The 111,911-nt window shown below is 72.7% G+C and carries 110 protein-coding genes, 1 pseudogene and 1 riboswitch (2 of these 112 only partly in view); of the genes and pseudogenes, 51 read left to right on the top strand and 60 right to left on the bottom strand.

Annotation, left to right across the window (positions count from 1 at the left end):
- From OG875_RS28435 to OG875_RS28355, 18 genes are all read right to left on the bottom strand, one after another.
- Positions 1-2,008 carry the 5' portion of a hypothetical protein gene (locus OG875_RS28435; protein WP_330177088.1) on the bottom strand. Its footprint begins 365 nt before the window's first position, so 2,008 of the gene's 2,373 nt are visible here — the first part of the coding sequence; the start codon lies at positions 2,006-2,008; its stop codon lies beyond the left edge, outside the window.
- A 26-nt stretch (positions 2,009-2,034) separates the two neighbouring features.
- Positions 2,035-3,099 carry a hypothetical protein gene (locus OG875_RS28430; RefSeq protein WP_330177087.1) on the bottom strand — a complete coding sequence of 355 codons (1,065 nt, stop codon included), beginning with the start codon at positions 3,097-3,099 and terminating at the stop codon, positions 2,035-2,037.
- A 115-nt stretch (positions 3,100-3,214) separates the two neighbouring features.
- The gene (locus OG875_RS28425; protein WP_330177086.1) at positions 3,215-4,510 is read right to left on the bottom strand and encodes a cation:proton antiporter; all 1,296 of its coding nucleotides are present in this window, start codon (positions 4,508-4,510) and stop codon (positions 3,215-3,217) included.
- Positions 4,511-4,947: 437 nt separating this feature from the next.
- Positions 4,948-5,847 carry a hypothetical protein gene (locus OG875_RS28420; protein ID WP_330177085.1) on the bottom strand — a complete coding sequence of 300 codons (900 nt, stop codon included), beginning with the start codon at positions 5,845-5,847 and terminating at the stop codon, positions 4,948-4,950.
- A gap of 102 nt (positions 5,848-5,949) precedes the next feature.
- Positions 5,950-6,717, bottom strand: a complete 768-nt coding sequence (locus OG875_RS28415; RefSeq protein ID WP_330177084.1) for a DUF6390 family protein — start codon at positions 6,715-6,717, stop codon at positions 5,950-5,952.
- Between the two features lie 11 nt (positions 6,718-6,728).
- Complete coding sequence (hypE, locus tag OG875_RS28410) at positions 6,729-7,835, bottom strand: hydrogenase expression/formation protein HypE (protein ID WP_330177083.1); 1,107 nt, start codon at positions 7,833-7,835, stop codon at positions 6,729-6,731.
- Entirely contained in the window at positions 7,832-8,935 is a 1,104-nt protein-coding gene (gene hypD, locus OG875_RS28405; protein WP_330177082.1) for a hydrogenase formation protein HypD, read from the bottom strand. Before hypD ends, hypE begins: the two co-directional genes overlap by 4 nt.
- The gene (locus OG875_RS28400; protein WP_330177081.1) at positions 8,932-9,228 is read right to left on the bottom strand and encodes a HypC/HybG/HupF family hydrogenase formation chaperone; all 297 of its coding nucleotides are present in this window, start codon (positions 9,226-9,228) and stop codon (positions 8,932-8,934) included. Before OG875_RS28400 ends, hypD begins: the two co-directional genes overlap by 4 nt.
- Before the next feature lie 87 nt (positions 9,229-9,315).
- Positions 9,316-11,952 carry a carbamoyltransferase HypF gene (gene hypF, locus OG875_RS28395; RefSeq protein WP_443079213.1) on the bottom strand — a complete coding sequence of 879 codons (2,637 nt, stop codon included), beginning with the start codon at positions 11,950-11,952 and terminating at the stop codon, positions 9,316-9,318.
- Between the two features lie 2 nt (positions 11,953-11,954).
- Entirely contained in the window at positions 11,955-12,470 is a 516-nt protein-coding gene (locus tag OG875_RS28390) for a hydrogenase maturation protease (RefSeq protein ID WP_330177080.1), read from the bottom strand.
- Between the two features lie 6 nt (positions 12,471-12,476).
- Complete coding sequence (locus OG875_RS28385) at positions 12,477-12,683, bottom strand: hypothetical protein (RefSeq protein WP_330177079.1); 207 nt, start codon at positions 12,681-12,683, stop codon at positions 12,477-12,479.
- Positions 12,684-12,712: 29 nt separating this feature from the next.
- Positions 12,713-12,832, bottom strand: a complete 120-nt coding sequence (locus tag OG875_RS31075; protein WP_443079212.1) for a DUF6893 family small protein — start codon at positions 12,830-12,832, stop codon at positions 12,713-12,715.
- The gene (locus OG875_RS28380; protein WP_330177078.1) at positions 12,829-14,328 is read right to left on the bottom strand and encodes a hypothetical protein; all 1,500 of its coding nucleotides are present in this window, start codon (positions 14,326-14,328) and stop codon (positions 12,829-12,831) included. Before OG875_RS28380 ends, OG875_RS31075 begins: the two co-directional genes overlap by 4 nt.
- Positions 14,325-15,014, bottom strand: coding sequence for a DUF6084 family protein (locus OG875_RS28375; RefSeq protein WP_330177077.1), 690 nt, complete (start codon positions 15,012-15,014; stop codon positions 14,325-14,327). The genes OG875_RS28380 and OG875_RS28375 overlap by 4 nt, the downstream gene beginning before the upstream one ends.
- Positions 15,011-15,745 (bottom strand): DUF5947 family protein, encoded by a 735-nt coding sequence (locus OG875_RS28370; protein WP_330177076.1) that lies wholly within the window; start codon positions 15,743-15,745, stop codon positions 15,011-15,013. The genes OG875_RS28375 and OG875_RS28370 overlap by 4 nt, the downstream gene beginning before the upstream one ends.
- Positions 15,742-16,716 carry a NifU family protein gene (locus OG875_RS28365; protein WP_330177075.1) on the bottom strand — a complete coding sequence of 325 codons (975 nt, stop codon included), beginning with the start codon at positions 16,714-16,716 and terminating at the stop codon, positions 15,742-15,744. Before OG875_RS28365 ends, OG875_RS28370 begins: the two co-directional genes overlap by 4 nt.
- Position 16,717: 1 nt before the next feature.
- Positions 16,718-18,490 (bottom strand): nickel-dependent hydrogenase large subunit, encoded by a 1,773-nt coding sequence (locus OG875_RS28360; RefSeq protein WP_330177074.1) that lies wholly within the window; start codon positions 18,488-18,490, stop codon positions 16,718-16,720.
- Positions 18,491-18,653: 163 nt separating this feature from the next.
- Positions 18,654-19,709, bottom strand: coding sequence for a hydrogenase expression protein HypE (locus tag OG875_RS28355; protein ID WP_330177073.1), 1,056 nt, complete (start codon positions 19,707-19,709; stop codon positions 18,654-18,656).
- Positions 19,710-19,904: 195 nt separating this feature from the next.
- On the opposite strand from OG875_RS28355, the gene OG875_RS28350 reads away from it, so the two are divergent.
- The 4 genes from OG875_RS28350 to OG875_RS28335 all read left to right on the top strand — a co-directional run bounded on the left by OG875_RS28350 (position 19,905) and on the right by OG875_RS28335 (position 22,807).
- The gene (locus tag OG875_RS28350; RefSeq protein WP_330177072.1) at positions 19,905-20,225 is read left to right on the top strand and encodes a hydrogenase maturation nickel metallochaperone HypA/HybF; all 321 of its coding nucleotides are present in this window, start codon (positions 19,905-19,907) and stop codon (positions 20,223-20,225) included.
- A 58-nt stretch (positions 20,226-20,283) separates the two neighbouring features.
- On the top strand, positions 20,284-21,060 hold the full coding sequence (gene hypB / locus OG875_RS28345; protein ID WP_330177071.1) for a hydrogenase nickel incorporation protein HypB: 777 nt from the start codon (positions 20,284-20,286) through the stop codon (positions 21,058-21,060).
- A gap of 324 nt (positions 21,061-21,384) precedes the next feature.
- The gene (locus OG875_RS28340) at positions 21,385-21,834 is read left to right on the top strand and encodes a hypothetical protein (RefSeq protein ID WP_330177070.1); all 450 of its coding nucleotides are present in this window, start codon (positions 21,385-21,387) and stop codon (positions 21,832-21,834) included.
- A 166-nt stretch (positions 21,835-22,000) separates the two neighbouring features.
- Positions 22,001-22,807 carry an SAM-dependent methyltransferase gene (locus OG875_RS28335; RefSeq protein WP_330177069.1) on the top strand — a complete coding sequence of 269 codons (807 nt, stop codon included), beginning with the start codon at positions 22,001-22,003 and terminating at the stop codon, positions 22,805-22,807.
- Positions 22,808-22,817: 10 nt separating this feature from the next.
- Here the strand turns inward: OG875_RS28335 and OG875_RS28330 are convergent, their stop codons facing one another.
- Together OG875_RS28330 and OG875_RS28325 are read right to left on the bottom strand one after the other, a co-directional pair.
- Positions 22,818-23,729, bottom strand: coding sequence for a helix-turn-helix domain-containing protein (locus OG875_RS28330; RefSeq protein WP_330177068.1), 912 nt, complete (start codon positions 23,727-23,729; stop codon positions 22,818-22,820).
- A 92-nt stretch (positions 23,730-23,821) separates the two neighbouring features.
- The gene (locus OG875_RS28325; RefSeq protein WP_330177067.1) at positions 23,822-24,049 is read right to left on the bottom strand and encodes a DUF397 domain-containing protein; all 228 of its coding nucleotides are present in this window, start codon (positions 24,047-24,049) and stop codon (positions 23,822-23,824) included.
- Between the two features lie 257 nt (positions 24,050-24,306).
- Here OG875_RS28325 and OG875_RS28320 point away from each other — a divergent pair, with 257 nt between their 5' ends.
- Entirely contained in the window at positions 24,307-24,567 is a 261-nt protein-coding gene (locus tag OG875_RS28320) for a hypothetical protein (RefSeq protein WP_330177066.1), read from the top strand.
- Between the two features lie 156 nt (positions 24,568-24,723).
- Here the strand turns inward: OG875_RS28320 and OG875_RS28315 are convergent, their stop codons facing one another.
- Positions 24,724-25,935 carry a S8 family peptidase gene (locus OG875_RS28315; protein ID WP_330177065.1) on the bottom strand — a complete coding sequence of 404 codons (1,212 nt, stop codon included), beginning with the start codon at positions 25,933-25,935 and terminating at the stop codon, positions 24,724-24,726.
- A 388-nt stretch (positions 25,936-26,323) separates the two neighbouring features.
- Here OG875_RS28315 and OG875_RS28310 point away from each other — a divergent pair, with 388 nt between their 5' ends.
- The gene (locus tag OG875_RS28310) at positions 26,324-26,980 is read left to right on the top strand and encodes a TetR/AcrR family transcriptional regulator (protein ID WP_443079211.1); all 657 of its coding nucleotides are present in this window, start codon (positions 26,324-26,326) and stop codon (positions 26,978-26,980) included.
- A gap of 63 nt (positions 26,981-27,043) precedes the next feature.
- Here the strand turns inward: OG875_RS28310 and OG875_RS28305 are convergent, their stop codons facing one another.
- Positions 27,044-27,577 carry a hypothetical protein gene (locus OG875_RS28305; protein WP_330177064.1) on the bottom strand — a complete coding sequence of 178 codons (534 nt, stop codon included), beginning with the start codon at positions 27,575-27,577 and terminating at the stop codon, positions 27,044-27,046.
- Between the two features lie 22 nt (positions 27,578-27,599).
- Positions 27,600-28,241 (bottom strand): TetR/AcrR family transcriptional regulator, encoded by a 642-nt coding sequence (locus tag OG875_RS28300; RefSeq protein ID WP_330177063.1) that lies wholly within the window; start codon positions 28,239-28,241, stop codon positions 27,600-27,602.
- A 185-nt stretch (positions 28,242-28,426) separates the two neighbouring features.
- On the opposite strand from OG875_RS28300, the gene OG875_RS28295 reads away from it, so the two are divergent.
- Positions 28,427-29,386 (top strand): NAD(P)-dependent alcohol dehydrogenase, encoded by a 960-nt coding sequence (locus OG875_RS28295; RefSeq protein WP_330177062.1) that lies wholly within the window; start codon positions 28,427-28,429, stop codon positions 29,384-29,386.
- A 16-nt stretch (positions 29,387-29,402) separates the two neighbouring features.
- On the opposite strand, the gene gap is transcribed toward OG875_RS28295, so the two are convergent.
- The 4 genes from gap to OG875_RS28275 all read right to left on the bottom strand — a co-directional run bounded on the left by gap (position 29,403) and on the right by OG875_RS28275 (position 32,645).
- A complete protein-coding gene (gap, locus tag OG875_RS28290) occupies positions 29,403-30,401 on the bottom strand; it encodes a type I glyceraldehyde-3-phosphate dehydrogenase (RefSeq protein WP_330177061.1) in 999 nt (332 codons plus the stop codon).
- 221 nt (positions 30,402-30,622) lie between these two features.
- A complete protein-coding gene (locus tag OG875_RS28285; RefSeq protein ID WP_330177060.1) occupies positions 30,623-31,579 on the bottom strand; it encodes a GlxA family transcriptional regulator in 957 nt (318 codons plus the stop codon).
- Between the two features lie 147 nt (positions 31,580-31,726).
- A complete protein-coding gene (locus tag OG875_RS28280; protein WP_330177059.1) occupies positions 31,727-31,909 on the bottom strand; it encodes a hypothetical protein in 183 nt (60 codons plus the stop codon).
- A 313-nt stretch (positions 31,910-32,222) separates the two neighbouring features.
- Entirely contained in the window at positions 32,223-32,645 is a 423-nt protein-coding gene (locus OG875_RS28275; protein WP_330177058.1) for a YjbQ family protein, read from the bottom strand.
- 55 nt (positions 32,646-32,700) lie between these two features.
- On the opposite strand from OG875_RS28275, the gene OG875_RS28270 reads away from it, so the two are divergent.
- Positions 32,701-33,795: an NAD(P)-binding domain-containing protein gene (locus OG875_RS28270; RefSeq protein ID WP_443079210.1), complete on the top strand. Its 1,095-nt coding sequence runs from the start codon at positions 32,701-32,703 to the stop codon at positions 33,793-33,795.
- Between the two features lie 105 nt (positions 33,796-33,900).
- On the opposite strand, the gene mltG is transcribed toward OG875_RS28270, so the two are convergent.
- Both mltG and OG875_RS28260 read right to left on the bottom strand, forming a co-directional pair.
- The gene (gene mltG / locus OG875_RS28265; protein WP_330177057.1) at positions 33,901-34,761 is read right to left on the bottom strand and encodes an endolytic transglycosylase MltG; all 861 of its coding nucleotides are present in this window, start codon (positions 34,759-34,761) and stop codon (positions 33,901-33,903) included.
- Between the two features lie 69 nt (positions 34,762-34,830).
- Positions 34,831-36,705, bottom strand: a complete 1,875-nt coding sequence (locus OG875_RS28260) for an ABC transporter ATP-binding protein (protein WP_330177056.1) — start codon at positions 36,703-36,705, stop codon at positions 34,831-34,833.
- A gap of 197 nt (positions 36,706-36,902) precedes the next feature.
- On the opposite strand from OG875_RS28260, the gene OG875_RS28255 reads away from it, so the two are divergent.
- The 3 genes from OG875_RS28255 to OG875_RS28245 all read left to right on the top strand — a co-directional run bounded on the left by OG875_RS28255 (position 36,903) and on the right by OG875_RS28245 (position 41,176).
- On the top strand, positions 36,903-37,358 hold the full coding sequence (locus OG875_RS28255) for a MarR family winged helix-turn-helix transcriptional regulator (RefSeq protein WP_330177055.1): 456 nt from the start codon (positions 36,903-36,905) through the stop codon (positions 37,356-37,358).
- A 159-nt stretch (positions 37,359-37,517) separates the two neighbouring features.
- Complete coding sequence (locus OG875_RS28250; protein WP_330177054.1) at positions 37,518-39,389, top strand: ABC transporter ATP-binding protein; 1,872 nt, start codon at positions 37,518-37,520, stop codon at positions 39,387-39,389.
- Complete coding sequence (locus OG875_RS28245) at positions 39,386-41,176, top strand: ABC transporter ATP-binding protein (RefSeq protein ID WP_330177053.1); 1,791 nt, start codon at positions 39,386-39,388, stop codon at positions 41,174-41,176. Before OG875_RS28250 ends, OG875_RS28245 begins: the two co-directional genes overlap by 4 nt.
- 312 nt (positions 41,177-41,488) lie before the next feature.
- Here OG875_RS28245 and OG875_RS28240 read toward each other — a convergent pair whose 3' ends face one another.
- The gene (locus OG875_RS28240) at positions 41,489-42,280 is read right to left on the bottom strand and encodes a metal-dependent hydrolase (protein ID WP_330177052.1); all 792 of its coding nucleotides are present in this window, start codon (positions 42,278-42,280) and stop codon (positions 41,489-41,491) included.
- Between the two features lie 112 nt (positions 42,281-42,392).
- Between OG875_RS28240 and OG875_RS28235 the strand changes: the two genes are divergently transcribed.
- From OG875_RS28235 to OG875_RS28220, 4 genes are all read left to right on the top strand, one after another.
- The gene (locus OG875_RS28235; protein ID WP_330177051.1) at positions 42,393-44,975 is read left to right on the top strand and encodes a DEAD/DEAH box helicase; all 2,583 of its coding nucleotides are present in this window, start codon (positions 42,393-42,395) and stop codon (positions 44,973-44,975) included.
- A gap of 37 nt (positions 44,976-45,012) precedes the next feature.
- Complete coding sequence (locus OG875_RS28230; protein ID WP_330177050.1) at positions 45,013-45,948, top strand: acyl-CoA thioesterase; 936 nt, start codon at positions 45,013-45,015, stop codon at positions 45,946-45,948.
- Positions 45,948-46,439, top strand: a complete 492-nt coding sequence (locus OG875_RS28225; protein ID WP_330177049.1) for a glutathione peroxidase — start codon at positions 45,948-45,950, stop codon at positions 46,437-46,439. Before OG875_RS28230 ends, OG875_RS28225 begins: the two co-directional genes overlap by 1 nt.
- Positions 46,440-46,642: 203 nt before the next feature.
- Positions 46,643-47,134 carry an excalibur calcium-binding domain-containing protein gene (locus OG875_RS28220; protein WP_330177048.1) on the top strand — a complete coding sequence of 164 codons (492 nt, stop codon included), beginning with the start codon at positions 46,643-46,645 and terminating at the stop codon, positions 47,132-47,134.
- Between the two features lie 486 nt (positions 47,135-47,620).
- Here the strand turns inward: OG875_RS28220 and OG875_RS28215 are convergent, their stop codons facing one another.
- Positions 47,621-48,862, bottom strand: coding sequence for an acyl-CoA dehydrogenase family protein (locus tag OG875_RS28215; RefSeq protein WP_330177930.1), 1,242 nt, complete (start codon positions 48,860-48,862; stop codon positions 47,621-47,623).
- A gap of 162 nt (positions 48,863-49,024) precedes the next feature.
- On the opposite strand from OG875_RS28215, the gene OG875_RS28210 reads away from it, so the two are divergent.
- Positions 49,025-49,687, top strand: a complete 663-nt coding sequence (locus OG875_RS28210) for a TetR family transcriptional regulator (protein ID WP_330177047.1) — start codon at positions 49,025-49,027, stop codon at positions 49,685-49,687.
- A gap of 66 nt (positions 49,688-49,753) precedes the next feature.
- On the opposite strand, the gene def is transcribed toward OG875_RS28210, so the two are convergent.
- The gene (gene def, locus OG875_RS28205) at positions 49,754-50,290 is read right to left on the bottom strand and encodes a peptide deformylase (RefSeq protein ID WP_330177046.1); all 537 of its coding nucleotides are present in this window, start codon (positions 50,288-50,290) and stop codon (positions 49,754-49,756) included.
- A 510-nt stretch (positions 50,291-50,800) separates the two neighbouring features.
- Here def and OG875_RS28200 point away from each other — a divergent pair.
- The 7 genes from OG875_RS28200 (at position 50,801) to rpmG (ending at position 56,800) form a co-directional block, all read left to right on the top strand.
- Complete coding sequence (locus OG875_RS28200; protein WP_330177045.1) at positions 50,801-52,039, top strand: MurT ligase domain-containing protein; 1,239 nt, start codon at positions 50,801-50,803, stop codon at positions 52,037-52,039.
- 32 nt (positions 52,040-52,071) lie between these two features.
- Positions 52,072-52,800 (top strand): type 1 glutamine amidotransferase, encoded by a 729-nt coding sequence (locus OG875_RS28195; RefSeq protein WP_330177044.1) that lies wholly within the window; start codon positions 52,072-52,074, stop codon positions 52,798-52,800.
- A 259-nt stretch (positions 52,801-53,059) separates the two neighbouring features.
- Complete coding sequence (locus tag OG875_RS28190) at positions 53,060-54,085, top strand: 6-phosphofructokinase (RefSeq protein WP_330177043.1); 1,026 nt, start codon at positions 53,060-53,062, stop codon at positions 54,083-54,085.
- 144 nt (positions 54,086-54,229) lie between these two features.
- Entirely contained in the window at positions 54,230-55,180 is a 951-nt protein-coding gene (locus tag OG875_RS28185; RefSeq protein ID WP_330177042.1) for a cytochrome c oxidase assembly protein, read from the top strand.
- A 99-nt stretch (positions 55,181-55,279) separates the two neighbouring features.
- Positions 55,280-55,444, top strand: coding sequence for a hypothetical protein (locus OG875_RS28180; RefSeq protein ID WP_330177041.1), 165 nt, complete (start codon positions 55,280-55,282; stop codon positions 55,442-55,444).
- A 156-nt stretch (positions 55,445-55,600) separates the two neighbouring features.
- Positions 55,601-56,572, top strand: a complete 972-nt coding sequence (locus tag OG875_RS28175) for an NADP-dependent oxidoreductase (RefSeq protein WP_330177040.1) — start codon at positions 55,601-55,603, stop codon at positions 56,570-56,572.
- A gap of 63 nt (positions 56,573-56,635) precedes the next feature.
- Complete coding sequence (rpmG, locus tag OG875_RS28170; protein WP_330177039.1) at positions 56,636-56,800, top strand: 50S ribosomal protein L33; 165 nt, start codon at positions 56,636-56,638, stop codon at positions 56,798-56,800.
- A 426-nt stretch (positions 56,801-57,226) separates the two neighbouring features.
- On the opposite strand, the gene OG875_RS28165 is transcribed toward rpmG, so the two are convergent.
- The 5 genes from OG875_RS28165 to OG875_RS28145 form a co-directional block, all read right to left on the bottom strand.
- Positions 57,227-58,366: an SPFH domain-containing protein gene (locus OG875_RS28165; RefSeq protein ID WP_330177038.1), complete on the bottom strand. Its 1,140-nt coding sequence runs from the start codon at positions 58,364-58,366 to the stop codon at positions 57,227-57,229.
- A gap of 137 nt (positions 58,367-58,503) precedes the next feature.
- Entirely contained in the window at positions 58,504-58,725 is a 222-nt protein-coding gene (locus OG875_RS28160; protein ID WP_330177037.1) for a hypothetical protein, read from the bottom strand.
- Between the two features lie 104 nt (positions 58,726-58,829).
- Positions 58,830-59,288 (bottom strand): hypothetical protein, encoded by a 459-nt coding sequence (locus OG875_RS28155; protein ID WP_330177036.1) that lies wholly within the window; start codon positions 59,286-59,288, stop codon positions 58,830-58,832.
- A 42-nt stretch (positions 59,289-59,330) separates the two neighbouring features.
- Positions 59,331-59,894: a COG4315 family predicted lipoprotein gene (locus OG875_RS28150; RefSeq protein ID WP_330177035.1), complete on the bottom strand. Its 564-nt coding sequence runs from the start codon at positions 59,892-59,894 to the stop codon at positions 59,331-59,333.
- 206 nt (positions 59,895-60,100) lie between these two features.
- Positions 60,101-60,595 carry a hypothetical protein gene (locus OG875_RS28145; protein ID WP_330177034.1) on the bottom strand — a complete coding sequence of 165 codons (495 nt, stop codon included), beginning with the start codon at positions 60,593-60,595 and terminating at the stop codon, positions 60,101-60,103.
- Between the two features lie 373 nt (positions 60,596-60,968).
- Here OG875_RS28145 and OG875_RS28140 point away from each other — a divergent pair, with 373 nt between their 5' ends.
- Entirely contained in the window at positions 60,969-61,685 is a 717-nt protein-coding gene (locus OG875_RS28140; RefSeq protein WP_330177033.1) for a lysophospholipid acyltransferase family protein, read from the top strand.
- 169 nt (positions 61,686-61,854) lie between these two features.
- On the opposite strand, the gene OG875_RS28135 is transcribed toward OG875_RS28140, so the two are convergent.
- The 8 genes from OG875_RS28135 to OG875_RS28100 all read right to left on the bottom strand — a co-directional run bounded on the left by OG875_RS28135 (position 61,855) and on the right by OG875_RS28100 (position 68,727).
- Complete coding sequence (locus OG875_RS28135; protein ID WP_330177032.1) at positions 61,855-63,468, bottom strand: alpha/beta hydrolase; 1,614 nt, start codon at positions 63,466-63,468, stop codon at positions 61,855-61,857.
- A gap of 144 nt (positions 63,469-63,612) precedes the next feature.
- A complete protein-coding gene (locus tag OG875_RS28130; RefSeq protein ID WP_330177031.1) occupies positions 63,613-64,395 on the bottom strand; it encodes an urease accessory protein UreD in 783 nt (260 codons plus the stop codon).
- Positions 64,392-65,087: an urease accessory protein UreG gene (gene ureG / locus OG875_RS28125; protein ID WP_330177030.1), complete on the bottom strand. Its 696-nt coding sequence runs from the start codon at positions 65,085-65,087 to the stop codon at positions 64,392-64,394. The genes OG875_RS28130 and ureG overlap by 4 nt, the downstream gene beginning before the upstream one ends.
- A gap of 73 nt (positions 65,088-65,160) precedes the next feature.
- A complete protein-coding gene (locus tag OG875_RS28120; protein ID WP_330177029.1) occupies positions 65,161-65,835 on the bottom strand; it encodes an urease accessory protein UreF in 675 nt (224 codons plus the stop codon).
- A 31-nt stretch (positions 65,836-65,866) separates the two neighbouring features.
- On the bottom strand, positions 65,867-67,588 hold the full coding sequence (locus OG875_RS28115) for an urease subunit alpha (RefSeq protein ID WP_330177028.1): 1,722 nt from the start codon (positions 67,586-67,588) through the stop codon (positions 65,867-65,869).
- Complete coding sequence (locus OG875_RS28110) at positions 67,581-67,892, bottom strand: urease subunit beta (protein ID WP_330177027.1); 312 nt, start codon at positions 67,890-67,892, stop codon at positions 67,581-67,583. Before OG875_RS28110 ends, OG875_RS28115 begins: the two co-directional genes overlap by 8 nt.
- 16 nt (positions 67,893-67,908) lie before the next feature.
- Complete coding sequence (locus OG875_RS28105; RefSeq protein ID WP_330177026.1) at positions 67,909-68,211, bottom strand: urease subunit gamma; 303 nt, start codon at positions 68,209-68,211, stop codon at positions 67,909-67,911.
- Positions 68,212-68,442: 231 nt separating this feature from the next.
- The gene (locus OG875_RS28100; protein WP_330177025.1) at positions 68,443-68,727 is read right to left on the bottom strand and encodes a type II toxin-antitoxin system Phd/YefM family antitoxin; all 285 of its coding nucleotides are present in this window, start codon (positions 68,725-68,727) and stop codon (positions 68,443-68,445) included.
- Positions 68,728-68,819: 92 nt separating this feature from the next.
- Between OG875_RS28100 and OG875_RS28095 the strand changes: the two genes are divergently transcribed.
- The 3 genes from OG875_RS28095 (at position 68,820) to OG875_RS28085 (ending at position 70,754) form a co-directional block, all read left to right on the top strand.
- Positions 68,820-69,455 carry an ATP-dependent Clp protease proteolytic subunit gene (locus OG875_RS28095; protein ID WP_330177024.1) on the top strand — a complete coding sequence of 212 codons (636 nt, stop codon included), beginning with the start codon at positions 68,820-68,822 and terminating at the stop codon, positions 69,453-69,455.
- A gap of 7 nt (positions 69,456-69,462) precedes the next feature.
- Positions 69,463-69,771, top strand: a complete 309-nt coding sequence (locus tag OG875_RS28090; protein WP_330177023.1) for a hypothetical protein — start codon at positions 69,463-69,465, stop codon at positions 69,769-69,771.
- Positions 69,772-70,108: 337 nt separating this feature from the next.
- A riboswitch (cyclic di-AMP (ydaO/yuaA leader) is annotated at positions 70,109-70,280 on the top strand.
- A gap of 3 nt (positions 70,281-70,283) precedes the next feature.
- Complete coding sequence (locus tag OG875_RS28085; RefSeq protein WP_330177022.1) at positions 70,284-70,754, top strand: C40 family peptidase; 471 nt, start codon at positions 70,284-70,286, stop codon at positions 70,752-70,754.
- A 69-nt stretch (positions 70,755-70,823) separates the two neighbouring features.
- On the opposite strand, the gene OG875_RS28080 is transcribed toward OG875_RS28085, so the two are convergent.
- On the bottom strand, positions 70,824-71,258 hold the full coding sequence (locus OG875_RS28080) for an ATP-binding protein (RefSeq protein WP_330177021.1): 435 nt from the start codon (positions 71,256-71,258) through the stop codon (positions 70,824-70,826).
- Between the two features lie 251 nt (positions 71,259-71,509).
- On the bottom strand, positions 71,510-72,649 hold the full coding sequence (locus OG875_RS28075) for an 8-amino-7-oxononanoate synthase (protein WP_330177929.1): 1,140 nt from the start codon (positions 72,647-72,649) through the stop codon (positions 71,510-71,512).
- 283 nt (positions 72,650-72,932) lie between these two features.
- Here OG875_RS28075 and bioB point away from each other — a divergent pair, with 283 nt between their 5' ends.
- The 5 genes from bioB (at position 72,933) to OG875_RS28050 (ending at position 77,573) form a co-directional block, all read left to right on the top strand.
- Positions 72,933-74,078: a biotin synthase BioB gene (gene bioB, locus OG875_RS28070; RefSeq protein ID WP_330177020.1), complete on the top strand. Its 1,146-nt coding sequence runs from the start codon at positions 72,933-72,935 to the stop codon at positions 74,076-74,078.
- The gene (locus OG875_RS28065) at positions 74,071-75,411 is read left to right on the top strand and encodes an adenosylmethionine--8-amino-7-oxononanoate transaminase (RefSeq protein WP_330177019.1); all 1,341 of its coding nucleotides are present in this window, start codon (positions 74,071-74,073) and stop codon (positions 75,409-75,411) included. The genes bioB and OG875_RS28065 overlap by 8 nt, the downstream gene beginning before the upstream one ends.
- Before the next feature lies 1 nt (position 75,412).
- Positions 75,413-76,162, top strand: a complete 750-nt coding sequence (gene bioD, locus OG875_RS28060; RefSeq protein WP_330177018.1) for a dethiobiotin synthase — start codon at positions 75,413-75,415, stop codon at positions 76,160-76,162.
- A gap of 285 nt (positions 76,163-76,447) precedes the next feature.
- Complete coding sequence (locus OG875_RS28055) at positions 76,448-76,762, top strand: CPCC family cysteine-rich protein (protein WP_330177017.1); 315 nt, start codon at positions 76,448-76,450, stop codon at positions 76,760-76,762.
- 133 nt (positions 76,763-76,895) lie between these two features.
- Positions 76,896-77,573, top strand: coding sequence for a class I SAM-dependent methyltransferase (locus OG875_RS28050; protein ID WP_330177016.1), 678 nt, complete (start codon positions 76,896-76,898; stop codon positions 77,571-77,573).
- A gap of 65 nt (positions 77,574-77,638) precedes the next feature.
- Here OG875_RS28050 and OG875_RS28045 read toward each other — a convergent pair whose 3' ends face one another.
- Both OG875_RS28045 and OG875_RS28040 read right to left on the bottom strand, forming a co-directional pair.
- Entirely contained in the window at positions 77,639-78,091 is a 453-nt protein-coding gene (locus OG875_RS28045; protein ID WP_330177015.1) for an ATP-binding protein, read from the bottom strand.
- A gap of 110 nt (positions 78,092-78,201) precedes the next feature.
- Positions 78,202-78,552: an STAS domain-containing protein gene (locus OG875_RS28040; protein ID WP_330177014.1), complete on the bottom strand. Its 351-nt coding sequence runs from the start codon at positions 78,550-78,552 to the stop codon at positions 78,202-78,204.
- 272 nt (positions 78,553-78,824) lie between these two features.
- Here OG875_RS28040 and OG875_RS28035 point away from each other — a divergent pair, with 272 nt between their 5' ends.
- The 8 genes from OG875_RS28035 (at position 78,825) to mug (ending at position 87,720) form a co-directional block, all read left to right on the top strand.
- Entirely contained in the window at positions 78,825-80,498 is a 1,674-nt protein-coding gene (locus OG875_RS28035; protein WP_330177013.1) for a PP2C family protein-serine/threonine phosphatase, read from the top strand.
- A complete protein-coding gene (locus OG875_RS28030) occupies positions 80,495-81,622 on the top strand; it encodes a cobalamin B12-binding domain-containing protein (RefSeq protein WP_330177012.1) in 1,128 nt (375 codons plus the stop codon). The genes OG875_RS28035 and OG875_RS28030 overlap by 4 nt, the downstream gene beginning before the upstream one ends.
- Positions 81,619-82,017 carry an STAS domain-containing protein gene (locus OG875_RS28025; RefSeq protein WP_330177011.1) on the top strand — a complete coding sequence of 133 codons (399 nt, stop codon included), beginning with the start codon at positions 81,619-81,621 and terminating at the stop codon, positions 82,015-82,017. The genes OG875_RS28030 and OG875_RS28025 overlap by 4 nt, the downstream gene beginning before the upstream one ends.
- A 304-nt stretch (positions 82,018-82,321) precedes the next feature.
- Complete coding sequence (locus OG875_RS28020) at positions 82,322-83,725, top strand: hemolysin family protein (RefSeq protein WP_330177010.1); 1,404 nt, start codon at positions 82,322-82,324, stop codon at positions 83,723-83,725.
- Positions 83,722-84,744, top strand: coding sequence for a hemolysin family protein (locus OG875_RS28015; RefSeq protein ID WP_330177009.1), 1,023 nt, complete (start codon positions 83,722-83,724; stop codon positions 84,742-84,744). The genes OG875_RS28020 and OG875_RS28015 overlap by 4 nt, the downstream gene beginning before the upstream one ends.
- A gap of 47 nt (positions 84,745-84,791) precedes the next feature.
- Entirely contained in the window at positions 84,792-85,598 is an 807-nt protein-coding gene (locus tag OG875_RS28010) for an SGNH/GDSL hydrolase family protein (protein WP_330177008.1), read from the top strand.
- Between the two features lie 87 nt (positions 85,599-85,685).
- Entirely contained in the window at positions 85,686-87,128 is a 1,443-nt protein-coding gene (gene purB / locus OG875_RS28005; RefSeq protein WP_330177007.1) for an adenylosuccinate lyase, read from the top strand.
- Between the two features lie 10 nt (positions 87,129-87,138).
- Positions 87,139-87,720, top strand: coding sequence for a G/U mismatch-specific DNA glycosylase (mug, locus tag OG875_RS28000; RefSeq protein WP_330177006.1), 582 nt, complete (start codon positions 87,139-87,141; stop codon positions 87,718-87,720).
- Positions 87,721-87,765: 45 nt separating this feature from the next.
- On the opposite strand, the gene OG875_RS27995 is transcribed toward mug, so the two are convergent.
- Positions 87,766-88,158: a hypothetical protein gene (locus tag OG875_RS27995; RefSeq protein WP_330177005.1), complete on the bottom strand. Its 393-nt coding sequence runs from the start codon at positions 88,156-88,158 to the stop codon at positions 87,766-87,768.
- Complete coding sequence (locus OG875_RS27990) at positions 88,122-88,346, bottom strand: TetR/AcrR family transcriptional regulator (protein WP_330177928.1); 225 nt, start codon at positions 88,344-88,346, stop codon at positions 88,122-88,124. Before OG875_RS27990 ends, OG875_RS27995 begins: the two co-directional genes overlap by 37 nt.
- A 305-nt stretch (positions 88,347-88,651) precedes the next feature.
- Between OG875_RS27990 and OG875_RS27985 the strand changes: the two genes are divergently transcribed.
- Positions 88,652-89,809: an ROK family transcriptional regulator gene (locus tag OG875_RS27985; protein WP_330177004.1), complete on the top strand. Its 1,158-nt coding sequence runs from the start codon at positions 88,652-88,654 to the stop codon at positions 89,807-89,809.
- A gap of 61 nt (positions 89,810-89,870) precedes the next feature.
- On the opposite strand, the gene OG875_RS27980 is transcribed toward OG875_RS27985, so the two are convergent.
- A complete protein-coding gene (locus tag OG875_RS27980; RefSeq protein WP_330177003.1) occupies positions 89,871-90,635 on the bottom strand; it encodes a GntR family transcriptional regulator in 765 nt (254 codons plus the stop codon).
- A gap of 333 nt (positions 90,636-90,968) precedes the next feature.
- Here OG875_RS27980 and OG875_RS27975 point away from each other — a divergent pair, with 333 nt between their 5' ends.
- The 3 genes from OG875_RS27975 (at position 90,969) to OG875_RS27965 (ending at position 95,674) form a co-directional block, all read left to right on the top strand.
- Complete coding sequence (locus OG875_RS27975) at positions 90,969-92,582, top strand: alkaline phosphatase D family protein (protein WP_330177002.1); 1,614 nt, start codon at positions 90,969-90,971, stop codon at positions 92,580-92,582.
- Positions 92,583-92,787: 205 nt separating this feature from the next.
- Positions 92,788-94,218 (top strand): GNAT family N-acetyltransferase, encoded by a 1,431-nt coding sequence (locus OG875_RS27970; protein WP_330177001.1) that lies wholly within the window; start codon positions 92,788-92,790, stop codon positions 94,216-94,218.
- Positions 94,219-94,702: 484 nt separating this feature from the next.
- On the top strand, positions 94,703-95,674 hold the full coding sequence (locus OG875_RS27965) for a DMT family transporter (protein ID WP_330177000.1): 972 nt from the start codon (positions 94,703-94,705) through the stop codon (positions 95,672-95,674).
- Between the two features lie 63 nt (positions 95,675-95,737).
- Here OG875_RS27965 and OG875_RS27960 read toward each other — a convergent pair whose 3' ends face one another.
- A complete protein-coding gene (locus OG875_RS27960; protein WP_443079294.1) occupies positions 95,738-96,970 on the bottom strand; it encodes a trans-sulfuration enzyme family protein in 1,233 nt (410 codons plus the stop codon).
- A gap of 68 nt (positions 96,971-97,038) precedes the next feature.
- Here OG875_RS27960 and OG875_RS27955 point away from each other — a divergent pair, with 68 nt between their 5' ends.
- Both OG875_RS27955 and OG875_RS27950 read left to right on the top strand, forming a co-directional pair.
- Positions 97,039-97,539 carry an Lrp/AsnC family transcriptional regulator gene (locus OG875_RS27955; RefSeq protein ID WP_330176998.1) on the top strand — a complete coding sequence of 167 codons (501 nt, stop codon included), beginning with the start codon at positions 97,039-97,041 and terminating at the stop codon, positions 97,537-97,539.
- A 41-nt stretch (positions 97,540-97,580) separates the two neighbouring features.
- Positions 97,581-99,263, top strand: a complete 1,683-nt coding sequence (locus tag OG875_RS27950; RefSeq protein ID WP_330176997.1) for a DUF885 domain-containing protein — start codon at positions 97,581-97,583, stop codon at positions 99,261-99,263.
- Between the two features lie 276 nt (positions 99,264-99,539).
- On the opposite strand, the pseudogene OG875_RS27945 reads toward OG875_RS27950, so the two are convergent.
- From OG875_RS27945 to OG875_RS27930, 4 genes and pseudogenes are all read right to left on the bottom strand, one after another.
- Positions 99,540-100,384: pseudogene (locus tag OG875_RS27945) on the bottom strand (SDR family oxidoreductase); the annotation flags it as partial.
- Positions 100,385-101,116: 732 nt separating this feature from the next.
- Positions 101,117-104,140 (bottom strand): SMC family ATPase, encoded by a 3,024-nt coding sequence (locus tag OG875_RS27940; RefSeq protein ID WP_330176996.1) that lies wholly within the window; start codon positions 104,138-104,140, stop codon positions 101,117-101,119.
- Positions 104,137-105,300, bottom strand: coding sequence for an exonuclease SbcCD subunit D (locus OG875_RS27935; protein WP_330176995.1), 1,164 nt, complete (start codon positions 105,298-105,300; stop codon positions 104,137-104,139). Before OG875_RS27935 ends, OG875_RS27940 begins: the two co-directional genes overlap by 4 nt.
- 102 nt (positions 105,301-105,402) lie before the next feature.
- On the bottom strand, positions 105,403-106,029 hold the full coding sequence (locus OG875_RS27930; protein ID WP_330176994.1) for a YigZ family protein: 627 nt from the start codon (positions 106,027-106,029) through the stop codon (positions 105,403-105,405).
- Between the two features lie 99 nt (positions 106,030-106,128).
- On the opposite strand from OG875_RS27930, the gene OG875_RS27925 reads away from it, so the two are divergent.
- Complete coding sequence (locus OG875_RS27925; RefSeq protein ID WP_330176993.1) at positions 106,129-106,536, top strand: CoA-binding protein; 408 nt, start codon at positions 106,129-106,131, stop codon at positions 106,534-106,536.
- Between the two features lie 58 nt (positions 106,537-106,594).
- On the opposite strand, the gene OG875_RS27920 is transcribed toward OG875_RS27925, so the two are convergent.
- The 3 genes from OG875_RS27920 to OG875_RS27910 form a co-directional block, all read right to left on the bottom strand.
- Positions 106,595-107,158, bottom strand: coding sequence for a YbaK/EbsC family protein (locus tag OG875_RS27920; RefSeq protein ID WP_330176992.1), 564 nt, complete (start codon positions 107,156-107,158; stop codon positions 106,595-106,597).
- Between the two features lie 99 nt (positions 107,159-107,257).
- Positions 107,258-107,830: a helix-turn-helix domain-containing protein gene (locus OG875_RS27915; protein WP_330176991.1), complete on the bottom strand. Its 573-nt coding sequence runs from the start codon at positions 107,828-107,830 to the stop codon at positions 107,258-107,260.
- Positions 107,831-108,015: 185 nt separating this feature from the next.
- The gene (locus OG875_RS27910; protein ID WP_330176990.1) at positions 108,016-108,759 is read right to left on the bottom strand and encodes an acyltransferase; all 744 of its coding nucleotides are present in this window, start codon (positions 108,757-108,759) and stop codon (positions 108,016-108,018) included.
- Between the two features lie 359 nt (positions 108,760-109,118).
- Between OG875_RS27910 and OG875_RS27905 the strand changes: the two genes are divergently transcribed.
- The 4 genes from OG875_RS27905 to OG875_RS27890 all read left to right on the top strand — a co-directional run.
- Positions 109,119-110,903, top strand: a complete 1,785-nt coding sequence (locus tag OG875_RS27905; RefSeq protein ID WP_330176989.1) for a sensor histidine kinase — start codon at positions 109,119-109,121, stop codon at positions 110,901-110,903.
- 201 nt (positions 110,904-111,104) lie between these two features.
- Complete coding sequence (locus OG875_RS27900; RefSeq protein ID WP_330176988.1) at positions 111,105-111,536, top strand: roadblock/LC7 domain-containing protein; 432 nt, start codon at positions 111,105-111,107, stop codon at positions 111,534-111,536.
- Entirely contained in the window at positions 111,533-111,892 is a 360-nt protein-coding gene (locus OG875_RS27895; protein WP_330176987.1) for a DUF742 domain-containing protein, read from the top strand. The genes OG875_RS27900 and OG875_RS27895 overlap by 4 nt, the downstream gene beginning before the upstream one ends.
- A protein-coding gene (locus OG875_RS27890) for a GTP-binding protein (protein WP_330176986.1) crosses the window boundary here: on the top strand, positions 111,873-111,911 show its 5' end (the start). It continues 576 nt past the right edge of the window; the window shows 39 of its 615 coding nt (coding positions 1-39); the start codon lies at positions 111,873-111,875; its stop codon lies beyond the right edge, outside the window. The genes OG875_RS27895 and OG875_RS27890 overlap by 20 nt, the downstream gene beginning before the upstream one ends.

Below are 111,911 nucleotides of genomic sequence, written 5' to 3'. Positions count from 1 at the left end.
CCATGCGCTGCGGCAGGCTGCCGGGGGCGGCCATGCCGCTGCCGTCCACGCCGAAGTCGGCGGGCGGTTCGCCGGCCCCGTCGAGCAGCCCGTCGAGTCCGGCGAAGGCGGCGGTGAAGTAGGGCCGGACGGTGTCGGGCAGCGGAGGGTCGGACGCCCGGTCAGGTCCGGCGGCGCCGATGTGCCGGTGCCGGGCGACGCCGACCTCGACATCGTCGAGCCGGCGCAGGATGTCCGTCTGCTGCGCCGTGATGGTCTGGAGCCGGTCGTCCACCCGTTCGAGCTTCGCGTCGCGGCTGCTCGTACGGAGCCGGTCGGCGAGTTTGGCGACGCCGAGCGCGAGGTCACGGGCGAAACGCCGCTCGCCGACCGCCAGCGGGACGGTGTCGGTCACCGCCGTGACCCGGTCCCGCATGGTGCGTGACACCTGTCCGTTGACCACGATGAGGACCTCGCAGTGCGTGGACCGGAACACGTCGCGGAGCACGTCGGTGAACAGCCGGATCTCCTCGACGTCCTCGTCCTCCAGGATGGAGGCGACCGGGACGATGGCGATCCAGGAGTTGTCCGAGACCCGTACCCAGTACGGCGCGTGCCCCTGGCTTCTGACGACCGGCTCGCTCAGCCCCTCCGGGCCGGTGCCCCGCCCCCACTGCTCCTCGGTGAGCGCCTTGTCGAGAAGGCTGTAGACCTCGTCGGTCGAGTACCTCTCGAACTCGTCGCGCACCGCGCGGTGCACGATCCGCTCGTCGATGTCGGCGATCCGGCCGCGGCTTCCGGCCGCCAGATTCCAGGCGCTCTCGCAGACGCGCAGGGCCCTGCGCGGCACCCCGTCGGAGATGACGGCCACCTCGCTCACCGCCCGCCGGGTGAAGGGCGCCGGCGACGCCTCCGTCTCCTCCCCCGCATCGCCGTCCGCGGCTTCCTCCGCCGGGGTACGGACGTAGGTGCTGATCAGCTCTCCGGTCCGCCGCGCGTCCCAGCTGTTCAGCCAGAACGGTGACACACGCTCGTGAAGGGACGGCGGGAGCTTGACCCAGACCTCCGGCTGTACGCAGAAGACGAGCAGACCGCCCTGGTTCACATAGCAGTTGACGAGCATCTCGAAGGCGTTGAGGAAGAGCGTGCGTTCGGTGCTGGGCCAGTCGAGCACCTTCTCGAAGTCGTCCAGGACCAGTACGTACGGTTTGCCGACCTGCCCGTAGATGAAGCCGAAGACGGCCAGGGCGTCGAACGTCATCTGGATGCTGTCGATCGCCCCGGTGATCCCCCGGTCCTGGAGGGACTGCGCGGGCCGCTGTCCCGACAGCCAGTCCCACACGTCGCCCTTGAAGGGCCGGGAGCGGCTGTTGAGGGGCCGGTGGAGCAGCAGGGCGAGCGCGGTGGCGAAGGCGCGGTGGTCGGTCACTCCCTTGAGGTGCTCGCGCAGCCGGCGCTGGATCAACTCCTGGTCCAGGTTGAAGGCATGGGCGATCTTGTGCGGGTCGATCTGCCGTTCCCGGAGCCCCCGGACGTAGTCGTGCTCCGCGTCGCCCTGGAGCAGCCCGTGGTTCTCCCGGTCCAGCAGGTCGGCGACGACGTCGGAGTGGTAGTCCGTCACCGCGTCCTCCAGTTCACCGCGGGTGTTGAAGTCGTCCCGCTGGTGCATGATCCGGTTGCGGTAGACCGAGCCCATGTCGGTCACGGGTCGCGCGATGACCCAGATGGGCGGCCGTACGGCGCCCCGCCCCCGGATCTCGTTGATCAGTTTCTCGGCGACATGACTTTTTCCGAGCCCGTAGCCGCCGACCAGTGCGACGACCCGGCCCCGCATTCCGGGTGTCCCCGCCGCGTCGAAATAGTCGGTGACCAGGTTCTGCAAATCCGGCCAGGGACCGCCCGGAATGTCGATACGCGCTCTCGGGGAGAGGCTGCCGACGGTGGTGGTGTCGTCGAAGCCTTCCAGCTGAACGCTGGTGCTGCCCCGAAATGGATTGGTCCTGCCGGGATTGCTGTCGATCTGACTCACTGCGGTGCTCCTCCCTGGTGAGACGGTCAGCGGGCGCGTCCGTAGTCCGGTGGCGGCAAACGGTTGACGTAGGTGGTGAGGACGTCCATGTCGATCCGGTCGTGGTGTTCCGCGCGGGCCAACTGGGCGATTTTGTACAGATGTTGCTGCATGTCCTGGACGTTGCGGATCGGCAGGGACGCCGGCACGGTCTCGATGACGTCGTCCGCGACGGACACCACCGGGGTCGGTATCCCGGGCACGGCCAGCCGGTGCCGGATGTACGTGCCCCAGTCCCCCTTCTTCAGGGGTCCCACCTCCAGGTGGGTCATCCAGTCCGGTTCCCGCCCCAGCACGCTGTCCAGGAGCGGGGTGAGGTCGACCTGGGAGAGTTCCAGAAACACCACGAGCCCGCGCAGCGCGATCTCGTTGCATTCATTGATGAATTCCTGGGAGAGTTCGGTGGACGCCCAAGGAACGTATGGAATGACGATCATGGCGCGGCGTTTGACGGTGCGTAAGAATTCCTGGACCTCATCGTAACCATGATATTGGTCGGTCGGATCCTCGGTCAGTACCGAGTCGTGGTTGGCCTTGGCCCATTCAGGAGTCTGGCTCAGTTTTCCGACGAGCCGTTCGAGGACCTGTCTGCGAATGGGCTTGAAAATTCTCGCCGTACCGTCGGTGCGGCCCGGACCGGAGGTGCCCCTGTTACGTGGAGGTTTGCCGACGAAAACCACGAAGGAATTGGCGGGGCGATGCCGTGTGTGCCATCTTTCGATGTGCGGCGCGTTCCCCGCCCCGGCCCCCTCGCGATTACCGTCGATTCGCAGGTTCAGGTCGTTCACACAGTGGTGGATGAGAGTGGTCTTACCCGTGCCGGGAAGTCCGCTGACAATCACCAGATGACCGGAGTTGCGTCCGATCGCCTTGCTGAGGTCGGGCCCTTTCGTGCGGAACTGCTCCAGCCGTTGCAGCACATGGTCGATAGGCGCGACCAGTTCCTCGTGACCCTGGATCTTCCAGGGCATGAGGGGCACGCGCCGCTTCCAGGAGCCGGGCCTCCCGACGGGGACGCCGAACAGATTGCAGGGCGGCAGTGTGGTCGCCATGACCGATCAGGCCCCCGCCCCGCGGTCGGGCCGCCACACGGCGCGCGGTACCTCCGCCACCCGGTCCATCTCTCCCCCTCCTGGTGCTTCTCCTCGTTCTCCCCGTTCCTCGTGGTCAACTCACCTCGGGGAGGGGTCCCGCCGGTCCGCCTGCCGCAGGTGACGTACGCGCCGCCGCGCCGCCGGGTGCCTCGGGGCCGTACGGTCCGGGCTCCTCCCGGCCGCTCGCCGGCCCGGTCGTCGGCCGGTCCGGTGGTTCGGGCGGTGACACGGGCGGCGGTGGTGGTCCCGTGGCGTCCAGCGCGCGGTCGAGCACCAGGTTGGCGCCGTAGTGCAGCAGATTGACGGTGATGATCGCCGGGCCCACGACCGCCGCCGTGCCCGGGAACCGGGGTTCGAGTGCCAGGGCCAGCAGAATCGCCGTGATGCCGTTCTGCTGGCCGAGTCCGAGATACCAGCGGTCGACGCGGCTGATGCCCGGCACCAGTCGGGGGCCGGCGAGCAGCGCCGCCACCATCTGCGCGCCGAACGCCGCGCCGCCGAGCACGAGTCCGGGCAGCGGTTCGATGTCCTGGGCGAGCAGGACTCCCAGGAAGCAGGCGGCGACGAGGAACGCGCCCGACACGGCCCGGTTGACGTACGGCTTGAACCGGCCCACCCGGACGAGGAGCCCCGCCAGCGCCACGGCCAGCACCAGCATGTACACGGCGGCGACCGCGATCAGGGCGGCGACGAGCAGCAGGGCGAGCACATCGGTCCGGCCCCGGCGGTCGGACTTCGCGTCCCGGGAGCCGGCCCCTTCGGTGTCCGCCGCCGCGCCGACGGGCTTCGGCTGGGGGCGCCCGCCACCGGCGAGGCGCCGTACGAGGTACCAGAGGAGCATGGCGACGCCGAAGAGCACCACATTGGCGATCATGGTCAGCAGGAAGTCGGTCCCGGTGCTCCGGTCGGGAGCCACCGACACGCTGCCGGAGCCCTCCCCGGCGCGGGTCGCCAGGACGGCGACGTAGAAGCTGAGCAGCACGGTCATCGGGTCGTCGAAGGACGCCCAGGCCGAGAGCAGGGTCTTGGCCCGTCGTGACATCCGGTCGCGGGCACCCATGGCGGCCACGGAGAGGGGGTCGATCTGGGCGACCGCGATACCGAGGATCATCGCTTCCGGCCCCGGAACCACCAGGACCATCACGGCGGAGATCAGCCCCGCCTTGAGCAGGACCCCCAGGGTGACGGCCACCACCACCGCGCGCAGGTTCTCCCGTACGTCGGCGGCCTCCAGCTCGTGCGTGCTGCCGTAGAGGCCGATCGCCAGCAGAACTCCGGCGGTGACGGTGTAGGCGGGTAACCCGGCCAGGTCGTGCGGGTGCGCCAGCCGTCCGACGACGAGCCCGGCGGCCAGTGCGCCGATCGCCATCAGCGACGTACGCCGTGCGGGCGCCCGGACCGCTGACCGGCCCCGTCTGCGAACCACTCCTGTTTCCCCCGCATCCGGTCTCGCCCCGCACAACGGGCGGTCGGGACCGACCGCCGTCGGCCGGACGACCGGAGGGGCTCCGCGCACCCGACGGGCATCATGCCGTACGCGGCGAAACCGGTGGTGGCCCTGCCCGGCACCCTTCACCCGACTGCCGGTCGCACGCCGATCGCGGCCGGACCACGGTGAATCGAGTGTAGGAAAGTTGGCCGCTTGGTGTGAGCGGATGACAGAAACTGGCCGATCTCAACACCGTTGATTCTTTTGCGTATCGCTGAACGCCGGTGCACGACGACGTGCCTCCGGCGCACGCTCCGGTGGACAGGCGCCGGGAGAATATGTTCGAGGCGTCATCCGAGCGGTGACACGACACGCTGTCAGCGGCCGAGGAGTCCCCCGAGAAGCCCGCCCAGCGGATCGGGTTCGTCCGGCGGAGGGTCGGTCGGCCCGCCCGTGGGGGACGGGGTGCCGGTGCCCGTACCGCCGGTGCCCCCGCTCCCGCCGCCGGTCGGCGACTCGGGGGGTGTGGTTCCGGGGACACCCGGCCCAGGAGAAGTCGCGGACGGCGGGAGGTTCCCGGTGAGCGTCGGCGCGGGTTCGGGCGGTCCGCCGTCACCGGAGGGTGCGCCGGCCGAGGGGCCCGGGGCTTCCCCGCTCCGGGCGGTGCCGCCCGGCCCCGGCCCGCCGCGTCCGTCCGGTTCGGCCGTTCCGCTGCCCGGAAGCGAACCGGCGGGAGGGGGCGTGGGGTTCACCGGGTCCGCGCCGTTCTCCGCGACCCCGGGGACGGGCAGCCAGCGCGGCGCCGAGCCCCCGCCGATCACGGCGGCTCCGAGCACGACGGCACAGCACACCCCGGAGCCCGCCAGGATCCAGCGGGTGCGCCGCGTACGGTTCCGGCGCGCGCCGTCCTCCGGCGGGGCGGCGCCGTCGGGGCGCCCGGGGGTGTCGTCGGCCGGGGCGGTGCCGCCGTCGTGCTCGGGGGTGTCGCCGGGCGAGGCGGTCAGGTCACGCGATGCGGGGGCGTCGACACGTGGTGCGGGAGCGTCGTCGGACGGGGCGGGCGTCCCGGCCTCCTCGGCGGCCACGGGCGCCGGGTCGACAGGCTCCCGGTCCGGCTCCGGCTCCGCCGCCACGGCGTCCCCGCCGCGCCCGGCGGCCTCCGCCGCCATCCCGGCGACCACCCGCTCCAGGCGGCCGAGCCGGTCGTCCAGGTCCCGCCCCTCGTCGCGCGGGGTCCCGTCCCGTTCGGCGTCGGTGTCTGCCCGGTGCTCTTCCACAACCGCCCCGCTCAGTGCGTCCCAGTCGTACGACGGATGGCCAGCATCGCCAATCAGACTAGTACTACCGCACAGAAGGGCCGTGGCGGTCGCCGGGGCGCCTCAACGCACCGGTGCGACGGCCGCGGACCGTACTCCCGCGTCACTTATCGCGGCGAGCGCCCCACCCGTCACGGCGGTGATCCGCCGCGCCTCCGTGGACTGGACGCGTACCGCCTGCGCCTCCGTCAGGACGTCGCACACCCAGTCCCAGTGCAGCGCCACGAGGTCCCCCGGCACGAGCCCCGCGAGCAGCGAGCGCCCTCCGGCCGACCAGCGCACGTTCTCCCGGCGGAGAGGGCCGGGTGCCAGGGTCGTCCCCGTCCAGACCAGCGGCCGGCAGTCGACCGCGGCCGACTCGCCCGTGACCGACTGGACGACACCGGTACGGATCCGGCACCGGTCGAGGACCGACAGGGCCGTCGGACGCCCGGGGGTGCGCAGCAGTCCGGCCCACGGGTACACCTCGAAGACCTGGAAACTGTGGTGCGCCAGGGCCCGGTTCGCCGCCTCGCGCCAGGTGCCGCCCAGTTGCCCCCGGAACCGGTGACGCATCCGTGCCAGCAGGGCCGCCGGGTCGGCCCGGTCCCCGAGGTCGTTGCCGATCCAGTACGCCTCGACGACCCGCTCGTCCAGCGGGTCGTCGAGACCGGCGGTCTCGGCGAGGAATTCGAGGTAGCACCAGGCGCCGTCGAACTGGCGGGCGCCGCGTTCGATGCCCTCGGGGTCGGCGGGGCGCAGCAGCGCGCCGGAGTCCGCCGGACCGCAGTAGCCGAGTTCGTTGGGCGGGTAGGCGTACCGCGCGAAGAGGACCGCACCGCGCGCGCTCATCGCTCACTCATTCAGCAGATCCTGGGGAGTTGTTCGCCGACGGGGAGGGCGACCACGCGTGAGCCGCCGAGCCCGGTCCGGGCGACGACCATGCCGGGGTGGTCGGCCACGCAGGTGCCGATGCGGCGCGCGCCGTGTCCCAGGGGGTGTGCCCGGAGGGCCGCGAGGACCTCGTCGGCGCGGTCCCCGGGGACGATCGCGAGCAGCTTGCCCTCGTTCGCCACCTGGAGCGGGTCGAGTCCGAGGAGGCTGCACGCGTCGCGCACGGTGTCCGGTACGGGCAGGTCCCGCTCGACCAGTTCGACGCCGACGCGCGAGGCGGTGGCGATCTCGTTGAGCGAGGCGGCGACGCCTCCCCGGGTGGGGTCGCGCAGGACGTGGAGATCGGCGCCGGTGGCGAGCATCGCGGCGACCAGTCCGTGCAGGGGCGCGGTGTCGCTCTCGACCGTCGTACCGAAGTCCAGGCCGTCCCGGCTACTCATGACGGCCACGCCGTGCACGCCGATGTCGCCGCTGACGAGCACGGCGTCCCCGGGTGCCGCCCGGCGCGGCCCGATGTCGACGCCGTCCGGGACCACGCCGATGCCGGCCGTGTTGATGTACACGCCGTCGCCGCTGCCCCGGTCCACGACCTTGGTGTCGCCGGTGACGAGGCTGACCCCGGCCGCGCGGGCCGCGGCGCCCATGTGCTGGGCGATCCGGCCGAGTTCGGCGAGCGAGGTGCCTTCCTGGAGGATGAACGCGCAGGAGAGGTACAGCGGTGTGGCGCCCGACATGGCCAGGTCGTTGACGGTTCCGTTGACGGCGAGGTCGCCGACGGAGCCGCCGGGGAAGAACATCGGCCGCACCACGAAGGAGTCGGTGGAGAAGGCGAGCCGGGTGCCGGCACCGACGGTGAGGACGGCGGAGTCGCCGAGTTCGGGGGCGGCTGCGGAGCCGTACGCGGGGAGGAAGAGGTGCTCGACCAGTTCGGCCGACATCGCCCCGCCGCCGCCGTGGCCCATGACGACGGTCGGTGTGGCGCGCAGCGGGACGGGGCAGGTCCAGCCCTCGAAGTCGAGGTCGTTCCCGGCGGGGGCGGACGCGGGGGCGGGTACGTGGTGCGTGGTCTCGGTCATGGCGCGTCGATCAGTTCGAGCCGGCGGTAGGTGAAGTACGCGGCGCACGCGCCTTCGGAGGACACCATCGTGGCGCCCAGGGGATTCCTGGGGGTGCATTCCTTGCCGAAGGCGGCGCATTCGTGCGGCTTGATGAACCCCTGGAGTACGTCGCCGGAGCGGCAGAGTTCCGATTCCGCGGTGTGGATGTCGGTGACCTCGAATCGGAGCTCGGCGTCGAACTCGGCGTATTTCGGGGAGAGTTTCCATCCGCTGTCCGGGATGGTGCCGATGCCGCGCCAGGTCCGGTCGGTGACCTCGAAGATGTCCCGCAGCATCTCCATGGCGGGCAGGTTGCCCTCGTCGCGTACGGCGCGCGGGTAGGCGTTCTCCGTCTCGTGGCGGCCCTGTTCGAGCTGGAGGACCGTGCGGCGGACGCCTTCGAGGATGTCGAGCGGTTCGAATCCCGTGACGACGATGGGCACCTGGTACTTCTCGGACAGCGGCGGGTACGCGGCGGTCCCCATGACGCTGCACACGTGCCCGGCGGCGAGGAACGCCTGCACCCGGCAGGTGGGCGACTCCATGATGGCGGCGATCGCGGGCGGGACGAGTACGTGCGAGACGAGCAGGGAGAAGTTCCGTACGCCGAGCCGCCGGGCCTGATGGACCGTCATGGCGTTGGCGGGGGCGGTCGTCTCGAACCCGATGCCGAAGAACACGACTTCCCGGTCCGGGTTGTCGCGGGCCAGTCTCAGCGCGTCGAGCGGGGAGTAGACGACGCGTACGTCGCCGCCCGCGCTCTTGACCGAGAACAGGTCCTGCCGGCTGCCCGGCACCCGGAGCATGTCGCCGAAGGAGCAGAAGATGACGCCGGGGCGGGCGGCGATCGCCAGCGCGCGGTCGATGATCTCCAGTGGGGTCACACAGACCGGGCAGCCCGGTCCGTGGATCATCTCCACGCCGTCGGGCAGCAGTTGGTCGATGCCGTGCCGGATGATCGAGTGGGTCTGGCCGCCGCAGACCTCCATCATCGCCCAGGGGCGGGTGGTGGCCGCGTGGATCTGGTCGACCAGCCGCCGGGCCAGGGCGGGGTCGCTGAACTCGTCGAGGTACTTCACTGTCCGATGCCTTCCACTGGTTCCCGCTGCCCGCCGATCCGTTCGTCGGTGTCGCCGAACTCCTCTTCCAGGAGTCCGAGTTGTTCGAAGTTCGCCAGGGTGCGCAGGGCGGACTCCTCGTCGAGCCGCTGGATGGCGAAGCCGACGTGGACGATGACGTACTCACCGATCCCGACGTCGGGGATGTACTGGAGGCAGACGTCCTTGCGTACGCCGCCGAAGTCGACCTGGGCCATCAGGGTGCCGTCGACCTCCGCGGTGCTGAGCACCCGCCCGGGAACCGCCAGACACATGGTGCCTCTTCCTCTTCTCTGGATGATCTCAGCTGGGTGACAGGAGAGTTGGGTGATGAGAGCTGGGTGACAGGAGTTGACGTGTCGTCAGCCGGAGGCCGCGACGAGCAGTTGGCCGAAGGCGACGCCACCGTCGTTGGGCGGCAGCAGCCGGGGCCGCAGGACGGTGAAGTCCCTTGCTTCCAGGTTCCGTTGGACGGACGTGAGCAGCAGCGCGTTCTGGAACACGCCGCCGCCGAGGGCCACGACCCCGAGGCCGGTCCGGGCACGGCAGTGCTCGGCGAGGGCGACGGTGAGGGAGGTGACGGCCGCGTGGAAACGCGCGGCGATCAGCCGGGGCGGGACGCCCTCCCGTACGTCGGCGGCCACCGCGCGGATCACCGGCCCGGGGTCGGCGACGACGGGTTCCTCACCGGCCGACGGGCCCTCGGGCAGTCCGAACGCGTAGGCACCGGTGACCGTTCCGTCCGGCGCCGACCGGGCCAGTCCCTCCAGCACGATCGCCGCCTCCGCCTCGTACGCCGACTCGTGCCGGGCTCCCGCCAGGGAGGCCACCGCGTCGAAGAGCCGGCCCATGCTGGACGTCGGTACGCAGCCGAAGCCCGTCGCGAACTGGTGCGCCAGTACGTCGCGTTCCCGGGCGGGGCAGGCGGCCACGGCGGGCAGTGACGTGTCCCAGCCGATGCCCGCGGCGTGCAGATGCGCGAGGGCCATCCGGTACGGCCGCCGGACACTGGCGTCCCCGCCCGCGAGCGGGACGTACGCCAGATGGGCCGCCCTGCGGAACGACTTGTAGTCGGCGATGAGGGTCTCGCCGCCCCACACCGCGCCGTCGGGGCCGTGGCCGGTGCCGTCGTACGCGAAGCCGATGACGCTCTCGCCGGGGCCGAGGCCGTGCTCCCCCATCACGGACGCCAGGTGCGCGTGATGGTGCTGCACGGTACGGACGGCCCGGCCCCGGGCGTGTGCGCGGGCCCAGGCGCCGGAGCGGTAGCCGGGGTGGGCGTCGGCGACGAGCTGTCCGGGTTCGACACCGGTCAGCAGGCCGAGGTGGGCGGCGGTGCGGGTCAGCGCGTCGACCGTGGACAGGTCGTCCATGTCGCCGATGTGCTGGCTGACCCAGGCGTAGCCGCCCTCGCCGAGCGCGCACGTGTTCTTCAGGTCGGCGCCCACCGCGAGCAGCGGCGGGACGGCGAAGGGCAGCGCGAGCGGCAGTGGGGCGTACCCGCGCGATCTGCGTACGGGCAGTTCGGCGCCCGCGACGAACCGGCTGACCGAGTCGTCGCACGGCACCCGGATCGGGCGGTCGTGGCGCAGCCAGGCGTCGGCGAGCGGGGCGAGTTCGGTGAGCGCCTCGGCGTCGTCGGTGACGATGGGCTCGCCGGAACGGTTGCCGGAGGTCATCACCAGCGCGTCGGGGCCGGGGACGTCGTCGCCGACGCCGAAGAGCAGGACGTGCAGGGGGGTGTACGGGAGGAGGATGCCGAGGTCGGGGTTGCCGGGCGCGACCGCGTCGGCCAGTGCGGTGCCGGTCGCGCGGCGCGGCAGCAGGACGATGGGCCGTCTGCCGCCGGTCAGGAGCGCCCTCTCGTCGTCGTCGGCCGTCACCAGCCGGTCGGCGACGCCGAGGTCGGCGACCATGACGGCGAAGGGTTTGCCGCCGCGCTGTTTGCGGCGGCGCAGTTCGGTGACGGCCGCCTCGTCGCGGGCGTCGCAGGCGAGGTGGTAGCCGCCGAGTCCCTTGACGGCGACGATCCTGCCTTCGGCGAGCAACTGCCGTGCGGCGCGCAGTGCCTGGTCGCCCTCGGCGATCACCTCACCGTCACCGCCGACGAGTTCGAGCCGGGGGCCGCAGGCGTGGCAGGCGATCGGCTGGGCGTGGAAGCGGCGGTCGCGCGGGTCGCCGTACTCCGTACGGCAGTCGTCGCACATCTCGAACGCCGCCATGGTCGTCGCGGCGCGGTCGTAGGGCAGGCCGGTGACGATCGTGAAGCGGGGGCCGCAGTGGGTGCAGGTGATGAAGGGGTGGCGGTGGCGGCGGTCGGCCGGGTCGCGCAGTTCGGCGAGACAGTCGCGGCAGGTGGCGATGTCGGGGGAGACCAGGGTGCGGGCCCGGCCGGTCGTGCCGGAGTCCGCGATGACGAACTCCGCTCCCCCGGTGGGTGGTTGGTCGGTCTCGGTCACGGACTCCACGACCGCCAGCGGCGGCGTGCCGGTCCGCAGCCGACGCCCGAACTCCGCGACGGCGCCGGGATCGCCCTCCACCTCGGCGACCAGGCCGGAGGCGGTGTTGGACACGGAGCCGGTGAGCGCGAGTTCGGCGGCGGTGACATAGACGAACGGCCGGAAGCCCACGCCCTGGACGACCCCGCGCACCTCGAACCGGCGGCGTGCGCGCGGCTGTTGGGCGACGGCGGCAGCGGAGCCGGCCACGGCCCCGGGTGTACGGGCCTCGGGTGTACGGGCGGCCGGCTCGTGGATGTCCGGTTCGGGAGCGCCGCTGCCCATCATCTCCAGACCCGACAGCGCCTCCGCCGCCTTCTCCCGGTCGATGATCTCCATCGCGAAGCCCATGTGCAGCAGGACCCAGTCCCCGGCGGCCGGAGGGGCGTCGAGCATGCCGACGTTGATCCGGCGCCGGGCGCCCTCCACGTCCACGAGGGCGAGTTGGTCCGCGTACCCCTCGACCATCTCCACGACCCGACCGGGGATGCCGAGACACATGATCAGGACCTCCGGGTCCGGGCGGGTTCGGGTGCGGGTGCGGCGGCGGGGTCCGTCAGCCGGTGGAGCAGCGCGCGCACCTCCGCCACCGCTTCGGGTACGGCGGCGGCGACGGCCTCACTGAGGCCGATGCCCTCCTCCACGTCGGCGGGGGTGCACCCCACAACGTGGGTGAGCGGAAGCGTACCGCCCAATTGGTCCAGATTTGCCAGGACCGAGACCGGATTCATGCCGTGTGCGTCGAATTCACCCGTCCCGAGGTCGGCCGGGCCGACCTCCAGGACGGTCAGTTCGCCGGGCGCGCCGCCGCCCGGGTACGCGTCGACCAGCACGAGCGCGTCGTACCCGTCGAGCAGGTCGTACGCGAGGTGCATGCCCCGGATGCCGTAGTCCACGACCCGGACGCCGCCGGGGAGCGGCGCCGGGTCGGTGGCGAGCCGGCGTACGACCTCCGGGCCGAAGCCGTCGTCGCCGAGGAAGAGATTGCCGACACCGGCAACGAGTACGGCTCTGGTCACGTGGGGTCAGTTCCCGCCGGACGGGAGGTTCGGGGAGTTAGGGTCGCGGGGTTTCCGGGGCTTGACGGAGGTGTCCGACCGTTCGTCGGACGTGCCTGCCGGGCGGTCGGCGGGGCCGCCGGAGGGGCGGTCCGATCCGGTGTCGCGCGACCCCTTGGGGCCCCGCTCCTCCTGCGGCTCCTCGTCGTGGTGTCCACGGGCTCGCTCGGTCATCGGGGGTTCCTCTCGCTGGGGCCGCGCGCTCACATGGCGCGCATGCGGACGTATCGGCGGATGTCGGGGATCGATCGCACACCGACGGCGACGGCGGCCAGTGCCATGGCGGCTGCCGCGCCCGCGGTGACCATTCCGAGGATTCTCACGAGGGGTTCTCCTTCCGGTGTTCGGGTGGGCCGGGGGCGGCGGGGCTCCCGGGGACGGTGCCGGTGGGCAGGGGTTCCAGTTCGTCGGGGGCGAAGTAGAAGTACCGGCCGTACCAGTCGTGCAGGTCGGCCGCCGGGTCGTCGACCAGGACGACGGCGACGTGCACCGCGCCGTCGACGTCCGAGAGGACGGCGGTCACCCGTGCCACCTGTCCGGCGAAGAAGAGGTCCTGCGCGTCGGCGCGGCGGGACGGGTGGACCCGGACGAGGCTGCCCTTGGCGACGGGCGTCCCCTCGATGACGACGGCGTCCGAGTCGGGCGACACGGCGGCGTCGGCCGCCGGGTCCCACCAGGGCGCGCCGCCGGTGTCGAAGGGGGCCGGTTCGGCGTCCCGCAGATCACGGGAGGGCAGGTCACCGGTGGCCGGGGCGCCGCCGGGGGCGGGCGCCGGGCCGTGCGGGTCGCGGAGGAGGCCGTGCAGCCGCTGGAGGTCGCCCGGGGTCATCGTGTCGCAGCGGTCGATGATCTCGCGGGCCCGGGGGTCGGTGGCCCGTGCCTCCGCCTTCTCCCGCTCGGTCATGGTCATCACCCGCAGGGTGAGGATCTCGTCGATCTCGGTGGCGTCGAACAGGTCGCCGGGGCTCTGCTCGGCGATCTCCGGGTGGTCGTAGAGGATGATCGGCGCGCCGAGCACGGTGTCGGTGGAGCCCGTCGCCCCGGCCAGGACCGGCCAGCATCTGCGCTGGCGGCAGCGGGCGGCGGCGGGGGCCGCTGCGTCCGGGGGTTCGCGCAGCGAGACGAAGCCGGCGCCCCGGGCCTGGAGGAGCAGATGGGTGCCGATGAGCGAGACGCGGATCGCGCCGTCCTTGTCGGTGGCGGTCCCGGTGTGCTCGTTGTCGACGGACACCGAGAGCCGCAGGAAGCCGTCGTCCCGTGTCGTACGGGTGCGGACGCGGGCCGTGAGGGGGGCGCGGCGGCGTACGACCCGGCCGACCGGGGTGCCGTCCGGGTCCGTCAGAAGCTCGGTGTCCTCGCCGCCGGGGACCGTGCGCGTCTCGTCGGTCGTCCCGTCCGGGCCGTTCAACGGGACGCCGCCCAGGTCGAGTTCGTGTTCGACGGCCTCGTCCCAGCTGAGGACGGAGGCACCGGCCACGGTGAGTTCGGCGACCGGGGTGTGGCCACCGTCCTCGTCCCGGCGCTGTACCTCCCGTACCTGGAGCTGGAGGAACCGGAGCCGGACGGTCACCTCGGACGGCGGGTCCGACGGCCCTTCGGGGAGCCTCAGCAGACACTCCATGGCCATCCCGGGCTCCTCGGCGAAGCTGCCGGGCCCCGCGTGGGGCGGGCCGAGGACGCCGAACTGCCAGCGGGAGCGGTTCTTGTGGGAGCTGGCGCGGTACGGGTACAGCAGGTAGCCCTCGTACAGGACCGCGTCGGCGATCGCCCGCACCTGGTCGAGGCCCGTGGCGGGTGCGGGCGTGAGGGAAGAGGTCATGTGACGCTGCCGATCTCGTCCGCGGCGTCGCGGGCCCGCGTGTCCGCCAGCACCGTGGTCACCGTCTCGTCCCAGCTGATCAGCCCGCGCCGCTCGCGGAAGTCGGCGAAGCGGGCGAGGACGTCGTGGTCGAGCCTGATCCAGCCGGTGTTCGGGTAGTGCGCGGCGATCATCTGCCGCCAGACGGCGACGGGCAGTTGGTACCGCGCCTCGCAGTCCCAGGGCACCTGCCGTACGCCGAAGCCCGTGCCGCCCGCGCCGCCCCGGGTGAAGACGGTGCCGGAGAAGAGCAGGCTGAGGGGCACCGTCCCGTCGCCGAGCGCGTGCAGATAGCGGGAGCCGATGACGTCGTAGTCGTAGGTGCAGGGCAGCGGGAGGTCGGCCTCGGTGGAGCCGGTGAAGCCCTGCACGGTCGTGTGGCACAGCATCCACTGGAACGGCCGCAGGGTGTCCGTCCACCGCTCGCGTTCTCCGAACAGGCCGCGCAGGGAGTCCTGTTCGGCGGTTCCGTAGTGTCGTCGCTGGGGTTCGATCCGGACCTGGCAGCGCAGCACGATGGCGTGGACGCGTTCGTCCGAGCCGTCCTCGACGCGCAGCCGCGCGACCAGTTGGGGTGTCGCCGCGTACGGGTCGGCGACGATGTCCCGTACGGAGAACTCCAGTCCGGGCGAGGCGGGGCCGCTCATGAGGGACCGCCCTCAACTGACACACCGTCAGCGACGTTGCTGCCGGGGGCAGTCGGCACGGCGTCCGCCGGGCGGCTGCGGTCCCGGACGTGGGCGAAGAAGGCGTCCATCGCGGCGTGCGCCTCCTGCCCGCCGTCGAACCCCCGCCACAGGGTGCGCAGTCGGCCGACCAGTTCGTAGCAGGCGTCGATCGGGACCAGGTGGCAGGACGCCTCCGTCTCCCGGCCGCCGGGACCGGTGCGCCGTACGAGCAGCGCTTCGACGTCCGGGCGCAGGACGGCCAGTTCGGGGTGGGCGTCGACGATCGTGGCCCACGCGTCGAGGGGCAGTTCGGACTCGGTGGCCCCGGCCGGACCGGGGTAGAACGCGACGGTGCGCTCCTGCGTGGAGTTGCGGAACAGGAAGGCCAGCCCCACCGGGATCTGTAGTTCGTCCCAGGTGCGCGCGTCCAGGGGGAGCCCGTCGAAGCGCAGATACCGGTCGGGGACCGCCCGGTAGCGCTGGTGCGCGTCCTCGTCCGTGAACAGCAGGTAGCAGGCCCGGCAGCCGCACATCAGGCCCCGGCTCTCCAGGTTCACCACGTGCCGGTGCTCCTCGCCGATCGGCGCGGCGCACATCTCGCAGCGTTCGCCGGCGGCCGGCGCGGGCCGGGTGCGGTGGACCCGCAGCAGGGTGGCCGCCGGGGAACCGGCACGGCCCCGGGGCACCGTACGGCCCGTGGGCGCGCTCATGCCGCGCCCACCGGGGTGGCCGGTACGGCGACGGAGACCGACGCCCCGTCCGCCAGCACCGGCAGCGGGTCCAGGTGCGCCCCGTCGGCCTCGGGATCGAGGCAGGCACCGGCCCGGCGGACGTCGTAGTGCGCGCGGCAGTGGGAGCAGCGCAGCACCCCGTCGCCGGAGCCGCCGCCGAGCCGCCGGGCGAGCGTGGCGCCTTCCATGGGGCGTTCGCACCGGGCGCACCGGTCGCGGAAGGCGAACAGGTCGGGCCCGATGCGGCAGGCCACGACCGGCAGTCCGCCGGCGGTGAAGCGCTCCACGGCGCCGGAGCCCAGGGCGAGCAGGGCGGGGGCCGGTTCCCAGCTCGCGCCCGCGCCACCGGCCGTGTCGGCGGTGGGGGACGCGTCGTGCAGCCGGGAGAAGAGGGCGTCGACCGGTACCAGCGGTCCCGGGGTTCCGGGGTCGCCGTCGTCGGCGGCCTCGACCTCGATCGAGGTGATCTCCGGGGCCGCCGCCTCGACCGCGCCGCGTACGGCGAGCGCGAGGGTGGCGGACGACGAGGGACAGCCGTCACAACTGCCCAGCAGCCGCAGCGTCACGACTCCGTCGTCCGTGACTCCGAGCAGTTCGACGTCACCGCCGTGGGTGCCGAGGTACGGCCGTACGCTCTCCAGCGCGTTCTCGACGCGGGCCGTGACGCCGTACGGGTGCAGTCCGTGCACCAGCAGCAGGCTCGCCACCAGGTCGTCGGCGGCGAGGGCGGCCAGGGTCGCGTCGTCCAGCCGGTCCCGCTCGTGGAGGAGGTCCAGCAGGCGTTCGAGTCCGGCGCCGTAGAAGTCGGTGACGAGCCGCACCAGTTCCTCGCTGCGCTCGCGCGCCACCGCTCCGCCCGCCGCGCTGGCGGTGATCAGGGTGTCGATCCGTTCGCCGGCCGTCCGCCAGTCCCCGGAGCCGGGGCGCTCCTCGTCGGGTCGCTCCGCCACGTCACTCACTGCCCGCGGACTGCGTGGGCGAGTGCAGCAGCTCCAGTTTCTTGCCCTCACCGAGATACATGTGGACGCCGCAGGGCAGACAGGGGTCGAAGCTGCGGACGGTGCGCATGATGTCGATGCCCTTGAAGTTCTCCCGGTCGTTCTCCTCGAAGATCGGCTGGCCCTGCACCGCGTCCTCGTAGGGGCCCGGCGTGCCGTAGACGTCGCGGGGGCTGGCGTTCCACGGGGTCGGCGGGTAGGGGTGGTAGTTGGCGATCTTGCCGTCCCTGATCACCATGTGGTGCGAGAGCACCCCGCGTACGGCCTCGGTGAAGCCGCAGCCGACGCCCTCCTCCGGGACCTCGAACTTCTCCCAGGTCTTGGTGCGGCCGGCCCGGATCTCCACGAGCGCCTTCTCGGCGAAGTGCAGGGCGCAGGCCGCCGCGTACGCCTGGAAGTAGGTGCGGGCACGGTTGCGTTCGATGGTGTTGCTCCAGCGCGGGACGTGCCACTCCAGCTCGACCGGGCCCTTGAGGGCGGTCTTGGGGAGGTTGATCTTGACGCTGTTGCCGGTGGCCTGGATGTAGCCGATGTCGACGAGACCGGCCAGCGCGGTGACCCACAGCCGGGCGAGGGGGCCACCGCCGGTGTCGAGCGCGAGATAGTCCTGGCCGTCGAACCAGCGGGGCGACATCACCCAGCTGTACTTGTCGCCCAGGTCGCGCTTCTGCGGCTGGGGGTTGGTGTGCTGGTTCCACGGGTGCCGCCGGTCGACCGGGTTGCCGAGCGGGTCGTGGGTCACGAACATCTCCTGCTCGTCCCAGTCGTTGTAGTACGACGAGCCGAGCAGGATGCGGATGCCGAGGTTGATCTTCACCAGGTCGGTGGTGACGAGCTTGCCGTCCACGACGACGCCGGGGGTCACGTACATCTTCCGACCCCAGTCGGTCATGTCCTTGTACGCGAAGTTGCAGTGCTCCGGGTCCTGGAAGGAGCCCCAGCAGCCGAGCAGGATACGGCGGTTGCCGACCTGTTCGTAGCCGGGCAGCGCCTCGTAGAAGAAGTCGAAGAGGTCGTCGTGCATGGGCACGACCTTCTTCATGAACTCCACGTAGCGCTGGAGGCGGGTGATGTAGTCGGTCATGAGCTGGATGGTCGCCACGGTGCCGACCCCGCCGGGGTAGAGCGTGGAGGGGTGCACATGGCGGCCCTCCATGAGGCAGAACATCTCCCGGGTCATCCGGCTGACCTGAAGGGCCTCGCGGTAGAACTCGCCCGTGAAGGGGTTCAGCGAGCGCATGATGTCGCCGATGGTCCGGTACCCGTGGTCCTCGGCGTGCGGCGACGGGGTGCGGTTGGCCTGTTCGAGTACGCCCGGGTTGGTCTCGGCGACCATTTTCTCGCAGTAGTCGACCCCGACCAGATTCTCCTGGAAGATGTTGTGGTCGAACATGTACTCGGCGGCCTCGCCGAGATTCACGATCCACTCCCCCAGGTGCGGCGGCTTCACTCCGTACGCCATGTTCTGCGCGTAGCAGGAACAGGTGGCGTGGTTGTCACCGCAGATTCCGCAGATGCGGCTGGTGATGAAGTGGGCGTCGCGCGGGTCCTTGCCCTTCATGAAGACCGAATAGCCGCGGAAGATCGAGCTGGTGCTGTGGCACTCGGCGACGACCTTCTGCTTGAAGTCGATCTTCGTGTAGATACCCAGACTTCCGACGATGCGGGTGATGGGGTCCCACGCCATCTCCACCAGTTCGTCTCTGCCCTGGCTCGTCGCCGTCATGGGGCCGCCTCTTCTTTCCGTGTCGCGATGTCGTGGAGCGGGGTTTTCCGGATGGAGCGGGGATTGCCGGGGTGGAGCGCGGATTGCCGGAGCCGGCCAGGTGAGTGCCCCGTCGGCCGCCTGCCGGAAGATGCCGGGTGCGGCCCACGGGGCATTCGCCGGACTACCAGTCGCGGGTGGCTCCGGTGGTGAGTTCCTGGCCGCGCTTACGCCATTTCGGCTCGCGGTCGAGGGTGTGGGTGGTGAGCCCGCGCAGACGCCGCATCGTGGCCCCGTAGAGACCGACGGCGTTCGTGGAGAGCTTTCCGCCCGGCGGCTCGTCCATGAACGGCATGAATTTGTCGGGGAATCCCGGCATGGTGCAGCCGATGCAGATGCCGCCGACGTTCGGGCAGCCGCCGATGCCGTTCATCCAGCCGCGCTTGGGCACGTTGCACTTGACGGTCGGACCCCAGCAGCCCAGTTTGACGATGCACTTGGGCGAGCCGTACTCGGTGGCGAAGTCCGCCTGCTCGTAGTAGCCGGCCCGGTCGCAGCCCTCGTGCACGGTCTGGCCGAACAGCCAGGTCGGTCGCAGTTCGTCGTCGAGGGGGATCATCGGGGCCTGGTCGGTGGCCATGTAGAGCAGATAGGTGAGCGTCTCGGAGAGGTTGTCCGGCTGGATGGGGCAGCCGGGGACGCACACGACGGGGATGCCCGCCTTCGACTTCCAGTCCCAGCCCAGGTAGTCGGGTACGCCCATGGCGCCGGTGGGGTTGCCCGCCATGGCGTGGATGCCGCCGTACGTGGCGCAGGTGCCGACCGCGACGACCGCGGTGGCCTTGGGGGTCAGCCGGTCGAGCCACTCGCTGGTGGTCATCGGCTGGCCGGTCGCCGGGTCGTTGCCGAAGCCCGACCAGTAGCCCTCGTCGTGGAGTTTCTCGTTGGGAATGGAGCCTTCGACGACCAGGACGAAAGGATCGAGTTCGCCCCGGTCGGCCTTGAAGAACCACTCCAGGAAGTCGTCGGCGCCGCCTCGGGGACCGCATTCGAAATCGATCAGCGGCCAGTGCATGGCGATCTGCGGAAGTCCGGGCAGTGCGCCGAGCGCGATTTCCTCGATGCTGGGCTGGGTCGCGGCGGTCAAGGCCACCGAATCCCCGTCACAGCTCAGTCCGGCATTGATCCAGAGCACATGGATCAGTGTGTCCTCGGCCTTCTTGGCCGCTTCTGTCGGCATAGCACCGCTGCCTTCCGGGATTGGCCCACCCGATACCCATGAATGCCATGGATGTGGCGTCGATCACATTGCTACCATCTAGGATCCGGCTGAACGTTCTGTCAACACGAGTTTCGTCCGGGCAGTCCCGCTTTTCCGCCCGGCGATTCAGGTCCGATCGGGTGATACGCGGAAGGCCGGGAGTCGATGCACGAATTGTCGATCACTCAGAGCATTGTCGACGCGGTGTGCGAGCGCGCGGCGGGAAGGCCCGTTCACACGGTCCGGGTCCGCGTCGGGGAACTGACGGCGGTGGTGGCGGATTCCCTGCGTTTCTGCTTCGACCTGACCACCGAGGGAACGGTCGCCGCGGGCGCGGTCCTCGACATCGAGCAGCCGCCGGGAGCGGGCCGCTGCCGGGCGTGTTCACAGGACTTCACACTGACCGATCTTGTATTGCTGTGTCCGTGCGGAAGCGCCGACGTGGAGATCACGTCGGGCCGCGAACTGGAGATCGTCTCGATGAGAGTGGGCTGACCCTATGTGCGGTACGTGCGGTTGCTCGGGCGGAAGCGACGGGGGCGGCGGTACGCGGGTGGCCGTCCCCCACGTCCATCCGCACGACGACGGACCCGGCCACGGCCACGAGCACTCGCGCGACGGCCTCCTCGGCCCACGCGTGGGCCGAGGTCACCCGGCGGCGGCGGTCCGGGCCGCGGCTCCCGGCGGCGAGACCGTCACCCTGGAGCAGCGGGTGCTGGCCAAGAACGAGGAGCTGGCCGCCGGCAACCGCGCCTGGCTGGCCGGACAGGGCATCGTGGCCGTGAACATGATGAGTTCGCCCGGCGCGGGCAAGACCACCCTCCTCGAACGCACCATCCGGGACTTCACCGGCCGGCGGCCGGTGGCGGTCGTGGAGGGCGACCAGGAGACGATGCTCGACGCCGAGCGGATCAGGCGCGCGGGCAGCACCGTCGTCCAGGTGAACACGGGCGCGGGCTGCCATCTCGACGCGGAGATGATGCGCGACGCGCTCACCACCCTGGCGCCGGTGCCCGGTTCGCTGGTCCTGGTGGAGAACGTCGGCAATCTGGTCTGCCCGGCCATGTTCGACCTCGGCGAGCGCAGCAGGGTCGTGATCATCTCCGTCACCGAGGGCACGGACAAGCCGCTGAAGTACCCGTACATGTTCGCCGCCGCCGACCTGGTGATCATCAACAAGGTCGATCTGCTGCCGTACGTGGACTTCGAGGTCGCCCGCTGCGAGGAGCACGCCCGCTCGGTCAATCCGGGGCTGCGGGTGCTGGCGGTCTCGGCGACCACGGGAGAGGGAATGCGGGACTGGTACGACTGGGTGGCCGAGCAGTACTAAAAACGAACAGAATTCGAATCCGATAGCGAATCCGGTGGCGAACTCGATGACGGAGCAGGGTTGTTGACGCATCCCCGAAAATCTGACTTTGCATGAGGGGGGTATTCACGACGGCCGCGGAGTGACACGCGGTACGGTCGTTTCAGCTCCCGGTGAGGAGCCCGCCCCGGGGAATGGGTACCAGCCAGACTCCGGGGGTGCGAAGCGATCAAAGGCGGAGAGCCGATGCTTGACCAATGTCGCCGAGGCCGGATAAATCCGCCCTCCGGGCCATCGCACGATATCAGCGGGCCGGGTCTGTCCGCAGGGATTCCCGGCCGTCCCGTGGACCGGCGCAGTCGGCTCGGTCTCTCCGCGTTCGTCCAGCTGCACCGGCCCGACTATCTCCGGTACGCGCGGGCGAGGCTGTACGACGAGAGCGCGAGCGAGGCCGCCGTGGAGGCGGCCGTCGCGGCCTTCAGCGGCCGTTGGGGGGACTTCCTCCGTAACGCCCGGCCCGCGGCGGACGCCTGGCGGCAGCTGCGCGGGCAGATCAGGGCCGCGAGCGGCGCCGGTACGGGGCATGATCCGGCCGTCGAGCGTCTGTACGAGGTACTTCCCGAAGAGACCGCGGACGCCGCCCTGTTGCGCTGGCGGCTGTCCCTGGCGGTGGAGTCCGTCGCCGATCTGATGGGCACCGACCGGCCGGCGGTGACGGTGTCCCTGCTGACCGCACGGCGGCGGCTCTCCCTCACGACGCTCCAGCAACTGGAACACCACGCTTCGCGTCCGTGACGCACGCCCAACTCGGGGGCGCGAACGGCACTTTGCCGAGTGCGCCCTTACGCCACCGCTCGCCCGGGTCATCCCCGCGGACGGTGGTGCGCCCCGGACCGCCCTCCTAGGATGGGTTCGTATTCCCTGGCGAGATCGGGGGCTCGAACCGGGAGGAGTCTGTCCCTTGGCGGACAACAGGCGTGTCGATTTATCCATTCCCAGTGCGGCTCGGATGTACGACTGGCTGCTCGGCGGCCACTACAACTACGAGGTCGACCAGAAGGCTTCCGCGGAGCTTCTGAAGGTCGCGCCGACCACGAGAGAACTGGCCCGGAACAATCGCTGGTTCCTGGAACGCGTGGTGCGCGTCATGGCCGAGGAACACGGAATCCAGCAGTTCGTCGATTTCGGGTCCGGACTGCCGACGCAGAACAACGTGCATCAGATCGCGCAGTCCGTCGATCCCCGCGCGCACGTCGTCTACGTGGACAACGACCCCGTCGTCCTCGCGCACGGCCAGGCGATCTTCGACGAGAACGACCGGAGCGTGGTCATCGCGGCCGACATGCTCGACACCGACGAGATCGTGGCGCACCCGGACTTCGCACGGCTCATCGACCTCGACCGGCCCGTCGGGGTGCTGTTCAACTCGGTCCTGCACTGCATTCCCGACGAGGCCGGACCCGGCGATCTCGTCGGACGGGTGGTGCAGCTCCTCGCTCCCGGCAGCCTCGTGGTGGTCTGCCAACTGGTCAGCGACCGAGCCGAGTTGCGCGAGCAGGTGACGGCGATGATGCTCGAACAGACCCACAACCGATGGGGCCGCGTCCGGGAACGGGCCGAGGTGGACCGGTACTTCGACGGTCTCGTGGTCCAGCGCCCCGGTCTGGTGGATGTCACCGACTGGCGTCCCAGCTCGGACCTCCAGCGGCGCCAGCGCAGCATCGAGTGGACCGAGTACGGCGGTCTGGGCGAGGTGCCGCCGCGCTGACGGAGCGCGGTCACCCGTCCTCGTACCGCTTGAGGGCGTCCAGCAGTATGGCCCGGCTGTCCCGCCAGGGGACCGCCGCCTCGTGGCTGAGGCGCAGCATCACCTCCACCCGCCGCTCCACCTCGTCGGGTTTGACGTAGTACATCGCGTCGTCGTCGCCCTCGATGAACACCATGGCGGGCGGTCCGCCGGAGGCGAAGCGCAGATGGGCCATGGAGCCGTGGTTGGACACGACGCTGCTGTTGAGCGGGACGACCAGGAGCGTGACGCCCGGCCGGTCGCTGTACTCCAGGAGCTTGCGCAGTTGGCCGGCCATGACCGCCGGGGTGCCGACCTGACGGTGCAGCACGGACTCGTCGAGCAGGAAACGGGCGACGGGCGGGGCGGGCTGCCCGAAGAAGCGCCGCTGACGCTCCTGTCTCAGCAGGACACGCTGTTCGACCCGGTCGCCCTCGGAGAGCCGGAGACCGTCGCTGATGATCTGCCGCGCGTACTCCGGGGTCTGAAGCAGGCCGGGGGCGAGGCGGGCCTCGTACGCGCAGTAGTAGACGGCGTCCGACTCCAGTGCGATCAGCCGCTGCATCCAGGAGGCCGCGCAGTCCGTGTACCGGTCGAACCACTCGGGTTCGCGGGCACGGCGGGTGAGGCTTCTCAACTGGGCACGCTCGGCCGGGTTCACCCCGTACGCGTCGGCGAGGATCTCGATGTCCCTGGGGTCCGGCGGACTCTCGGCCCGTTCGAGCCGGCTCACTTTGGAAACGGAGGCGTTGATCAGCGTCGCCGCGCGGGTGGCCGTGAGCCGGCGCTCCGCGCGCATACGGCGCAGTTCCGTGCCGAGCACGATTCCGGCGGCGGTGGGATTGAGGCTCCGTCGCGGACCGGAGCCGAAAAGCGGTACCGGGTTGTCGGGTTGGTGGGACACGCGTGCTCCGTTCATGAATAAGCCTGGCTCATCATGGCACGGTCAATGCACGCGTGTCCCAGGGAACTCGCCGTCACCTCAGGCCAGTTGAACTACAGGACGTCGAACTCGCCTTTCCTCGCACCGTCCAGGAAGGCCGCCATTTCGAACGCCTCGAAGACCAGGGCGGGCCCGTCGGGATCGGTGGAGTTGCGCATCGCGACCCTGCCACCGGGCAGGGAGGCCAGTTCGACGCACTGGCCGTTGGCGGTGCTCCGCTCGCTCTTGACCCAGTCCGCCGCGAGGGAACTCGCGGGGACGCCGTTGCGACAGTCGTCCATATGCTTCTCCTGACCGTGTGTTCGAATTCTCCCGCAATCTCGCCGTGCAATTGCATGAGCGGGAACACGGCGATGGTAGAGCGGAATATTCGAACAGAGCTGTCCCCCCGAAGGGTGGTCGCCGGGGAATTCAGTTCTCGATATCAGCCCACGGAAATGCGTTCGATTTTTTCGCTGTGCGAGCCGCTCCCTCACGGGGGGACGTTTCCGATGCACGCTCGGGGTCGGACCGGTTCCCTCACCCCCCAGGAGCAGCCATGACCACGGAACGGGAAGCACACGACGCCGTCCGTCACGCGTTCGGCGACAGCGCGCACGCCGAGGTGACCGCCTTCCCGGCGGGCAACGTGTCGATCACCCTCACCAAGGGGGAGCACGCGGCGACGATCGACGGGCACCCGGAGAGCGGCTGGGGCTGGACGGTCGACCCCGGTGACGACGACGGATTCAGCGGGCACGAGAACACCGCCGACTCGCTCGACGAGGCGCTCGCCGACGTACGCGCCGCCCTCCTCTGACGCCGGTCGCCGTCCCGTACGACGCGGGTCGCCGATCCCGTACGGCACCGGAAAGGGAAGATCCGGGCGCGGAGGAGTTCCCGCGCCCGGATCCCGGGTGGTGCCGCGCCCGTGTTCGCCGGCGTATGCCGGTGGTTGCCAGTGGTTCGACGGTGGTTACGGAACGAGCCTCAGCAGCTTGTTCGGGGAGCCCGTTCCGATGCCCGTGAGGACGTTGGACGTCGCGCCGTTCACCAGCGCCGCGGCGACCGCCGCCGGGGAGGCGCCCGGGTGGTTCGTCAGGTAGACGGCGGCGGCGCCCGAGACGTGCGGCGCCGCGAAGGAGGTTCCGTCACCGGTGTAGGTGGCGCTGTCCGAGGTGTGCCAGCCGGCCGTGATGGAGGAGCCCGGCGCGAAGATGTCCACGGTGGGGCCGTAGTTGGAGTAGGTGGCCCGCGCGTCCGTGCGGGTGGTGGCGCCGACGGTGATCGCGGTGGCCACCCGGGCGGGCGAGTAGTTGGAGGCGAGTGCGCCCGAATTGCCGGCCGCGATGGAGTACGTCACCCCGGAGGCGATGGATCTGCGCACGGCGTCGTCCAGCGTCGGGCTGGGGCCGCCGCCGAGCGACGCGTTCGCGACGGAGGAGGCGACATGGTTGGCGGTGATCCAGTCGACACCGGCGATGACTCCGGCGGTCGTCCCGGAACCGTTGTTGCCGAGGACACGGACGGCGACGATCTTCGCCTTCTTCGCCGCGCCGTAGGTGGTGCCGGCGACGGTCGTGGCGACGTGCGTGCCGTGGCCCGCGCCGTCCTGGGCGACGGCGTCGTTGTCGACGAAGTCGTAGCCGTACGACGCCCGTCCGGCGATCTGCTGGTGTGTGATGCGCACACCGGTGTCGAGGACGTAGACGGTGGTGCCGCCGCCCGCCGGGTCGGGGTAGGTGTAGGTGCCGTTCAGCGGGAGGTTGGGCTGGTCGATGCGGTCCAGACCCCAGGGGGCGTTCGTCTGGGTGGCGGTGGCGTGGACCTTCTGGTCCTGCTCGACCCTGGCGACGGCCGGGTCGGCGGCGAGCCGCCTGGCCTCGGCGGCGCCGAGCGTGGCGGCGTAGCCGTTGAGCGCCGAGGTGTAGGTACGCGTGATCCGGCCGCCGTACCCGGTTATCAGCTGCTTGCCCGCGGCCGTGGCGGCCCGCAGTCCGGCCGTCTGCTTCAGGGTGACGATGTAGCTTCCGGGCACCGCCTCGGCCGCTCCGGCGCGCAGGACGCCGCCTTCCGCCGGGGCCGCCTGGGCGGGCGCGGCCAGACCCGCGCCGAGTACCGCCGCCAGGGTCGCCGCAGTGCTGAGCGCGACGGTGATCCGCCGCTTGGTGTCGCGTACTGCTGCCATCGGGGAGTCCTTCTCGGGACGTGGCGCGCGGTCGTTCACGCGCCGGTGGGGGTGGCGTACGGAGTCGTACGCCGCACACCGACGATGACCGGGCGCCTTCGGGCGGAACAAGGGATTCCGGGGTGATGTCATGCCCGCGATACGCGACTGACACCCCGTCAATCTCCTGCAATCACCGGGCAATACGGCCGCTGTACGCACGAGGCGATCGACCGCGCGGGACGGCGGACGCGGGGCGTGCGGCAGCGGGAGCAAAGGGAGCGGGTGGCGCGTGGCTGATATTAAGTCAGTCGATTGACTCGATGATCGATCTCGGATTGACTGCGCGGGCCCGACGGCGAGAACCACACGGGCACCGAAGCACCGGCACGACACGAGGAGACCGGCGGTGGGCGGAACGGACGGCGGAACTCCCCGGGCCGGACACCTCGCGGCGAGCCGCGAGGCGCTCATGTCGACGGCGGAACGGCTCGTCGCGGAGTACGGGCTGTCCGCCGTGTCGGACCGACGGATCGGCGAGGCGGCGGGGCAGGGCGACATCGGCGCCGTCAGCCGTCACTTCACCGGCCGCACCGGTCTGATCCGCGCCATCCTGCGCCGGCACGGCGAGCAGGTCGACCGCATCCGGGAGCGCCACGTGGCCGAGGCCGGTGACAGTCAGGACATCCGGGACTGGACGGGCGCTCTCGTACGGCCGGTGGCGGAACATCTCGCCTCGCTCGGCACCCCGTCCTGGCAGGCCCGCTTCGCCGTCCAGGTCATGACCGACCCGCTGCTGCGCGCGATGTCCATCGACGAGGCCCTGGTCCGCGAGTCGCTGCGGCGGACACTCGACGGCCTCGGCCGCTGCCTGACCGACGTGCCCGCCCCGGTACGGGCCGAACGCGGCGCCATGGCCCGCCATCTGATCACCCACACCTGCGCGGAGCGCGAACGCGCGCTGGCCTCGGGCGCCGCCCCGCCGCGCTGCTGGGCACGCACCGCCGACGCGCTGACCGACGCGATCGTCGGCCTGCTCACCGCGCCGGTCACCCCGCTCCGTTGACGGGCACGCCCGGCCGGTGAGGGCGGCCGGGTCCGCCCGGACACCCGCGCGGGCGGACCGCCGTCAGCCGACGGCGTTGAGCACGGCCAGGCCCGCCTCGCCTTCCTCGAAGCGTGCGAACAGCTCCACGGGGGACGCGGATCCCTCCTGGTCGATGAGGAACACCGGCTGCTGCTCCCCGCCTCGGCCGGCGGGAACGAAGTCCGTCACGATCTCGCGGCGCAGCAGGGCTATGCGGTCCTGCTCCGTCCCGTCGCCGGGCAGGTCCGCGAGAGGGGCGAGGTCGTCGTACGAGGGGTCGGCGCGGTCCGTCAGCGCCCCGGCGAGCACCTGCCGGGAGGTGGTGACGACGACGGCGAGCCGGTCGGCCGTCCGCTCGTAGCGGGCGGCGAGGTCGAACGGCAGCAGGTAGAACACGCCTTCCTCGCCCTCGTGTCCCCGGTCGAGCAGCAGCGAGACCGCGCGCTCACCGGGGTCCCGGGAGGAGTGGTCGTGGCCGAGGAGCACCGCCGGCAGGTCCGGGTCCAGTGCCGGAACGGGGGTGATCCACATGCGCGTCGAGTCGGTCGAGTCGTCCATGAGCTGATTCAAGCGCATGCCACTGACAGTGACCGTTCTCCTACGGGGCGGGCCGGTGGAGCCGGTGGAGTCCCAGGGGCGCGGGCGGCGGCAGGGGCCGGGCGTGGTCGGCCCGGAAGGAGTGGAGGAGATAGGCGACCAGTCGCCGGGACGCGGCGAGGGAGACCTCGGTGGACTCGCCGGCGATGCCGCCGTTGGCGAGGAACAGGAGGGTGAGGTCGCTGAGGTCGAAGTCCTCGCGCAACCGCCCGGTGTCCTTGGCACGCCGTACGAGCCGGGCGAGACCTTCCTCGGCCCGGGTGCGTTCCCGGTTGTGGTCGACGGCGTCCGGGAACTCCGAGAGGAACGCCGCGGTGAAGCCCCGGTCCGCGACCTGGAGGGCGCAGACCTTCTCGACGACCGCGCACAGGCCGTGCCAGGGGTCCGGATCCTCCAGGGCCTCGTCGAGGGCGCGGACGCATTGGGCGAGCTGTCCGGCGAAGGCTTCGGTGACGAGCGAGGCGCGGGTGGGAAAGTGCCGGTAGAGGGTGGCGGGGCCCACCCCGGCGCGGCGCGCGATGGTCGTCAGCGGTACGTCGATGCCCCGGGTCGTGAACTCCTCGCGCGCGGTGTCCAGGATGCGCGCGCGGTTGTGCCGGGCGTCGGCGCGAAGACCCGGTTTCCGAGACGCGTGAGCAGGCATGTCTCTCACTTTACGACAAGTGGAAGGTGTCGTCCGTTTGTCTGGTTGGCTTGATCGGTGAGCCGGGAGGTCCCTTCCCGGTTCACCGAGCCGGGAGGTCCCTTCCGCCCTTCCGCTCATGACCCCGAGACGCGCCGGGAGTTCCCTTCCGGCGCGCGGCCCCGAGACACGGACAGGACCCGACCATGCCGGACATGCGCGCAGCCCTCTACGACCGTTACGGCCCTCCGGAGGTGCTGTACGAGGGCACGGTGCCCGTGCCGGACATCCGGCCGGACGAACTGCTGGTCCGCGTCCACGCGGCCACCGTCAACGGCGGCGAACTCGCCGGGCGGGCGGGGAAGGTACGCGTGGTGACGGGCCGGCGCTTCCCCCAGCGCACCGGGATCGACTTCGTGGGAGAGATCGCCGAGGTCGGATCGTCGGTGACCGGCCCCCGCGAAGGGCAGAAGGTGTGGGGGCTGCTGGGGCGGGGGACGTTCGGGAGCGCGGCCGAGTACGTGGCCGTACGCGCCCGGCAGTTGGCGCCCGCACCCGCCAACCTGACGCCGGAGGAGGCCGTGTCCCTTCTCGCGGGCGGGACGACCTCCGTCACTGCCCTGCGCGACAAGGCCGCTCTGCGCCCCGGCGAACGGCTCCTGGTGCGCGGCGCCAGTGGCGGGGTCGGCAGCGTCGCCGTACAGCTCGGCAAGCTGTACGGCGCCCATGTCACGGCCCTCGCGAGCGCGGGGAACCTCGACTTCGTCCGGGGTCTGGGCGCGGACGAGGCCCTCGACCACCGGACGACCGACCCGTCCGCGCTGGGCGGGTTCGATGTCGTCATGGACACCGTGGGCACCCAACACCCGCTCTTCCGGAGGCTGTTGGCACCCGGCGGGCGCATGGTGGCCATCGCGTTCGACATCGACCGCCCGCTTCCCGGCCTCGCGTACCTCCTCGGCTCGGCCGTGCACGGCACCCGGCGGGTGCGGTTCTTCAGCGGCAACCCCCGGCACGCGCTGCTCGCCGAACTGACCCGGTACGCGGAGAGCGGCGACCTGCGCCCCGTGGTCGACACCGTGCACCCGCTGGGCGGCATCGCGGACGCCCACCGGGCCCTGGAGGCCGGGGGTGTCCGCGGAAAGCACGTCGTCCGCGTGGCGTGAGGGCGCCGGGGCCGGTTCAGGCGGTGGCGAGGAGCTGGAGCGTGTCGATCAGCCGGTTCGAGAAGCCCCACTCGTTGTCGTACCAGGCCACCACCTTGATGTGCCGCCCGTCGACCCGGGTGAGGGCGGAGTCGAAGATCGCCGAGGCCGGGTTGCCGGTGATGTCGGACGACACGAGCGCGTCGTCCGAGTATTCGAGGATCCCGGCGAGCCACCCGTCGGCCGCCGAGCGGTAGGCCGCCAGTACGTCGTCGCGGGTCACGTCGCGGGCGACGGTCGTGTTGAGTTCGACGATGGAGCCCACCGGTACCGGTACGCGGATCGAGTCGCCCGACAGTTTGCCGTCGAGGTTCGGCAGGACGAGGCCGATGGCCTTGGCGGCGCCGGTCGTGGTCGGCACGATGTTGACGGCGGCGGCACGGGCGCGGCGGGCGTCGCGGTGGGGCGCGTCCTGGAGGTTCTGTTCCTGGGTGTAGGCGTGCACGGTGGTCATGAATCCGTGCTCGATGCCGGCGAGGTCGTCGAGCACGGCGGCCAGCGGCGCGAGGGCGTTGGTGGTGCACGAGGCGTTCGAGACGATCGTGTGGGCGGCCGGGTCGTACGCCTCGGTGTTGACGCCGAACGCGAGGGTCGCGTCCGCGCCGTTCGAGGGGGCGCTGACGAGGACCTTCCGCGCGCCCGCGGTGAGGTGGGCACGGGCGGCGTCGGCCGAGGTGAAGCGGCCGGTGGACTCCAGGACGATGTCGACGCCGAGGTCGGCCCACGGGAGCCGCGCCGGTTCGCGTTCGGCGAGCACGGTGATGCGGCGGCCGTCCACGACGAGGGTGTCCCCGTCGGCGGTGACCGGGCGGCCGAGACGGCCGGCGGTCGTGTCGAAGGCGAGGAGCCGCGCGAGGGCGGCGGGCTCGGTGAGGTCGTTGACGGCGACGATGTCGAGGCCGGTGTCACGTGCGAGGAGAACGCGCAGCGCGTTGCGTCCGATGCGGCCGAATCCGTTGATGGCGATGCGAGTCATGAGCGGTGTCCCTTCGGTTCCCCTTCAGGTTCGCGTGCCGCGCGTGCGTACGGCGGCGGCGAGAACGCCATGGTTCGCAAGGATCACGCCAGTGGGCGAACGGGGCGCGGGGCGGAGCGGCCGGGCTCGGGGACGCGGAGGACTCGGGCGGGTCGGCGGAGGACGATGGGTCGGCGGGCTCGGGCCGCCCGACCAGCCCGGCGGCCCGGCGCGGCGGCGGGTCACTCGCCCTGGGTGAAGGTGCGCCGGTACGCGCTGGGGGTGGTGCCCAGCGTGCTCCGGAAGTGCAGCCGCAGATTCGCGCCGGTGCCGAGCCCCACCTCGGCGGCGATCTGCTCGACGCTCCGCCCCGAACGCTCCAGCAGTTCCCGCGCCCTGTCGACACGGGCCCGCATGAGCCACCGCATCGGTGTGTACCCGGTGTCCTCCACGAAGCGCCGGGAGAACGTGCGGGGCGACACCGCCGCGTGCTCGGCGAGCAGCGCGAGGGTCAGGTGCTCGTCCAGCCGGCGCAGCGCCCATTCGCGGGTGGCGGCGAACCGCTCGCCGAGCGGTTCGGGCACCCGGCGCGGTACGTACTGGGCCTGGCCGCCGCTGCGGTAGGGGGCCGCGACCAGCCGCCGGGCCGCGTGGTTCGACGCGGCGACCCCGAGGTCGCCGCGCAGCATGTGCAGACACAGGTCGATCCCCGAGGCGGCGCCGGCCGAGGTGAGCACCGGGCCCTCGTCCACGAACAGCACGTTCTCGTCCACCCGTACGTCCGGGTACTTCGCGGCGAGCGCCCGGGTGTAGTGCCAGTGCGTCGTGGCACGTCTGCCGTCGAGCAGGCCCGTGGCGGCGAGGGCGAAGGCCCCCGTCGAGATGGCGGCGAGCCGGGCGCCCCGCCGGTGCGCGGCGACCAGCGCGGCGACGACGTCCGGCGCCGGGTCCTCCCGGTCGGGGAACCGGTAGCCGGGCAGGAACACGGTGTCGGCCCACACGAGCGCGTCCAGTCCGTGCGCGACGAGGTACGACAGCCCGTCCCCACCGGCCACGGGCCCCGGCGCGGCGCCGCAGACCCGCACCTCGTACGGCATGCTCTCGCGGGTCGTGAAGACCTGCGCGGGAATCCCCACGTCGAGGGGTTTCGCCCCTTCCAGCACGAGGACGGCGACACGGCGAAGACGGGAGGGCGGCACGGGTACGAGCCTAGGGCCTGGTCACGGGGGTCGCTCGTGGCGATCGCCGAGGAGCCGCCGGGGTCCATCGGGCCGCCGCCGGGGCGGATGGTCGGAAGGCCCCGTACACCGGGCGGGTACGGGGCCGAGCGGGCCTTGCCGGGAGGCTCAGCGCCGGCGCCAGAACACGAATGCCTTCAGCGGGTCCCCCGTGGCCATGATGACCGCGGGCCGGTCGGGCCCGTCGACGTCGCGGACGCTGATGTGCAGCGCCCACAGGTAGGTCCCGCACAGGATGAGGACGACGGCGACGACGGTCAGCACGACGGCGAGAAAGGCGTAAGGCGACATGGCGAGAACATCAACAAGGGAGACAGACACGGAAAGGACCCTTCACCGAATGGACGGTGGCCCGGTCGGGGCACGCCGATGCGGTCGTACGACTCGCAAGCTTGGCGCTCCTCCGCGAGAGGAGCCGCCCGCCACGTGGGTCCGGTCGTGGCACCTTCGGAAAACGTCCGAAGGGACCGACATCATAGCACATCAACTGGTTTGCGGAGAAGTGGAATTGGCGCAACCTCACGCCTCACGCCTCACGTCCTACGCCTCACGCCTCGTACCGCGGGGGCCGCGTGTGCGGCGGCCACTCCCGGGGCGGTCCCGGTCAGCCCAGGAAGCTCAGCCGGACCTTGCGGTCCGGGTTGTCGGTGTTCGTGTCGACCAGGCAGACCGATTGCCAGGTGCCGAGTTCCAGGTGGCCGGCGATCACCGGGAGGGTGGCGTGGGGCGGGACCAGGGCCGGGAGGACGTGGTCGCGGCCGTGGCCCGGGGAGCCGTGGCGGTGCTGCCAGCGGCTGTCCGGCGGGAGCAGGGTGCGCAGTGCGGCCAGGAGGTCGTCGTCGCTGCCCGCGCCCGTCTCGATGACGGCCACGCCGGCCGTGGCGTGCGGCACGAAGATGTTGAGGAGGCCGTCGCGGCCCCCGGCGGTCTCGCGGAGGAACTGTTCGCAGAGCCGCGTCAGATCCGTGACGGTCTCGTCGGTTCCGGTGGTGAGGGACACGGTCCTGGTGGTGAAGGCGTCGGGCATGGGGCCATCCTGCCGTGCCGGGATGATCCGCGCGCCCCCGTCTGTTGGTAGAAACGTGAACGACTTGGGTGAGGCGCGGGCGGTACGGGACGTGGACGTCGTGGTCGTCGGCGCGGGGCAGGCCGGGCTGTCGGGCGCCTATCATCTGCGGCGCTCCGGGCTGGAGCCCGACCGGGACTTCGTGACGCTCGACCACGCGCCCCGACCGGGCGGTGCCTGGCAGTTCCGGTGGCCCTCGCTCACGTACGGGAGGATCCACGGGATGCACGCGCTGCCCGGCATGGAGCTGACCGGCGCCGACGGGGCGCGGCCGTCGTCCGAGGTGATCGGGGAGTACTTCGCCGCGTACGAGGAGCGGTTCGGTCTGCGGGTCCGGCGGCCCGTGGACGTGTCGGCGGTCCGGGAGGGCGGCGGGGGGCGGCTGCGGGTCGAGACGTCGGACGGCGTCTGGTCGGCGCGGGCCCTGATCAGCGCCACGGGCACCTGGGACCGGCCCTTCTGGCCGCGTTACCCGGGGCAGGAGACTTTCCGGGGCCGCCAGTTGCACACGGCGGGCTATCCGGGGCCGGGCGCGTTCGCCGGGCTTCGGGTGGTGGTCGTCGGCGGTGGGGCCTCGGGGACGCAGCATCTGATGGAGATCGCGGAGGTGGCGGCGGGAACGACCTGGGTCACGCGCAGGCCGCCGGTCTTCCGGGAGGGGCCGTTCGACGAGGAGTGGGGGCGGGCGGCCGTCGCGCTGGTGGACGAGCGGGTACGGGCCGGGCTGCCGCCCCGGAGCGTGGTGTCGGTGACGGGGCTGCCGGTGAACGAGGCGATCGCCCGGGCGCGTGAGCGGGGGGTGCTCGACCGGCTGCCGATGTTCGACCGGATCACCCCGACCGGTGTGGCCTGGGACGACGGGCGGCGGGTGGACGCCGATGTGCTCCTGTGGGCCACCGGGTTCCGTCCGGCGATCGGGCATCTGGCGCCGTTGGGGCTGCGCGAGCCGGGGGGCGGTGTGCGGGTCGAGGACACGCGTGTCGCACGGGACGAGCGCGTCCATCTGGTCGGGTACGGGCCGTCGGCCTCCACGATCGGCGCCAACCGGGCGGGGCGGGCGGCCGTACGCGAGATCCGGGCCCTGCTGGAGCGGGAGCCCGTCCTCGTCTGAGGAGGTCCGAGGAGGTCCGAGGAGGTCGAGGAGGTCGAGGAGGTCCGGGGAGGTCGAGGAGGTCCGGGGAATCCGTCGGGCGGCCACCCCTCGTGGGTCCGCCGTTCAGTTCTCGGCGGCGCTCCGGTTGGCGTTGAACTCCTCGACGTTGCGGCGGTGTTCCGCGTAGTCGGCGGTGAAGCGGGTGTCCCCCGGCGCGACCGTCACGAAGTACAGCCAGTCGCCCCGCGCCGGGTTGATCGCCGCGTCTGTCGCCTGCTGTCCGGGGTTGCCGATCGGGGTGGGCGGCAGGCCCTTGGACGCGTAGGTGTTGTAGGGGGTTTCCGTCCTGAGGTCGGAGTGCGTGGTGTCGAGTGTGCTGCGGTTCAGGGCGTAGTTGAGGGTCGAGTCCATCTGGAGCGGCATGTCCCGGGCGAGCCGGTTGTGCACGACGCGCGCGACCTTCGCCATGTCGGCGGCCGTGGCGGCTTCGGCCTGCACGATGCTGGCGATGGTGACCGTCTGGTACACCGTCACGCCGTTGCGGCGGGCGCCCTCGGTGACGTGGTCGGCGCCGAAGCGCTGCCGCGCGGTGTCGACCATGTGGGCGAGCAGCTCGCCCGGGGTGGTGTCGGTCCCGACCGGATAGGTGGCCGGGAAGAGATACCCCTCGGGGTTGCGCTTGGCGGCGCCGGGGAGGGGGAGCCGGGCCGTGGCCGCCGCCTTCGCGGTGGTGCCGCGCGGGACGTGGAGGAGCCGGTCGACGGAGTCGTACACCTGGCTGGCGCGCCGTCCCTCGGGGATCAGCAGCGGCACCGTCTTCGGTTTTCCGGCGGGCGGTTCCCCGGTGGCCCAGATTCCCACGAGCACGGCCGCCGCGACGGCGGTGACCGCCGTCGCGATCAGGACCAGGCGGCCTCGGCGGGTCGTTCGGGGTCGGGGTCGTGGTCCGGGCCGGGAGGACGCGCGCGGGGGCTCGTTCGTCATGCGGGCACGCTAACCCGGACAAAGCACCGATTCCGGCATCGCGTCCGGGACGAGGCGGACCGCCGTCCGTCAGGACACGGCCACGCGCGCGTCCGCCGCCGGTTCGGCCGACGGGCCGGTCGACGGGCCGGGGTCCGTCGTCGCGGCCGTCCCGTCCCTGCGGACGAGCGCCGCGTACCGGCCGTCCCGGGCGAGCAGCTCCTCGTGCGTGCCGCGTTCGGCTATGCGCCCCGCGTCGAGGACGACGATCTGGTCGGCGTCCCGCACCGTCGAGAGCCGGTGCGCGATGGTGATGGTCGTACGGCCCTGCGAGAGCGCGTCGATGGCCTGCTGGACCGCGCGTTCGGTTCGGGTGTCGAGCGCGCTGGTCGCCTCGTCGAGGACGAGCACCGGCGGGTCGCGCAGGATGGTGCGGGCGATCGCGAGCCGCTGCTTCTCGCCGCCGGAGAACCGGTATCCCCGCTCGCCGACCAGGGTGTCGTACCCGTCGGGCAGGGAGGCGATGTGGTCGTGGATCTGGGCCGCCCCGGCCGCCGCCTCGATCTCCTCGTCCGTCGCGTCGGGCTTGGCGAAGCGGAGGTTGTCGGCGACGGAGGCGTGGAAGAGATACGTCTCCTGGGAGACGACGCCGACCGCGCGGGCGAGGGTGTCGAAGGACAGGTCGCGTACGTCGACCCCGTCGAGCAGGACCCGTCCGCCCGTCACGTCGTACAGCCGCGGCACGAGATAGCTGAGCGTCGACTTGCCCGATCCGGTGGGACCGACGACGGCGAGGCTGCCGCCCGCCGGGACGGTCAGCTCCACCCCGTGGAGGGTGTTGCCGTCCTTCGCGTCGTAGCTGAAGTCGACGCCCTCGAAGCGCACTTCGCCCCGGACCGGGTCGAGCGGCACCGGCTTCTCCGGCTCGGTGATGTCGACCGGCAGATCGAGATACTCGAAGATGCGCTGGAACAGCGCGAGCGACGTCTGCATCTGCACGCCGGTGGCCAGCAGGCTCACGGCGGGACGGAAGAGTCCCTGCTGGAGCGAGACGAAGGCGACGAGCGTGCCGAGGGAGACGAGGGTGCCGCCGGACTGGAGGACGACGCCGGCCACCCAGTAGATGACGGCGGGCATGGCGGCCATGACGATGCCGATGACGGACATCCGCCACCGCCCCGCCATGTTGGACCGCACCTCCAGGTCGACGAGCTGCTCGGACTCGGCGGCGAAGGACGTGGTGAGCGAATCGGCGCGGCCCATCGTGCGGCCGAGGAGGATGCCGCTGACCGACAGGGACTCGGTGACGGTGGCGGCCATCGTGGCCATCTGCTTCTGGCGCTGGAGGGTGATCCGTTTGCGTTCCCGGCCCACCCGGCGGCTGATCCAGACGAACACCGGGAGCAGGAGCAGCGAGACCACGGTCAGCCGCCAGTCCAGCGCGAGCATGGCGACGACGGTGGCGACGACGGCGGTGAGGTTGGAGACCAGCGACGTCGCCGTGGAGGTGACCGTCGCCTGCATGCCGCCGATGTCGTTGGCGATCCGGGACTGCACCTCGCCGGTACGGGTGCGGGTGAAGAACGCGAGGGGCATGCGCTGGAGCTGCGCGTACACCGCCGTGCGCAGGTCGTGCATGACCCGCTGGCCGACGGTCGTGGAGATGAGGGTCTGGATCACGCCGAAGACGCTGCTGAGGACGGCGGTGAGGATCATGCCGAGCGCGAGCAGGCTGAGCAGCCCGGTCCGGCCCTCCGGGATGGCGGTGTCGAGGATCTCGCGCAGCATGAAGGGCGAGGCGACGGCCACCAGGGACGAGGCGCCGACGAGCAGGCCGACGACGGCGAGCCTGCCCCGGTAGGGGCGGAAGAGACGGAAGATGCGGCGCAGCTGGGCCGGCGGCTCGGGCAGGGACGGATCGGGACGCAGGGCCGAGGGCTTCCAGGTCGACAGTTCGGACTTCATGGGCTCCTTCGAGGATGTCGGAAAATTCGTCCGGAGACTCATCCGGGGTGTGTCTACAGATGTGTCGGGAGATGTGGGGGACATCGGTGGCCGCCGGTGTCTTTCGGTTGTCTTTCGGACCTGGCGGCACGTCCTGGATGAGCCTAGCTCACTGTTACCTATATTCACAATGCATGTGGTCCTGTTAGTGTTCCGCCATGAGCACCCCCGACGCCGACGGCCTGCTGGCCGAACAGCTCCTGCGGCTGACCCGCCGGCTCCATCGCGTCCAGAAGCGCCATCTGGAGCCGATCGGGATCACCCCCGCGCAGTCCCGGCTGCTGCGCACGCTCGCCTTCTACGACAGCCCGCCGCGCATGGCGGATCTCGCCGAGCGGCTGGAAGTGGTCCCCCGCGCGGTGACGAGCCTGGTCGACGGACTGGAGTCGAGCGGCTGCGTCCGCCGCGCCCCCGACCCGACCAATCGCCGGGTGATCAGGATCGAGCTCACGGAGACCGGGCGTGGTGTGCTGCGCGCGCTGCGCGACGCGCGCCGGTCGGCGGCCGAGGACATCCTCGCCCCGTTGACGGGGGACCAGCGCGAGGTGCTCGGCGGGCTGCTGTCGGCTCTGGTGGGCGGTCCGGTCGACGGTGTGCCGGGCCGGCGCCGCTGAGCGGCGCCCACCATCCCCGGGCGGCCCGTCGGTCGCCGCCGCGACGGCCTCCCGGCTCCCGTTGCCGGGTTGGCCGAGAAACGAATAATCGATTGCCCCGGACCGGGCGCCGGGGACAACCTTGCACGGTTTGGGCCATCCACGACTCACTGGGACGTCATGCAGATTCGCGATCTTCCGTATCCCGATCCGGGGAAACCCGACGCCCGGTCAGGACCGCGTTTCCTGTACTGGCTCGGGCGCAATCAGCTGGGTGGACAGCTCAAGTCGCTCTCCTGGGGGCTGCTGCACCAACTGGGCGTCGCCGGGCTCCCGCTGGGGGCCGGGCTCGCCGTGCAGGCCGTCGTGGACCGCTCGGGCGGGCGCCTCGCGGTGGCCGGCCTCGTCATCGCCCTGTTCGGTGCCGCGATCACCCTCGGCGACACGATGCTGCACCGCGCGGCCGTCACCAACTGGATCACCGCGGCCTCCCGGGTCCAGCAGCTGCTCTCCCGCAAGACCGCCGAACTCGGCTCGGCGCTGACCCGCCGGGTCGCGGCCGGCGAAGTGGTCGCGGTCTCCACGGGTGACGTGGAGAAGATCGGCTGGTTCGTCGAGGCGCTGTCCCGGTTCCTGGCCGCCGCGATCGCGGTCGTCGTGGTCTGCGTCGGCCTCGTGCTGTTCGTGCCGGAGATCGGCGTGGTCGTGGCCCTCGGCGTCCCGGTGCTGGCCCTCTCCGTCCTGCCGCTGCTCCCCCGCGCCACCCGGCGCGCCGACGTGCAGCGGGAGAAGGCGGGCCGGGCGACCGAGCTGGCCGCCGACACGGTGGCCGGGCTCCGGGTGCTGCGCGGCATCGGCGGCGAGGAGCTGTTCCTCACCCGCTACCGGTCCGCGTCGCAGGAGGTCCGCGCGGCGGCCGTCCGCAGTGCCCGTATGTGGGCGCTGATCTCGGCCGTCCAGGTGTTCCTGCCGGGCGTGCTGCTGATCACGGTGGTCTGGTACGGCGCGGGCCTGGCGGGCGACGGCCGGATCTCGGTCGGCGAACTGGTCACCGTCTACAGCGCGGTGACCCTGCTGCTCTTCCCGCTGCGGCACTTCGAGGAGATCGCCATGGCCTACTCCTTCTCCCGGCCGTCGGCGACCCGCGCCGCCCGCGTGCTGCGCCTGGAGCGCACCTCCTACGACAGCGAGCGCGGCGGTCTGGACGACTCCCGGCCGACCGGGGACCTCTTCGACCCGGCCACCGGACTGCTCGCCCCCGAGGGAAAGCTGACCGCCGTCGTGTGCGGCGACCCCGACGCGGCCGGGCGGCTGGCGGAACGGCTGGGCGGACACCCGGCCGACGACGAGAAGAGCCCGTCCGTCCTGCTCGGTCCGGTCGCGCTGGACGACCTTCCGCTGGACGCGGCGCGCGCCTCCGTCCTGGTCCAGGACAAGGACCCCGTGCTGCTGTCCGGCACGCTCGCGGAACTGCTGGACGTGCCCGCCTCCGGTGACGTGGCGCACAAGGACGCGCTGGACGCCGCGCAGTGCGACGACGTGCTGGCCGCCCTCGCGCAGGCGTCGGTCGACGGCAGCGGCGACCCGCTGCGCTCACGCGTCACCGAGCGCGGCCGGTCGCTCTCCGGCGGCCAGCGCCAGCGGCTCGCACTGGCCCGCTCGCTGGTCGCGGACCCGGAGGTGCTGGTCCTGGACGAGCCGACGTCGGCCGTCGACTCGCACACGGAGGCGCGGATCGCGGAAGGGGTACGGCGCCTGCGCGGCGGCCGTACGACGGTCGTCTTCGCGTCGTCCCCGCTGCTGCTCGACCGGGCCGACACGGTGGTGTTCCTCCACGACGGGAAGGTCGCGGCCACGGGCACCCACCGGGAGCTGCTGCGCGACGACCCGCGCTACCTGGGTGTCGTCACCCGCCGTACGGACGACGAGGCCGAGGCCGAGACCGATTCCGCCGGCGCCGCGACCGATCACGCCGACGGGGCCCCGGCCGACCGGCTGCCCGCCCCGCTGAAGACTCCGGAACTGCTGGAAGAGATCGAGGAATCCGCATGATCGGCGTGGCACCACCGGAGTACGACCCGGCGGCACCGGAGTCGGCCACGACCCTGCCCGTCGCCCGCCCGGCGACCGTACGGGCCTATGTCGTGGAGCTGCTGCGGCGGCACCGCACGGCGTTCACCCTGCTCGTCGTCGTCAACGCGGTGGCGGTGATCGCCTCCATGACGGGCCCGTATCTGCTCGGCGGCGTGGTCGAGGGCCTGTCCTCGGGCGCCCGGGGGGCGAAGGAGCTTCATCTGGAGCGGACGGCCGCGATCTTCGCGGTCGCGCTGGTCGTCCAGGCCGTCTTCACCCACAAGATGCGGCTGCGCGCCGCGATGCTCGGCGAGGAGATGCTGGCCGATCTGCGCGAGGACTTCCTCGTCCGGTCGGTACGGCTGCCGCCCGGTGTCCTCGAACGCGCGGGCACCGGTGATCTGCTGTCCCGCATCACCACCGACATCGACCGGCTGGCCAACGCGATGCGTGAGGCCGTGCCCCAGCTCGCCATCGGTGTGGTGTGGGCGGGGCTGCTGATCGGCGCGCTGGCCGTCACCGCGCCGCCACTGGCGCTCACGGTGCTGGTGGCGACACCGCTGCTGGTCGCGGGCTGCCGCTGGTACTTCAGACGGGCGCCGTCGGCGTACCGCGCGGAGGCGGCCGGGTACGCGGCGGTCGCCGCCGTGCTCGCCGAGACCATCGACGCGGGCCGGACCGTCGAGGCGCACCGCCTCGGCCGCCGCCGGGTGGCGCTGTCCGACCGGCGCATCAAGGAGTGGACGTCGTGGGAGCGCTACAACCTCTGGCTGCGCTCGGTGCTCTTCCCGGTCATCAACCTCACCCACGTCACGATCTTCCTCGCGACGCTGGTGGGCGGCGGTGCCTTCGTGCTCCAGGGGTGGCTCACGGTCGGCCAGCTCACGACCGGTGCGCTGCTCGCACAGATGCTGGTGGACCCGGTGGGGCTCATCCTGCGGTGGTACGACGAACTCCAGGTGGCGCAGGTGTCCCTCGCCCGTCTGGTCGGCGTCCGGGAGATCGAACCGGACGACGGTGACGAGAGCGTCGTGCCGGACGGCCGGGAGGTCAGTGCCGACCGGGTCGACTTCGGTTACCGGGAGGGCGTCGACGTGCTCCACGAGGTGACGCTCGATGTCGCTCCGGGTACGCGCGTGGCGCTCGTCGGACCGTCCGGCGCGGGCAAGTCCACGCTGGGGCGGCTGCTCGCCGGGATCTACGCCCCGCGCCGGGGCCGGATCACGCTCGGCGACGCCGAGCTGTCGCGGATGCCGGCGGAGCGGGTGCGCCGCCATGTCGCCCTGGTCAACCAGGAACACCATGTGTTCGTGGGCACCCTGCGCGACAATCTGCGGCTCGCCCGCGCGGACGCGGCGGATGCCGAGCTGTGGGCGGCGCTCGGCGCGGTCGACGCGGACGGCTGGTCGCGCGCGCTGGACGGCGGGCTCGACACGGAGGTCGGCTCGGGCGCCACGACACTGACGCCCGCCCAGGCGCAGCAGATCGCGCTGGCACGGCTGGTGCTCGCCGATCCGCACACGCTGGTCCTGGACGAGGCGACGTCGCTGCTCGACCCGCGCGCCGCCCGGCATCTGGAACGGTCGCTGGCGAAGGTGCTGGACGGCCGTACGGTCGTGGCGATCGCCCACCGGCTGCACACCGCGCACGACGCGGACGTGATCGCGGTGGTCGAGGACGGCCGGGTCAGTGAGCTGGGCAGCCATGACGAACTGGTGGCGGCGGGGGGCGCGTACGCGGCGCTGTGGCGTTCCTGGCACGGCTGACCGGGGCGGGCGGGCCGGGGGCGGGGCCGGGCGGGATGTCCCGGACCCGGTGTACGGCCGGTCGGCTCGTACGGCTCACGAAACGGCGTCCGGGCGGGCGCGGGGGGCTCGCCCGTACGCGCTGCCGGGCGCCGGGCGGTCGCGAGAGGCGACCGTCCCGGTGCCCGGTGGGAACGGGGGCGTGTGCTGCCGCTGCGCGGGGCCTGTTCCCATACCGGCCCCTTCCCGTAACCGGGGCTCCGCCACGGGCCCCGTACGGCCTTCGGCCGTGCGCCGTGCCCCTCAAACGCCGGGCGGGCTGAAAGTCAGCCGTCAGATCACGTTCAGTGCCGCCGCGCCGCCCACCCCGCCCAGCAGCATGAACAGCGGCATCAGCACCTTCAGCTCCACCCAGCTCCCGGCCCGGAAGCGGATGGCCTTCGGCGGGCCGATCGGGTACCAGCGCTTGCGGCCGACCGGTATCGGCCACAGGATCGGGCAGCCCGACACCGTCAGGGCGTCACCGACGTCGTGCACCAGCGCGCCCAGGACGATCGGCAGCCCCAGCCACAGGTACTCCTGGCCGGGGCCGGTGAACAGCCAGTCCGCGCCGTTGCCGGGCTGGTCCAGCACGCCCGCCAGGATCCACGCGCTCGTCGCGCCCAGCAGCCACACCAGGACGTCGCTGGAGACCCGCGCCGCCCGCCACAACAGCCCTTCGACGGCCAGCACCATGTGGATGAAGAGCAGCGCGAGCACCGCCCAGCGACCGCCGAGGACCGCGACGGCGGAGGCGCCGCCGCCGATCGCGACGGCCCAGAGCCAGGTGTGGGTGAGGGTGCGGTGGCCGCCGGTCCGGCGGGCGTCCCCGGGTTTCTTCGTCGCCTTGTAGACGGCGAACGACATCTTGTCGACGATGCCGCACATCGCCTTGGACACCGGTCCGAAGGCCCGTGAGATGGTCGCCGACTTGTGGTCGAGGTCCGGGGCGAGTGCCGCTCCCGCGCAGATCAGCGCGCCGACGACCAGCACCGGCCAGGGCATGGGACGGTCGGCCGCCGCAGCGGCGGCGCCCACTCCCAGCCAGGCCGCCGCGCCCGACAGCGAGTGCGCCGGCCCCATCATGGTCGTCCCCGCATGGTTGGTCCCGCCCCCGTCGTCGCCTGTGCCGCCACGTGCCGATACGGGCCCCACCACCGTTGTGTCGAGGCCCAGTTGACACGGCAGCGTATCGCCCATGATCTTCGGCCGGTCGTCCGGTTCCCTGATCCGGACGGAAGACAGGCAAGATGGTGACGTGACCCTTATCGATCAGCTGCCGCCGGATGCCGACCCCGATGCCCTCTTCGAGTCCTTCTCGTCCTGGGCCGAGGGTGAGGGGATCACGCTCTATCCGGCTCAGGAGGAGGCGCTGATCGAGGTGGTCTCCGGGGCCAACGTGATCGTCTCCACCCCCACCGGCTCGGGAAAGAGCCTGATCGCGGCGGGTGCGCACTTCACGGCGCTGGCCCAGGACAAGGTCACCTTCTACACCGCGCCGATCAAGGCGCTGGTGTCGGAGAAGTTCTTCGACCTGTGCAAGCTCTTCGGTACGGAGAACGTCGGCATGCTGACGGGCGACGCGTCCGTGAACGCCGACGCGCCGGTCATCTGCTGTACGGCGGAGGTGCTGGCGTCCATCGCCCTGCGCGACGGGAAGCACGCCGACATCGGCCAGGTCGTGATGGACGAGTTCCACTTCTACGCGGAGCCGGACCGGGGCTGGGCCTGGCAGATCCCGATCCTGGAGCTGCCGCAGGCCCAGTTCATCCTGATGTCGGCGACGCTCGGTGACGTGTCGCGGTTCGAGGAGGACCTGACACGCCGTACGGGCCGGCCCACCTCCGTCGTACGGTCGGCGACGCGTCCGGTGCCGCTGAGTTACGAGTACCGGCTGACCCCGATCACCGAGACGCTGACCGAGCTGCTGGAGACCCGTCAGGCGCCGGTCTACATCGTGCACTTCACGCAGGCGGCGGCCGTCGAGCGCGCGCAGTCGCTGATGAGCATCAACATGTCCTCGCGCGACGAGAAGGACCGGATCGCCGATCTGATCGGCAACTTCCGTTTCACCACCAAGTTCGGCCGCAACCTGTCCCGTTACGTACGCCACGGGATCGGGGTGCACCACGCGGGGATGCTGCCGAAGTACCGCCGGCTGGTCGAGAAGCTCGCGCAGGCCGGTCTGCTGAAGGTGATCTGCGGTACGGACACGCTCGGCGTGGGTGTCAACGTCCCCATCCGTACGGTGCTGTTCACCGCCCTCACCAAGTACGACGGCACCCGGGTACGCACCCTGCGCGCCCGTGAGTTCCACCAGATCGCGGGCCGGGCGGGCCGGGCCGGCTTCGACACGGCGGGCTTCGTCGTCGCGCAGGCGCCCGAGCATGTCGTGGAGAACGAGAAGGCGCTCGCGAAGGCGGGCGACGACCCGAAGAAGCGCCGCAAGGTGGTGCGCAAGAAGGCCCCCGAGGGCTTCGTCGCCTGGTCGGAGAGCACGTTCGACAAGCTGATCGACTCCGACCCGGAGCCGCTGACCTCGCGTTTCCGGGTCACCCACACGATGCTGCTGTCGGTCATCGCCCGGCCGGGCGACGCCTTCGCGGCGATGCGCCACCTGCTGGAGGACAACCACGAGCCGCGCAAGCAGCAGCTGAGGCACATCCGGCGCGCGCTCGCCATCTACCGTTCGCTGCTGGACGGCGGGGTGGTGGAGCGGCTGGAGACCCCGGACGCGGAGGGCCGCACGATCCGGCTGACCGTCGACCTCCAGCAGAACTTCGCGCTCAACCAGCCGCTGTCGACGTTCGCGCTGGCCGCGTTCGAACTGCTGGACCCGGGCTCGCCCTCGTACGCGCTGGACATGGTCTCCGTCGTGGAGTCGACCCTGGACGATCCCCGGCAGATCCTCGCCGCGCAGCAGAACAAGGCACGCGGCGAGGCGATCGGGCAGATGAAGGCCGACGGTGTCGAGTACGAGGAGCGGATGGAACGGCTCCAGGAGTTCACGTACCCGAAGCCGCTGGAGGAGCTGCTGTGGCACGCGTACGAGGTCTACCGCACCAGCCACCCGTGGGTCGGCGACCACCCGGTGTCGCCGAAGTCCGTCATCCGTGACATGTACGAACGGGCCATGACCTTCACGGAGTTCACCTCGCACTACGAGCTGGCCCGCACCGAGGGCATCGTGCTGCGCTATCTGGCGAGCGCGTACAAGGCGTTCGAGCACACCATCCCCGACGATCTGAAGTCGGAGGACCTGGAGGATCTGATCGCCTGGCTGGGCGAGATGGTGCGCCAGGTCGACTCCAGTCTGCTGGACGAGTGGGAGCAGCTGGCCAACCCCGAGGTGGAGACGGCCGAGCAGGCGCAGGAGAAGGCCGACCAGGTCAAGCCGGTCACGGCCAACGGCCGGGCCTTCCGGGTGCTGGTGCGCAACGCCATGTTCCGCCGGGTCGAGCTGGCGGCACTGGACAAGGTGTACGAACTGGGCGAGCTGGACGCCGAGTCGGGGTGGGACGCGGACGCCTGGGGCGCGGCGATGGACGGGTACTGGGACGAGTACGAGGAGCTGGGTACCGGTCCCGACGCGCGCGGGCCGAAGCTGCTCGGTATCGAGGAGGAACCCGAGCACGGGCTGTGGCGGGTCCGGCAGTCGTTCGCCGATCCGAACGGCGACCACGACTGGGGCATCAGCGCGGAGGTCGACCTCGCCGCGTCGGACGAGGAGGGCCGGGCGGTGGTCCGGGTCACCTCGGTCGGGCAGCTGTCCGCCGTCTGAGCGTCCCGTCCGATCACGACCCTGGAGCACGAGAACCATGACGAATCCCGCCGAGGGCCTGGTCGATCTGCTGGATCTGGAGCGGATCGAGGTCAACATCTTCCGGGGCCGCAGCCCGCACGAGTCGCTCCAGCGGGTCTTCGGCGGCCAGGTGGCCGGCCAAGCCCTGGTGGCGGCCGGGCGCACCACGGAGAACGACCGCCCGGTCAACTCGCTGCACGCGTACTTCCTGCGGCCCGGCGCGCCCGGGGTGCCGATCGTCTACCAGGTGGAGCGGGTGCGGGACGGCCGGTCGTTCACGACCCGGCGGGTCACGGCGGTGCAGGAGGGCCGGACGATCTTCAATCTGACGGCGTCCTTCCACCACCCGGAGGAGGGCGGTTTCGAGCACCAGCTGCCGCCGCGCCTCGACTTCCCGGACCCGGAGTCGCTGCCGTCGGTGGCGGACGAGGTGCGGGAGCATCTGGGCGGGCTGCCGGAGGCGTACCAGCGGATGGCGCGCCGCCAGCCGTTCGACATCCGTTACGCGGAGCGGCTGCGCTGGACGACGGAGGAGATCGAGGACGCCGATCCGCGCAGCGCGGTGTGGATGCGCGCGGTGGGTCCGCTGGGCGACGACCCGCTGACGCACACGTGCGCGCTGACGTACGCGAGTGACATGACGCTGCTGGACGCGGTCCGCATCCCGGTCGAGCCGCTGTGGGGGCCGCGCGGGTACGACATGGCGTCGCTGGACCACGCGATGTGGTTCCACCGGCCGTTCCGGGCCGACGAGTGGTTCCTGTACGACCAGGAGTCGCCGATCGCGACCGGCGGGCGGGGTCTGGCGCGGGGCCGGATCTACGACCGCGCGGGCCGGCTGCTGGTCTCGGTCGTCCAGGAGGGGTTGTTCCGCAAGCTCGGCGGCCGGGGCGCGGCGGCGGGGGCGACAATGGACGGGACCGACGGGAACGACCGCTCCGAGGAGACCTGATGACCACTGTGTACGACATCCCGCTGCGCACCCTGACCGGTGAGCCGACGTCCCTGGCCGCCTACCGGGGCCGCGCGGTACTGGTGGTGAACGTCGCCTCGAAGTGCGGCCTCACACCGCAGTACGAGGGCCTGGAACGGCTTCAGCGGACGTACGGCGACCGGGGTCTGACCGTCGTCGGCGTGCCCTGCAACCAGTTCGCGGGCCAGGAGCCGGGCAGCGCCGAGGAGATCGCGACGTTCTGCTCGGCGACGTACGGGGTGAGCTTCCCGCTGCTGGAGAAGTCCGAGGTCAACGGCGACAACCGGCACCCCCTGTACCGGGTGCTGACGGAGCGCGCCGACGCGGACGGCGAGGCGGGCGACGTGCAGTGGAACTTCGAGAAGTTCCTGATCTCCCCGGACGGCGAGGTGGTGGCCCGCGTCCGCCCCGGCACGGAGCCCGAGGCCCCGGAGGTCGTCACGGCGATCGAGGCGCAGCTTCCCGCGTAACGGATCCCCGCCCGGTGCCCGGCCCGTGACCATGGGCCGGGCACCGCTGTGCCGGGGCCCGGCCGGACTGCCCGGACAGCGGCGCGTCCATCAAGTACCCATGTTTTCATCACAGTTGGGGCACAACGGGAAGGACGGTCCGGCAAGGGGGCAAGGGGCACCGCTACGTTCATCCCCTCACGAAGCAGTCCTTGGGGGGACACATGAGCTTTTCACCACCCGCCGCGCCCGGTCCGAACCCGTACGTGGGGCCGCCGACGCCGCCTCCGGGCCGTCCGGGGTGGACCCGGAAGCGGGTGCTGCTGCCGTCGGTGGCGGTGCTGTTCCTGCTGGGTGTGATCATCGGCGGGGCGGACACCTCGCAGGGGACGACGGCCGAGGCGCGGCCGGGTCCCACGTCGACGGTCACCGCGACCGTGTCCGCCACCCCCGAACCGGCCGTGACGCGGACGGTGACGGCCGCCCCGAAGCCGGCGCCGACCGTCACGAAGACGAAGACGGTCCGGGTGACGGTCGCACCCGCCGCCGACGGCAGCGGCGACAGCGGCGGGTCGGGCGGCTCGGACACGGGCGGCTCCACGTACTACGCCAACTGCACGGCGGTACGCGCGGCGGGCGCCGCCCCGATCCGTACGGGCGACCCCGGCTACGGCAGCCACCTGGACCGCGACGGCGACGGCGTCGCCTGCGAGTGACGGGCCGGTCCCCCGTGCGCGGCCCCGGCCCCGGGCCGCCGGACCCGCGCAGACCTGGAACACCCGGCAGGGCCATTCCGTGTCCGGCGCACGACGCCGTCCGTCCGGGAGTGGACGGCGTCCCGCCGGCGGGCGCGACCGCGACGTGGAGGACCGGCCTCGTGCCGGGGCTCCCCGGCCCCCTCCGGCAGGACCCCCAGCCTGCCGGGCGTCGCGCGCCGGCCAGGGACGTGCCGGACACGGCCCAGGCCGTGTCCGACACAGAGTGCCTGGCGCGCGACGCCCGGCACGCACGCTCTCCCCCGTAGCCCCCGAGGGGGCCCGGGAGGAGCACCGTGCGTTGTCGGAGCCGGCCGAGTACGCCCGGACCATCCGCAACGACGGTCCTCCGCCTCGCGACCGCACGCACCGGCGGGGGCATCAGCCGCTCCGCGACGGGCGCACGCCCCGCCCCGCGGGCGTACGACACCAAGTGCCGGACACGGCCTAGCGGATCGGCATCCCCGACAGGGTGCGGGCGATGACCAGGCGCTGGATCTCGCTCGTGCCCTCGAAGATGGTGTAGATCGCGCTGTCGCGGTGCATCCGCTCCACGGGGTACTCCCGGGTGAAGCCGTTGCCGCCGAGGATCTGCACGGCCTGCGCGGTGACCTGCTTGGCGGTCTCGCTCGCGTACAGCTTCGACATGGAGCCCTCCGCCGAGGTGAAGGGGCGGCCCGTGGCCGCCATCCAGGAGGCGCGCCACACCAGCAGCCGGGCCGCGTCGATCCGGGTGCGCATGTCGGCGAGCTGGAAGGCGACGCCCTGGTTGTCGATGATGGGGCGGCCGAACTGGCTGCGCGTCTTCGCGTAGTCCAGCGCCACCTCGTACGCGGCGCGGGCGGTGCCCACGGCCATGGCGCCGACGGCGGGGCGGGACGCCTCGAAGGTCGCCATGGCCGCGTTCTTCACGCGCTGGCCGGCCGCGCCCGTGCCCGCCGCCGCCCCGGCCTCGCGGGCGCGGGCCAGCCGTTCGTCCAGTTTCTCCTTGCCGCCGAGCAGGCAGTGACCGGGGATCCGTACGTCCTCCAGGACCACCTCGGCGGTGTGGGAGGCGCGGATGCCGTGCTTCTTGAACTTCTGGCCCTGCGACAGGCCGGGTGTGGCGGGCGGGACGATGAAGGAGGCGTGCCCCTTGGAGCCCGCGCCGGGGTCGACCACGGCGACCACGACGTGCACGTTGGCGATGCCGCCGTTGGTCACCCAGGTCTTGGTGCCGTTGAGCACCCATTCGTCCCGGGCCTCGTCGTACACCGCGCGAGTGCGCATGGCCGCGACGTCGGAGCCCGCGTCGGGCTCGGATGAGCAGAAGGCGGCGACCTTCACGTCGTCCGCGTCGCCGTACATCTGCGGTATCCAGGTGCCTATCTGTTCGTCGGTGCCGTTGGCGAGGACGCCGACGGCGGCCAGTCCGGTGCCGACGATGGACAGTCCGATGCCCGCGTCGCCCCAGAACAGTTCCTCCATCGCCATGGGGAGGGAGAGGCCCGTGGGGTCGAAGTACTGCTGCGCGTAGAAGTCGAGGGAGTAGACACCGACCTTGGCGGCTTCCTGGATCACGGGCCAGGGGGTCTCCTCCCGCTCGTCCCACTCGGCGGCGGCCGGGCGGACGACATCGGCGGCGAACCCGTGCAGCCAGTCGCGCACCTGCCTCTGGTCGTCGTTGAGTTCGAAGGTGAACTCGGACATCGTCTCCTCCAGCACAGCTCTTCCTGCATGTTACTTGCGGTAACAACAGTCTGTTACCGGCAAGTAGAGGATGTCAACCTGCGGCGGCGCGGTCAGCGGGGGTGCCGGGCTTGGTGTTACGTTGCCGGGGCGTCACGGAATCGCTCGGGCGGGGAGACACCCATGGGGACCACACAGCAGGCCGACCAGCACCGCTCGGCCCATCAGCGCCGCCGCCAACTCCTGGAGGCCGCCGACCGGGTCGTCCTGCGCGACGGGCCCAAAGCCTCCATGAACGCCATCGCGGCCGAGGCCGGCATCACCAAACCCATCCTCTACCGCCACTTCGGCGACAAGGGCGGGCTCTACCGCGCCCTGGCGAAGCGTCACACGGACGCGCTGCTCAGCGCGCTGAAGGCGGCGCTCGACGCGCCCGCCGACCGGCGCGCCCGGGTGGAGGCCACGCTGGACACGTATCTCGCGGCGATCGAGGCCCGCCCCCAGGTGTACCGGTTCCTGATGCATCCCGCCGACAGCGCCGCCGACGCCACCGACGCCCAGCTCCCCGAGGGCGGCTTCGACGTGGGGCGCCACTCGGCCCCGCTGCTGCGCCGCCTCGGCGAGGAGCTGGCCGTCGTCATCGAGGAGCGGGTCGACCTCGGCCCGGACAGCGCGCCGCTGGCCCGCGTCTGGGGTCACGGGATCGTCGGCATGATGCACGCGGCCGGTGACTGGTGGCTCGGCGAACGCCCCTGCTCCCGCGCGCAGTTGGTGAGCAGTCTGGCCGATCTGCTGTGGGGCAGGCTGTCGCTGGTGGACGACCGGGCGGGCAGCGCGGGGCTCTGACCGTACGGCGCGGGCGGCGACCGTACGCGGCACGTCCGGCCGTGCGGCGGGCTCCGCGCCCCCGGCTCAGCTCCAGGACGCGCGCCGTGCCGCCCGCAGCACCCGCGCCTTGCGCATCCCCGTCAGCCGGTCCGGGTAGACCAGACCCTCCAGATGGTCGCACTCGTGCTGGAGGCAGCGCCCGAAGAAGCCGGTGCCGTGGATCCGTACGGGCGCGCCGTCCGCCGTCACGCCCTCCACCACCGCGTGGTCGAACCGCTCGGTGCCCGCTTCGAGGCCCGGCAGCGACAGACAGCCCTCGGCGCCCCGCAGGACGATGCCGTCCGCCGCCACCAGCCGGGGGTTGACGACATGACCGAGGTGGCGGACCTCCTCGTCGTCGGGACAGTCGAAGACGAACACCCGCAGCGGCACACCGATCTGGTTCGCCGCCAGCCCGACCCCGTTCGCCCGGTACATCGTCGCGAACAGGTCCTCGACCAGCCGCGCGAGCGGCGGCCCGAAGTCGGTGACGGGCGCGCAGGGCGCGTGCAGGTCCGGGTCGCCGAGCAGCCGCAGCGGACGGACGCGTCCACTGCTGCCGGGGATGCGGCGGTCTCGCATGGTCTGGGTCGCTCCGTCCGGGCCGGTTGCCGGCGCACCGGCCGTCCGCGGGCACCGCACACCCCGGGTGCCGGTGAAGTCCGCGCCGCCGCGACCGGGTTCGGCCGTCGCCCGCTCGTCAGGGTACGTGGGACGGCGCCGCCGCGCGTCCTCCCCGGCCGGTATGTGAAGGACCACCGGGGGCCGGGTGGCGGTGCTGTGCGGGCCCCGTGCAGTCGTACGGCACGGTCGTCACGGCCCACGCGTCCGGCACGGACCGCGACCGGCGCCCCGGCGGTCGCGGGCGGGGGCGCGCAACCGGCGCGAATGCCGCGTCGGCGGGAAAACACCCCGTCCCGGAGGCCGGAAATCCTCGCGCCGGGCGCCGGCGGCTCCCGCGCGCGGCCGGCGGCGGTCGCCGATCAGGCGTACGTGTGACAACGATCGGACTGTTCTCCGGTGCCGTGGTTCGGGCCCGTGCACGTATCTCGATAGGCTTAAGCCGGACCGACGCGAGGAGGATCAAGGACGATGGCAGGCAACACGGACCCGCTGTCGCCGCGGGCCAAGCTGGCCGTGACGGCAGGCAAGGCCGCAGCGGCGGTGTCGCGCGCTGCGGGACGCGGCAGCGGATCGGTGATCGGCGGCAAGGTGGCGTTGCGGCTCGACCCGGATCTGCTGGCGGCTCTCGCGCAGCATCTGGACGTCGTGCTGGTGTCGGCGACGAACGGCAAGACGACCACCACCCGGCTCATCGCCGAGGCCCTGCGGGCCAGCGGCCCCGTGGTGTCGAACGCGCTGGGCGCGAACATGCCGGCCGGTATCACCTCCGCCCTCGCGGGCGGTTCGGACGCCAAGTACGGCGTGATCGAGGTGGACGAGAAGTACCTCGCGGGTGTCGCGCGCGACACCACGCCCAAGGCGATCGCCCTGCTCAACCTCTCCCGCGACCAGCTCGACCGGGCCGCCGAGACCCGGATGCTCGCCGAGCACTGGCGTGAGGGGCTGGCCGGCACGAAGGCCGTCGTCATCGCCAACGCCGACGACCCGCTGATCGTCTGGGCCGCCTCGTCGTCCCCGAACGTGGTCTGGGTCGCCGCCGGGCAGGAGTGGAAGGACGACGCCTGGTCCTGCCCCGCCTGCGGCGGTGTGATGCAGCGTCCGGGCGACGACTGGTTCTGCGGGCAGTGCGGTTTCCGCAGACCCGCGCCGAGCTGGGCGCTCCACGGCGACCATGTGCTGGACCCGCACGGCTCCGCCTGGCCGATCCACCTCCAGCTGCCCGGCCGCGCGAACCGCGCGAACGCCGCGACCTCCGCCGCCGTCGCCGCCACGTTCGGGGTGCCCCCGCAGGTCGCCCTGGAGCGGATGTACCAGGTGCAGGCCGTCGCGGGCCGCTACGACGTGGTGTCGTTCCTCGGCCGTGACCTGCGGCTGCTGCTGGCGAAGAACCCGGCGGGCTGGCTGGAGACGTTCTCGCTCATCGACCCGCCGCCGACGCCCGTCATCCTCGCGGTCAACGCCCGCGGCGCCGACGGCACGGACACCTCCTGGCTGTGGGACGTGGACTACACGCGGCTGGCCGGGCACCCGATCTTCGTCATCGGTGACCGCAAGCTCGACCTCGCCGTGCGTCTGGAGGTCGCGGGTCTGGACTTCCGGGTGTGCGAGACGGCCGACGAGGCCGTACGGATGGCACCGCCCGGACGGATCGAGGCGATCGCCAACTACACGTCCTTCCAGGACCTGCGCCGGCGCGTCGGCAATTGAGAAGGACCAAGAGGGAGAGGGACGAGCGAGCGATGAGCGACAACAGTCTGCGGCTGGTGTGGATCTACCCGGACCTGCTGAGCACGTACGGGGACCAGGGCAACGCGCTGGTCGTGGAGCGCCGGGCCCGGCAGCGCGGTCTGGACGTCACGCGGGTCGACGTACGCAGCGACCAGCCGGTGCCGACCTCCGGGGACATCTATCTCATCGGCGGCGGCGAGGACCGGCCGCAGCGGCTGGCGGCCGAGCGGCTGCGCCGTGACGGCGGTCTCAACCGGGCGGTGTCCAACGGCGCGATCGTGTTCTCGGTCTGTGCCGGTTACCAGATCCTCGGCCACGAGTTCGTCAACGACCTGGGCGAGCGGGAGGCCGGGCTCGGGCTGCTCGACGTGGTCTCCACCCGGGGCGAGGGCGCGCGCTGCGTCGGGGACGTCCTGGGCGACGTCGACCCGCGCCTCGGACTGCCGCCGCTGACCGGATTCGAGAACCACCAGGGCATCACCCATCTCGGCCCGACGGCACGGCCGTTCGCGCGGGTGACACTCGGCCGGGGCAACGGGACGGGCGACGGCACGGAGGGCGCGTACAACGACACGGTGTTCGGCACGTACATGCACGGTCCGGTGCTGGCGCGCAACCCGCTCATCGCGGATCTGCTGCTGAAGCTGGCTCTCGACGTGAACGCGCTGCCGCCGGCGGACGACCGCTGGTACGAGGCGCTGCGCGCCGAGCGGATCGCCGCCGCGACACAGCCCGCCTGACACCCGGCGCTCCGCGGCGCCCGGCGCTCCGCGGCGCCCGGCGCTCCGCGGCGCCCGACGCTCCTGGCGGCTCGCCGCCCGAGCGGCGTTCCGGCGCGCGGGGTGTTCCTCCTCCGGCCGACGCTCTCCGTTCGGCCGGAGGGCGTCCAGCAGTCGGACGCATGGTTCGGCCCCGCCACCCCGCGCCGGTAGGGTGGCGGGGATTCAGCCGGACGACGTGGTCCGGTCGTCGGCCCACGTTGCAAAGGTTCTCCGGGCAATGCGAATTGGTGTGCTCACCTCCGGTGGCGACTGCCCCGGTCTCAATGCGGTGATCCGGTCCGTGGTGCACCGCGCCGTCGTCGACCACGGTGACGAGGTCATCGGCTTCCACGACGGCTGGAAGGGCCTTCTGGAGTGCGACTACCGCAAGCTCGACCTCGACGCGGTCGGCGGCATCCTGGCCCGCGGCGGCACCATCCTCGGTTCCTCGCGTGTCCAGCCCGCGCATCTGCGTGACGGTGTGGAGCGCGCCCGGGGGCATGTGGCCGACCTGGGTCTCGACGCGATCATCCCGATCGGCGGTGAGGGCACCCTCAAGGCGGCCCATCTGCTCTCCGAGGCGGGGCTGCCGATCGTCGGCGTACCGAAGACCATCGACAACGACATCCCCTCCACGGACGTGACCTTCGGCTTCGACACCGCCGTCGGTGTCGCCACCGAGGCGCTGGACCGGCTGAAGACCACGGCCGAGTCCCACCAGCGGGTGCTGATCGTGGAGGTCATGGGCCGGCACACGGGCTGGATCGCGCTGCACTCGGGCATGGCCGCCGGCGCGCACGCCATCGTCGTCCCGGAGCGGCCCTTCGACATCGGTGAGCTGACCGAACTGGTCGGCAAGCGGTTCTCGGCGGGCAAGCGGTTCGCGATCGTGGTGGTCGCCGAGGGCGCCAAACCCCGCGAGGGCTCGATGGAGTTCGACGTCGGCGGCAAGGACGTGTACGGGCACGAGCGCTTCGCGGGCGTCGCCCGGCAGCTCTCCGTGGAGCTGGAGGAACGCCTGGGCAAGGAGGCGCGTCCGGTGATATTGGGGCATGTCCAGCGTGGCGGGACGCCGACCGCGTACGACCGGGTGCTGGCGACCCGGTTCGGCTGGCACGCGGTGGAGGCGGCGCACCGGGGCGAGTTCGGCATGCTGACGGCGCTGCGCGGCACGGACATCGTGATGGTGCCCCTCGCGGAGGCCGTGGAGACGCTGAAGACGGTGCCGGCGGAGCGGTTCGCCGAGGCGGAGTGCGTGCTCTGACCGGCCGCGCAGCACACCCCAGCACTTCGGTGCGGTGACTACGACGACCTGCCCCCGGCCGCGAACGGCGCCGGGGGCGGTTCTACTCTGGTCCCGGGTGCGGACACATCGCACCATTCGGGTCGTGGCGGCGGGAGAGCACGGATGGATCACAGCGGGCACGGCACGTCGACGGATCTGCCGCCGTTCACGCTGAGCCGCGCCCTGGAGTTCTCCCCCGACGCCTGCTTCGCGATCGGCTGTCTGCTGGCCCTGGCGCTGTACGGCTGGGGCGTGCTGCGGCTGCGGGCACGGGGCGACGACTGGTCGCCGGGGCGCACGGTCGCGTTCGTGCTGGGGGTGCTGAGCGTCGCGCTCATGATGTGCACCGCGCTGAACGACTACGGCATGGTCATGTTCAGCGTGCACATGGTCCAGCACATGGTGATCAGCATGGTCTCGCCGATCCTGCTGCTGCTGGGCGCGCCGGTGACCCTGGCGCTGCGGGCGCTGCCGGTGGCGGGCCGGGGCCGCAAAGGACCGCGTGAGGTGCTGCTGGCGGTCCTGCACAGCCGGTTCGTACGGTTCGTGACACATCCCGCCTTCACGATCCCGCTGTTCATCGCGAGCCTCTACGGTCTCTACTTCACCCCCCTCTTCGACTTCCTCATGGAGTCGAAGCCGGGGCATGTCGCGATGATGGTGCACTTCCTCTCCGTCGGGCTGGTCTTCTTCTGGCCGATCATGGGCGTGGACCCGGGGCCCCACCGGCCCGGTTATCTGATGCGGATGCTGGAGCTGTTCGCCGGGATGCCGTTCCACGCGTTCTTCGGGATCGCGCTGATGATGGCGAGCGAGCCGATGGTGCGGGCGTACGACAGTCCCCCGGCGTCCCTGGGCATCGACGCGCTCGCCGACCAGAACGCGGCGGGCGGTATCGCGTGGGCCTTCAGCGAGATCCCGTCCGTCCTCGTGCTGATCGCGCTGGTGTACCAGTGGTACCGGTCCGACCAGCGGCAGGCCAAGCGCTCGGACCGGGCGGCCGACCGGGACGGCGACAAGGAGCTGGCGGCGTACAACGCCTACCTCGCGTCGTTGCGGACGCGCGGCCGGTAGCTGCGGCCGGTGGCGCGGCCGGTGAGGGCGGACAGTAGCGCGGAACCCACCTTTCGGGTGACGATGGTCCTCACGGCCTCGGCCAGGAGGAGGACGTCCATGTCCGGATCCGGATCCACGAAGGCGATGGGGATACTGACCGTCGGCGCGCTGGTTGTCGTGACGGCGTACACGGCGGCGCTGGGGAGCAACGGCTGGCTCTGGTTCGGCTGGGTGGTGCTGGGGATGGTGACGCTCGCGATGGTCGCCGCGCGCAACGGCTGAGCCGGGGGCCGGGCCCGGGGGACGGGGCGGGGGCCAAGGGGGGACAGAGGAGCGGGGCGGGGGTCCGGGGGTACGTTCTCCGGTGTCGAAGATCGATCCACCGCACGCCGAACCTCGCACCCCGAATCCCTCGCACCCCCAGGAGACGTGACCGACATGAGCAGTGAACCGACGATGCGCGCCGTCGTCCAGGACTCCCTCGGCGGCCCCGAGGTCCTGCGCCTCGCCGACCTTCCGCGCCCCCGCCCCCTGCCGACCGAGGTGCTCGTCCGGGTGCGCGCGGCGGGGGTGAACCCGGTGGACTGGAAGTCCCGCGAGAGCGGCGGCATCGCCGGTCTGCTGGGCGAGCCGCCGTTCGTCCTGGGCTGGGACGTGTCCGGGGTCGTGGAGGAGGTCGGCTTCGGTGTGCACACGCTGAAGGTGGGCGACGAGGTGTACGGGATGCCCTGGTTCCCGCGCCCGGCCTCCGCGTACGCCGAGTATGTGACCGCGCCCTCACGGCAGTTCGCGCTCAAGCCGCGCACGATCGACCACGCCGCGGCGGCGGCCGTGCCGCTGGCCGGGCTGACCGCGTGGCAGGCACTGGTGGACGCGGCGGGCGTGGAGGCGGGCCGGCGGGTGCTGATCCACGCGGCGGCGGGCGGGGTCGGACATCTGGCGGTGCAGTTCGCCAAGCACCTCGGGGCGCATGTGATCGGCACGGCGAGCGCCGCGAAGCACGACTGGCTGCGGGAGCTGGGCGCGGACGAGGTCGTGGACTACACGCGGGTGCGGTTCGAGGAGGCGGTGAGCGACGTGGACGTCGTCATCGATCTGGTGGGCGAGGGGCACGACGCGACCACCACCCGGTCGCTGGAGACGCTGCGGCCGGGCGGCACGATCGTCGCCGTCCCGTCGGGGGTGGCGCCGGAGGTGCTGGCGGGCGCCCGTGCGCGGGGGCTGAACGCGACGGCCTTCCTGGTGGAGCCGGACGGTGCCTCCCTCGCCCGGATCGCCGCCCTGATCGACGCGGGCACGGTACGGGTCGGGGTCGAGGACGTCCTGCCGCTGGCGGAGGCGGCCGAGGCGCACCGGCGGGTCCAGGAGGGGCGTACGCGCGGCAAGATCGTCCTGAGCGTCACCGACTGACCCGGCCGGTGGAGATGCCCGGGGCGTTTTGAAAACGGGAACCATTGTCGTACGTTGGACGGCATGGCACGCGACGACATACGCCCGGTGGTACGGCTCCGCTCCACGGCGGGCACCGGCCACACCTACGTCACCCGCAAGAACCGCCGCAGCGATCCGGACCGGATGGTCCTGCGCAAGTACGACCCGGTCGCCCGGCGGCACGTCGAGCACCGCGAGGAGCGCTGACCCCGGGGCCCGTATCCAGGGCCCTGACGAAAAGCGCCTGCTCGCGGCTGCCCGACGCGGCGGCGGTCACTCGCCCTGGGCAAAGGCACGCCGTACACGCCGGGCATGGTGCCCGGCGTGCAGCGCGCGGGTGGCGAGCCCCACTCGGCCCGGCGTGTACCGCCGGTGGCGGGCCCCGCTCCTCGGGCCCCACTCCTCGGGGGCGACCTGCTCGGTACTCCGCTCCGGACGCTCCAGGAGCTCGCGCCCCGTCCACACGGGCCCGTACGAGCCCCACATCGGTGTGTGCCCGGCCGTCCTCCCGGACGGCCGGGAGAACCGCCTGAACGGCACCGCCGTGCCACCCGCACCACCACCCGCACCACAACGCGCGACCCGGCCGGTGTCATCGGCCGGGTCGCGCGTTGTCGTGCGGGCGCAGTCGGGTCAGGCGGCCCGGTTCAGCTTCTTCGCCGCGTCGTCCTGGTCCCGGCCCGCCGGGGCCCCGGTCGAACCGGTGCGTCCCTGGAGCGAGTTGAGGATGGTCATGCCCTGGCCGACCAGCCCGGCCGCCATCTCGTTGACACCGTCGGTGCCGTTGAGGACGGTGAGGTTGGACTCCGCGAGGCCCTTGGCCGCCGCGTCGGCCAGCTCCGGCAGCACCTCGACGACCCGGTTGGCCGCCAGCAGCTCCTGGTTCCCCTCGCGCAGGGAGAGGGCGCGCGCGGTGTTCGCGTCGGCCTGGGCCTGGGCGAGGGTCCGCTGCCGGTACGCCTCCGCGTCGGCCGGCCGCCGTACCTCCGCCTCCAGCCGCTGGGCGGCCAGCATCGCCTGCCGCTCGGCCAGTGCCGTCTGCTCCTCGATGACGTCCTGGGACGCCTTCGCCTCGGCGAGCGGTCCGGCCTGCGAGGCCCGCGCCCGTACCTGCTCGGTCTCCGCCTGGAAACCGGCCCGCTTGATCGAGGTGTCCCGCTCGTACTCGGCCTTCAGGGCCGCCGCCTGCTGTTCGCGCTCGGCGGCCTCCTGGTCGGCCCGCGCGGCGGCGATACGGGCCTGGCTCGCGACGGCAGCGGCGTGCGGCGCCGCCAGGTTGTTGATGTAGCCGGTGGCGTCCTCGATCTCCTGGATCTGAAGGGCGTCCACGACGATGCCGAGCTTCTCCATCTCACTGTGGCTGGCCGCCTTGACCTCCTGGGCGACCCGGTCCCGCTCCCGGATGATCTGCTCGACGGTCAGTCCGCCGACGATCGACCGCAGGTGACCGGCGAAGATCCGGCCGACCAGCTCCTCCATCCGGTCCTGCTCGGCGAGGAAGCGCCGGGCGGCGTTGGCGATCGACACGGCGTCGTCGCCGACCTTGAAGACGGTCACCGCGCGTACGGTCAGCCGGATGCCCTGCTGGGTGACGCACTCCTCGGCTATCTCGGCCTCCCGCAGGGCCAGGGACAGCATGCGGGCCTTCTGCTTGACGGGGAGAACGAAGCTGCCGTGACCGGTGACGATCCGGAACTGAGTGTCCTGGACCTGACGTTTGGAACCGGAGATCAGCATCGCCTCGTTCGGTGCCGGAACACGCCAGAACAACATGAGGAAACTCCTGTCCCGCCGCGCACGCACGCGCCGCGACGACATCGCCATGTGATTGCGCCATACATGTATGCACGGCGACCCGCGGCCGGACGGATCCACGCCGACGCGCCGCCGGGCCGGACACCTCGGCGGCCTCAGTCGGGCAGCGGCTCCACCCGTACGGAGCGGGCCGAGACCCGGTCCGTCACGAGCACCTGGACATTCGCGCCCACGGGCCGCTCCGACCAGGCGGCGTACGCCTCGGAACCACCGCGTACGGCGACCAGGACCTCCCCGGGGCCGTCCTGCGGAATAGGGACGGTGATGCGGCCCACCGCACCCACGGGACTCTGTGCGGAGTCATCTGTGACGGACATGAACCGTTGTCCTCACCTCCGGCGTTCGGCACGCCCCCGCTCAGTCTCAGGCTACTCCGGAGGCATGCCGGCGGCCGGGTGGAAGAGATTCGCCGGGGGGCCGCTCAGTGGACGCCGCCGCGCCGGGGACGGAACAGCAGCAGATACACCGTGGCGACGACGGCGACCGCCTCGGCCACGACGCTGGCCGTCTTGTCGCTGTACCAGAACGGCTCGTACATGTTCGGGAACGGCCCCAGCTTGCCGACGTCCACATAGCGGTAGATCAGCAGCAGCGCGAGGCCGCCCGCCGCCACCGACCAGGCGAAGAGGTCGGCCGGCAGCCGGCGCCAGACGAGGACGAGCAGCGCGGCCAGTGCCGCGAGCCCCGCCTCGATCCGGAAGAGGGTGCCCTGGCTGATGCTCGCCGTGACCTCGTCGTACTGCTCGGCCAGATGCGCGTGCAGATACGCGTCGACGGCGAGCCCGGCCGCGGCGAGCAGCCGCATCACACCCCGTACGACGCGGCCCGCACCGCCCCGGCGCGCGTGCGAGGGAGGCGGGGCGGGTGGCGGAGAGGACATCAGGGTCTCCCTTCGCGCCGCGGCCGGAGCCGCCGCACGTGATCAGTAACCGCCGCCGTTGTTGTTCTTCTGGGGCTGGCTGGTGACCTTCTTGCCCTGCGGGTTCATGATGTACCACTTGGCGCCGAAGGCGTTGACGCCCTGGCCGTTGATGTCACCGGCCTTGGTGTCGTCCGCGAACCGGTACAGCGGGCGCCCGTTGTAGGTCACCTGCTCGGAGCCGTCGTCGCGCTTCGTCGTCTTCAGCAGATCGGCCTTGAGACCGCTGCCCGCCGTCGGCTTCGCCTTGACGGTCAGGGGCGGCCACGCCTGGGCGCACGAGCCCGTGCACATGGACTTGTCCTTGCTGTCCTTGTCGAACTCGTACAGCGTCCGGCCCTTGTCGTCGACGAGCATCTTGCCGAAGGAGCCGTTCTTGACGTCGACCGTGGCGGCGGGCGACGAGGACGCGGCCGGGACCACGTCGAGTTCGTGGTTGTTGGGCTGCTCACCGGTGTCGGCCGCGCCGGCGCCGCGGTCGCCGCCGCCGTTCGAACACCCGGCCGCCGCGGTGGCGATCAGCAGGGCGGAGGCCAGTGCGGTGACTGTCCTGGTGTGCCGTCTCATCAGGGGCTCCTCGATCGTCGGCCGCCCCGCGGGGCAGCGCGCGGCCCACCCGATCGGGGCCGCCAGCCCCAGTGCACAACAGGGCCTCCGGAGCGGCCACCTGGGCGGGGCCGTCCGGAGTGCGGTCCCGGCGGGACCGGGGAGACGACGATTGCTGACGAGGAGTGACGAGCGGTACGGGTGCGGAGCCGGGCCGGCTCCGCCGGTCAGCTCTCTTCGAAGTAGGCGTCCAGTACGACGTCGAGGTCGGCCGTCCACTGCTTGAGCGCGCCCCGGGACGGGGCGTCGACCTCGGACTGGTAGGACCGGCGGGCCGTCGTGTGCAGATTGACGGTGAACCGGCGGCCGAACCGGGGGATCTCGACCTCGACGGCGCCGATCTCGGACCAGCCGAACTCCGCCTCCTCCTCGTCCAGCCGGAACCGGACACCGGTGCGGTCGGCGGTCATCGAGGCGCGGCGGTCGGCGATGTCGAAGGCGGGGCCGTCCTCGTCCCCGGCCGGACCGGCACCGTCGTCGGTGTCCTCGGTGACGGCGACCGCGTCGTCCGTCTCGTCGGCGGCCGGTTCGGGCTCGTCGGCGTCCGGTTCCGCGGGGGTCCGCGCGTCCTCGGTCACCTCCTCGGCCGCGGTGTCGTCCTCGGCCTCCCGGGAAACGTCGTTCGCGGCGTCGCCGGTCTCCTCTGCGAGGCGGGGGGCCATGAGTCCGGGAATGTATCCGGGATCGGTCCCCGCGGCGGGTACGGGCTGGATTATCGGATCGATGCGCTCCACGGCTGGCAGTATGGCCGATAAACCTGTGCGAGGAACACTCGGTCCACGCGTGAGCGGCGGAATTCGGGAAATCAGCCAAAAGACATGTCTTCTGACGGCCAGTACCCACCCGGTCCCCGGCGAACGAGCGCGCGGACGGGCCGAGTTGTCGGCGGGCCCGCCCGGAGACGCGGTCCGGACCTTTCTGATCGCGCACGCTTACCAGCCGCCGGGCCTGCCCCTACACTGAGCCCCGCGACAGCCCGATGACCTGGCACGACGCAACCCCGGAGCCGGTCCCGCCACGTGAGGAGCGCCCCCGTTGTTCTACTACGTGCTGAAGTACGTGCTCTTGGGGCCCCTGCTGCGACTCCTCTTCCGGCCCCGGATCGAGGGGCTCGAACACATCCCGGCCGACGGGGCCGCCATCGTCGCCGGCAACCACCTCTCGTTCTCCGACCACTTCCTGATGCCGGCGATCATCCGGCGGCGGATCACGTTTCTCGCCAAGGCGGAGTACTTCACCGGGCCGGGGATCAAGGGACGGCTCACCGCCACGTTCTTCCGCAGCGCCGGCCAGATCCCGGTCGACCGGTCCGGCAAGGAGGCCGGCCAGGCGGCGATCCGCGAGGGGCTCGGGGTCCTGGGCAAGGGTGAGCTGCTGGGGATCTACCCGGAGGGCACGCGCTCGCACGACGGGCGGCTCTACAAGGGCAAGGTCGGGGTCGCGGTGATGGCCGTCAGGGCGGGGGTGCCGGTGGTGCCGTGCGCGATGGTGGGGACGTTCGAGATCCAGCCGCCCGGCCAGAAGATCCCGAAGATCAAGCAGGTCACGATCCGGTTCGGCGAGCCGCTGGACTTCTCGCGGTACGCGGGCCTGGAGAACCAGAAGGCGGCGATCCGCGCGGTCACCGACGAGATCATGTACGCGATCCTCGAACTGTCCGGGCAGGAGTACGTGGACCGGTATGCCGCCGAGGTGAAGGCCGAGGAGGCGGCGCGTACGGCTCCGAAGAGGTTCCCGCGCCTGCGCCGCTGACCACCCGCGCCGCTGAGCGCCCGTGCCCCTGTCCGCCCGCGCCGCCCGCCCGGCGCCGAGGTCCCCGGGGCCGTTCCGGACATGAGGGAGGGGGCGGCGGCCGTCACCGGCCACCGCCCCCTCCCCCGTCACCGCCGCTGTCCGTGCCCCGGGACCTGACGGTCCGTCGTCACGGCTTGGGCGTGGCGTGCGGCGCGCACGTCACGTCACGGCGGTCCAGGTCGCCGCTGAGCAGATACGCCTCGACCCGGTCGTTGACGCACGGGTTCGCCAGATTGGTGATGCCGTGCGAACCGGCGTCCCGCTCGGTGATCAGGCGTGAGCCCTGGAAGCGCTTGTGCAGCTCGACGGCGCCCCCGTACGGGGTGGCCGCGTCACGCTCGGACTGCGCGATCAGTACGGGCGGCAGCCCCCGGCCCGTCCCGACCTGGACCGGTGTCTGCTGCTTGGTTCCCCAGGTGGCGCAGGGCAGGTTCATCCAGGCGTTGGCCCAGGTGAGGAACGGGTGGTCGCGGTGGAGCCGGGTGTTGTCCCGGTCCCAGACGCGCCAGTCCGTGGGCCACTTGGCGTCGGTGCACTCGACGGCGGTGTAGACCGCGTTGCCGTTCTCGGCGGCGGCGTTGCCCACCGTGTCGGAGAGGTCGGGCGCGACGGCGTCGACGAGCGCCTGGGTGTCACCCGCGAGGTAGTCGCTCCACAGGGAGGCGACCGGCACCCAGCTGCTGTCGTAGTACGGGGCGCTCTGGAAGAGGCCGATGAGCTCGGCCGGTCCCACCACGCCGCCGATGGGGTTCTTCGCGGCGGTGGCGCGGAGCGTGTCCCACTGCCGGGTGACCTTCGCGGCGGTGTCACCGATGTGGAACGTCGCGTCGTTCGCGGCGACCCACTTCTTCCAGTCGTCGAAGCGGCGCTCGAAGGCGACGTCCTGGTCCAGGTTGGCCTGGTACCAGATCTTCTCCCGCGACGGGTTGACCACGCTGTCCAGCACCATGCGGCGTACGTGGGACGGGAAGAGCGTGCCGTAGACGGCGCCCAGGTAGGTGCCGTAGGAGACGCCGACGTAGTTGAGCTTCCGGTCGCCGAGCGCGGCCCGCAGCACGTCCAGGTCCCGCGCGGTGTTGGGCGTCGTCATGTGCGGCAGCATCCAGCCGCTGCGCTCCTGGCAGCCGTCCGCGTACTCGGCCGCGAGCTTGCGCTGGGCACGCTTGTCGGCCTCGCCGAGGGGGACGGGGTCGGCCTTGGGGACCTTGACGAACTCCTTCGGGTCCACGCACGAGATGGGCGTCGAGCGCCCCACGCCGCGCGGGTCGAAGCCGACGAAGTCGTACGCCTTCGCGGCGTCGGCCCAGATGGCGTTCTTGGTCACGACGCGGCGCGGGAACGCCATGCCGGAACCGCCGGGGCCGCCGGGGTTGTAGAAGAGCGAGCCCTGACGGGCGCTCGCGCCGCCGGTGTTGTCGATCCGGTCGACGGCGATGCTGATCTGCCGGCCGTTCGGCTTGGCGTAGTCGAGCGGCACCTTCACGTAGCCGCACTGGATCGGCTTCTCCAGGGACCATTCGGCGGGGCAGTCCGCCCAGTCGACGCCCTTCCCGGCGGCCCGGTCGGCGGCCAGCGCGGCGCCCGCCGCCTGTGCGTCGCGGACGCGCTGTTCGTTGCTCTGCGCCTTGGAGCCGTGGTCCGCGCGGCCGTCGGCGCTCGCCGAGGTGGCCGCGAGGGTGGTGGCTATGAGCGTGCCCGCGAGCAGAGTGCCGGCCGAGCCGAGCACCGCTGTGCGTTTCACGTGGTACCTCCCCTGTGTGGCGCGCCGCCCGATACGGCGCTGTTCGTAGGGCTACCGGGGGGATCCTCGCGCCTGGTCACCGGTTCGGAACAGGGCGAACCGGCGATTCTTTGCCGAACCGATAGCCGGTCACCCGGGTTCCGCTCAGCGGTGCAGCTCCGCGAGGGCGGCGTCCAGGAGGTGGCGCAGGGCCCGCGCGTCCGGGGCGAGCGCGGTCACCAGGGCCCCGGGTCCGGCGAGCGGGGTGAGGACGGCGGTGTCGCCGAGCGGTCGCGGGGTCACCGGCTTCTCGTCGAACTCCGGTGCCACCACGAGGAGCTGGCCGACCGCCCGGTGCCCGCCGGTGACCGCGGGGCCGTCCCATCCGGCGGGCGCGCCGGTTCCGAGGGCGAGGTGCTGGTCGAGCAGGGGGCGGCCGGCGCGGTGCACGGTGAGGCGGGTGGTGAGGGTGCCGGGCGGCTCGTCGTGCCGGCCGAGGATCTGTTCCTCGCGCAGGACCAGCCGGGCGGTGGCGGCGAGTTCGACACGGGTGCGGGCGCGCAGGTCGCTGCCGGTGACGGAGACGATCTGTTCGGGCAGCCAGCGCAGCAGGGCGTGCTCACCGACCGTCAGGCGCAGGTCGTAGCGGGCGTGGTCGGCCGGCCGGCCTTCGGTGCGGCGGCCGGGCAGCGCGATCGTCGCGGCCGACGCGTCCACGGTGAGCGCGGCCCCGTCCCGTACGTCGATCTCCAGGGCGAGCCGGTCGCCGCCGAGCGGCGCGCTCATCGCGCCGACGACGGTGACCCGGGCGGGTGCGTGGGCGCCCGGTACCGGGGCCGCGCGGGTACGGCGCACGGCGAGAGGGCCGTCGCTCTCCAGGACCGGCAGGGCGGTGCCGCCGCGCCCGTCGGGTGCGGCGGTGATCCGGGCGGTGGCGTGGACGCTCATGCGGTCCAGGCGGTGAAGCGGGCGCGCACCCAGTCGGCCACCGGGGCCACCCCGTCGGGGGCGGTGAGCGAGGTGAACAGGACGGGCAGGTCGCCGCGCTGTTCCTTGGCGTCGGTGGCCATGCGCCCGAGGTCGGAGCCGACGTACGGCGCGAGGTCGGTCTTGTTGACGACGAGCAGGTCCGAGGTGGTGACGCCGGGGCCGCCCTTGCGGGGGATGTCGTCGCCGCCCGCGACGTCGATGACGAAGATCTGCGCGTCGACCAGGCCCTTGGAGAAGGTGGCGGTGAGGTTGTCGCCGCCGGACTCGACGAGGATCAGGTCGAGTGGGCCGACGGCGTCCTCCAGTTCCTCGACGGCTTCGAGGTTGGCGGAGATGTCGTCGCGGATCGCGGTGTGCGGGCAGGCACCGGTCTCCACGGCCCGGATCCGCTCGGCCGGCAGCACCGCGTTGCGCAGCAGGAACGCCGCGTCCTCGCGCGTGTAGATGTCGTTGGTGACGACGGCGATGGACAACTGGTCGCGCAGCGCCCGGCAGAGGGCCGCGACGGTCGCGGTCTTGCCGGAGCCGACGGGCCCGCCGAGGCCGATGCGCAGGGCCCGCCGGGAGCCGTCGGGGCGGGCGGCCCCGGCGCCGTGGGTGCCCGGGTCCCGGTAGGGGTCGGTGTACGGGTCGGTGTGGTCGAGGTGCACGGTGCGGCTCCTTCGTGGTCCCGGGGCGGGCGGGGTTCGGGCGCGGGTGGCTTCGGGTCGGCGGCGCGCGGTGTCAGGAGGCGAAGAGGCGCACCGCCCAGGCCGCGTGCGCCTCGGCGGTGATGTCCAGCAGCGGCGCGGAGGCGGCGGGCAGCGCGCCGGGCCCTTCGTCCACGGCGCGCTGTGCGGCGGCCACCGCCCGGTGCGCGGTGGCGTCGATGTCGGGCGCCAGCCGGGCCAGGACGGCGGTCGCGTCGAAGGGGTCCAGGCTGAGCAGCCGTACGGCGGCGGTGGCCGGGCCGCTGACCGTCTCGTACAGGACGCAGTGCGCGGCGTCCCGCGGGCCGAGTCCGGCCGCGCGGGCGGCGAGGCCGAGGACGACGGGCTGGTGGGCGCCGCGCGGGCGGGCCGCCGCGAGGGCGTCGAGTTCGGGGCTCGGCCAGGTGGCGCGGGCGGCGCGGGTCATCTGGCGCCCGAGTTTGCGGGCGGTGGCGCGCAGGGCGGGTGAGGGGGTGCGGGCGTCGGCGGCCTCGTCCAGGGCGAGGGGGTCGACGCCGAGGACGGCCGCCGCGGCGAGCGCGGCGGCGGTGAGGCCGCTGGTGGTCAGCCGGCCCCGGCAGAAGGCGGCGAGGTCGTGGGCGCCGGTGAGGCGTCCGGCGCGGACGGCCGCCTCGGCGCCGCCCGAGTGGGCGTGGCCGCCGGCCGGGAAGCGTCCGTCGGCGAGGACGAGCAGCGCGGCGCGGCTCACCGGAGGCGGCCCGTCGGGGGAAGGCGGCTCATCAGAAGAGGAAGTAGCGCTGGGCGAGGGGCAGTTCGGCGGCGGGTGCGGGTTCGACCACGTCGCCGTCGATGGTGACGGTGAAGGTGTCGGGGTCGACCTCGACGCGGGGCAGGGCGTCGTTCTGCCGCATGTCGGCCTTGCGGAGGGCGCGGGTGTTCTCGATGGGGACGAACCGTTTGCCGAGGCCGAGCCGTTCGGGCAGGGCGTCCTCGATGGCGGCGTGCGCCACGAAGTTGACGGAGTTCCCGGCCGGGGCGGTGCCGGTGGCGCCGAACATGGGCCGGGGCAGGACGGGCCCGGGGGTGGGGATGGACGCGTTGGCGTCGCCCATCTGCGCGTACGCGATCTGGCCGCCCTTGACGACGAGTTGGGGCTTCACGCCGAAGAACGCCGGTTCCCACAGCACGAGATCGGCGAGCTTGCCCGTCTCGACGGAGCCGATCTCGTGGTCGAGTCCCTGTGCCACGGCCGGGTTGATCGTGTACTTGGCGACGTAGCGGCGGACCCGGTGGTTGTCGGCCCGGCCGTCGCCGGGCAGCGGGCCGCGGCGTTTCTTCATGACGTGCGCGGTCTGCCAGGTGCGCATGATCACCTCGCCGATCCGGCCCATGGCCTGGGAGTCGGAGGAGATGATCGAGATGGCGCCGAGGTCGTGCAGGATGTCCTCGGCGGCGATGGTGGAGGGCCGGATGCGGGACTCGGCGAAGGCCAGGTCCTCGGGGACGGCCGGGTTGAGATGGTGGCAGACCATCAGCATGTCGAGGTGTTCGTCGATGGTGTTGACGGTGTGCGGGCGGGTCGGGTTGGTGGAGCTGGGCAGCACGTACGGCTCGGAGACCACGGTGATGATGTCCGGCGCGTGACCGCCGCCGGCGCCCTCGGAGTGGTACGCGTGCAGGGTCCGCCCGGCGACGGCGGCGAGGGTGTCGGCGACGAACCCGGCCTCGTTGAGGGTGTCGGTGTGGATGGCGAGCTGGACGCCCGTCTCCTCGCAGACGCCGAGGCAGGCGTCGATGACGGCGGGGGTCGCGCCCCAGTCCTCGTGGATCTTGAACCCGAGGGCGCCGCCGCGCAGTTGGGCGTGCATGGCGTCACGGGACATCGTGTTGCCCTTGCCGAGCAGTCCGATGTTGACGGGCGCGTTCTCCAGGGCGGCGAACATCCGGGCCAGGTGCCAGGAACCGGGGGTGACGGTGGTGGCCTTGGTGCCCTCGGCGGGTCCGGTGCCGCCGCCGACGAGGGTGGTGATGCCGGAGGACAGCGCCTGGTCGATCAGGGTCGGTGAGATGAAGTGGACATGGGCGTCGACCGCCCCGGCGGTGAGGATCTTTCCGTTGCCCGCGATGATCTCGGTCTCGGGCCCGATGACGAGGTCGGGGTGGACCCCGTCCATGGTGTCCGGGTTGCCCGCCTTGCCGATGCCGGTGATCCTGCCGTCGCGGACGCCGACGTCGGCCTTGACGACGCCCCAGTGGTCGATGACGACGGCGCCGGTGATCACGGTGTCCGGCGCGCCCTCGGCGCGGGTCGTCCGGGACTGGCCCATGGACTCGCGGATCACCTTGCCGCCGCCGAACACCGCCTCGTCCCCGGCGAGTCCGGGGCCGCCGCAGCGGTCCTCCTCGATCTCGACCAGGAGGTCGGTGTCGGCGAGCCGGACGCGGTCGCCGGTGGTGGGGCCGAAGAGGTCGGCGTAGACGGCTCTGCTCAGCTCAGGCATCGAGGGGCCCTCCGGTCTCGCCGCGCAGGCCCGGTACGACCCGGTGTCCGGCGAGCGGGACAAGTTCGACGTCGACGGGGATGCCGGGCTCGAACCGTACGGAGGTGCCCGCGGCGACGTTCAGCCGCAGGCCGCGCGCCGCCGCGCGGTCGAACCGCAGACCGGGGTTGGTCTCGGCGAAGTGGTAGTGGGAGCCGACCTGGACGGGCCGGTCGGCGGCGTTGAGCACGGTGAGGCGGGTGACGGGGCGGCCCGCGTTGAGCGGCACCGTCCCCGCCGCGTACAGGATCTCTCCGGGAATCATCGGCGGCGCTCCCCCGTCAGACGATCGGGTCGTGGACGGTGACGAGCTTGGTGCCGTCCGGGAAGGTGGCCTCGACCTGGACGTCGTGGATCATCTCGGGGATGCCCTCCATGACGTCGTCGCGGGTGAGCACCTTGCGTCCGGAGGCCATGAGCTCGGCGACGGTACGGCCGTCCCTGGCGCCTTCGAGAAGATGGACGGTGAGGACGGCGACGGCCTCGGGGTGGTTGAGGCGCAGCCCGCGCGCCAGCCGCCGGGTCGCCACGTCGGCGGCCACATGGATGAGCAGGCGTTCCTGTTCGTGCGGGGTCAACTGCACGTTCCCACCTCACTGTCGCGGGCCGGTCCGGACGGACGGCCGTCGTCCACGGTGAGTTCACCACGGACCGGGCGGCTCCCGGTCAGGCATGGCAGGGTACGGCGGAAGTTTTTCCGGCAGGTTAACGGGGGCGTGCGTCCGGGTCCCTATCTCGGCACCCCCGCGCGAGGGGTGGCACCCCGTGCGAACGGCACGGCCCGCCCCCTCGCGACGCGCGCGGACACGCCGGGGTCAGGCCAGCGGCTCGTGGTGGGCCACGATGCCGAAGTCCGCGCGTTCGCCGGGAGCGGACGGCATCGCGCCGATCCTGCTCACGGACGAGATCACCCGCTCCCCCGCCGCGGTGACCTCCTCGGCCTTCAGGCTCTCCAGTCGTGCCAGGTCGGCGGCCGACACCAGGGCGACGAGCGGCTTGCCGTGCCGCGTCACGACCACCCGTTCGTCGCCGTAGACGACCCGGTTGATCAGATCGGCGAGCTCCGCCCGCGCTTGTGTCACCGGAATTTCGTAGGCCATGGCAGCCATCTTACGACCTGTACGTCCTGTACATTTTTTACGGACGGACGACCGGGACACGTCCGGCATCCGCGTCCGAGGAGAGGTACGCCATGAACCGCCCCGCCGCCCGCCACGTCCTGCCGGAGTTCACCGAGCGGACCAGCACCGGAACCCGCTCCCTCGACCCGTACTCCAAGCTCTTCGAGGGGCGGATCATCTTCCTCGGCACCCCGCTGGACGACACGGCGGCCAACGATGTGGTCGTCCAGCTGCTGAATCTCGAATACACCGCCCCGGACCAGGACATCGCGCTCTACATCAACTCCCCCGGCGGCCCGCTGAGCGCCATGACGGCCGTCTACGACACGATGCGGGTCGTCGGCTGCGACGTGTCGACCACCTGCCTCGGACAGGCCGCGTCGACCGCCGCCGTGCTGCTCGCCGCCGGCGCCCCGGGCAAGCGGATGGCGCTCCCCGGCGCGCGCGTGGTCCTCCAGCAGCCGGGAATCGAGGAGCCCGTACGCGGCCAGCCGTCCGACCTCGCCCTCCACGCGGAGGAGTTGCTGCGGCTGCGCGCCCTGATGGCGGGGGCCCTGGTACGGCACACCGGGCAGAGCGCCGAGCGGATCGACGCCGACATCGACCGGGACACGGTCTTCGACGCGGCGGGCGCCGTCGCGTACGGGCTGGTGGACGAGGTCACGCGGGACCGCAGGGCCTCCCTCGGCCTCAACACCCCCGGGTGAACGGCCGATGCCGACACCGGAACCGCCGCCGCTGCCCGCCCTGACCCGCGCCGAGGGCGATGTCGTCGACACCTACCTCCGGGTCGTGGACCTGGTCGGCCGGATCAACCCCGCGCGCACGGACGACACGTACGGCGCGCTGCGCGCCGCCCAGGCGCTGGTGGCGGGCGCCGCCGCCCTGCGTGACGCGCTGGCGCTGATGCACGCGCGGGGCGAGACGGAGCTGCACACGGCGACCCTGGACCGTACGCTCCGGGCACTCGACGGGGAGCGCAGGGCCCGGCGCGTCACCATGCCGCCCGGAACGGTGACTTGACGCGAACCTGCTGAGGACACGCGCCGGGCGGGCCCCTCCGCGCGGCGCGCGGCTGCCCGTTCGGCGTACCGACCCGCCCGGCGCGATCCGGACGGCGACTTGCGGCCCGGAATCCGCCGTCCGGCGGCAACCCCCCACGACACCGCAGGTACGGCGTGCGACCGGCCCTCTCCCGCGTTCACCGGATCGGGCGCATCTACACAAATAGGTCAAGCGTGACGAGAATCACATATCGTCGTTTCAACTCGGAAATGTGCTGAGGCCGCGTCAAGATCCGTCTGACGACAAGCCCCCGCCACCTCGGCGGGGCGGTCCGGGTGGACGCCGAGTCCTGCCGCCGCTCCGGATGCCTGGTCGACACGAGTGGATCGGCAGGAGTGGAGGACCCGGGCAGTTCGGGGCGGTCCGACCATGGACGGCTCCTCGGGGTGAAGTCGCAGCCGCGACCGGACATCTTCGCCTGTCCGAACCCGACAGGTCATCCTTCACAGGCGGCTGACGAAGGGTTGCGCATGTCCGCGCAGACACATGTCCCGTCGCTGCTCTCCCGGGCCGGTACCGCCTCGGTCCTCCTCGCCGCCGTCGGCGGCGCGATGCTGGCGCCCGCCGCCGTGCCCGAGGCCCACGCCCTGCCCGCCGCCTCCAAGGCGCTGAACGTGGCCGCTTCCAAGAAGGGCTCCCCGTACAAGTACGGGGCGACCGGCCCGCACCGGTTCGACTGTTCGGGCCTGACGCAGTTCTCGTACAAGAAGGCCGGCAAGAAGCTGCCGCGCACGGCGCAGCAGCAGTACAACAAGACCCGCCGGGTCTCCGCCTCCGGCCGCAAAAAGGGTGACCTGGTGTTCTTCCACTACAGAGGCAGCGTCTACCACGTGGGGATCTACGCCGGGAAGGGCAGGATCTGGCATTCCCCGAAGACCGGTCAGGTGGTGCGGCTGGAGCGCATCTGGTCCAAGGGCGTGCGGTACGGCCGGGTCCGGTGACGACCGCCGCCGCCACCCGGCCACCGCCGCCGTCCGCCCGCGGCGGCGCCCCGTCGCCGCCGGGTCCGCTCAGTCCCGGGTCCGGGGCGACGGCCAGGGCAGGGTGACCCAGACCGTCTTGCCGCCGTCCTCGGTGGGTGTGATGACCAGTCCGCCGCCGTACTCGGCGGTCAGCGACCGGACGATGACCATGCCGCGGCCGTGGTCCTGCCGGCCGTCGGCCGGGAGCCGGCGCGGCCACCGGGGGTGGCTGTCGGTGACGCCGAGGCGCAGCCACTCGTCGCGCTCCAGCCGGAGGTCGACCGTGAAGACCGGCGACCTGCCGAAGGTGTGCTGCACGGCGTTGGTCGCGAGTTCCGAGAGGATGAGGCGAACCGTTTCGGCGGTGTCGGAGCCGTCCGGCAGCCCCCACTCGGCGAGCACACGCGCGACATGTCCGCGCGCCTGGCGTACCGAAACCGGATCGCTCGGCAGGGTGACGGATGCTTCCTGATGGTCTGCCATGGCGACGCTGCCCCTTCCCACCGGGACGCAGACCGGCCTATGGCTGATGCCCGCGGGTACGTCCCCGGATTGCGCTGCGCGCCACACTGCCATCAACGGCGGCCCCGGGAGGGGTGATCCGCCGGGATTTGACCCCCTCTGTCGCTCTAAGCGGTGAACTCTGCGACGAGAGACCGGATGTGAACACGCTCAAGTTCCGGGTGTCCGCGGCCGAGAGGGGAGGCGCCCGCGTGGTGGCGTGCGCCGGGCGGTCAGCGGGCGTGCGCCCGTGCGTCGGCGGGGGCGGTCGCGACGATCGTGGCCAGCGCCTCCCCGATCTGCGCGTCCGTCAGGTCGGCGCGGGCGGTGAGCCTGATGCGGGAGATCCCGTCGGGCACCGACGGCGGCCGGAAGCAGCCCACCACCAGCCCGGCCGCCCGGCAGTCGGCGGCCCAGCGCACCGCCGCGCCGGGTGAGGGGGCCCGTACGGAGACGACGGCGGCGTCCGGGCGTACGGCGGTCAGCCCCGCCGCGGTCAGCCCCCGGTGCAGCGCGTGCGCGACGGCGCGGGCCCGCACCGCCAGCGACGGGTCCTCGCGCAGCAGCCGCAGACTCGCCAGCGCGGCGCCGGCCGAGGCGGGCGCGAGTCCGGTGTCGAAGATGAACGACCGTGCCGTGTTGACCAGTTGGTCGATCACCCGCGCCGGGCCGAGCACCGCGCCGCCCTGACTGCCCAGCGCCTTGGAGAGCGTGAGGGTGGCCACGGTGCCCGGATCGCCCGCGAGGCCCGCCGCGTGCACGGCGCCGCGCCCGCCCTCGCCGAGCACGCCGAGTCCGTGCGCGTCGTCCACGAGCAGCGCGGCGCCCCGGGTACGGCACACCTCGGCGAGCCGGGCGAGCGGCGCCGCGTCGCCGTCCACCGAGAACACCGAGTCGCTGACGGCCAGGGCCCGGACGCCCGGGTGCGCTTCGAGGGTCTTGTCCACGGCCGGGGGGTCCGCGTGCGGGACGACCACGGTCTCGGCGCGGGAGAGCCGGCAACCGTCCACGATGGAGGCGTGGTTGGCGGCGTCCGACACGACGAGCGAGCCGCGCGCGGTCAGTGCGGTGAGGGCGGCGAGGTTCGCGGCGTATCCGGACGACAGGACGAGCGCCGCCTCGAAACCGCAGAAGTCGGCCAGTTCACGCTCCAGTTCGGTGTGGAGCGCGGTCGTTCCGGTGACGAGCCGGGAGCCGGTGGCGCCCGCGCCCCAGCGGTGTGCCGCGTCGGCCGCCGCGCGTGTCGTCACCGGGTGGTGGGTGAGGCCGAGGTAGTCGTTGCTCGCCAGGTCCAGGAGGGCGGAACCGGCGGCGCGGGGCCGCAGGGTGCGGACGAGTCCGGACCGCTCGCGCCTTTGCGCCTCGTCGTCGATCCAGCCGAACGGGTCCGGTGGCGTGGACGACGCGGACGGGTCGCCGGGCGCGGAGCGCTCGGGCGGCGCGGGCCGCTCGCCCGGCACGGACGCCTCGCGCTGCGCCGACGGCTCGGAAGAGGGCACGGCTCGGGTCCTTCCGCTCGGGTCCTGGTGTCGACGGCCCACCGACCCTAACCGCACGTCGGCGCGGTCCGGGTGTGGTCATCCACACACCGGGACGGGGGCGTCTTGTGGGATTCATTCTTGGCCCGGGACCGCGCCGTAGGACAGGATCGGCGCCATGGACCTGCTGAACACACTGGTGGACAAGGGCCTTCGGCGCGAGGCGCCGTCGCGCGAGGAGGCGCTCGCCGTACTGGCGACGTCCGACGACGAGCTGCTCGACGTGGTGGCCGCGGCCGGAAAGGTGCGCCGCCAGTGGTTCGGGCGGCGGGTCAAGCTGAACTACCTGGTCAACCTGAAGTCCGGGCTCTGCCCCGAGGACTGCTCCTACTGCTCGCAGCGGCTGGGGTCCAAGGCCGAGATCCTCAAGTACACCTGGCTCAAGCCCGACGAGGCGACGAAGGCGGCGGCGGCCGGGGTGGCGGGCGGCGCGAAGCGGGTCTGTCTGGTGGCGAGCGGCCGGGGCCCGACGGACCGGGACATCGACCGGGTCTCGCGGACGATCGGCGCGATCAAGGAACAGGACCCGGAGGTCGAGGTCTGCGCCTGTCTGGGGCTGCTCTCGGACGGTCAGGCGGAGCGGCTGAAGGAGGCCGGCGCCGACGCGTACAACCACAACCTCAACACCTCCGAGGCCACCTACGGCGACATCACCACCACCCACACCTACGCGGACCGGGTGGAGACCGTCCGGCACGCGCGGGGCGCGGGCCTGTCGGCCTGTTCGGGGCTGATCGCGGGCATGGGCGAGAGCGACGCCGACCTGGTGGACGTGGTGTTCGCGCTGCGGGAGCTGGACCCGGACTCGGTGCCGGTCAACTTCCTGATCCCGTTCGAGGGCACGCCGCTGGCCGGGGAGTGGAACCTGACGCCGCAGCGGGCGCTGCGCATCCTGGCGATGGTGCGGTTCGTCTGCCCCGACGTGGAGGTGCGGCTCGCGGGCGGGCGCGAGGTGCATCTGCGGTCGATGCAGCCGCTGGCGCTGCACCTGGTCAACTCGATCTTCCTCGGCGACTACCTCACCAGTGAGGGCCAGGAGGGCAAGGCGGACCTGGAGATGATCGCGGACGCCGGTTTCGAGGTAGAGGGCGCGGGCACGCGGACGCTGCCCGCGCACCGGAGCGACGGATGCGCGAGCGCGTGCGGCCCGGCGGAGGCCGACGAGGAGCAGCCGGCCGACCGGGCGGAGAGCGGCGGGGCCCGTACGGATCTGGTGACCGTACGGCGCCGGGGAGCCGGGACGGATCTGGCGCCCAATGCCTGACACCCGGGCGGCGGACCCGTCCGGCCTGTCCGGGCGGGCCGCCCTCGCGCCGGAGGAACTGCTGGCGCTCGACCGGGCCCATGTCTGGCATCCGTACGGCCCGATGCCCGGCCGCACCGACCCGCTGGTCGTGGAGTCCGCCTCGGGCGTACGGCTCCGGCTCGCCGAACCGGCGCACGGGCAGCGCGAGTTGGTCGACGGCATGGCGTCCTGGTGGTCCGCGGTGCACGGCTACAACCACCCCGTCCTCAACGAGGCGGCGCACGCCCAGCTCGCCCGGATGAGCCATGTGATGTTCGGCGGGCTCACCCATGAGCCCGCCGTGCGGCTCGCGGCCCGGCTCGTGGAGATCACCCCGGAACCGCTGCGGCACGTCTTCCTCGCCGACTCCGGTTCGGTGGCGGTGGAGGTCGCGGTCAAGATGTGCCTCCAGTACTGGCGTTCGCTCGGCCGCCCGGCCAAACGGCGGCTGCTGACCTGGCGCGGCGGCTACCACGGGGACACCTGGCAGCCCATGTCGGTGTGCGACCCCGAGGGCGGGATGCACGGGCTCTGGTCGGGGCTGCTGCCGCGCCAGCTCTTCGCCGACGCGCCGCCCGACGGCTTCGAGCCGTACAGCGAGACGTACGCGGACCAGCTGCGCGGTCTCGTCGCGCGCCACGCGGACGAACTGGCCGCGGTGATCGTGGAGCCGGTCGTGCAGGGCGCGGGCGGCATGCGCTTCCACTCCCCCGCGTATGTGCGGGTACTGCGCGAGGCGTGCGACGAGTACGGCGTGCTGCTGATCCTCGACGAGATCGCCACCGGCTTCGGACGTACGGGCGAGCTGTTCGCGGCGGAGCACGCCGGGATCTCCCCCGATGTGATGTGCGTGGGCAAGGCGCTGACCGGTGGTTATCTCACGATGGGCGCGACGCTGTGCACCTCGGAGGTGGCCGACGGCATCTCACGCGGCGAGGTTCCGGTCCTCGCCCACGGACCCACCTTCATGGGCAATCCGCTGGCCTCGGCCGTGGCGTGCGCCTCGATCGACCTGCTGCTCGGCCAGGACTGGCGGGGCGAGGTGCAACGGATCGGGGCGGGGCTGCGCGACGGACTCGCGGAGACCACGTCGCTGCCCGGGGTGAAGGACGTGCGGGTCCTCGGCGCGATCGGGGTCGTGCAACTCGACCGTGAGGTGGACATGGCGGCGGCGACCCGGGCGGCGGTGCGGGAGGGCGTGTGGCTGCGGCCGTTCCGCGACCTCGTCTACACGATGCCGCCCTATGTGACGGACGACGCCGACGTCGCGCGGATCTGCCGCGCGGTGACGGCGGCGGCGCGGGAGGGCTGAGATGCCGGTGGTGATCGTCTCCGGGACGGGGACGGAGATCGGCAAGACCGTCGTCACGGCGGCCGTGGCGGCACTGGCGCTGGCCGGAGGCCGTACGGTCGCGGTGCTGAAGCCCGCGCAGACCGGTGTCGGCCCCGGTGAGCCCGGTGACACGGCCGAGGTGACGCGCCTGGCGGGCGCGGTCACGGCCGTCGAACTGGCCCGGTTCCCGGAGCCGTTGGCGCCCGCGACAGCCGCCGCGCGGGCCGCTCTGCCGCCCGTACGGCCCGAGGAGATCGCCGAGGCGGCCGGGAAACTGGCCACCGAGCACGATCTGGTGCTGGTCGAGGGCGCGGGCGGGCTGCTGGTCCGGTTCGACGCCGCGGGCGGCACCCTCGCGGACGCCGCCCGGCTGCTGGGCGCCCCGGTGCTGGTGGTGGCGCCCGCCGGGCTCGGCACCCTCAACGCGACCGCCCTGACGACCGAGGCGCTCCGGGCGCGCGGGCTCGACGCGCTGGGGGTGGTGATCGGCGCGTGGCCCGCCGCGCCGGACCTGGCGGCACGCTGCAACCTGGCGGATCTGCCGGACGTGGCGGGGGCGCCGCTGCTCGGCGCGATCCCGGAGGGCGCGGGCGCCCTGGGCCCGGCGGACTTCCGTGCCGGGGCGGGCGGCTGGCTGGCTCCGGCGCTGGGCGGCGACTGGTCCGCCGGACGGTTCGCGGCGACGTTCGCACCGGGCCCCGGTGCGGTGCCCGGCCGCAGTCGCGCCTGACCCCCGGCCAGGTTGGCAACGGTCGCCCGCCCGTCGCCACCCGCCCCGCGCCGCGCCGGTTCAGCGGTGCGCACCCGCACCGCGGGCACTACCCGGTCCGGCGACCCTGCCCGCGTCCCCTCCGGTGCGGGTGCCGGGGCCTCGTCCACCATCCCGGCGGGATCGGGAACCGGGGCACTCGCCGGTGGGGGCTGGCCGAGGAGTTCCTTGATGACGACTTAATGATCGTTTCGGAACGAGCGACCGGCCCAGCGCTTCTTCGCAGATCATGGAACACTTCGACGCGTGACAACGCCCGGAGGACCTGCCGGAGCCGGCCCGCCCGGCGGCGGTCCGTATGCCTGTCCCCGCTGCGAGCTTGTGACGCTTGAAGCCCGTGGACAATTCGAGATCTGTGACGAGTGCAGCTGGGAAGACGACGGCCAGGACGACCCGAACGCCGACCAGTTCTGGGGCGGCCCCAACGGAGCGGACACCCTGACCGACGCACGTCGTCGCTACGCGCAGTACGCCGCCACGACGAGGGGAACAGATCCGAGATCGGCGGCCAATGGCGGCCCAGGCAGGTGGCGTTCACGCCCGGACCGTCGTCGCGGCTGAGCACGGCCGGGGCGCCTCCCGGTTCTCCGGGTCCGCCGAACGGTGACGAGTTCCGTCCCGCGGGCTGCCCGGCGGCGCGGTCGGGGGAAGAATCGCGATCACCGTCCCGCCGCCCCGGAGGAGATCCCCGACCATGCAGCTGCGCCAACGCAAGGCCCCCGAGGACTCCGTGCGTCATCCGCTCTTCGCGCGCGTCTACGCGCGGATGAGCGTCGCCGCCGACCGGGGCGGCGTCGCGGCCCACCGCGCGGAGCTGCTGGCCGGCCTCTCGGGCCGGGTGGTGGAGATCGGCGCGGGCAACGGGCTGAACTTCGCGCGCTACCCGGCGGCGGTCACGGACGTGGTGGCCGTCGAACCGGAGCGTTCCCTGCGGCGGTTGGCGGTGGGGGCGGCGGCGCGGGCCCCGGTCCCGGTGGATGTGCGGCCCGGTACGGCGGAGGCGCTGCCCGTCGAGGACCAGGGGTTCGACGCGGCGGTCGTCTCGCTGGTGCTGTGCACCGTACGGGACGTACCGAAGGCGCTCGCCGAGATCCGCCGTGTCCTGCGCCCCGGCGGTGAACTGCGCTTCTTCGAGCACGGACCGGCGCCCGAGCCCGGAATGGCACGGGTGCAGCGGGTGCTGGACCGGACGGTGTGGCCCGCGCTCTTCGGCGGCTGCCACACCTCGCGGGACACCCTCGCCGCCCTCGGCGGGGCGGGCTTCGAACTGGGCCCGTACCGCGCGCTGCGGGTGCCGGAGAAGGGGCCGCGGACGCCGACCTCGGCGTGCGTGCTGGGGGCGGCGTACCGGCCGGGGGCGGATCCGCTCTGAGCCCGGAAGCCGGTGAGAAAGCACACACGGGTCCGGGGACATGTGGTTGGGGGCGGCTCGCGGGGTCAGCGCAGTCCGAGGACCGCTTCGATGCGCTTGCCCGTACCGGTCACCCGGACGGCGACGCTCCTGGCCAGCCGGTTGACGAGCGCCCAGCCGTACCCGCCCACGGTGAACTCGCCGGGCGCCCGCGTCATGGTGACCGGCGGGCGCACGCTGGCGTCGGCGACCACCAACCGCAGCTCGTCGGCGCCCAGTTCCACCACGAAGTCGGTGATGCCGCCGCCGTGCCGCAGCGCGTTGGTGACCAGTTCGGAGGTGACGAGCAGCACATCGGCGAGCACGACGTCACCCAGGGTGTGCTCGTCGAGGGTGCAGAAGCGGCTGTCGAGCAGATCCATGACCTGGGCGCGCGCGGCGGCCGCGTTCGCGGGCAGCGTCCGAGGGGGCGGGATCTCCCCCGACTCGCCGTCCGGGGCCCCGCCGTGTACGTCGTCCGCCTGCTGATCCGTGTTCACCGTAGGTACCGTCTGCCCCCGTGGCCGATCTTCACGCGAAGCTCCTCGGCGATCCTCACGCGCGTGTGCCGCCCGTCCCCTGTGCGCCAGTTGGTCACCGCTCCTGTGCGCTAGTCGGTCACCGCGGCGTCGAGGGTCGGGGCCATGGCGAAGAAGTCCGCCGTGCCCGTGACCTCGAAGAGGCGTCCGACCGTCTCGCTGAACGGGCCGGCGACCACCAACCCCCGTCCCGCCGTGCGGTGTTCGCGCTGCGCGCCGAGCAGTACGTGCAGCACGGTGGAGTCGGCGAAGTCCAGCCCGGACAGGTCGACCACCGTCCGCCCGGTGCCGGTCCGTCCCGCGCCGTCCAGTGCCTCGCGCAGCCCTCGCGCACTGTCGAAGTCGATGTCGCCCCTCACCGTCACGATGAAGACGTCATCCTCAACGGCCCCTGCGACCGCACTCTCTGATTCCTCGAACACCAGGTCAGCTTGCCATGACCCCTCGGTGGCTCCGCAACCACAGGGCGACCGATCCCCCTCTACCGGAGGACATGTCGGACTGAGTGATCTTTTTATTAGATATGACATCTTTTACGAAGATCACTGACGGTTGCCTTCAAGGTCCGGAGTGCGGGATGGTTACCGGAGGACAACTGTTCTGTTGTCGAGACGAGAGGGGTGAAGGGGACCGCACAGCGGGCCCCGCGAGTGTGGCGATTTCCACCGGACAACCGACCGATACGGGCGGTGACATGAAGAGATCCGCCCTCCGCACGGCGCCGTACCCGGTGCTCGTGGCGGACACCCACGGCGTGGTGCGCTTCCTCAACGACACCGCCTCGGCGCTGTTGCCGGACGCCTGGCGCGGGACGAACCTGAGCGACACGGCCCCCGCCTGGCTGGCCGCCGCCCATCACGCGCTCCACCCCGCGCCCGCCGCGGTCGGCGTGATCCCCGGTGCCCGTTCCGGGCCCGCCGGGACTCCGGCGAGCCCGGCCGCCGCCGGATCCGTCGCCCACGGCGAGATCGACGGACGCACCTACGAGGCGCACCCGACCCGCGAGGAGACCGGCGAGGTCATGTGGTGGCTGGTCGACGACACCGACCGGCTGCTCGCCCACCGGGCGCTGCGCGTGGAGCGCGCCCGGACCGCCTTCCTGGGCGAGGCGTCGAACGCGCTTCTGTCGTCCCTCAATCTCGACCGCTGCACGGAGACGACGGCCGCTCTCGCCGCCGGGCACCTCGCCGACGCCGCCGTGGTGGTCGCCCCGCCCACGGGCCGGGGGATGCCTGCCGTCTCCTGCACCCGGGGCGGTGCGCCCGTACGCCTCCACCTCCATGCCGTGCCCGACCAGGTGCCCGGACTGCCGGAGGCGCTCCAGGGCTTCCCGCCGGTGCCCTCGCGCTGGATCGATCCCGCCACCGCGCCCGCGTGGCTCGTCCCCGAGGGATTCGGCCCGGTGGGGTCGATCGTGGTGACCCCGCTGCCCGGACACGGGGTGCCCGCCGGCGCGCTGGTCATGCTGCGGCGGGCCGGCGCGCCCGCGTTCAGCGAGGGCGAGGAGGTCTTCGCCCGGCTGTTCGCCGCCCGCGCGGGCGCCGCGCTGTCGGCGGCCCGGCTCTACGCGGAGCAGAGCTCCATCACCGAGACCCTGATGCGCGAACTGCTGCCGCCGGTGCTGCACGAGGTGTCCGGCGTGGAGTTCGCCGGTGCCTACCGCGCGTCGGCCGAGAGCGAGCGGGTCGGCGGCGACTTCTACGACGTCCACCCCGCGCCCGCCGCGGCCGAGGACAGGGAGTCGCTGGTCGTCCTCGGCGACGTGTGCGGCAAGGGTCTGGAGGCCGCCGTACTGACCGGCAAGATCCGCAACACCCTGCACGCCCTGCTCCCGATGGCCGACGACCACCAGCGCGTGATCAGTCTGCTCAACGGCGCCCTCCTCAACTCCCATCACACCCGCTTCGCGACCCTGGTCCTCGCCTCGGCGGTGCGCCGCGCCGGCAAGGTGCGGCTGCGGCTGACCAGCGCCGGCCACCCGGCCCCGCTGATCGTGCGCGGCGACGGCCAGGTGGAGGAGGCGGGCACCCGGGGCACCCTCGTGGGCGCGCTGCCGGAGGCGCAGGCCGTCACGGTGGAGACCAGCCTCGCGCCGGGCGAGACCTGTGTGCTGTTCACCGACGGCATCACCGAGGCCAGGGGCGGACCGCTCGGCGGTGACCTGTACGGCGAGGAGCGGCTGCACAGCGCGCTGTCCCAGTGCGCCGGCATGCCGGCCGAAGCCGTGGTGGAGCACGTCCAGATGCTGGCCGCGCAGTGGGTGCGGGGCGGCGGGCACGACGACATGGCCGTGGTCGCGATCACGGCTCCGCGCAACAATCACCTCAGTGCGGTAGGTGGACGCGGACCGGGCAGGTTCACCGCATGAGTACGTCCACGACGCACCACGCAACGACCCTCCGGGCCCCGTTCGACGAGGCCGCCCTCCGCCGGTTGGCGGACGATTTGTGGGAGGCCGTGTCCCGGGGCGACGAGCACGCCGCGTACGGCGTCGTGCTCGGCGCCCACGACGCGGGGGCCGACCACGAGTCCCTGCTGATCGACGTCATCGGCACCGTGCAGCGCACGGTGGGCCAGGAGTGGGCCGCCAACCGGATGAGCGTGGCCCGTGAGCACGCGGCGACGGCCATCAACGACCGGGTCGTCGCCGCCCTGGCGGCCCGGCACACCCCGTCCGCCGGCGGCGAGCGGCGCGGCCGGATCACCGTCGCCTGCGTCGACGGCGAGTGGCACGCCCTGCCGGCCCGGCTGCTGGCCGAGGTGCTGCGGCTGCGCGGCTGGCACGTCGACTACCTCGGCGCGCAGGTACCCGCCCAGCATCTGATCGGGCATGTGCACCGTACGGGCCCCGACGCCGTCGCCCTGTCCAGTTCGCTGGCGACCCGGCTGCCCGCCGCGCACGCCGCCGTCACCGCCTGCCAGGCGGTCGGCGTCCCCGTGCTGACCGGCGGGGCGGCCTTCGGCGCCGACGGGCGCTACGCCGGGATGATCGGCGCCGACGCGTGGGCGCCCGACGCCCGCGCCGCGGCCGACCTGCTGGCGGAAAGACCCCTGACCCGGCCGTTCACCGGCCATCAGCCCATCGACGACCTGCCGCATCTCGCGGACCAGGAGTACACGCTGGTGTCGCGGGACTCCGTCCGGCTCGTACGGGCCGCCCTCACCGGGCTGGAGGACCGTTTCCCCGCCATGCGGACGTACACGGAACGGCAGCGCCAGCACACCGCCGAGGACCTCGGCCACATCGTGGACTTCCTCGCCGTCGCGCTCTACACCGACTGCGAGCGGCTCTTCACCGACTTCCTCACCTGGACGGCGGGCATACTGACCGCCCGCTCCGTTCCCGCGGCCTCGCTGCTGCCCACCCTGGACGTGCTTCGGACGGAGCTGAAGGACTTCCCGCGCGCCTGCCGCCTGATCGACCGCGCCCACGAGGCGCTGGACGACCCGGCCGCGCCCGCCCCGCGATCCGGATCAGGAGTAAGCCGATGACGACGATCCCGCCCGCCGGTCTGCTGCTGACCCCGTCGCTGCGTGACGAGCACACCGTGTGTGTCGCCGTCGTGGGCGACCTGGACTACGACAGCGCGCGCCGGCTGCTCGACGAGGCCGAGCGGCAGCTCACCCTGCACCCGGCCGCGCGCCATCTGCGGCTGGACTGCTCCCGGTTGGTCACCTGCGACTCCATGGGGCTGGCCATGCTGCTGGCCGTGCGCCGGGTCACCGGCGCGGCGGGGGTGCGGCTGCATCTGGACGGGCGGGCCGCCTCGCTGGAACGCATCCTGCGGGTGACCGGCACGCTGGACCATCTCACCTACCCGCCGGCCGGCACCGAGGACATGTCCGACGACGGTCAGCAGGACGTGCCGGGCGGGGAGCATTCCTGAGAGGGCAGCGTGCCGGGCGGGAGTGCGTTCCGACGGCGTGCGCCGCCGCCGGGTTCGCCCGTGTGCCGACACCACGAGCAGCACCGCGCGCTGTCCGTACGGCCCCGGCTCGGGCCGTTCGCCCCGGGGGACGCCCGGCTCCCCCGCCGACCGAGAGGGGTGAGCGTCCGCCGATGGGTGGCCCTCCCCGTACGACCGTGCCCGGCCGGAGCCTCGTCGGCCCCGACGGCGGCGGCCCCACCGACAGCGGCGGACACCGCGCGGGCCGCCGTCCCGCGACCGATCATGGGACGGAGGTGACCCGATGACCGAAGTGCTCCTGCTCCTGGTGGCGGTGCTGCTCGCGCTGGCCTGCGGGGCGTTCGTCGCGGCCGAGTTCTCACTGACGACCGTCGAGCGCGCCGAGCTCGAACGGGCCGTGGACAACGGTGAGCGCGGCGCGGCCGGCGCCATGAAGGCCGTACGGAGCCTCACCTTCCAGCTCTCCGGCGCCCAGTTGGGCATCACCGTGACCAATCTGGTGGTCGGCATGCTCGCCGAGCCGTCCGTCGCGAAACTCATCCGGGGGCCCGTCGAGGCGATCGGCTTCTCCCCGTCGGTGGCGTCGTCGCTGGCCCTGGTCATCGGTACGGCGCTGTCGACGGTGGTCCTGATGGTGGTCGGCGAGCTGGTCCCGAAGAACTGGGCCATCTCCTCGCCGCTGGCGGTCGCCAAGGTCGTCGCCACACCGCAGCGCCTGTTCACCGCGGCCTTCCGGCCGTTCATCGGCCATCTCAACAACACGGCGAACCGGCTGGTGCGCCGGCTGGGCCTGGAGCCCACCGAGGAGCTGGCCTCCACCCGCAGCCCCCAGGAGCTGATCGCCCTCGCCCGGCACTCCGCCAAGGAGGGGACGCTGGAGCCGGACACCGCCGAACTGTTCGTCCGGACCCTCAATCTCGCCGAGCTGACCGCCGAGAACGTGATGACGCCCCGGGTCCAGGTCACCGCGCTCGACGTACGGGCCACGGCCGAGGACGTCGCGAACGCCACCCGCGCCACCGGGCTCTCCCGCTTCCCCGTCTACCGCGACAGCCTGGACGCCGTCGTGGGGGTCGCCCACATCAAGGACGTGCTGGCCGTCCCGGACGGGCGCCGGGTCGGTACGGGCGTGGCCGAGGTGATGCGCGACCCCCTGCTCGTCCCGGAGTCGCTGACCGTGGACCGGCTGCTGGACCGGCTCTCCGACAACCGCACGATGGCGGTCGTGATCGACGAGTACGGCGGCACGGCCGGGGTGGTGACGCTGGAGGACATCGTGGAGGAGGTCGTCGGCGAGGTGCGCGACGAGCACGACCCGCACGAGACGTCGGACCTGGCGCGGGCCGGGGAGGACGCCGACGGCCGGGAGCTGTGGTCGGCCGACGGCGGCACCCGGTTCGACCAGCTGTGGGCGATCGGGCTGCGGGCGCCCGAAGGGCCGTACGAGACGCTGGCCGGTCTGGTGGCCACGGAGCTCGGGCGGATTCCCGTCGAGGGCGACCGGGTCGGCCTGGGCGGCTGGCGGGTGGACGTGGTCGACGCGTCGGGGCGGCGGGCCGCCCGTGTCCTGCTGCACGCGCCGCTCCCGACGGCCGACGAGGACGACGGGGGCACCGTGAACGGCAAGGACGCCGGAGGCGCGGAGAACCGCGACGGCCACGACCACGGCGGGAGGCCGCGACGATGACCGTCGTCCAACTGTTCGTCGGACTGCTGACCCTGGTGGTGAACGGCTTCTTCGTCGGGGCCGAGTTCGCGCTGGTCTCGGTGCGGCGCAGCCAGATCGAGCCGATCGCCGAGGACGGCGACCGGCGTGCGCGCCGCGTCCTGTGGGGCCTCCAGCACGTGTCGGCGATGCTCGCCACCGCCCAGCTCGGCATCACGCTGTGCACGCTGGTGCTGGGCATCGTCGCCGAACCGGCCATCGCGCATCTGCTGGAACCCGTCTTCGAGGCGGTGGGGGTGCCCCACGGGGCGGTGCACCCGATCTCGTTCGTCATCGCGCTCGCCGCCGCCACCTATCTGCACATGCTGCTGGGCGAGATGGTGCCGAAGAACATCGCCCTGGCCGAACCGGTGCGTACCGCGCTGTTCCTCGGCCCGGCGCTGGTGGCGCTGGCGCGGGCGCTGCGGCCGGTGATCTTCACGGTCAACGCGTTCGCCAACGCGCTGCTGAGGCTGCTGCGCGTGGAGACCAAGGACGAGGTGTCGGCGGCCTTCTCCCAGGTGGAGCTGGCTCGGATGGTGACCGACGCGGGCGACGCGGGGCTCCTGGACGACCGGGCCGCCGAACGGCTGCACGACGCGCTGGAGCTGGGCCGCAGGCCGGTGCGGGACGTGGTGATGCCGCTGGAGCGGGTGGTGACGGCGCGGCTGGGGACCACGCCCGTGGAGCTGGAGGCGCTGGCGGCGGAGTCCGGTTTCTCCCGTTTCCCGGTGGTGGACGAGGCCCGGCGCATCCTCGGCTATCTGCATGTGAAGGACGCCCTGGACGCGATGCCGCGCGACGAGGGGTTCCCGCTGACCGACATGCGGGCGATCGCCCAGGTGCGGGCGGCCACTCCGATGGACGACGTGCTGACGGCGATGCGCCGCAGCCGTACGCATCTGGCCGCCGTGCAGGACGAGGACGGCAGGCTGGAGGGTCTGGTGACGATGGAGGACGTGCTGCGCGAGCTGGTCGGGCGGCATTCGCGGGGCAGTTGAGGCCGGTCCGGGGAGGCCGGCGGGGCCGCGATACGATCGACGGCGCCATGGAGATGACCCCCTCGTACACCAGTCTGGTCGCCGTCGGAGACTCGTTCACGGAGGGCATGTCGGACCTCCAGCCGGACGGCTCGTACCGGGGCTGGGCCGATCTGCTCGCCGCCCGCCTCGCCGGGCGGACACCCGGCTTCCGTTACGCCAATCTCGCCGTGCGCGGCAAGCTCATCGGCCAGATCCTCGACGAACAGGTGGACACCGCCGCCGCGATGCGGGCGGACGTGGTGACCCTGGTCGGCGGACTGAACGACACCCTGCGGCCCCGCTACGACGCCGCGCGGGTGTTCGGGCAGCTGGAGGAGTCGGTGGAGCGCCTGGCGCCGACGTGCGGGCGACTGGTCCTGATGCGCAGCCCGGCGCGGCGCGGCGCGGTGGTGGAACGTTTCCGGCACCGCTGGGAGAGTCTCTTCTCCTTCATCGACGAACTGGCCGCCCGGCACGACGCGCTGGTGGTCGACCTGTACGGGGCGCCGGTGCTCGGCGAGCAGCGCATGTGGGACGTGGACCGGCTGCATCTGACCGCCGACGGCCACCGCCGGGTCGCGGAGGCCGTCTGGCAGGCACTGGGCCTCGAACCGGCGGACGACTGGCGCGCGGACCTGGCGCCCGGTCTGCCGGTGGGCTGGCTGATGCGGCGCACCGGGGACGCGCGGTTCGCCCGGCAGCACCTCGGCCCGTGGATCGCCCGCCGGCTGACGGGCCGCTCGTCGGGGGACGGCCGCCCGCCGAAGCGTCCGGAGCTGCTGCCGTACGAGCCGCTGCCGGGCGACGCGGGCCTGCGGCGGGAGCGGGCGTAGCGCGTACGCGGTCACCTTCCTTCGTAGCAACGTACGAACGAGGGCGGGGCGCGGACCTGGGGGATCCGCCACGTAGAATCCCCTCACGTGACTGCTGCGTCTGTGAAGCCCCGTATCCCCAATGTCCTCGCCGGCCGCTACGCCTCGGCGGAGCTGGCCGTGCTCTGGTCCCCCGAGCAGAAGGTGCGGCTGGAGCGGCAGCTGTGGCTCGCCGTGCTGCGGGCGCAGCGGGATCTCGGTGTGGAGGTGCCGGAGTCCGCGATCGCCGACTACGAGCGGGTGCTGGACCAGGTCGATCTGGCGTCGATCGCCGAGCGTGAGAAGGTCACCCGCCACGATGTGAAGGCGCGGATCGAGGAGTTCAACGCGCTGGCGGGCCACGAGCAGGTCCACAAGGGCATGACCTCGCGCGATCTGACGGAGAACGTCGAGCAGTTGCAGGTCCGGCTGTCGCTGGAGCTGATGCGCGACCGTACGGTGGCGGTCCTCGCGCGCCTCGGGAAGCTCGCCGGGGAGTACGCGGAGCTGGTCGTGGCGGGCCGCTCGCACAATGTCGCCGCGCAGGCGACGACCCTCGGCAAGCGTTTCGCGACGGCCGCCGACGAACTGCTGGTCGCTTACGCCCGGCTGGAGGACCTGCTCGCGCGGTATCCGCTGCGGGGTATCAAGGGCCCGGTCGGCACGGCGCAGGACATGCTGGACCTGCTGGGCGGGGACGCGGCGCGGCTCGCTGAGCTGGAGGGCCGGATCGCGGGGCATCTCGGGTTCGGGCACGCCTTCGTGTCGGTCGGCCAGGTGTATCCGCGGTCGCTGGACTACGACGTGGTGACGGCGCTGGTGCAGCTGGCGGCGGGCCCCTCGTCGGTGGCGAAGACGATCCGGCTGATGGCCGGGCACGAGCTGGTGACCGAGGGGTTCAAGCCGGGCCAGGTGGGCTCGTCGGCGATGCCGCACAAGATGAACACCCGCTCCTGCGAGCGCGTCAACGGGCTGATGGTGATCCTGCGCGGTTACGCGTCGATGACCGGCGAGCTGGCGGGCGACCAGTGGAACGAGGGCGACGTGTCGTGCTCCGTGGTCCGGCGGGTGGCCCTGCCGGACGCGTTCTTCGCGTTCGACGGGCTGCTGGAGACGTTCCTGACGGTGCTGGACGAGTTCGGCGCGTTCCCGGCGGTCGTGGCGCGCGAGCTGGACCGGTATCTGCCGTTCCTGGCGACGACGAAGGTGCTGATGGCGGCCGTCCGCGCGGGGGTCGGCCGGGAGGCCGCGCACGAGGTCATCAAGGAGCACGCCGTGGCCTCCGCGCTGGCGATGCGGGAGCGGGGCGCGGAGCGCAACGAGCTGCTGGACAAGCTGGCGGCCGACGAGCGGATGCCGCTGGACCGGGAGGGGCTGGACGCGCTGATGGCCGACAAGCTGTCGTTCACCGGCGCCGCGGGCGAGCAGGTCGCCGCCGTGGTGGCCCGGATCGAGGAGCTGGTGAAGCGGCACCCCGAGGCCGCCGGTTACACGCCCGGTTCGATCCTCTGAGGGCGGCGCGGTGAGGCCCGAGGAACTGGCCGCCGCCCGTGACCGGGTCATTCCCGACGTGGTCGCGGCGGGGCTCGGGGTGCTCTTCTGCGGGATCAACCCGGGGCTGATGTCGGCGGCGACGGGCCATCACTTCGCCCGGCCGGGCAACCGGTTCTGGCCGGTGCTGGCCCTCTCGGGCTTCACTCCGAGGCGTCTGGCGCCCGCCGAGCAGGGGGAGCTGACGGCGTACGGTCTGGGCATCACCAACGTCGTGGCGCGGGCGACGGCGCGGGCGGACGAGCTGAGCGACGAGGAGTTCCGCGAGGGCGGCCGGATCCTGGTGGCGAAGGCGGAGCGGCTGCGGCCCCGCTGGCTGGCGGTCGTCGGCATCACCGCGTACCGGGTGGCCTTCGGCGATCGCCGGGCGGCCATCGGCCCGCAGGAGCACACGATCGGCGCGACCCGGATCTGGGCGCTGCCCAATCCGAGCGGGCTGAACGCGCACTGGACGGCGGAGACGATGGCGCGGGAGTTCGCCGCGCTGCGCGAGGCGGCGGAGCTGCCGGACCGGACGCCGGGGCCGGCCGAGCCGGGCCCGCAGGGCGGGTAGGGCACGGTCCGGCCCCGCCGGCCCCACGGGCTCCCGGATCAGGCGTCACCGGCGGGCAGGCGGGCAGGCGGGCAGGCGGGCAGGCGGGCAGGCGGGCAGGCGGACCATGGCGCGGTAGAGAGCCATGGACGCGGGCGCGTCGGGCAGCGGAGGCAGGGGCGCGCCGGGGGTGGCGTACGCCCGGAGCAAGTGGACGGCCGGCCGCCGCCAGGTGTCGGGGGCGGCGTCGCCGGTGGCGTTGATGACGCCCACGTTGGCCATGAGCATGATGACCAGGTCCTGGCTGGTGAAGTCCTCGCGCAGGGGGCCGGTGGCCTTGGCGCGGGCGATGAGTTCGAGGAAGCCGTCGTACGACTCGGCCCGGCGCTTCTCCAGGGCTCGGGCGGCGGGGAAGGTCATGGTCAGGACATCGGCGAAGCCGCGGTCGGCGGCCTGCATGGCGCATACGGCGGTGAGGCAGCCGGTGAAGCCGTGCCAGGGGTGGGGTCGGCCAGGGCCTCGGTGACGGCTGAGGCGTAGGCGTCCATGCGGTCGGCGAAGACCGCGTTGACGAGCGCGTCGCGGTTGGCGAACCGGCGGGAGAGGGTGGCCTTGCCGACGCCGGCCTCGCGGGCGACGGACGCCATGGACACGCCCAGCCCTTCGGTGGCGAGGAGGCAGCGCGCCGCGGCCAGGATGCGGTCACGGTTGCGTTCGGCGTCGGCGCGCGGCCCGCCGCAAGGAGACCCCGGCGATCGGCTTCAACGCCGTCCTGCTGATCCTGTCCGCCCTGGTGGGCTGGGGCCGCTTCGGCCCGTACGGCTTCCGACCCCGCCGGGCGGGCCGGAACGCCTTCCGGCCCGCGCCGTGTCCCCCTGTCGTCGTCCGTTAGCCGCCCCGGCGACCACCGAGTACCATCCGGCAGACACGCGCGCGAGCAGGGAGGTCCACCGTGGGGCGGCTGACCGGCGGGGACCCGTCCTTGCTGCGGCGGATCAACTCCGCCGTGGTGCTGCACGCCCTGCGGGGAGCCGACTGCCCCACCTTCACGGATCTGACCCGGATCACCGGTCTGTCGCGTCCCACGGTCGAGGGCGTCGTCGAGGGGCTGATGGAGACCGGACTGGTCGTGGAGTCGGCGCCGGGCGAGGGTGAGACCCGCCGGCAGGGCCGTCCGGCGCGCAGGTTCCGGTTCCGGGCCGAGGCGGGGCATCTGCTGGGCATCGAGATCGGGCCGCACCGGGTGGCCGCGCTGCTGTCCGGGCTCGACGGCCGCATCATCGGGGCGAGTTCGCGCGAGGCCACGACGAGCGCGTCGGCGGACGAGCGGCTGGACCGGGTGCGGGTGGTCGTCGCCGACGTGCTGCGCCGCGCGGGGGTGGCGCGCAGTTCGCTGCGGGCCGTGGGCGTCGGCAGTCCCGGCATCGTGGAGGCCGACGGGACCGTACGGCTCGGTACGGCGCTGCCCGACTGGACCGGGCTGGCCCTCGGGGAGCGGCTGCGGCGCTCGTTCCGCTGTCCGGTGCTGGTGGAGAACGACGCCAACGCGGCGGCGGTGGCCGAGCATTGGAAGGGCGCGGCCACCGAGTCGGACGACATCGTCTTCGTCCTGGCCGGTCTCAGTCCGGGCGCCGGGTCGCTGATCGGCGGGCGGCTGCACCGGGGCTTCGGCGGCGCGGCCGGTGAGATCGGGGCGCTGCATCTGCTGGGCCGCGAGGTGACACCGGAGAAGCTGCTGTCCACGACGGACGAGCCGCTGCACCCGCTGGACGAGCGGGCGGTGGCCCGGGTGTTCGCGCGCGCCAAGGAGGGGGACGTCGGGGCGACGCAGGCGATGGAACGGTTCATCCAGCGGCTGGTCCACGACGTGGCGGCGCTGGTCCTGGCGCTCGACCCGGAGCTGGTGGTCATCGGCGGCTGGGCGGCCGGTCTCGACGGCGTACTCGACCCGCTGCGCGACCAGTTGTCGCGCTACTGTCTGCGCCCGCCGAGGGTGGCGCTGTCGCTGCTGGGCGAGGCGGCGGTGGCGACCGGCGCGCTGCGCCTGGCGCTGGACCAGGTCGAGGAACAGCTGTTCGCCGTCGAGGGCACGGCGACGGCCCGTCGCTGAACCGGGCGACGGGCCGTGGGCGGGGGACGGGTACGGGTGATCTGCGGGGTGGTTCTCGCGGTCAGGACGCCCGGCGTTCGTCGGCGTGGTGGCTTATCCGCACGTCACCGGAGTCCCCGAAGGTGAGCCGGCAGGTGTCGGCCCGGTAGGTCGCCATGGACACGGCGGCCGTACGCCCTCCGGCGAGGTAACGGGTGGTCACCACGAGGACGGGCGCGCCGGGCAGCCGGTCGAGGTCCTTGGCGTCGTCCGCGCGGGCCGAGCCCAGCTCGACGGCGCGGTCCTGGCCCTCCATGCCGAGCCGCTGGAGCTCGCGCAGCACGCTGCGGGCGCGGGCGGGGCCCGAGGGGATGTCTATGGCGGGCAGTTCGGGCACGGACGCCGCGGGCACGTACAGCAGCTCGGCCGCCACGGTCTGGCCGTGGGTCACCCGGGTCCTGCGGACCACGTGGACCTCGCCGGCCGGGTCCGTGCCGAGCATCGCGACGACGGCGGGGGGCGGCGTGGCCCACACGGAGTCGAGGGGCTGCCAGGCGTCCGGGTCGGCGCCCGGCCACTCCTGCTGGCCGGTCGACACGTCGACGCCCATACGGGGCGGCGCCACGGTCGTGCCGACGCCCCGGCGGCGCTGCAACCGGCCTTCGAGTTCGAGTTGTTCGAGCGCCTGGCGGAGCGTGGCGCGCGCGACGCCGAACCGCGCCGCGAGGTCACGCTCGTTGGGCAGTACCTCCCCGACCGCGAAGTCGGAGTCGAGAGCCTCGCCCAACACGGTCTTGAGGTGCCAGTACTTCGGTTCCGGCACCGTTTCCAGCTGCGTGGTCCCCACCGTGATCCTCCGCAATCGCCGTGTCCCCGGCGGCTTTTCCCTGCACTTGTTTATTAAAGGTTCCTGCACTAACCCTCCGAGGGTAGGACGGGCCGCCGCGTTGGTCAAGACCAATTCTGCGGGCTTCGGCAGTCAGAATCGCACTCTGCCACAGATCGTTCACGCAGAGTTCGCAGGTTTGGCCGAGAAGCGCGGCAGGGGCCGCCGCGGCACCGGCCGGGTGTTCATCCGGGGTTCGCGCACCGGCCGCCGCCGGGCGCTAGGTATGGCCGTGGCGGGCCTCGCGTCAGCCGGGGTCCGCCGTCCCGTACCCCCGCCGCAGGAGGCCCATCGATGTCGAACAGCCCCCGCAAGCCCGTTCCCGCCACGGACCGCCGTACCGTGCTGCGCGGCTCCCTGGCCGCCTCCGCGGCGCTGGCGGTCCCTGCGACCGCCGCCGCGACCGTCGCCGGGACGTTCGCGGGCGCCGCGCCCGCCCAGGCGTTCTCGGGCCGGCCGAGCGCCGGCTGGGGTGTCCAGACCGGCGATGTCACCTCGTCCTCGGCCCTGGTGTGGATCCGTTCCGACCGGCCCGCGCGGATGCTGGTGGAGACCTCGGCGACCGGTTCGTTCCGCCGTACACGCACCTGGTACGGCCCGCTGCTGGGGCCGGGCACCGACTTCACTGGGACGACACCGCTGCACGGCCTGCCCGCCGGTGAGCGGGTGCACTACCGGGTGACGCTGGCCGATCCCGACGACCCCCGGCGTACCGGAAAGCCGGTGTACGGCTCGTTCCGTACGGCGCCCGAGAGGCGGCGGCAGGGCGTGCGGTTCCTGTGGTCGGGCGACATCGCCGGTCAGGGCTGGGGCATCAACCCGGACATCGGCGGCTACCGCGCGTACGACGAGATGCGCCGGCTCGACCCCGACTTCTTCCTGTGCAGCGGCGACAGCGTGTACGCGGACGGGCCGCTGGTGCCGTCGGTGACGCTGCCGGACGGGCGGATCTGGCGCAACCTCGTCACCGAGGAGAAGGCGAAGGTCGCGGAGACGCTGGACGAGTACCGGGGTCAGTTCCGCTACAACCTGCTGGACCACAACGTCCGCCGGTTCAACGCGCGGGTGCCCACGATCACGCAGTGGGACGACCACGAGGTGCGCAACAACTGGTACCCGGGGCAGATCCTGGACGACGTCCGCTATCAGGAGAAGGACGTCGACGTGCTGGCGGCGCGCTCGCTCCGGGCGTTCGGCGAGTACGTCCCGGTGGGCACGCTGCGGGCGCGCGGCGCGGACCGGCGGGTGCACCGGGTGGTGCGCTACGGGCCGCTGCTCGACGTGTTCGTGCTGGACATGCGCTCCTTCCGGAACGCCAACTCCCCCGGCCGGCAGGCCGACGACACCACGGGCATACTCGGCGCCGAGCAACTCGACTGGCTCAAGCGTGAGTTGTCCCGGTCCCGGGCGGTGTGGAAGGTCATCGCTTCCGACATGCCGATCGGTCTGGTGGTGCCGGACGGTACGGAGAACATCGAGGCGATCGCGCAGGGCGACCCGGGCGCGCCGCTGGGGCGGGAGCTCCAGATCGCCGAACTGCTGCGGTTCGTCAAGCACCGGAGGATCACCGGCACGGTGTGGCTGACGGCGGACGTGCACTACACCTCGGCGCAGCACTACGCCCCGGAGCGGGCGGCGTTCAAGGATTTCGCGCCGTTCTGGGAGTTCGTCTCGGGTCCGCTGGCGGCGGGCGGTTTCCCGGCGAACGCGCTGGACGGGACGTTCGGGCCGGACCGGGTGTTCGTGCGGGCGCCGGAGCGGGCGAACGTCTCGCCGATGGAGTCGTCGCAGTACTTCGGCGAGGTCGACATCGACGGCGGCAGCGGTGAGCTGACGGTACGGCTGCGGGCCGAGGGGAACACGGTGCTGTTCAGCAAGGTGCTGAGGCCGGGTCTGGTCGGCCAGTAGTCGCCGTCGGGTACGGGGTCCCGGCGGCCGGGCGGGTAGTCTCGGCACGACCGCCGGGGCCGGTCGCCGGGCGCCCCGCCGCCGGGTCGCGCCATAAATCAACCAAAAGTGCGCGATAGGCAACGATAGGCAAACAGAAGCATCTTTTACCCATCAGTCACAGTACGTTCGTGATCGTGCAACACCGGTGGGTCACAGTGAGGTCATGACCGATGTGACTCCCTCGAAGAGTGCCCGCCGCCCCCACCACTGGCGACGGGATCTCGTCGAACTGGCCGCCCTCTTCACGGCGGTCGCGGTCGCCGACGCCGTGGCGAACATGATCGCGCACGGGCCGGACGGACCCTTACTGCTCGCCTTCTCCGCGATCGTCCTGGTCGTGACGGCCGCCTTCCACACCTGGTGGTCCCGGCGCCACGGCCACCCGCCCACCACCGACACGGCACCGGCCCACCCGGCGTCCGGCCGGCCCGGTGACACCGCCGGTACCGGCGCGCCCGGCGCCGACGACCCCGCGACCGCGCTGTGGCGGATGCGCGCCACCGTACGCGACACCCCCGGCTCGCTGGCCGCCCTCTGCACGGTGCTGGCCCGCCGCCGGGTGGACATCCTCACCCTCCAGACGCACCCGCTGGCCACCGGCACCGTGGACGAGTTCCTGCTGCGCGCCCCGGCGGCGCTGCCCGCGCGGCAGCTCACCCGGGAGATCGCGCTGGCGGGCGGCGCGGACATCTGGATCGAACGCGCCGACGCGCACGACCTCGTCGACGCCCCGGTCCGGATCCTGGGCCTGGCCACCCGTACCGCCCTCGACGCCGCAGAACTGCCGCTCGCGCTGCGCCAGTTGCTCGGCCGCTGCACGATCCACTCGCTGCCCGCCGGCTCCCTCGCCGACGGGGCGGCGGACGGCGGCGCCCCCGCCGAGTCCGTCCTGGACGGCACCACGATGCGGATGCGCGACCCGCACGGCGGGGTGATCAGTGTCGAGCGGCCCTATCTGCCGTTCACGCCCACCGAGTTCGCGCGGGCCCGCGCCCTGGTCGAACTCGACGCGCGCCTCGGCCCGCGTGTCCCGCGCAACCGGGACGTCCTGCGGCTGCCCGAGGGGCGGATCACCGTACGCCGCGCCGACCGGGGCGACGTCGACGCGGCGTCCGCGATGCACGAGCGCTGCTCGGAACGCACCCTGGGCCTGCGCTACCACGGCCCGGCCACCGACGCGGACCGCTATCTGGACCATCTGCTGAGCCCCCGTCACGGGCGGACGCTCAAGGCACAGACGGCGTCGGGGCGGCTGGTCGCCCTCGGCCACCTTCTGTGGGACGGCGACGAGACCGAGGTCGCGCTGATCGTGGAGGACACCTGGCAGGGCCGGGGCATCGGCTCCGACCTGCTCGGCCGGCTCGTCGCGCTGGCCGTCGACGCGGGCAGCACGAGCGTGTACGCCGTCACCGAGGCGTCCAACACCGGCATGGTCGCCGCCATGCGCGGACTCGGGCTGCCCCTCGACTACCAGATAGAGGACGGCACGCTGGTCGTCACCGCCCGCCTCCGCCCGGCACACGAGCGGGGGGCACCCGGCACCGACGGAACACCGCTCCACCGGGAGACGGCCGGGCGGGACCACGCCTCCTAAGAAGGTCTGCTCCTCGCCCCGCCGCCGTGCTTGAGTGCCCGCCTCTCGGGATCGTGGACTCACGGCGGCGGGCCGTCGGCCTTCCGTCCCGACCGCGTGCGGGTCAGGATCTCGACCGGGAGGCCGGACGGCAGACCGCAGAGGGCAGAGGGCAGAGGGCAGACGGCAGACGGGATACCGGCCCGGCCCGGATTCGGCGGCGGACCGCGCGGCGGACGAGGGTCTCGGCCGACGACTGACGGTCTGACGGTCTGACGGTCTGACGGTCTGACGAGCGTTCATGGGCCGAAGAAGCGGAAGGGCCCATGCGCTCGTTTCCTTGTGCGTAGGGTCTGGTCCATGCGTTCCACAGTGCTTTCGCCTCCCGCCGCCTAGCGCGGGTCGCCCTTGTCCGCGTGCCGGTTCCGGCTGGGAGCCGACGCGCCGGTCGGCCGTGCCCGCAGACGGGAGACGACATTCACTGACTCCGTCTGGAGAACGCACTGTGTCCAGAACTGTGCTGGAAACCTCTTCGCTGCCCGCCGGGCCCCGGTCCGTCCGGCGCGGACTTCTCTGTCTCACTGTCGCCGGCGTCACCTGGGGCACGACGGGCGCGGCCGTCGACATCATGTACCGGTCCAGCGACCTCGGCCCCGTCGCCGTCTCGTTCTGGCGGTACGTCAGCGGCCTCGCCCTGCTGCTCGCCGCCCGCGCCCTGCGCCCCGCCCGAACCGTCCCCGCGACTGGAGGACCCAGGCCGGCCCGGCGCCGGTGGCCTCTCCTTCTCGGTACGGGGATCGGGCTGGCGGTCTTCCAGACCGCCTACTTCGGGGCCGTGCGGGAGACCGGGCTGGCCGTCGGGACCATCGTCGCGCTCGGCGCCGGCCCGGTGCTCACCGCCCTCGGCGGCCGGCTGCTCCTGCGCGAGCGGATCGGGCGCTTCGGCGCACTGGCGGTGTGCGGGGCCCTGGGCGGTCTGGCCGTGCTCGTCCTGGGCGACCGGAAGGGCACGGTCGATCCTCTCGGGGTGGCGTACGCGCTCCTGTCGGCCGCGGGCTACGCCGTGGCGACGCTGCTGGCCCGGTGGACGGGACGGCACGGTACCGGTGAGAACCCGTACAGCCTGACGTTGTGGTCCTTCGGGATCGGTGCCGCGGTCCTGATGCCCTTCGCCTGGGCGGAGGGCATCGCCCCCCACACCGACCACCTCGGCCTGGTGCTGCTGCTCATGGCCTACGTCGCCGCCGTCACGACCGCACTCGCCTACCCCCTGTACTTCGCGGGGGTGGCGGCGGTACGGGCGACGACCGCGGCCGTGGTGATGCTGATCGAGCCGGTGAGCGCCGCGGTGCTCGCGGTGACCCTGCTCGGCGAACAGCTCACGGCGGCGACGGTGACCGGCACGCTGCTGCTGCTCTCGGCCGTGGGCGGTCTCGCGGTGGCCGAGTCCCGCCCGGCGGGGCCCTCCGCCGGGTGACCGGACGGGGACGACGCGGGGCGCGAGGACGTTGTCCTCGTGCCCCGCTGGAGCCGTCTGTCGCTACCGTGCGGCTGATTCGCGGGACCGCTCGAACGACAAGCTGAGCGCCTGTGTCAGATCCCGCCACAGGTCCTCGACGTCCTCCAGGCCGACCGACATCCGGAGCAGCCGGTCGCTCACCCCGGCCGAACGGCGGTCGTCCTCGGGGACGATGCGGTGGCTGATGGAGGCCGGGTGCTGGATGAGCGTGTCGACGCTGCCCAGGCTCACCGCCGGGGTGATCAGCCGGACCCCGGCGATCACCTCGTGCGGGTCGCCGTGCACCTCGAAGGAGACCATCGCGCCGCCGACACTCGGGTAGTGCACCCGGGCGACGCGCGGGTCGTCGGCCAGTCTGCGGGCGAGTTCGGCCGCGGTGGCCGAGGCGGCCCGTACCCGTACGGGCAGCGTGGACAGACCGCGCAGCAGCAGATAACCGGCCATCGGGTGCAGGACGCCGCCGGTCGCGAACCGGACCTGGCGGAGGGCACGGGCGAACTCCTCGTCGCAGGCCACGACACCGCCGAGGACGTCGCCGTGCCCGCCCAGGTACTTCGTCGCGCTGTGCAGGACGAGGCGGGCGCCGTGCTCGACGGGCCGTTGCAGGACGGGGGTCGCGAAGGTGTTGTCGACCAGCAGCGGGATCGAGCCGCAGTCGTGGGCGACGGCGGCGATGTCGATCTCCGCGAGGGTCGGGTTCGCGGGCGTCTCGACCATCACCAGACCGGTGTCGGGCCGGATCGCGTCGGCGATACCGGCCGGGTCGGTCCAGGTGACCTCCGTACCGAGGAGCCCGGCGGTCAGCAGATGGTCGCTGCATCCGTACAGAGGACGTACGGCGACGACATGGCGCAGCGCGGCGGCCGACCGTACGAGCAGCACGGCCGTCAGCGCCGCCATGCCGCTGGCGAAGGCCACCGCGCTCTCGGTGCCCTCCAGCCGCGCGAGCGCCGTCTCGAACCGGGCCGTGGTCGGGTTGTCGAGGCGCGCGTAGACGGGCGGCCCCACGGGGCGCGCGCCGGTGGTGGCGAACTCGTCGATCCGGGCGGCCTCGGCACGGGTGTCGTAGGAGGGGTAGGTCGTCGACAGGTCGATCGGCGCCGCGTGCAGTCCGAGCGACGCGAGATCCTCGCGCCCGGCGTGTACGGCCTCGGTCGCGAGGGCCCGGGGAACGTCCGGGCGGGGTGTCCCGGGGTGGGGGACGGCGGCGGTGCGGGTCACGGCGGCGGCGCGGGCCGGGCCGTCGGCATCCATGGAGTGCATGGGCACACTCTGAACAGACGGCGGCGGACACGGGGGAACACCCGTGCTACGTTCGGCGGGTGAGCCAGTCAGTCGTTCTCGACGCGGTCGATCTGCACATATTGCGCCTGTTGCAGAACGACGCACGGACCACCTACCGGGAGATCGCCGCCGAGGTGGGAGTGGCCGCCTCCACATGTCTGGACCGGGTGTCCCGATTGCGGCGTTCCGGGGTGATTCTGGGACATCAGCTACGCCTCGATCCGGCCAAACTCGGCCGCGGGCTCCAGGCGTTGCTGTCCGTGCAGGTCCGGCCGCACCGGCGGGAGCTGATCAAGCCGTTCGTGGAACGGATACGGGCGCTGCCCGAGTCCCGTTCCCTGTTCCATCTGACCGGGCCGGACGACTATCTGGTCCATGTCGCGGTCGCGGACACGGCGGACCTCCAGCGGCTGGTGGTCGACGAGTTCACCTCACGGCCGGAAGTGGCCCGGGTCGAGACGCGGTTGGTCTTCCAGCAGTGGCACTGTGGTCCCCTTATGCCCCCTTCATCAGCCATTCAGCCCGCGAAGGGGCCCTGAGGGAGGGTGACGGGGCGTCCTCCCTCGTAGAGGATGTCGCCATGCCAGACACTTCCAGCAGCGCGCTGCCCCGCCAGGTCGCCGACGCCTATGTCGACGCACTCATCGAACTCGATCCGATCGCCGGTACCTTCCTGGGCGTCGCCTCCTGCGCCGGCCGACTGCCCGACTTCTCACCGGCCGGAGCACGGGCGCTGGCCGATCTCGCCCGCGAGACGCTTGTCAGGCTCGATGCCGCGACGAAGCTGCCGGGAGCCGGCAGCGACCAGGAACGCCGCTGCGCCAGGCTGCTCCACGAACGGCTGACGGCCGAGCTCGCCGTGCACGACACCGACGAACATCTGCGCGCCGTGAGCAACATCCACTCCCCCGCGCACCACGTCCGCGAGGTCTTCGCCGTGACGCCGACCGCGACGGAGGAGGACTGGGCGGCTGTGGCCCAGCGCCTTCGTGCCGTCCCGGCGGCGCTCGAAGGGTTCCGTGAGTCGCTGGCGCTGGGTCTGGAGCGGAAGCTGCCGGGCGGGCCGCGGCCGACCGCGACGTTCATCGGCCAGCTCACGGCATGGGCGGGGGACGGCCGCGGCTGGTTCGGGGAGTTCGTGTCGGACGGGCCGGACTCGCTCCGTACCGAGCTGGACGCGGCGGCGGGACTCGCCACCGGCGCCGTCGTCGCGCTGCGCGACTGGATGCGCGACGTGTACGCGCCGGCCGTGGAGGACGCGCCGGACACCGTGGGCCGCGAGCGGTACGCCCGCTGGTCCCGGTACTTCAACGGCACGGACCTGGACCTGGACGAGGCGTACGCGTACGGCTGGTCCGAATACCACCGGCTGCGCGCCGAGATGACGACCGAGGCCGACAAGATCCTGCCCGGCGCGACCCCCTGGGAGGCGCTGGCGCACCTGGACAAGCACGGTGAGCACGTCGAGGGTGTGGAGGCGGTGCGCGAGTGGCTCCAGTCCCTGATGGACGAGGCCATCGAGGCGCTGGACGGCACGCACTTCGAACTCGCCGAGCGGGTACGGAAGGTGGAGTCCCGCATCGCCCCGGCCGGGGGTGCGGCGGCGCCGTACTACACGGGCCCCTCGGAGGACTTCTCCCGCCCCGGCACCACCTGGCTGCCGACCATGGGCGAGACCCGGTTCCCGGTGTACGACCTGGTGTCGACCTGGTACCACGAGGGCGTTCCCGGCCATCACCTCCAGATCGCGCAGTGGACGCACGTCGCCGACCAGCTCTCCCGGTACCAGGCGTCGGTGGGCGGGGTCAGCGCGAACGCCGAGGGCTGGGCGCTGTACGCGGAGCGGCTGATGGACGAGCTGGGCTTCCTGCCGGACCCGGAGCGCCGGCTCGGGTATCTGGACGCGCAGATGATGCGTGCCTGCCGGGTCATCGTGGACATCGGTATGCATCTGGAGCTGGAGATCCCGGCTGACTCGCCCTTCCACCCGGGTGAGCGCTGGACGCCGGAGCTGGCGCAGGAGTTCTTCGGGAACCACAGCGGCCGGCCGGCGGAGTTCGTGGAGAGCGAACTGACCCGCTATCTGTCGATGCCGGGCCAGGCCATCGGCTACAAGCTGGGCGAGCGGGCGTGGCTGCTGGGGCGGGAGAAGGCGCGGGAGCGGCACGGCGACGCGTTCGACGCGAAGGCGTGGCACATGGCGGCGCTGTCGCAGGGCTCGCTGGGGCTGGACGATCTGGTGGATGAACTGTCCAAGCTGTGACCGGGGGCGCCCGGCGTCACGACGCCGGGCGCCGCCCCGCTCGGTGCGTCCGGGGCGGGGTCCTTCGGTCCTGTCGCCCGGCCGGCCCGCGAGTCAGGCGGGCCCCGGAACGGGGCCGGGGCCGGGGTCCGGGTCGGCAGGCGGGCGCGGTGCGGGCGCCGGAGCCGGTGCCCGGTCCGGTGCCCGGTCCGGAGTCAGGTCCGGAGTCAGGTCCGGCGGGCGCTCGCGGGGCCACGGGCCGCTCGGCACGGGCGTGAAGTGCTCACCGCTCAGCAGGAATCCGCCCTCCGAGTCGATCACCTGGCCGGTGATCCAGGCGGCCTCGTCGGTGGCGAGCCAGGCGATCAGCCGCGCCGGGTCGTCCGGCATCCCCCACCGCCCGGCGGGGAACATCCCGGCGATGCGGTCGTACACCTCGCCGGTGAGGTAATCGGTCTCCACGGGACCGGGGTTGACGGTGTTGACCGTGATCCCGGCGTGGCCGCGGGAGGCGGCCGGCGTACGGGTGGCCGAGGCGAGCGCGCCCTTGGAGAGGCTGTAGGCGATCTCCTCGGGCATCCCGCCCCGGCGGTTCTGCCCGGAGGTCATCATCACGACGCGGCTGCCGTGCCGGACGCGTACGGGGTGGGCGACGCGCAGCCCGGCGTACTCCTGGATCAGCTGGATCACGGAACGGGTGTTGGTCGCCCAGTGGGCGTCGAGCATGTCCGCGTCGATCTCCCACAGCGTGCCGTCCGAGCCGCTGCGGGCGTGGTTGGCGACCAGGATGTCGACCACTCCCCGACTGTGCGGCGCGCGGCGCGGAAGACCCTGGCCGGGCCCTCGGGGTCGGACAGGTCACCGGGCCCGTGCGCCACCACGGACCCCGGATACGCGAGGGCCTCACGCACCCCGGCGGCCACACCCTCCGGGCCGTCGGGGTCGGCTCCCCAGGGCTGGTCCCGGTCGTGCGGCACATGGTGGTGGAGGTAGACGCTCGCGCCGTACGCGGCGAGCCGCCGGGCGACCGCGTACCCGATGCCGCCGCGCCGGCTGGCCCCGGTGACGAGTGCGGTGCGTCCGCGCAGGGGCAGGTGCTCCCGGCGCAGCGATTCGGGTTCGGGAGGGGGAAGTTGCGGCATGGTCCCCCCATGATCGCCGGGCCGCGGGGCCGCTGCCACCCGGTTTCGGCCGGGGCCCTTCGGGGCGAGGCCGGACGGCCTCGTGCGGGGCGGCGCGCGCGGGGGCCCGAGTGGTGGCTGATGGCGTGTCGACGTCACACGTGTACGTCGGGGGGACCCGCGCTGTGGACGGCCGGGCCGAACCGGGCCAACTCCCACGACATGCGGGACTCATCCCGTGCCTGTCACGGCGCGGCCGTGTCAGAGCCGTACCGCCGACCGCCGACCGCAGAACGGGCGCGGGGCGTGCTGATTGCCCGTCGACGCCTCGCGTCGCACGGTCGGGAACTCGCGTGAGTGACAGACCGGCCGTACGCGGCCGACTCCGACAACGCACGGGGCCGCCTGTGCCAGTAGGTCGCCGCGTCGCGGTACCCGACCCGTATCGCGGTCCGCCCGCAAACGAGACGGCCACGCCGCGACGCCACTGCCGACCCGCCGACCCCGTGCGTCACGCGACGGAGCACCGCGCCCGACTCCCATCACCGTCCGCGCACCGGGCGGGGTGTCCCCCGCCGACCGGCCGCTGACGACCCGTCGGTGCCGGGCGATCGATCGGCAGGCGAAGGATCGGCCTCGCGCACCGGGCAGGGCCTGCCGGGCGGGCGGGTCGGGCGGGCGGGTCGGGCACCGCTCACGGGGGAAGGACCGGCGGCACGGATCGAGACCATCCCGTCGGTCGGGACCGTTCGCTCAGCCGTCGGGGCCGCCCGTGCGGATGCCGAGCGTCGAGCCCCGGCGGGTCTTCGTCACCTCCAGCTGGGTCGGGATCCGGCGGCGCAGGTCGGCGACATGGCTGACGATGCCGACGCTGCGGTCGCGTTCGCGCAGCGAGTCCAGCACGTCCAGGACCTCGTCCAGCGTCTGGTCGTCCAGGCTGCCGAAGCCCTCGTCGATGAAGAGGGTGTCCAGACGCGCGCCGCCCGCCTCGTCGGTGACGACGTCCGCGAGACCCAGCGCGAGGGCGAGGGAGACGAAGAACGTCTCGCCGCCGGAGAGGGTCGCGGTGTCCCGCGCGCTGCCCGTCCAGGAGTCGACCACGTGGAGTCCGAGGCCGGAGCGCTTCCCGCCGCCGCTCCGCGCGTCCGAGTGGACCAGCGTGTAGCGGCCCGACGACATGCGCAGCAGCCGCGCGGTGGCCGCGGCGGCGACCTGTTCCAGCCGGGCCGCCAGGACGTACGACTCCAGGCGCATCTTGCGGTCGTTGTCGGTGGACGTGCCGGCGGTGAGGCCCGCGAGGCGGGCGACCCGCTCGTACTCCGTACGGAGGGGGCCGAGGCGCCGTACCTCCTCCTCGGCCCGCCGGGACAGCGCGGTCAGCTGGGCGCACTCGGCGCGGGAGCCGTCGAGCGCGGAGGACGCGGCCCGCAGTGCCGAGTCGGCCGCCTCGCGCGCGGCCAGGGCCGTGTCCGGCCGGGCGGGCGGCTGTTCGGCGGCCTCGCGCGCGTCGGTCTCGGCGAGCCGGTCGGCGACGGCGGCGGCCTCGGCCTGCCAGGCGTCCATCCGGTGGGTGAGGTCCCGCTGCTCGGCGGCGGACAGCAGGGCCGCCGCCGCGTGGCGCGGGGTGTCGAACCCGGCGCGGAACGCCGCGTCCGCGAGCCGGTCGTCGGCCTCCTTGAGACGCCCCGCGGTGGTGTCGACGTTCCGGACGGTGTCCGCCGCCTCGGCGAGCAGCCGCGCCCGCCGGGTGAGCTGTTCGGCGTGGGCGGCGACGCTGTCCGCCGTGCCCCGGCCTCGGACCAGCTCCGCTTCGAGGCCGGTCCGCTCCTGGTCGAGAGCCTCTCGCCGGGACGTACGGGCCGCCGCGCGGTTCTCGGCCGACCGCCGCGCGGCGAGCCGGTCCTCGCGCTCCCGTTCGGCGCGGGCCAGCGCCTCGCGGGCCTCGTGCGTCCCGGCGGCGAGCCGGTGCGCCTCCGTGTGCTCGCGGTTCAGGCGCTCGGTGAGGGCGACGAGGTCGGACACGGTCGCTCCGCCGGCTGCCGACCGGGCCGCCGCGAACTCCTCGCGTACGGAGGCGTGGTGGCTCTCGGCCTCCGTCACGGCTGCCTCGGCGCGGCGGACGGCGGCCGACGCGGCGTCCTCGGCCGTCTGGTCCACCTGGCCCGCCCCGGCCGTCGCGGGCGCGGGGTGGTCGGCGGAGCCGCAGACGGCGCAGGGCTCGCCGGTCACCAGCCCGGCGGCGAGTTCGGCGGCGATGCCGCGCAGTCGCCGCTCGCGCAGATCGAGCCAGTTCTCCCTGGCGTCGTTGGCCTGCTCGCGGGCGCTGTTGAGGTGCCGCAGGGACGCTTCCGCCCGGTTGTCGAGGGCGTCACGCGCGTGGGCGGCGTCGAGCCGGGCGCGGGCCGGTTCGAGCTGTCCCGCGAGTTGTTCGGCGCGGGTCGCCGCCTCCTGGGCCGTCTCGACCCGTTCCTGGAGGGAGCGGCGGGCGGTGTCCCAGCCGGCCAGCCAGCCCGCCGCGTCGGCCAGCAGGTCGTCGTCGGCGCGCGCCTGGCGGTCGATGTCGGCCCGTTCGCGGTCGATCTCCGCGCTGCGTCGCTCCGCCGTCAGGGCGGCGTCCACGCGGCCCCGCTCCTCGATGGTCCGCCGCTCCAGTGCGGCGAGGTGGTCGGCGCCGCTGTCGGCGAGTCCGGCGGGAAGGCGGTCGCGCGCGTGGTCACGGGCGGCGCGGGCCGTGCGGTGGGCCCGGTCGGCGTCGTCCCGCAGGGCGAGGGCGTCGGCGACCCGGTCGGCCTTGCGGGCCCGTTCCAGGGTGGCCCGCGCCTCCTCGTACCGAGGACGGCTGGTTTCGAGGGTCTGGGCGCGCTGCCGTGTGTCGGCGAACCTCTGCTGGAGCCGGGCGAGTTCGCGGGCGTCGTCGAGGATCCGGCGTGCCCGCGCCTGGCGGCTTTCGGCGCGGGCGAGCGCCGACTCGGCGATGTCGTGGCGTTCACGGGCGCCGGAGCGGGCGACGGCGGCCCATTCCAGGACGGCTGGGGCGAGACCGGTGTCGCCCGCCGCCCGCGCGGGCAGCGGCTGTTCGAGGTCCGTACGCATCGCGCCGGTCATCTGCTGGGCGATGCCGAGGAGGCGCTGGTCGCCCTCCCGTACCTGCTGTTCGGCGCCGCGGCGCAGTTCGGCGAGCCGTTCCTCCACGGCGGCGAACCGGCGGGTGTCGAAGAGTCGGCCCAGCAGCCGGCCACGCGCCTCGGCGTCCGCGCGCAGGAACCGCGCGAAGTCGCCCTGCGGCAGCAGGACGACCTGGCAGAACTGCTCCCGGCTCATGCCGAGCAGCTGTCCGACCTCCTCGCCGATCTCCTGGTGGGAGCGGCTGAGCGCGCGCCACCGGGCGCCCGCGGGGTCGTACTCCCGCAGGTGGCTCCGGGCCTTCTCCGTGGTGACACCGGTGCCGCGCCTCTTGGGGCGGGTCCGCGCGGGGTTGCGGGTGATCTCAAGTCGCCGTCCGCCGACGGTCAGTTCGAGCCGGACCTCGGTGTACGTGTCCGCCGGGGCGTGGTCGCTGCGCAGGGGGGCGTCCCGCCCGGCGCCGCCCCTCTGCTGGCGGGCGCCCGGTACGGCGTCGTACAGGGCGTAGCAGACGGCGTCGAGCACGGATGTCTTCCCGGCGCCCGTCGCGCCGTGCAGGAGGAAGATCCCGGCGGCGCTCAGGGTGTCGAAGTCGACCTCCTGGGTGTCGGCGAAGGGACCGAAGGCGGTGATGCTCAGCCGGTGGAGTCTCACGCGGTCACCTCGCGGACGGCGGTGTCGACCCGTACGTGGTCGAAGGCGCCGCGCAGCACGGCCCGTTCCCGTTCGTCGGGGCCGGCGCCGCGTACGTGGCCGACGAAGTCCTCGGCGATCTCCTGGTCGCTGCGGCCTTCGAGGCGGCGCGCGTAGGACACGTCCTCCGTCTCGTCGTCCCGGTCGGGGTCGAGGACGAGGCTGAGGACGTGCGGGAAACGCGCGGCGAGGCGGGCCATGGGTTCGGCCGGGCGTACGGCGTCGGTGAGGGTGGCCTCGATCCACGCGTCCTCGTGCCGGGTGAGCCGGGGGTCGTCGAGCAGACCGGCGAGGGTGCCGCGCAGGCGGGCCAGCGGGCGCGGCACCGGGCAGTCGACGCGCCGGGCGTCGATCTCGCCGCCGGGGCCGAGGTCGACGAGCCACATGGTCTTGCGGTGGTCGGCCTCGGAGAAGGAGTACGCGAGGGGTGAACCGGAGTAGCGGACGCGCTCGGTGAGGGTCTGTGAGCCGTGCAGATGGCCGAGGGCGGCGTAGTCCACGCCGTGGAAGACGCCGGTGGGGACCGCGGACACTCCGCCGACGGTGATGTCGCGCTCGCTGTCGCTGGCGGCTCCCCCCGCCACGAAGGCGTGCGCGAGGACGACGGAGCGGGTGCCCTCGGGGCGGGTGGCGAGATCGGCCCGTACGCGGTCGAGGGCGGCGGTCAGCACCGCTTCGTGACCGCCCTTGGGGGCCTTGAACTCCTCGCGGACCAGGGCAGGTTCGAGATACGGCAGGCCGTAGAGGGCGATGTCGCCGTGGGCGTCGGTGAGGACGACGGGGGTGGCGCAGCGGGCCGGGTCGGTGCGCAGATGGATGCCCGCGTGGTCGATGAGCCGGGCGCCGACGCCGAGGCGACGGGCCGAGTCGTGGTTCCCGGAGATCATCACGGTCGGTACGCGGGCGTCGGCGAGCCGGTGCAGCGCCCGGTCGAACAACTCGACGGCGGCGAGGGGCGGCACCGCCCGGTCGTACACGTCACCGGCCACGAGGACGGCGTCCACCTCGTGCGTCAGCGCGGTCGCCACGAGGTGGTCGACGAAGACCGCCTGGGCGTCGAGAAGGCTGACGCGGTGGAAGGACCGCCCCAGGTGCCAGTCCGACGTGTGCAGGAATCTCATGATCCCCGAGACTAACGGTGGGGTCTGACATCGCGGGTGGTGATCGCCGGATCGCCCGCCGGGTGGCCCGGTCGCCACCGGTCCCGGTGGTACGGGTGGGGGTCAGAGATCGCCGTACGCCTCACCGCCCAGGGCCAGGACGGCGGTTCCGGCCGTGGTGTCGGCGAGCCAGGCGCGGAAGGCGTCGACGTCGGAGTCCGGCAGTCCGATCCCGATGGTCACTATCTCCGCGTAGCGCACGTCCCTCACGGTGCGGCCGGTGGCGCGCAGTTCGTTCTCCAGCTTTCCGGCCCGGTGGTGGTCGACGATGATCGTGGCCAGCCGGTAGCGGCGGCGGGTGACGGTGCCGACGGTGTCGAGGGCTTCGCCGACGGCCCCTCCGTAGGCGCGGATCAGCCCTCCCGCGCCGAGTTTGACGCCTCCGTAGTAGCGCGTGACGACGGCGACGACGTACCGCACGTCGCGCCGCACCAGCATCTGGAGCATGGGCGCCCCGGCCGTGCCGCCCGGCTCTCCGTCGTCGCTCGCCTTCTGGGTGGAGGCGTCGGCACCGATGACGTAGGCGAAGCAGTTGTGGGAGGCCGTGGGGTGTTCCCTGCGGACGCAGGCGACGAAGTCCTGGGCCTCCTCCTCGGTGGCGGCGGGCGCGAGGGCGCAGAGGAAACGCGACCGGTTGACCTCGGTCTCGTGGACGCCCCCGCGGGCGACGGTGCGGTACTGCTCATGCATCGCGCCACCTTAAGGGGGTGACCCGCCGGACGCGGTGGCGGGTACTCGCCAAAGGGAACGGCGGGGGAATTGCCGGGCCGTGCCGTCCGTTGACCGGGCATGGACGCAGACGACAAGACGATCCGCAGGATTCTCACCTCCACCGGGGACACCTGGGCGGTCGTGGGCCTTTCGAACAACAGCGCGCGGGCGGCGTACGGGGTGGCGGCCGTGCTCCAGCGCTTCGGCAAGCGGGTGGTCCCGGTGCACCCGAAGGCGGAGACGGTCCACGGGGAGCAGGGGTACGCGTCGCTGGCCGAGATCCCGTTCCCGGTCGACGTGGTGGACGTGTTCGTGAACAGCGCGCTGGCCGGTGCGGTCGCCGACGAGGCCGTCGCGGTCGGGTCGAAGGCGGTCTGGTTCCAGTTGGACGTGATCGACGAGCAGGCGTACGAGCGGACCCGGGCGGCCGGTCTGGACATGGTGATGGATGTCTGCCCGGCCATCGAGATACCCCGGCTGGCCTGACCGGTTCGGCCCGACCGGTTCGCGGCGGGGACGGCGTGTCCGCTGCCCGGTGCCGTGCTCAGGCGGTGGGGACGCCGAGACCGTCGAGGACCACGGCGCCGGGCAGGTCGGCGAACGTCCTGCCGGGCACGATCAGTTTGCCCCGGCGGCGTCCGCTGCCGATCAGTACCCAGTCGGTGTCCACGACGGCCGCGTCCACGAGCAGGGTCCAGTCGGCGGGCAGTCCGACGGGGGTGATCCCGCCGTACTCCATGCCGGTCTCGCCGGTCGCGGTGTCCATGGGGGCGAACGACGCCTTGCGGGCGCCCAGTTGCCGGCGCACGGCTCCGTTGACGTCCACGCGCGTCGTGGACAGGACGAGGCAGGCGGCGAGGGTGGTCTCGCCGCCGCGCTTGCCCGCGACGACGACGCAGTTGGCCGACCGGTCGATCAGATCCGCGCCGTGGTGCTGTACGAAGGCTGCCGTGTCGGCGATCTCCGGGTCGGTGTCGACGTAGAGCAGTTGCTCGGCGGGCACCTCGCCCCGCCAGGCCCGTACGGCGGCGGCGACCGGCCCGGTGAGCAGGCCGAGGCAGTCGGGGGCCGGCCGGGCGTGCTCGAAGTCTCCGATGGGGGCGCGCATGGGCGTCAAGTTAACAGGCGGCGGTAGGGCCGGGCACGGCCGTCCCGGTGGCTGAACGCGCGGGTGCGCGGGCCCGGTGTCGACGCGGTGCGGAGCGGCTCAGCGGGCGGGCGGGATGGAGACGGCCATGGTCATCTCAAGGGTGACGTCGCCGTCGTTGCGGTAGGCGTGCGGCACGTTCGCCTCGAAGGCGGCGGAGGCGCCCTCGGCCACCGGGTGCGCGGTGCCGTCCACGACGAGGGTGAGGTCGCCCGCGCTGACGTGCAGGAGTTCGGTGGTGCCGTCGGGGTGCGGGTCGGACTCGCTGGACTCGCCCGGCATCAGGGTCCAGGACCACAGTTCGAGCGGTCCGCGGGACTCCGTCCCGACCAGCAGGAGGGTGCTGCTGCCCGCCTCGGTGGACCACATCCGGACGGTCTGGCCGACCGGTACGACCCTGACCCGGGAGCCCCGCTCGTAGTCGAGAAGCGTGGTGATGCTGATGCCGAGCGCGTCGGCGAGCTTCACCGTGGTCCCGACGCTGGGGTTGGTGCGGGCCTGCTCGATCTGGATGATCATCCCCCGGCTGACACCCGACCGGGCCGCGAGGGCGTCGAGGGTGAAGGCTCTCTCCCCGCGCCACCGTTTGAGGTTGCGGGCGAGCGACTGGGTCAGCTGATCGAGGTCCGACACGTCCGAACCCCCTCCCGTCCACTATAGTTGCCGATATAGCGCAATGGACTGCACTACGGTCTGGTGCACCAAGCGTTCAGCACACTGTACTGGCGAGGCTCCTCGTCCCGACCGCACTCGGCACGCCGGACTCACTCCGACCGGCCCGGCCGTCGTCACCGTCGTCACCGTGGGGCGGTCGGCGCTCAGCCCGTGTCCGGATCCGGTTCGGCCAGTGCCAGCAGCTGCTCGGGGGTGATGCCCTCCGGAATCGGTACGGGCGGGGGCGTACGCAGCGGCGGCTGCCAGCCGTGCTCCGGGTCCCAGCTCCGTACGACGCGGGCGGGCGCCCCCGCGACCACCGCGTGGTCGGGCACCTCACCCCGTACGACGGCCCCCGCCGCCACCACCGCGTTACGGCCCAGCCGGGCCCCGGGCAGGATCACCGCGCCGGTTCCCAGCCAGCAGCCGGGCCCCACGGTGACCGGCTCGATCCGGGGCCACTGCCTGCCCACGGGCACCGTCGGGTCGTCGTAACTGTGGTTGGTCGACGTGATGTACACATACGGCCCGCAGTAGGTGTCCGAGCCGATGGTGACCGCCGTGTCGGCGACCACATGACTGCCACGGCCGAGTACGACGCCGTCCCCGAGCCGCAGGATCGGCTCCGGGCCCAGGTCGAGTCCGGGCATCATCCCGGCGGTCAGCGTGACGTGTTCGCCTATGACGCAGTGGTCGCCCAGCTCGATCCACGGCTCCCCGAAGACGGTTCCCTGGGGGAACGCGAGCCGGGTCCCGGTGCCGATCCGGGCGAAGCGCAGCCGGCCCGGACGCTCGGCGCTGACCGCTCCCGCCTCCTGGATCCAGCGCCAGCCGCCCCGGACGGCGCGCGTGACCAGACGGCGGCGCCAGGCACTCGGCGAGGGGAACGGCACTCTGCTCTTGGGCACCCGCCCACGGTATCGGCGCGGCCGGGGCGGGCCGGGGCCCGGCGCTGTGACGTTCACCCCACGGCACCCGCCGCGCGTCACGCCACCTCTCCGGCCTCCCCTGGTCGGCGGCGCCCCGGCCGCCCCGCGCTTACCACGACTCCGGCTCCGTGGAGGCGAGTTCGCCGTCGACTCCCTCGTTGGTGGGCACCGGCACGCGGCAGGGCCCCCGGACCGCGCCGCGTGCGTAGCGTGAATGCCCGAGCAGGACCCGGACTCCTCACCGTCCCCCCGGTGACCGGTGCCCGCCCCGCGGTCGACGCGCGCCGGTCGACCGGCCTGCCCGCATCCCCCGCACTCGACCACCGAGGGACCACGGAATGTCCGTGCCTGTCGCACCGAGCCCCCACCGCGTACCGACGACGCGCCCGCTGTCGGCCGCCGGACCGCCCGTCCTGCTGCTCATGACGGGCGCGGCGGCCGGCGCGGTCACCGCCGCCGCCCCCGCGCCCGCGCGCGCCTGGCTGGTCGTCCCGCTCGCCGTGGCCTGGACGATCCTCGCCCTGGTGGTGGCCGGCGCCACGCTGACACTGCGGCGCCGACGCCGCGGATCGATGGCGGCCGACGGCGAACTCCAGGCGCTCCACGCCCAACTGGGCAGACTCGGCGCGGAGTCGGCCCATCTGGTGAACGTCACACTGCCCGCCGTGGCCGAGCGGCTGCGCGAGGGGGCGAGCGCCGAGGAGGCGCTGGCCGCCGCTCCCCCGCCCTCCGACCCCCAACTCCGGTACGCCCTGCGGACGTTCGCCACCGAGGTGGAGTGGGGCGAGCGCCGTGCCGCGACCGCGGCGGCCGACCGGGAGGCGGCCGTGGCCGGGCTGGCCCGGATCGCCGACGACCTGGATCTTCTGTCGACGGTCACCCTGCCCACCGCCCTCGGCGCCCTGCGCGCGGGCCGCGCCGCCAACACGGTGCTGGCTGATCTGAAGCGTCCCGCCGACCCCCGTCTGCGGGTGCTGGCCGACTCGGTCGTACGGGACTTCGCGCGCAGCGAGCGGCGTGGCGCCGCCGCCGAGGCGGCCAGTGCCAAGGCCCTGAGCCGGGTGCAGGCCAAGGCCGTCAGCATGCTCGCCGACCTCCGGGAGATGCAGGAGCGGCACGGCGAGGAGGTCTTCGGCGATCTGCTGACGCTCGACCACAACACCTCCCAGCTCGGTCTGATGACCGACCGGCTGGCGCTGCTGATGGGCGGCCGGGCGAGCCGCGCCTGGAACAAGCCGATCGTGATGGAGAACATCCTGCGCGGCGCCGTCGGGCGGATCGCGGCCTACCAGCGGGTGCGTCTGCACTGCTCCAGCACGGCCGCCGTCGCCGGGTTCGCCGCCGAGGGCGTGATGCACCTGCTGGCCGAACTCATGGACAACGCCGCCAACTTCAGCCCGCCGATCGACGAGGTGCACGTCTACGTCGAGGAGCGCTCCGCCGGGATCGTCGTGACCATCGAGGACAGCGGCCTCAAGATGGCCGACGCGGCCATGCGGCGCGCCGAGGAGTCGGTGTCGGGGCGCTCCAACGACCTGGCGACCCTCCAGGGCACCCGGCTCGGTCTCGCCGTCGTCGGACGTCTCGCCGCCAAGTACCACCTGAGCGTCAACTTCCGTCCCTCCTCACGCGGCGGCACGGGCGTCGTCGTGCTCTTCCCGCCCCAGCTGCTCGCCCAGCCCCGGAACACCGCTCCCCGGCAGGGACGGCACGCCGCTCCCGTACCGACGGCCACGGTCACCGCCCCCGCCCTCACCGCACCCGTGGGCCGCCGCCGGCCCGCGCTGCCCGCGTCGTCGGCGCCGCCCCCGCCGTCACCCACCCCGCCGGTCCCGCCCGAGCCGCCCGTCGGCGGCCCCCGGGTGGCGACTCCGGGCGGGCTGCCCGTACGGCCACCGGGGCGCACCATGGCGGCGGCCGACCGGGACAGACCACCCGCCGACGGGGCGGGCGACGCGGACCGTACGGCGTACCCCGGCACCGCGTCGCGCGGACGCCTCGGCCGTGACGCCGGAACCCGGTTCGGCGCCTTCCACCGCGCGCGGCTCCCGGCGGACGGCGCGTCCGGCGCCTCCGGCCCGAAGGTACCGAGGCCGGGACCGACGTCCGGCGACACCTCCTGAGGCGCGCCTCGTTTCCCGTACGGAGCCGCACCCGGCTCCGTACGGAGCCCCGCGCGGCCGGCCGACGGTCGGCCGTCGCGAAGAAGCGCCGCCGGCGCCGAATCCGCCGGCCCCGGGGCCCCTGTGAGCAATCGAGACCCATGAGATCGGAGGCACGGGCGGATCAACGGCTTCCCCCGGCCGGCCCGCCCCACGCGACCCATGCACCCCTTGGCAACGACCGACACCAGCCTGTCCTGGCTCCTGGAGGGCCTGCTGGAGCGCACCCCCGGCACCCGGCACGCCCTGGTGCTCTCCCGCGACGGGCTCAAGCTCTGCTGGAGCCGTCATCTGACGCTCGACCAGGCCGACCAGCTCGCGGCGATCTGTTCCGGAATCCAGGCGCTCGCGCAGGGCGCGTCCGTCGAGTTCGGCAACGGCACGGGCGGGGTACGCCATTCGATGACGGAGTTCCACGGCGGGCTGCTCTTCATCGTGGAGGCGGGCGACGGCGCGCATCTCGCGGTGGTCGCCGAGGACGGCGCCGACCCGGGTGTGGTGGGCCACCGGATGACCGAACTGGTCGACCAGATCGGTGAGCATCTGCGGGCCGAGCCCCGGAACCCGGTCTCCCCCGAAGCCGCGTCGTCGTGATCCGGGGGCCCGTCGACACCGGCGACCCGCACCGGCTGTACACCGTCACCGGGGGCCGCAGCCTCGTCGATCACGACACGTTCGACCTGGTCAGCCTGATCGTCAGCGAGTGCGCGCCGACGCCGGGGACACCGTCGGAGCACCACGCGATCCTCGAACTCTGCCGCCGTCCCACGGCGGTCGTGGAGATCTCGGCCGAGCTGCGGCTGCCCGTGACGGTCGTACGGATTCTCCTCGGCGATCTCCACGCGACCGGCCGGATCACCGCCCGGCGTCCCGGTGTGACGCGGTCCGCCTCCTTCCTGCCCGATGCGGACCTCTTGAAGGAGGTGCTCCATGGACTCCGCGCTCTCTGAACCGCCCGCCCGCACCCCG

Origin of the sequence: Streptomyces sp. NBC_01498, assembly GCF_036327775.1 — a bacterium.
Classification (GTDB): Bacteria; Actinomycetota; Actinomycetes; order Streptomycetales; family Streptomycetaceae; genus Streptomyces.
The sequence above is the reverse complement of the archived record's forward strand: the minus strand, read 5'-3'. Positions and strand labels throughout refer to the sequence as shown.

Bases quoted from the DNA above. Each gene is read 5' to 3' on its own strand.
- OG875_RS28430 (WP_330177087.1), bottom strand. From the start codon at position 3,099: ATGGCGACCACACTGCCGCCCTGCAATCTGTTCGGCGTCCCCGTCGGG.
- OG875_RS28425 (WP_330177086.1), bottom strand. From the start codon at position 4,510: ATGGCGATCGGCGCACTGGCCGCCGGGCTCGTCGTCGGACGGCTGGCG.
- OG875_RS28415 (WP_330177084.1), bottom strand. From the start codon at position 6,717: ATGAGCGCGCGCGGTGCGGTCCTCTTCGCGCGGTACGCCTACCCGCCC.
- hypE (WP_330177083.1), bottom strand. From the start codon at position 7,835: ATGACCGAGACCACGCACCACGTACCCGCCCCCGCGTCCGCCCCCGCC.
- OG875_RS28400 (WP_330177081.1), bottom strand. From the start codon at position 9,228: ATGTGTCTGGCGGTTCCCGGGCGGGTGCTCAGCACCGCGGAGGTCGAC.
- hypF (WP_443079213.1), bottom strand. From the start codon at position 11,952: ATGTGTCTCGGCATCCCCGGTCGGGTCGTGGAGATGGTCGAGGGGTAC.
- OG875_RS28385 (WP_330177079.1), bottom strand. From the start codon at position 12,683: ATGACCGAGCGAGCCCGTGGACACCACGACGAGGAGCCGCAGGAGGAG.
- OG875_RS28380 (WP_330177078.1), bottom strand. From the start codon at position 14,328: ATGACCTCTTCCCTCACGCCCGCACCCGCCACGGGCCTCGACCAGGTG.
- OG875_RS28375 (WP_330177077.1), bottom strand. From the start codon at position 15,014: ATGAGCGGCCCCGCCTCGCCCGGACTGGAGTTCTCCGTACGGGACATC.
- OG875_RS28370 (WP_330177076.1), bottom strand. From the start codon at position 15,745: ATGAGCGCGCCCACGGGCCGTACGGTGCCCCGGGGCCGTGCCGGTTCC.
- OG875_RS28360 (WP_330177074.1), bottom strand. From the start codon at position 18,490: ATGACGGCGACGAGCCAGGGCAGAGACGAACTGGTGGAGATGGCGTGG.
- OG875_RS28355 (WP_330177073.1), bottom strand. From the start codon at position 19,709: ATGCCGACAGAAGCGGCCAAGAAGGCCGAGGACACACTGATCCATGTG.
- OG875_RS28325 (WP_330177067.1), bottom strand. From the start codon at position 24,049: ATGGACGACTGTCGCAACGGCGTCCCCGCGAGTTCCCTCGCGGCGGAC.
- OG875_RS28320 (WP_330177066.1), top strand. From the start codon at position 24,307: ATGACCACGGAACGGGAAGCACACGACGCCGTCCGTCACGCGTTCGGC.
- OG875_RS28315 (WP_330177065.1), bottom strand. From the start codon at position 25,935: ATGGCAGCAGTACGCGACACCAAGCGGCGGATCACCGTCGCGCTCAGC.
- OG875_RS28305 (WP_330177064.1), bottom strand. From the start codon at position 27,577: ATGCGCTTGAATCAGCTCATGGACGACTCGACCGACTCGACGCGCATG.
- OG875_RS28300 (WP_330177063.1), bottom strand. From the start codon at position 28,241: ATGCCTGCTCACGCGTCTCGGAAACCGGGTCTTCGCGCCGACGCCCGG.
- OG875_RS28295 (WP_330177062.1), top strand. From the start codon at position 28,427: ATGCCGGACATGCGCGCAGCCCTCTACGACCGTTACGGCCCTCCGGAG.
- gap (WP_330177061.1), bottom strand. From the start codon at position 30,401: ATGACTCGCATCGCCATCAACGGATTCGGCCGCATCGGACGCAACGCG.
- OG875_RS28280 (WP_330177059.1), bottom strand. From the start codon at position 31,909: ATGTCGCCTTACGCCTTTCTCGCCGTCGTGCTGACCGTCGTCGCCGTC.
- OG875_RS28275 (WP_330177058.1), bottom strand. From the start codon at position 32,645: ATGCCCGACGCCTTCACCACCAGGACCGTGTCCCTCACCACCGGAACC.
- mltG (WP_330177057.1), bottom strand. From the start codon at position 34,761: ATGACGAACGAGCCCCCGCGCGCGTCCTCCCGGCCCGGACCACGACCC.
- OG875_RS28260 (WP_330177056.1), bottom strand. From the start codon at position 36,705: ATGAAGTCCGAACTGTCGACCTGGAAGCCCTCGGCCCTGCGTCCCGAT.
- OG875_RS28255 (WP_330177055.1), top strand. From the start codon at position 36,903: ATGAGCACCCCCGACGCCGACGGCCTGCTGGCCGAACAGCTCCTGCGG.
- OG875_RS28250 (WP_330177054.1), top strand. From the start codon at position 37,518: ATGCAGATTCGCGATCTTCCGTATCCCGATCCGGGGAAACCCGACGCC.
- OG875_RS28245 (WP_330177053.1), top strand. From the start codon at position 39,386: ATGATCGGCGTGGCACCACCGGAGTACGACCCGGCGGCACCGGAGTCG.
- OG875_RS28240 (WP_330177052.1), bottom strand. From the start codon at position 42,280: ATGATGGGGCCGGCGCACTCGCTGTCGGGCGCGGCGGCCTGGCTGGGA.
- OG875_RS28235 (WP_330177051.1), top strand. From the start codon at position 42,393: ATGATCTTCGGCCGGTCGTCCGGTTCCCTGATCCGGACGGAAGACAGG.
- OG875_RS28230 (WP_330177050.1), top strand. From the start codon at position 45,013: ATGACGAATCCCGCCGAGGGCCTGGTCGATCTGCTGGATCTGGAGCGG.
- OG875_RS28225 (WP_330177049.1), top strand. From the start codon at position 45,948: ATGACCACTGTGTACGACATCCCGCTGCGCACCCTGACCGGTGAGCCG.
- OG875_RS28220 (WP_330177048.1), top strand. From the start codon at position 46,643: ATGAGCTTTTCACCACCCGCCGCGCCCGGTCCGAACCCGTACGTGGGG.
- OG875_RS28215 (WP_330177930.1), bottom strand. From the start codon at position 48,862: ATGTCCGAGTTCACCTTCGAACTCAACGACGACCAGAGGCAGGTGCGC.
- OG875_RS28210 (WP_330177047.1), top strand. From the start codon at position 49,025: ATGGGGACCACACAGCAGGCCGACCAGCACCGCTCGGCCCATCAGCGC.
- def (WP_330177046.1), bottom strand. From the start codon at position 50,290: ATGCGAGACCGCCGCATCCCCGGCAGCAGTGGACGCGTCCGTCCGCTG.
- OG875_RS28200 (WP_330177045.1), top strand. From the start codon at position 50,801: ATGGCAGGCAACACGGACCCGCTGTCGCCGCGGGCCAAGCTGGCCGTG.
- OG875_RS28195 (WP_330177044.1), top strand. From the start codon at position 52,072: ATGAGCGACAACAGTCTGCGGCTGGTGTGGATCTACCCGGACCTGCTG.
- OG875_RS28190 (WP_330177043.1), top strand. From the start codon at position 53,060: ATGCGAATTGGTGTGCTCACCTCCGGTGGCGACTGCCCCGGTCTCAAT.
- OG875_RS28185 (WP_330177042.1), top strand. From the start codon at position 54,230: ATGGATCACAGCGGGCACGGCACGTCGACGGATCTGCCGCCGTTCACG.
- OG875_RS28180 (WP_330177041.1), top strand. From the start codon at position 55,280: ATGTCCGGATCCGGATCCACGAAGGCGATGGGGATACTGACCGTCGGC.
- OG875_RS28175 (WP_330177040.1), top strand. From the start codon at position 55,601: ATGAGCAGTGAACCGACGATGCGCGCCGTCGTCCAGGACTCCCTCGGC.
- rpmG (WP_330177039.1), top strand. From the start codon at position 56,636: ATGGCACGCGACGACATACGCCCGGTGGTACGGCTCCGCTCCACGGCG.
- OG875_RS28165 (WP_330177038.1), bottom strand. From the start codon at position 58,366: ATGTTGTTCTGGCGTGTTCCGGCACCGAACGAGGCGATGCTGATCTCC.
- OG875_RS28160 (WP_330177037.1), bottom strand. From the start codon at position 58,725: ATGTCCGTCACAGATGACTCCGCACAGAGTCCCGTGGGTGCGGTGGGC.
- OG875_RS28155 (WP_330177036.1), bottom strand. From the start codon at position 59,288: ATGTCCTCTCCGCCACCCGCCCCGCCTCCCTCGCACGCGCGCCGGGGC.
- OG875_RS28150 (WP_330177035.1), bottom strand. From the start codon at position 59,894: ATGAGACGGCACACCAGGACAGTCACCGCACTGGCCTCCGCCCTGCTG.
- OG875_RS28145 (WP_330177034.1), bottom strand. From the start codon at position 60,595: ATGGCCCCCCGCCTCGCAGAGGAGACCGGCGACGCCGCGAACGACGTT.
- OG875_RS28130 (WP_330177031.1), bottom strand. From the start codon at position 64,395: ATGAGCGTCCACGCCACCGCCCGGATCACCGCCGCACCCGACGGGCGC.
- OG875_RS28115 (WP_330177028.1), bottom strand. From the start codon at position 67,588: ATGCCTGAGCTGAGCAGAGCCGTCTACGCCGACCTCTTCGGCCCCACC.
- OG875_RS28110 (WP_330177027.1), bottom strand. From the start codon at position 67,892: ATGATTCCCGGAGAGATCCTGTACGCGGCGGGGACGGTGCCGCTCAAC.
- OG875_RS28100 (WP_330177025.1), bottom strand. From the start codon at position 68,727: ATGGCCTACGAAATTCCGGTGACACAAGCGCGGGCGGAGCTCGCCGAT.
- OG875_RS28095 (WP_330177024.1), top strand. From the start codon at position 68,820: ATGAACCGCCCCGCCGCCCGCCACGTCCTGCCGGAGTTCACCGAGCGG.
- OG875_RS28090 (WP_330177023.1), top strand. From the start codon at position 69,463: ATGCCGACACCGGAACCGCCGCCGCTGCCCGCCCTGACCCGCGCCGAG.
- OG875_RS28085 (WP_330177022.1), top strand. From the start codon at position 70,284: ATGTCCGCGCAGACACATGTCCCGTCGCTGCTCTCCCGGGCCGGTACC.
- OG875_RS28080 (WP_330177021.1), bottom strand. From the start codon at position 71,258: ATGGCAGACCATCAGGAAGCATCCGTCACCCTGCCGAGCGATCCGGTT.
- bioB (WP_330177020.1), top strand. From the start codon at position 72,933: ATGGACCTGCTGAACACACTGGTGGACAAGGGCCTTCGGCGCGAGGCG.
- OG875_RS28065 (WP_330177019.1), top strand. From the start codon at position 74,071: ATGCCTGACACCCGGGCGGCGGACCCGTCCGGCCTGTCCGGGCGGGCC.
- bioD (WP_330177018.1), top strand. From the start codon at position 75,413: ATGCCGGTGGTGATCGTCTCCGGGACGGGGACGGAGATCGGCAAGACC.
- OG875_RS28050 (WP_330177016.1), top strand. From the start codon at position 76,896: ATGCAGCTGCGCCAACGCAAGGCCCCCGAGGACTCCGTGCGTCATCCG.
- OG875_RS28035 (WP_330177013.1), top strand. From the start codon at position 78,825: ATGAAGAGATCCGCCCTCCGCACGGCGCCGTACCCGGTGCTCGTGGCG.
- OG875_RS28030 (WP_330177012.1), top strand. From the start codon at position 80,495: ATGAGTACGTCCACGACGCACCACGCAACGACCCTCCGGGCCCCGTTC.
- OG875_RS28025 (WP_330177011.1), top strand. From the start codon at position 81,619: ATGACGACGATCCCGCCCGCCGGTCTGCTGCTGACCCCGTCGCTGCGT.
- OG875_RS28020 (WP_330177010.1), top strand. From the start codon at position 82,322: ATGACCGAAGTGCTCCTGCTCCTGGTGGCGGTGCTGCTCGCGCTGGCC.
- OG875_RS28015 (WP_330177009.1), top strand. From the start codon at position 83,722: ATGACCGTCGTCCAACTGTTCGTCGGACTGCTGACCCTGGTGGTGAAC.
- OG875_RS28010 (WP_330177008.1), top strand. From the start codon at position 84,792: ATGGAGATGACCCCCTCGTACACCAGTCTGGTCGCCGTCGGAGACTCG.
- OG875_RS27995 (WP_330177005.1), bottom strand. From the start codon at position 88,158: ATGCAGGCCGCCGACCGCGGCTTCGCCGATGTCCTGACCATGACCTTC.
- OG875_RS27990 (WP_330177928.1), bottom strand. From the start codon at position 88,346: ATGGCGTCCGTCGCCCGCGAGGCCGGCGTCGGCAAGGCCACCCTCTCC.
- OG875_RS27975 (WP_330177002.1), top strand. From the start codon at position 90,969: ATGTCGAACAGCCCCCGCAAGCCCGTTCCCGCCACGGACCGCCGTACC.
- OG875_RS27970 (WP_330177001.1), top strand. From the start codon at position 92,788: ATGACCGATGTGACTCCCTCGAAGAGTGCCCGCCGCCCCCACCACTGG.
- OG875_RS27960 (WP_443079294.1), bottom strand. From the start codon at position 96,970: ATGGATGCCGACGGCCCGGCCCGCGCCGCCGCCGTGACCCGCACCGCC.
- OG875_RS27950 (WP_330176997.1), top strand. From the start codon at position 97,581: ATGCCAGACACTTCCAGCAGCGCGCTGCCCCGCCAGGTCGCCGACGCC.
- OG875_RS27935 (WP_330176995.1), bottom strand. From the start codon at position 105,300: ATGAGATTCCTGCACACGTCGGACTGGCACCTGGGGCGGTCCTTCCAC.
- OG875_RS27930 (WP_330176994.1), bottom strand. From the start codon at position 106,029: ATGCATGAGCAGTACCGCACCGTCGCCCGCGGGGGCGTCCACGAGACC.
- OG875_RS27925 (WP_330176993.1), top strand. From the start codon at position 106,129: ATGGACGCAGACGACAAGACGATCCGCAGGATTCTCACCTCCACCGGG.
- OG875_RS27920 (WP_330176992.1), bottom strand. From the start codon at position 107,158: ATGCGCGCCCCCATCGGAGACTTCGAGCACGCCCGGCCGGCCCCCGAC.
- OG875_RS27905 (WP_330176989.1), top strand. From the start codon at position 109,119: ATGTCCGTGCCTGTCGCACCGAGCCCCCACCGCGTACCGACGACGCGC.
- OG875_RS27900 (WP_330176988.1), top strand. From the start codon at position 111,105: ATGCACCCCTTGGCAACGACCGACACCAGCCTGTCCTGGCTCCTGGAG.